Genomic DNA, 110345 nt, shown 5'->3' on the forward strand with positions numbered 1-110345 from the left:
TCATCACCGACAACGAAGCGCTGGTTCACGTCTCCGGCCATCCGCGCCGCAACGAGCTGCAGAAGATGTACGAGCTGACACGCCCGAAGATCGTCGTGCCGGTGCACGGCGAGGCGACGCATCTGACAGCTCACAAGGAACTGGCGGAACAATCCGGTATCGGCATCGTGCCGCGCGTGCGCAACGGCGATATTCTGCGACTTGCGCCCGGTCCGGTCGAGGTCATCGACGAGGCACCGCACGGACGCATCTACAAGGACGGCATGCTCATCGGCGATTTCGACGAGATGGGGATCGGCGAGCGCAAGAAGCTCTCCTATGTCGGCCATGTCGCGGTCAACCTCGTGATCGACAGCCGCTACGACATCGTCGGCGATCCCGATCTCGTGGCCATCGGCCTGCCGGTCTATGACGACGAGGGCGACGAGATGGAAGACACGCTCTTCGACGCCGTCGTCGGCGCTATCGAGAGCATCCCGCGCGCCCGCCGCAAGGACCTCGACATGATGCAGGAGGCGGTGCGCCGCGCGGTCCGCGCTGCGGCAAACCAGACCTGGGGCAAGAAGCCGATCGTCACGGCGTTCATCACAAAGGTCTGATCGATGCTTGGCCGCGTCAACCACATCGCCATCGCCGTCCCCGACCTTGCCGCAGCAACGGCAGGCTACCGCGACACGCTGGGTGCCAGGGTCTCGCAGCCGCAAGCTTTACCTGAACACGGCGTCACCGTCGTCTTTGTCGAATTGCCGAACACCAAGGTCGAACTGCTGGAGCCGCTCGGCGAAAATTCGCCGATCGCCGCCTTTCTCGAAAAGAACCCTTCCGGCGGTATGCATCACATCTGCTACGAGGTTTCGGACATCCTTGCGGCGCGCGATCAACTCGCGAAATCGGGCGCGAGGGTGCTTGGCAGCGGCGAGCCGAAAACCGGCGCCCATGGAAAGCCGGTGCTCTTCCTGCATCCGAAGGACTTCTTCGGCACACTGATCGAGCTGGAACAGGTCTGAGGCAGGCTGCGGCAGAGTGACCTGACTGCGGAAGCGTCCGGATATGGGATTTGAGCTATCCACCATTCCGCTCTATAAGCGCGTCTGTTGCAATGTTTGCAACGGCGTCGCGGGACACAGAAATGCTGCAGATTTTTCTACAGGGCTTTGCCGTCTATTTCGTCGTGTGGTGGATCACGCTTTTTGCCGTGCTGCCGATCGGCCTGCGCACGCAGGCGGAGGACAATGATGTGGTTCTCGGCACCGTTCCGAGCGCGCCGACGCGTTTTCGGGCGCTTTTCACCTTCTCACTGACGACCATCGTTTCGGCGGTTATCTATGGCGCCTGGTATATCTCCTCGACCTATTTCGGCTGGGGTTTCGACGCCCTCCCGCAGATTGGCCCGAGCTTCCGATGAAATGGAGCTTTTGCTCAATCTTTGAGCATATGTAAACTTGCCGGAAAGTCGGAGCAGTCATACGGGCGTCACGGAAATGACGCAGAGAACTCACGCAACGGCATGACGCCTTGCCGTAAGGTAAGACCTAGGGCTTTTCTGCGTCGAGTTAGGCTGGAAAAACAAAAAAAAACAAGGCTGAAAGCCTTGTTTTAAGTATCGCGTGATCTGTAACCGTTGCCGGGGCTGCGACGAGCGCGCCTAAGATCTGATCCTCCCAAGACTTGACCGCGAATTCGACAGGAATTTAATCTCCCTGCCTGTTTTGTGAGCTAAAGCTAGCTCAAAGATTAAGCTTTGTCATCAGCTTTTTTTGCATTTTTGCTACACTTGAGAAAAAAATACCTGTTGACAAGATTTTGATGCAAACCTTTAGAAATGCCCGCTTTTTTTCGCATAGGCATTTTTCGGCCGCAAACTTGCGTCTACGATAGGCTGCTCGCGCGTCACGCGGGTTTCTTTCCGGCCGCGAAGCGGTTATGACGCTCCCGATATCAACGATCGCCGTCGATTCCGCATGAGAGCGGAATCCCAACTGCTCTGGAATCCGTCATGCGTCTGTCCCGCTATTTCATGCCCATCCTCAAGGAAAACCCCAAGGAGGCGGAAATCGTCTCCCACCGGCTGATGCTGCGCGCCGGCATGATCCGCCAGCAGTCGCAGGGCATTTATTCCTGGCTGCCGCTCGGCAAGCGCGTTCTAGACAAGGTGAACTCGATTATCCGCGAGGAGCAGAATCGTAGCGGCGCGATCGAGCTTTCCATGCCGACGCTGCAGTCCGCCGAGCTCTGGCAGGAGAGCGGGCGCTACGACGCCTATGGCAAGGAAATGCTGCGTATCAAGGACCGCCAGGACCGGCCGATGCTCTATGGACCGACGAATGAGGAGATGGTGACGGATATCTTCCGTTCCTACGTCAAGTCCTACAAGAACCTGCCGCTGAACCTCTATCACATCCAGCTGAAGTTCCGCGACGAGATCCGCCCGCGTTTCGGCACCATGCGCTCGCGCGAGTTCATGATGAAGGATGCCTATTCCTTCGATCTGACGCGTGAAGGCGCCGAGCACTCTTACAAGAAGATGTTCACGGCCTACCTGCGCACCTTCGACCGCCTGGGGCTGCGCGCCATTCCCATGCGCGCCGACACCGGTCCCATCGGGGGCGATCTCAGCCATGAATTCATCATTCTCGCGGAGACCGGCGAATCGGAAGTGTACAGCCACAAGGATTTCGTCAATTTCGATATCCCGCCGGCCGATACCGATTTCGACGATGCCGCCGGCCTGAATGCGATTTTCGACAAGTGGACCTCTGTCTATGCAGCCACCTCGGAGATGCACGACGAAGCAGCATTCAACGCCATCCCGGAAACCGAGCGTCTTTCGGCGCGCGGCATCGAAGTCGGCCACATCTTTTATTTCGGCACGAAATATTCCGAGCCGATGGGCGCCAAGGTGCAGGGGCCAGATGGCAAGGAACACACTGTTCACATGGGTTCCTACGGTATCGGGCCGACACGCCTTGTTCCCGCCATCATCGAAGCATCGCATGACGACAACGGAATCATCTGGCCGGCTTCTGTTGCGCCGTTCGATGCGCTCGTGATCAACATGAAGGCGGGCGATGCCGGTTGCGATGCAGCATGCGAGAAGATCTACGCGGCGCTTTCGAAGGCCGGCAAGGATGTTCTCTATGACGATACCGATGATCGCGCCGGAACGAAATTTGCCACCGCCGACCTGATCGGCATACCGATGCAGATCATCGCCGGCCCGCGCGCGGTCGCGAACGGCGAAGTGGAACTCAAGGACCGCAAGACCGGTGCCCGCGAAACGATGACGATCGACGCGGCGATCAACAAGCTCTTGGCGTAAGGCCGAACGGAGGCGAAATGGCAGATGCGGCGGTGGACCAGCGGGGTTCGAAATCCGGCTTCGGTCCGGCGGTCAGGCCATTTTCCGCCTTCGAACGCCTTGTGGCGTGGCGTTATCTGCGCGCACGCCGCAAGGAAGCCTTCATCTCGGTCATCGCCGGCTTTTCCTTCGTCGGCATCATGCTGGGCGTTGCGACGCTGATCATCGTCATGGCGGTCATGAACGGTTTCCGCACCGAGCTGATCTCGCGCATTCTCGGCATCAACGGCCATATGATCGTGCAGCCGGTGGACGGACCTTTTACCGACTATGCGGCATTGACCGACAGGTTCGCGGCGGTGCCCGGCATCAGGATGGCGCTGCCGTTGGTCGAGGGGCAGACGCTGGCATCGGGCCAGGCGGGTGCTGGAACCGGCGCACTGGTGCGCGGCATCCGCGCCGAAGACCTGACCAAGCTCAAGACGGTTTCCGACAATATCAAGTCCGGAGACCTCGTCGGATTTGCTTCGGGGCAGGGCGTTCTCGTCGGTTCGCGCATGGCGGAGCAGCTCGGTCTGCAGGCAGGCGACACCATCACGCTGATTTCACCGGAAGGTGACGTGACGCCGATGGGCATCAATCCGCGCGTCAAATCCTACACGGTCTCCGGCATCTTCGAGATCGGCATGTCGGAATATGACGCGGCGATTATCTATATGCCGCTTGAGGAGGCGCAGCTCTATTTCAATGCCGAGGGCCTCGTTCAGTCGATCGAGCTCTTCGCCAACAATCCCGACGATATCGACAATCTCCGCCCCAAGGTGGAGGAAGCGGCAGGCCGTCAGATCGCCATCACCGATTGGCGCCAGCGCAACCAGACCTTCTTCTCCGCCCTGCAGGTGGAGCGCAATGTGATGTTCATGATCCTGACGCTGATCGTTCTGGTCGCGGCGCTGAACATCATCTCCGGCCTGATCATGCTGGTGAAGGACAAGGGCAGCGATATCGCGATCCTGCGCACCATGGGCGCGACGTCCGGCGCCATCATGCGCATCTTCTTCATGACCGGTGCTGCGATCGGCATCGTCGGCACTATTGCTGGCGTGCTGCTCGGCGTCGTCGTCTGCATCAACATCGAGTCGATCCGCCAGTTCTTCTCCTGGGTCACGGGCACCGTGCTCTTCAATCCGCAACTCTATTTCCTGAGCCAGCTGCCGGCCGAGATGAGTCTCGGCGAGACGGTCTCTGTCGTCGTCATGGCGCTGGCGCTCTCCTTTCTCGCGACCATTTTCCCCGCCTGGCGGGCCTCGCGGCTCGATCCGGTGCAGGCGCTCCGCTACGAATAAGGAATGCTGATTTCAATGAAACGGAACGTCGTTCTCAAGCTTTCCGGCGTCGAGCGTCACTATGGCCAGGGCGATACCGTGCTCACCATTCTGAAGGGCGCCAATTTTACCCTCCACAGCGGCGAGATCGTCGCCCTGGTCGCTCCTTCGGGCACCGGCAAATCAACGCTGCTGCATGTCGCGGGCCTGCTGGAGCATCCGGACGGCGGCGAGGTCATCGTCAACGGTCAAGTCTGTGAAGGGCTGACCGACGAGAAGCGCACGGCGATCCGCCGCAGCGAGATTGGCTTCGTCTACCAGTTCCACCATCTCCTCCCGGAGTTTTCGGCCCTCGAGAATATCATGATGCCGCAGATGATTGCCGGTCTGCCGCGAAAGGAGGCGGGCGAACGCGCAAAGCAGCTGCTCGACTATATGCGCATCGGCCACCGCGCCAGCCATCGTCCCGGCGAGCTTTCGGGCGGCGAGCAGCAGCGGGTCGCGATTGCGCGCGCGGTTGCCAATGCGCCGACCGTGCTTCTCGCCGACGAGCCGACCGGGAACCTCGATCCCGAGACCGCGAGCTACGTGTTCGATGCGCTGGAGGCGCTCGTCCGCCAGTCCGGTCTTGCAGCGCTGATCGCCACTCATAACCACGAACTCGCCGGCCGCATGGACCGTCGCGTGACCATCAGCGACGGTAAGGTTGTCGAGTTCTGATTAGGGGCGGATGAGGCCGCCTCGGTAGTCCAGTTCGTAGGCTCTCCGCTCTGCAACGATGATCATTTCCCGTCCGCTGAAGTGATCGCAATCGCCGGTGCTGTGGTCGGCATAAAAGCCGAAGGCATGCTCGAATTCCATGCCGCCCAGGAAGCGACTGTATTCGGCATACATCGTCGAAAGCGCGGCTTTGATGACGGCGCCTGCCTTCTCCCCATCGATCAGCGTCGGCTCGACAATGCGGCCGAAATAGTTCATCACCCAGACGGGCTCGCCGCCCAGCCACACGACTTCTTGTCCGGCGAAATCCGTTCCGCCGAAATAGCTGTCGAGATAGCGCCATTCTCCGCGCTCGTAGCCGATGTCGTGCGATCCGCTGCGGCAGGGGTCCAGCTTTCTCCCGCCGCCGACATAGGTATTTGCCTTCGCTTCGACGATGAAGCCGTTCAATGCAGCAAGATTCATGGCTCTCGGCCTCCCGCGCTGAAGCTCTCCCAAAAACGTATGCCTGTAAAGAACAAAAAGAGAACTGGCGACTATTGGCCGCAGATCGATTGAACGGTTTCGTCGCTCCACTGCTCGATGGTGATCACGCGCGGCGCGGCTTTCACGTCCTTTCCGTTCTTCTGCAACTTGCCGGTCAGCGCATTGTAGTCGCATGAACCGCCGGCATTGGGATCGAGCGTGTCGTAGTGATTGTGGGTGTAACCGGCGACAACGAATTGCTTGTTGCGGTAGGCAAGCGTCAGCGTCAGATCCCAGCGCTCGCGGCCGATCGCGCTGTTTTGGGAATGGACTGCAATGGAGGATTTGCCGGCAGCCTTGATCGTGGGCTCTTGGCCGAAAACGCCGTCTGCATCCGTGCTGCCCCAGATCTTACTGGGCGCGCTTGCCGAAAGCCTGAGCAGTTCGTGGTCGGCGTCGCGCAGATAGATGTAGATGCCGATCTGCTCTTTTCTCTCCGCATCGGCCGGTGCGACGAGGATAGCCAGATCCAGCTTGCCGTCGCCGTTCCAGTCTCCCGTCGCGCCATCGACGATGGCGTCAGGGTTTATGTCCGCAGCCGACGTCGCCGTTGCGACGAGAATGGCGATGAATGCAATGACAACCCTCATAATTCTCCTCCGGTCCGCCGTTAACTATGCGCAAATGATTCCTGTTGACAACAGAACAATAGCAGAACAAATTGGAAACATAACGAGTAAAGGAGAGCCAGATGACTGACATGATCCGTGATATCGCAGCATTCACCTCCATTGCAATGTTCGTTGCCAGCTTTTCGTTGATCCTCATGGCACTGTAAGTTTTCAGGGGACCGCATCGCTTTCATGCGGTCCGCACAAGGGACTGCTTCTGGACATCGCTGTCATCAAGGCCGACAATGCAAACCGATTCATTCGGGCGATTGGAAGGGTATGAAATGGCGGATGCACAGAGCGGCTTCGTCGGCGGTACGCCGGGTTTCGTGCATCTGCGTGTCCACTCGGCTTATTCGCTCCTTGAAGGGGCGCTGCCGCTGAAGAAGATCCTTTACAAGGCATCGGGCGATAGCCAGCCGGCGATCGCCATCACAGACACCAACAATCTGTTCGTCGCTCTCGAATTTTCGCAAAAGGCGATGGAAGAGGGGCTACAGCCGATCATCGGCTGCCAGCTGTCGATCGATATGGACGGCCTGGAGACAGAAAGGCGCGGCGGTCAGCAGGCGCTGGCCAAGCTGCCCTCGATCGTCGTGCTTGCCGCGACCGCGGAAGGCTACGAGCGGCTCGTCGATCTCGTCAGCCGCGCTTATCTCGGCGGCGACGACAACCAGGCGGTCCATATCAGGGCATCCTGGCTGGAAGAGGCCGGAACCGAAGGGCTGATCGCGCTGACGGGTGCGCTTGGCGGTCCCGTCGATGGGGCACTGAAGCAGGGCCATGCCGCGCAGGCGCAAACCCGGCTGCTTGCCCTGAAGCGCCTCTTCCCAGACCGGCTCTATGTCGAATTGCAGCGCCACGGAACCTATGACAAGCGCCATGAGCAGAAGGTCGTGGGGCTTGCGTATGAGCACGATCTGCCGTTGGTGGCGACCAACGAGGCCTTCTTCCCGACGCGCGACGATTATGATGCCCATGATGCGCTGATGGCCGTTGCCCATAACGCCATCGTCTCGGACGACAGCCGCTTCCGCCTGACGCCGGACCACTATTTGAAGAGCCGCGCCGAGATGGCGAAACTCTTTGCCGATCTGCCGGAAGCGCTGCAAAACACGGTCGAGATCGCCCGCCGCTGCTCCTTCGTACTGAAGACCCGTAAGCCCATCCTGCCGCGCTTTACCGGCGCCACCGACGATCCCGAGGAGGCGGAACGCGCCGAAGCGCTGGAGCTCCGCCGTCAGGCGGAGGAGGGCCTCGACATGCGCCTTTCGACGCTCGGCATGTCGCCCGGCTATGAGGAGAAGGATTACCGCGAACGGCTGGAATTCGAACTCAGCGTCATCGAGCGCATGCGGTTTCCGGGCTACTTCCTGATCGTTGCGGACTTCATCAAATGGGCAAAGCAGCATGATATCCCTGTTGGCCCCGGCCGCGGTTCCGGTGCAGGCTCGCTCGTCGCCTATGCGCTGACGATCACCGACGTCGACCCGTTGCGCTTTTCGCTGCTCTTCGAACGCTTCCTCAATCCGGAACGCGTCTCGATGCCCGACTTCGACATCGACTTCTGCCAGGACCGCCGCGAAGAGGTGATCCGCTACGTGCAGCAGAAATACGGCCGCGCACAGGTGGCGCAGATCATCACCTTCGGTTCGCTGCAGGCGCGCGCTGCCCTCCGCGACGTCGGCCGTGTGCTGGAAATGCCTTACGGCCAGGTCGACAAGATCTGCAAGCTGGTGCCGAACAATCCGGCCAATCCGACGCCGCTCTCCAAGGCGATCGAGGAGGAGCCGAAGCTTCAGGAGGAGGCAGCGAAGGAGCCCGTGGTGGCGCGCCTGCTCGATATCGCCCAGAAGATCGAGGGCCTTTACCGCCACGCCTCGACGCACGCCGCCGGCATCGTCATCGGCGACCGGCCGCTCTCGAAGCTGGTTCCGATGTATCGCGACCCGCGCTCCGATATGCCGGTCACCCAGTTCAACATGAAGTGGGTCGAGCAGGCCGGCCTCGTAAAGTTCGACTTCCTCGGCCTGAAAACGCTGACGGTACTGAAAGTTGCGGTCGATTTCGTAGCCAAACGCGGCATCAAGGTGGACCTCGCCGCGATCCCGCTCGATGACAAGAAAACCTACGAGATGCTCTCTCGCGGCGAAACGGTCGGCGTGTTCCAGGTGGAAAGTGCTGGCATGCGCAAGGCGCTGATCGGCATGAAGCCGGACTGCATCGAGGACATCATCGCCCTCGTCGCCCTTTATCGCCCGGGCCCGATGGAAAACATCCCGACCTACAATGCCCGCAAGCATGGGGAAGAAGAGGTGGAGTCGATCCATCCGATGATCGATCACCTGCTCAAGGAGACACAGGGCGTCATCGTCTATCAGGAACAGGTGATGCAGATCGCCCAGGTCCTGTCCGGCTATTCGCTCGGCGAAGCCGATCTTCTGCGCCGCGCCATGGGCAAGAAGATCAAGGCGGAAATGGACCAGCAGCGCGAACGCTTCGTCGACGGTGCCATCAGCAACGGCGTGTCGAAGCCGCAAGCCGACAACATCTTCGAGCTGCTGGCAAAGTTCGCAAACTACGGCTTCAACAAGTCGCACGCCGCCGCCTACGCTATCGTCTCTTATCAGACGGCCTATATGAAAGCGCATTACCCGGTCGAGTTCCTGGCCGCGTCGATGACGCTCGATATGTCGAACACCGATAAGGTCAACGATTTCCGGCAGGATGCCAAGCGCCTCGGCATCGAGGTCATCGCACCCTCGGTTCAAAGCTCGTTCCGCCAATTTGAAACCGGCGACAACCGCATTTATTACGCATTGGCGGCGCTGAAGGGCGTCGGCGAAAATGCCGTCGATCACATTGTCGAGGTGCGCGGCGACGAGCCTTTTGCCAGCATCGAGGATTTCTGCCTGCGCATCGATCCGCGCCAGGTCAACCGGCGCGTGCTGGAAAGCCTGATCTATGCCGGCGCCTTCGATTGCTTCGGCCAGGATCGCGCAGAGCTCGCAGCCGGCCTTGATCGCATTCTGGGCTATGCCCAGCGCGCGCAGGAAAATAAGCTGAGCGGCCAGTCGGATATCTTCGGCGGCGCGCTGTCGTCCGGACCGGAGAAAATCGCGCTGCCGCCGTTTTCGCCTTGGCTCGCTTCCGAGCGGCTGCTCAAGGAGTTCCAGGTGTTGGGCTTCTACCTGACGGCGCACCCGCTCGACAGCTACAACAACATCCTGCAGAAGATGCGGGTCCAGACCTTTGCGGAATTCTCCGCCGCCGTGAAGCAGGGCGCAACCAATGCCCGGCTTGCCGGGACTGTCATTTCGAAGCAGGAGCGCAAGACGCGCACCGGCAACAAGATGGGCATCATCGTCTTTTCGGATTCGTCCGGACAGTTCGAAGCTGTGCTGTTCTCCGAAATGCTGAACCAGTACCGCGACGTGCTGGAACCCGGGAAGTCCTTTGTGCTAACCGCCACCGGCGAGGAGCGGCCGGAAGGCGTCGGTCTGCGCTTGCAGACGATCCAGTCGCTCGAGGAAAAGTCGCTGCAGATGCAGAAGTCGCTGCGCGTTTATGTCCGCGATTCCGGTCCTCTGCGCGCCGTTGCGGCGCACCTGAACGCCAAGGGCGACGGCCTCGTTTCCTTCATCGTCATCAAGGAGGACGGCAAGCGCGAGGTCGAGGTCGAACTGCCGCAAAAATACCGCATCACACCGGAAATTGCCGCCGCCTTGCGCGCCGCCCCCGGCATCGTCGATGTCGAGCTTGTCTAGGTCATGAACTGCCTGAACCAGAATCAGGGAACGCCCCGTTCCTGAAGAAAGGCTTGGGTGATCTGCTCCGCTAGCCGTGCCATCTCGCCGGCGGGAATCTGCAGCACGCCATGCTCGGCCATGAGCGCGTGGTACTGTTGCTCTTCGAGGGGTATGCCCGCAGGCAGAGGAACCACATGGAAATGGAGGTGGCTGTTGGCTTGCTGGCTGCCGAGTGAAAGAACGTAGATTCTTTCCGCCTCGAATGCTTTTTTCAGCGCCCGAGACAAGAGGTGTACATGCCCTTGCAATCGCAGGTATTCTTCGGTCGAGAGATCCTGAGCCAAGTCTTCGCGGTGTTTCTTTGGGGAAACCAAACAGTATCCGGGCAGCGTTGGATACTTACTGCGAAAGATGATCGTCTCCTCATCCTCGAAAATGCGATGATGGAAGAACGCAGGATCTCCGCTCACCAGCCCGCAGATAAAACAGGGCCTTGTCGCTATATCGCGCAGGTAGGCTTCGAGATTGAACGGCTGGCGTTTGCCCATGCTGAACATCATCAGGACCATGCGCATAAATCAAGATTTCTTGCGCTGCCTTTTCAATCTCAAGCGAAGGTTGTTTTGAGCGCCTTCGCCGCATCCTGCGTGTGGTCTCTGCGGTCAATGAAGTTGCGTGCCCGAGGGATTGGGTCATGCAGATACTGATCGGGACCCAGCATCTTGCGTTGATTTAGCTCGGCCGTGCTGAGCGGATCGAAATCGACTCCCTCGATCGCGCAGCCCCACCCAAGATTATGAGATGCCCACCCCTTCCGATGGTGTTCCAGAAGCCGTTCGCGCCCGGAATAACCGTGATAATCGAAGGCGATGATGCCGTTCGTCACATACATATGGCCTCCTGCAAAACCCTCGTTCGGAATGATCCGCTCAGCATGGAAACCTTCGAGCGGCGGACGCTGAAGGAAGACACCGGCGAGGATGTGGCAGGCGCCATAGCCAAAGAAGATACGGTCAGGCAGCGCCCACCGCTTTTCAGGATTTTTCTTGATGCCGTGTTTCAGGACATACATGCGTGAGCATTTCCATTTTCGATCAGGCCCACCACTTGGTTGATCGAACGTTCCAAATGAATCGCTCTATCATGCAACCAGTATTTCATTGATTGCGACGAGATTGCAATTAGGCGTTATACGCCATGCCTGCGAAATCGATAGCTCAGGCGGTGCCGGAACCAACTGCAAAAGAGCTGCCGGTACGACGGCCGTGCCGCCAGCCATCGATGACTTTGCGCTCTAGCGCGTAATTGTGATGAAATCCGTGCCGGCGCCGGTCTCTGGGCCGATGCCGGTGTCGGAAATCGTCAGAGTCGAGCCTGCCGCCAGCATGCCGCTGATCCGGCGGCGTGTTTCGTCGGGTATCGTGATGCGGTCGAGCGCGTTGGCGATCGGCGTGCCGGTCACGATCGAACTCTCGTTGGCGACGATCCCGAGCCGCTTCATTGCCTGCCTGGAAAGATCGTTCTTGAGCGTCACGCCGAGCCAGTCGGCCTTGCCGTTTTTGGCGTCGACGGCGTGCAGTGCGAAGTAATGCGTGCCAAGTGCCTGCCGTGGATTGTCGATCGTCAGCGGCGCCTCGAAGACTGGCATGAAATCCTGCCGCACCATGATAATGCCGTTCGGCGGCTCGCCCTTGCCTGCCGCAGCATAAACTTCCCTAAGGAGGGTGTCGCTGACAAGCGCCTTGTCACCTTTGAATTGTGCAGGCCGCAGCGCCTTGAAGGTGTTGATGGCCTGAATGGTGGCCGTGCCGACAAGGCCGTCGGGTGTGCCCGTCGAAAAACCCAGCTGGTTGAGATAGGTCTGGATATCGATCACCGTCTCGCGCTCGGTGCGCCGGGAGATGAGAATGCGGATCGGATCGGTGTTTTCCGGTGCCGCGACCTGCGCGACAGGCGGTGGCGCGGCGTTGTTCATCGCCAACTGAACAGGCTCTCCGCGGTTTTCGCCGATCGCCGGACGCAGTTCCGCATCCGAAAGCAGCAGTGGCGGTTCCGGCAGATCGGGACGGAAGAGATTTGGATGCGCGATCGGCTCGGGCGCCACTTCGGCATCGCTGACGATGACCGGCACGCTGAGATCCGTCATCTTGTAGAGTTGCTTGGCAAAGGCGGCGGGCATGCGCACGCAGCCGTGGGAGGCCGGATAGCGCGGCACGGAATTCGATTCATGAAGCGCGATGCCAGACCAGGTCAGTCGCTGCATCCACGGCATCGGAGCTGCCGAGTAGAGGTTGGACTCGTGGTATTTCTTTTTTTCGAGAACGGAAAAGATACCGTTCGGTGTCGTGTGGCCGGCCTTGCCGGTCGAGACTTTCGAGGTCGCGATCACTTCGGTGCCGTCATAGACGACAAGCGACTGCTTGTCCTTGGAAACAAAGATTTGCAGGGTGCGGGCATCCACCGCAAAGGCAGGGTGATGCACGAGTGCGGTCGCCGACAGCAAGCCGAGGCCGAAAACAAAACGCGAGAACATGTGAGCCAACCAATACGCAATACTTGTCCTTCATATACGGCACGATGCTTAAGGAAGGCTTGAGCGTTCGTCGTTGAATCGGCGCTCACGCATGGGTGATCTTTGGCCGCCACAGCCGTGTACTTGCGATTGCCCGATTATCCGTCGCGTTTGCCGCTGCCGAACGTATAGCCGGTCTCCACGGTCTTCTTGCCGAATTTCTCGCGCAGCTTGTCCATCGCGGTTTCCGCCGCCGCGCGCCGGGTGGATTGCTGGTCGATGAGGTCCGGCGGGTCGGCGCGCGCCGGGTCGCAAAGGTCGGTGACGCCGATGCCGATCAGGCGGAATTTCGTGCCGTCCGTTTCCTTCTCCAGAAGCTCGATGCCGGTCCGGAAAATCCTGTCGGCAAGCTGCGTGGGGTCTTCCAGCTTCCGGTTGCGCGTGCGGGACTTGAAGTCCGTCGTCTTCATCTTCAAGACGACGGTATTCCCGGCAATGCCGCTCTTCTTCAACCGCCAGGAGACCTTCTCGGAGAGACTGCGCAGGATCGGCACCAGCTCGTCATAGCGTGAAATATCGTCGAAGAAGGTCGTCTCCGAGGAGACGCTCTTTGCCGGATCGTTGAGGTGAACCTCGCGGTCGTCGATGCCGCGCGAAAGGCGCGCGAGCCTCTGGCCGATACTGCCGTAGCGGCGCATCAGGTCCGTTTCCTCCATCGTCTGCAATTGTCCGATTGTGCGGATGCCATCCGCTTCGAGCGTTGCCGCGAAAGCCTTGCCCACGCCCCAGATCGTCGTCACCGGGCGCGGCGCCAGAAACTCCACGGCTTCTTCGCGGCCGATGACGGAAAAGCCGCGCGGTTTCTGCAGGTCTGAGGCCACCTTGGCGAGGAACTTGCAGTAGGACAGCCCGACGGAAACCGTGATACCGATCTCCTTTTCGACGCGACGGGCGAATTTCGCGAGCGTGCGGGCCGGCGGGTCATGGTGCAGGCGCTGGGTGCCGCCGAGTTCGAGGAATGCCTCATCGATCGAAAGCGGCTGCACAAGCGGCGTCAGCTCCTGCATCATGGTGCGGACCTCGCGGCCGACCTTGACGTATTTCTCCATATCGGGACGGATGACGACCGCCTGCGGGCATGCCTCCAGCGCCTTGAACATCGGCATGGCGGAGCGAACACCGTGGATGCGGGCGATGTAGCAGGCAGTGGACACGACGCCGCGCTTGCCGCCGCCGATGATGACCGGCTTGTCGGCGAGCTCCGGATTGTCGCGCTTTTCCACCGCCGCATAGAACGCGTCGCAATCGATATGTGCGAGGGTCAGATCATAGAGTTCCTTGTGCCCCACGAGGCGCGGGCTGCCACAAGCCATGCAGCGGCGCGCCTCGCCCTTCTGCTCGGCAAGGCAGTCGCGACAGAAGCCGGGTGTCTTGTCAGGGGTGGGGGTCATCGTGATGAGAACAAAGATTGAACATTGTGAGACTACGCCTTAAACTTCCGAGTCTCAAGAGACTGGAGAGGTTTGGCTTTGGATATCGATCTGCGTTTTGAGCCGGTGACGCCGGAGCGCTGGACAGATTTCGAGACGGTCTTCGGTCCGCGCGGTGCCTTCTGTGACTGCTGGTGCGTGGCTCTCAGATTGCCGCATGCAGTGCGCACCAAAATGCGGCCGGATGAGCGGAAAGAGTATATCAGAAACCGCATCGCCGCCGGTCCGCCGCCCGGCATTCTCGCCTATGCGGATGGCCAACCGGTCGCCTGGGTGCAGGTGGGACCGCGCCAAGATGTTGCCCAATTCAACTCGCCGCGCACGGTTTCCCGGCCGCTGGAGGAGGGCGATGTGCTGGACCCGTCCATCTGGGCTGTGAGCTGTTTCTTTCTTTCGCCGCCACTGCGTGGCAAAGGTCTCAGTCATCGCCTGCTGCAGGGCGCGATCGATCACGCGCGGCAAAACGGCGCGCGCTGTCTCGAAGGCTGTCCCATCGACCATACGAAGCAGTCGAAGTCGGTCACGCTCTGCATCGGCTCGACCGCGATCTTCGATGCGGCGGGCTTCGAGCCGGTGGCGCGGCGAAAGGACGGGCGGCCGCTCATGCGGTTGGATTTGCTGCAGTGAGGCTTCGAGCCGCGTCGGCTTCAGTGAAATGACGGCCGATCAGCGATGCAGCCTCGTTCCAGTCGTGAATCCGCTGAATGTCGTCCATGGCCGCAGGCGCGAAACGGTGAATTTCGGAGACCGGCATCAGATGCAGCAGAAGGCAGTTGTCGACATGTTCGCGCACCGAATGAAGATTGACCGCCATGTCGTCGATGAAAGCAACGGGCAGGGGGCGCATGCCATGCAGCGCCTTGACGACCGGCCCTTTCGGCTGACGGGTCGCAAGCAGCGGGTAGGGAAGGCTGAAGCGGTCGAGCAACCGCCGCCGTTGATCCGCATAGACCGGCGGCATTGCGGTCAGGAAAACGATATCGGCAGTGGCGGAGAGCCTGCCGAGCGTCTCCGTGGCCCGCGAAAGTGGCAGCTGCCACTCCTCCTGCCGTTCGAAGAAGGTTTCGATCAGCCGGCTGACATGGATAACCTCGAGCGCAACCCCATCTTTAGAAACGATATTGCCATGAAGATGAAAGGAACGCGGCAAAAGCTCATGCCCTTCGCTGAGAAGAAACCGCTGAAAGGGATCGATGAACTGCAGCACGACGTCGTCGACGTCGCAGACGATCAGCGGCCGGTCGCCCAGCGGCACATGCGAGATGTCGAAAGTCCCGGTCTCCATTGCGCTCAGTATTCTCCGGAATCGAGGCCGGGAGAGGAGAAATGCCGCCATACGGCAGCGAGCGTATCTGGCTTCGTGCCGGTCGCCTCGCAGAAGGCCACCGCCGTTGGCTCGTGGTTCATCAGGAAATCCAGCATGCCGGCGAGGAAGCCAGGATCGTGGACGGCGTTGCGGACCTGGGCAGGCTCCACGCCCGTCAGCGCCAGGAAACGCGAGAACATGTCGGGTTCATTCGCCAGCCAGCTGAGAACGGCAATCGCCGTTTCCTGGGGATCTGCGGCCAATTGTTTGGAAGTCTTGAAGTTGCTTTGCATTTCGCTGGGTAAGTTACCTTTTCTTCAACCAAATACCGGTAGTTTACCACTATCGGTTTCCTGGATTCGTGCGCGCAGTCTTCTGTCACGGCGCGATCGGCTGCAGGGACGAGACGTAGGGACAAGCGTGCCATGCCCAAACAGGTGATGATTGTAGAAGATAACGAGCTCAACATGAAGCTCTTTCGCGACCTGATCGAGGCGTCCGGCTATACGACAATTCAGACCCGAAACGGAATGGAAGCGCTTGATCTTGCTCGAAAATACAAGCCGGACCTGATCCTTATGGATATCCAGCTTCCGGAGGTTTCCGGCCTGGAGGTTACCAAATGGCTGAAGGAAGACGACGAACTGCATGTCATCCCGGTGATTGCGGTGACGGCCTTTGCAATGAAGGGCGACGAGGAGCGTATCCGTCAGGGCGGCTGCGAAGCCTATGTCTCCAAGCCCATCTCGGTTCCGAAGTTCATTGAAACGATCAAGACCTATCTCGGTGATGCCTAGCGCATCTGAAAGACGTTTATGACTGCGCGCATATTGGTGGTTGATGATATTCCGGCGAATGTGAAGCTGCTCGAAGCGCGGCTTCTCGCGGAATATTTCGACGTGCTGACGGCGGCGGACGGCTATCAGGCGCTGGCGATATGCGAGCGCAACCAGGTCGATCTCATCCTGCTCGATGTGATGATGCCGGGGCTTGACGGCTTCGAGGTCTGCGCGCGTCTGAAGGCGAGCGCGAAGACCTCGCATATTCCCGTCGTGATGGTGACGGCGCTGGACCAGCCGGCTGACCGCGTGCGCGGCCTGAAGGCGGGCGCCGATGATTTCCTGACCAAGCCGGTCAACGACCTGCAGCTCATCTCCCGCGTGAAGAGCCTTCTGCGACTGAAGACGCTGAGCGATGAACTGCGCATCCGCGCCGAAACGGCCGAGACGATGGGGATCGATGATCTGCTGCGTGCCGGCGAAGGGCGCCCGGAAGAAGCCGGACAGATTCTATTGGTCGACAGCCGCGCCAATTCGCAGGAGCGTATCATCAAGGCGCTGAAGCCGATCGCCGATGTCACGGCCATCTCCGACCCGCAGGCAGCCCTGTTCGACGCTGCCGAGAACGCCTTCGAACTCGTGATCGTCAATGCCAATTTCGACGATTACGATCCCTTGCGGCTCTGCTCGCAGTTCCGATCGCTGGAGCGCACCCGTTTTCTGCCGATCCTGATCATAACGGAGCAGGGCGCTGACGACATGGTCATCCGGGCGCTTGATCTCGGCGTCAACGACTACATTGTCCGTCCGGTCGATACGAACGAACTCGTCGCCCGGGCCCTGACGCAGATCCGCCGCAAGCGCTTCAACGACCGCCTGCGCGCCAGCGTCAAGCAGACCATCGAGCTTGCCGTCACCGATCCCCTGACGGGTCTCAACAACCGCCGCTACCTCGACAATCATCTCAAGGTTCTCTTCAACCGCTCGATGGCCCGGGGGCGGCCGCTATCCGTGCTGATCACCGACATCGACCGCTTCAAGCAGGTGAACGACACGCACGGCCATGATGCCGGCGACGAAGTGATCAAGGAATTTGCCAACCGCATCCGCTCGACCGTCCGCGGCGCCGATCTCGCCTGCCGCTATGGCGGCGAGGAGTTCGTCGTGGTGATGCCGGATACGTCGCCTGAGGTGGCTGCCGCGGTTGCCGAGCGCCTGCGGGCCTCCGTCGAAAGCATTCCTTTTGGGTTGAAATCGGCAGGGCAGGAGCTGAAAGTCACCGCCTCCTTCGGTATCTCTTCGCGCCTGTCCTCGGTCATCACGCCGGACCAGCTTATGAAGCAGGCTGATCTTGCTCTTTATGAAGCAAAGAACACCGGCCGGAACCGCGTCGTTGCTGCCGCAGCCTGAAGGCAATACTGTCTCAGGACCGGCGCAGGACATCGTTTTTCACTGGAAAACGCCGAACATTACAAATTTGTAATCGTGGCCTTGGCAAAGGACACGCTTCTTTTGTGGAAAAGGCCCGGAAATGGATCACCGCCGTCGGTGACCCTCTCAGGGTGCATCTGCCCCCGGCGGGAAGAACAAAGGCGCTCTGTCAAAGAATACACGGATAGCGGCAGGCGGCTATGCAAGCAGTGCTATTTCCCGAATGGAAATGTTGCGACCTTACGTAACGTCAACATCCGGTAAAGTTACTGCTATGTGCCTATTGGTTTCTTTGCAAAGCTGGTTCATTTCCTGAGCGCCTAAGTCATTAGGCTGATCTCCACCTGCCCCAAAATTGGACTTTTAACCATAGGAACAGGCAGGAATAGCTCATCATTAAGAATTTGTTGATTTTCTTTCATTTTTGCGCAAATTATTGGCTCATAAGAGAAAAGCACTCCCTCTTGAGGAGTCCGCATACCCCATGATGCTCAGGTCCGCCGCATCTCCTGGGTCGTGGGGTCCGGTCGGCTAGCTCGCAACTTTTCGCGGTTCCTCGTGCCGCCTTGCCTGCTGGCCGACCCCCTTTGCCAAAAACGCCGTCTTTCCCATCACGGAGAAAGACGGCGTTTTTGTTTGCGCTGAGAGGGCAAAAACACAATCCAGGAATGAAAAAAGCGCGCAGCCAGACGGCGCGCGCTTTTTAAACAACCTGAGATCAAGAATTACTTGATCTTGGTTTCCTTGAACTCGACGTGCTTCTTAGCGACCGGGTCATATTTGGTCTTCGTCATCTTGTCCGTCATCGTACGGCTGTTCTTCGTCGTGACGTAGAAGAAACCGGTGTCGGCCGTCGACAGCAGCTTGATCTTGATTGTGGTAGCCTTGGCCATGGTTGTCCTGCCTTTACGAAAATGAAAGCCGTGGAAAGCCGGATGGGCTCCACGGCAAATTCTGGCGCGAAACTACGAATCCGGCCCGAAAAGTCAAGCCCGCTTTCGGAGGAAAAGCAGTCTTATGCCGGCCAGCAAGGCATAAAGCCCGAAGAAACAGGCAATCGCATATGCAAAACCATTGTTTCCGGCAACGTCGATAGCAACTCCGATTGCCTGCGGGCCGGCAACGGTGCCGACGGCATAACAGAAGACGAAGGCGGCATTCGCCGCTGCAAGATCGGAACCTGTCAATCGGGAACCGAGGTGGCTGAGGCCGACGGTGTAGAGGCCGGCAACGCAACCGCCCCAGAAAAGCAGGACCCCTGCCATCATGATCCAGCTGTGGGACAGCAGCGGAAGCATCAGCGAGCCGATAAGGCCCATGAAGGCCATGGCGGCAAGCAGCGGGCGCTTGTCGGAAATCCGGTCGGAGAGCATTCCGACCGGGATCTGAAAGATCACATTGCCGATACCCATGACCGTCAGCAGCAGTGCCGCCTGCGATTCGGTGAAGTTTGCGCGGATCGCATAGATCGGGAACAGTGAAAGGCCGCCCGCCTCGACCGCGCCGAAAATGAAGACTGCGGCCGTTGCCGTCGGTACCAAAAAGACGTAGCGCATGAAGTGCAGCTCCGGCTTCTCTTCTAGGATCGGGCTTTCGTGTCGCGCGATAAAGATCGGGATGGCCGCAAGCAGGATCGCGGCTGCGCCAACCAGAAACGGCAGTATGCCGTCGCTGCCGAGAATCGAGAAGAGCAGGGGGCCCGCCGCGAAACCGAGCGAAAGCACTGTCGCGTAGATGCCAAGCACGAAGCCTCGTTTCGTAGGCGGTGAGGCGGCATTGATCCAGAACTCGGACAGGATGAACAGGGTCGTCGTCGCGCCGTGGAATGCAAAGCGCAATGGGAACCAAAGCCAGAAATTCTCGGCGTAGTAAAATCCGAGCGAGCTGAGCGCGGAAATCACCACCGCCCAGAGCATTGTCGGGGCGACCCCGTATTTATGCGCGAGCTTTGTGGTGATCGGGGCGGCAGCCATGGCGGCGATCCCTGCCATGGCCGTATTGAGGCCGATGAGCGTTGAGGGGATACCGCGCTTTTCCAGGATGATGCTGAGAAGCGGAAGTCCGAGGCCGATCGCGATACCGACAGCGGAAATCGACGAGACGGCGGCAACCAGCGACGGCCAATGGATTTCCTCGACATCGCCCGGTGTGCCGTTTCTCGGCTGAGACATGAATCCATCCTTGAATGACTGAAACGAATCGCCCGTTTGTGGCACATAGAAAGACACACGCGTGCCAAATCCAAGTGACGGGTTGTGCTTTACGGAAAGTCCGGTGCCGATGGCAATAGATCAAATAATCCAGCTCGTGATCACTCAGGACTGGCGCTGCAATCCTGCAGCGCCGGCGAGCGTTGCCCACTACACGCGAATTATGTCTGGACGGTGAAGGTGCAGGACTGCTTACGATGAGCGCCCGCGGCCGGGGATATCGTAATCGTCGTGATCGTCGTTCTGGTCGCCGAAACCATGCAGGCGAAGCGCCCATTGCAGGCCGATGACGCCGCCCTTGATCGGCTGGATCGAGACGAGGGCGGTCAGAACGGTGATGGGAGCCCAGATCGCCAGCGTCAGCCAGAGCGGCAGCGGCCAGATCATGTCGGTCATCATGTAGCCGCCGACCACGACGTGGCCGAGAACGAGGATGACGAGATAGGGCGGCAGGTCGTCGGAGCGGTGATGGTGCATGGCCTCGCCGCAGGCGGCGCAATGGTCGACGGGCTTCAGAAAAGCCCTGAAAAGCTTGCCGCTGCCGCAATGCGGACAACGGTTCAGCATGCCGCGCATGATGGAGCGGCCGAGCGGACGCTCGGCCTTTTCTGCGTCCCCATAGCGGACCGGTTGTTCGGTCGATGCAGTGGTCATGATCGTTCCTTTTCGAGCGTCCCTACACGCACGAAGCGCCGCAACCCGCCGCCTGGCGGAGAAGCGACGCTCCTTACTTCAAATGCAGAGCATCCCGAAAAGGATGCCCTATCGCCGCCCCCTTGGCGGCCTTGTCCCGGCCATCTTGCGGGCCTGCCGGTTGTCACGGCGGCCTGCCTTGTGGAACGAGCGCACTGCCGTCGGCATGTTGCGTCCTTCGCTTATCATCTCGAAGCGAAGCGCGCCGGCGAGCGGGATCGCTTCGGCAAGCTTTACGGTGACATCGTCTCCGAGACGGTACCCCAGCCCGGTCCTCTCACCCGACAGCGCCTGATGCGCCTCATCGTAGATGAAGTAGTCCGTGCCGAGCGTAGATATAGGTACGAAGCCGTCGGCTCCATAGTCGGGGAGGGCGACAAATAGTCCCGATTTCGTGACGCCCGATACGCGCCCCTTGAACTCTTCCCCGACACGCGTGCTGAGATGATGGGCGACCAGCCGGTCGACCGTCTCGCGCTCCGCGGCCATTGCACGGCGCTCGAAGGTGGAGATTTCGGCGGCGATGTCGTCGAGCGCGGCCTCTTCCTGCGGTGTGATGCCGCCTTCGCCAAGACCGAGCGAGCCGACCAGCGCACGATGAACGATCAGGTCCGCATAGCGGCGGATCGGCGAGGTGAAATGCGCATATTTCATCAGGTTCAGCCCGAAATGGCCGATATTCTCCGGGCTGTAGATCGCCTGGCTCTGCGAGCGCAGGACCATCTCGTTGACCATCGTCTGATGCGGCGTGTTCTCGGCTTTTGCCAGGATGCCGTTGAAGCTGTTCGCCCGCACATTGCCGCCCTTAGCAAGCGAGATTCCGAGCGTCGCCAGAAATTCGCGCAGGATCTCCTGCTTGGCGAGCGTCGGGCCGTCGTGGACGCGATAGATTAGCACCTGACGCTTCTTCTCGAGCGTTTCGGCCGCGCAGACATTGGCCTGGATCATCATTTCTTCGATGAGCTTGTGCGCGTCGAGCCGCGGCGGCACGACGACGCGGTCCACCGTGCCGTCCGGTTTCAGCAGGATCTTGCGCTCGGGCATATCGAGTTCGAGCGGCTGGCGCCTCTCACGGCCGCGTCTTATCACTTCGTAGGCGTGCCAGAGCGGCTTCAGGATCGGTTCCAGCATCGGCCCGGTCTTGTCGTCTGGCTTGCCGTCGATCGCCGCCTGCGCGTTGCTGTAGGAAAGCTTCGCCGCACTTTTCATCATGATGCGGTGGAACGTATGTCCGGCCTTGCGGCCTTCCTTCGAAAAGACCATGCGCACGGCAAGCGCCGGCCGGTCGACGCCTTCCTTCAGCGAGCAGAGATCGTTGGAGATGCGCTCCGGCAGCATCGGCACGACGCGATCGGGGAAATAGACCGAATTGCCGCGCTTCAGCGCTTCGCGGTCGAGTGCCGAATTGGACCTCACATAGTAGGAGACATCGGCGATCGCCACGGTGATGATCACGCCGCCCGGGTTGTCGGGGGAAGGGTCCGGTTCGGCATAGACCGCGTCGTCGTGATCCTTCGCATCGGCCGGGTCGATGGTGATCAGCGGCACGTCGCGCCAATCCTCGCGATGCGACATCGTCGCGGGCCTGGCCGCATCGGCTTCGTCGATCACCGGCTGCGGAAAGACATGCGGAATGCCGTGCGCGTGGATCGCGATCATCGAGATCGCCTTTTCCGAGGCGACGGAACCGACGACCGACAGCACCTTTGCGCGCGGCAGGCCGAAGCGTCCGAGGCGCGCGATCTCGACTTCGACGAGGTCGCCGTCCTTGGCGTCGCCGGTATAGTCCGGATCGATCAGCATTTCTTCGCCGCGCCGTTCGATCGGCAGCAGCCGTCCAGCGCCGCCGGGGGCGGTGCGGAAAACACCCATGGTCGCGCCGCGGCGCTTGTCGATGATCTTGATGATGCGCGCGGTATAGGCCGGTCCGCCGCGGTCAGCCGCCGGGAAAATCTTCGCCACGACGCGGTCACCCATTCCGGCAACGGGTGTCTTTCCCTTGCCCTGACGTCCGGCAGGCGACGTCTGGCGGATCGCGACGGCAGGCGCAACGCCCTGATCCTCCGGCCATTCCGCCGGCCGGGCGATCAGTTCGCCGTCCTTGTCGCGTGTGGTGATGTCGAGAACGGTTACGGGCGGCAGTGCGCCTGGCCGGATCAGCGACTTCCGTGTCTTCTGCAGCATGCCTTCCTGTTCGAGGTCCCGTAGCATGTGCTTGAGTTCGACGCGGCTGTCGCCCTTGAGGCCGAAGGCCTTGGCGAGCTCGCGTTTGGACGCCTTTTGCGGATGTTCGGCGATGAAGCGCAAAATGACTTCGCGCGACGGCAATGCGCCGTGCACGATGTTCAGCGGTTCGACGGGAGCGGCATCGCGGCTCGCGCGGCCGATCTTCCCCGGGCGCTTGCCCATGGTCTTCGTTCTTTCGCGCGGATTCCTGCTCACTCTCAGCTCTTCTTCGTTTTCGCGGGCGCTTTCGCTTTCGCAGCGGCTTTAGCCTTGGACTTGGCGGCGCTTTTCGTCGCCTTGCCTTCGGAAGCGGCAGCCTTTGCCTTCGGTTTTGCTCTGCCCTTGGCCGCCGGCGCCTTGCTGGCCTTGGCGGCGATCAGGGCCAGTGCCTCCTCGACCGTGATTGCCTGCGGATCCTTGCCCCTCGGCAGCGTGGCGTTCACCTTGCCCCAGCTCACATAGGGACCATACTTGCCGTCACGAACGGTGATTGCGCCGCCATCCGGATGCTCGCCCAACTCCTTGAGCGCCACCGGTGTTCCACGTCCGCGGCCGCCCGGAGCCTTGTTCGCCTTCTCGGCAATCAGCGTTACCGCACGGTTGAGGCCGATCGAAAACACGTCCTCGACGCTTTCCAGATTGGCATAGCCGCCGTCATGCAGCAGGAATGGGCCGTAGCGCCCGATACCGGAGGAGATCATCTTGCCGGTTTCCGGGTGCTTGCCGATGTCGCGCGGCAGCGAGATCAGCGCCATCGCCTTCTCGTAGTCGATGTCTTCCGGCTTCCAGCCCTTCGGCAGCGAAGCGCGCTTGGCATCCTTGCCGTCGCCGCGCTGGATGTAAGGGCCGAAGCGGCCCGAGCGCAGCGTCAGCTCCTCGCCGGTCACCGGATCGGTGCCGAGGTTCTTCGGTTCGTTTTGTGCCCCACCTTCGGCTTCTGCGCCGTTTTCGGAGGTGAGCTGGCGGGTGTAATTGCATTCCGGATAGTTCGAGCAGCCGACGAAGGCGCCGTATTTGCCAAGCTTCAGCGACAGGTTGCCGGTACCGCAGACCTGGCAGATGCGCGGATCGCTACCGTCCTCCCGCTTCGGGAAGACGAGCGGCGCCAGCTGTTCGTTCAGCGAGTCGAGCACATTGGTGACGCGCAGTTCCTTTGTATCCTCGATCTGCGAGAAGAAATCCTTCCAGAACTCGCGAAGCACCTGTTTCCAGTTGAGCTCGCCTGCCGAGATCCGGTCGAGCTTCTCTTCAAGGTCGGCGGTGAAATCGTATTCGACATATTTGGTGAAGAAGCTCTCGAGGAACGCCGTCACCAGCCGTCCTTTGGAATGGGGGATCAGCTTGCGCTTGTCGATCGTCACATATTCGCGGTCGCGGAGCGTTGCGAGCGTCGCGGCGTAGGTGGAGGGACGGCCGATGCCGAGCTCTTCCATCTTCTTGATCAGTGTCGCTTCCGAATAGCGCGGCGGCGGTTCGGTGAAGTGCTGCGTCGAGTTGATTTTCTGCTTTGCGAGGTTCTCGCGCGCATTGATCTCCGGCAGGCGGCCGCCTTCGTCGCCTTCGTCGCTCTGTTCGCCGTCTTCCTTCTGGTCGGTGTAAGCCGCAATGAAGCCGTCAAACCGGATGACGGATCCGACGGCGCGCAGGCCGGCCTTCTGGCCATTGTTGTCAGCAGTGATTTCGGCCGTCGTGCGCTCGATTTCGGCCGAGGCCATCTGGCTCGCAATGCCGCGCTTCCAGATCAGGTCGTAGAGCTTGATCTGATCGGCATCGAGGAATTTCCGCACGCGGTCAGGCGAACGGTAGAAATCCGTCGGACGGATTGCTTCGTGCGCTTCCTGGGCGTTCTTCGCCTTGGTGGAATAGAAACGGGCCTTCTCCGGCATGTAGCGCTCGCCGAACTGATCGACGATGGCGCGTCGCGCCGCATCGATCGCTTCGGGTGCCATCTGCACGCCATCGGTACGCATATAAGTGATGAGACCGACCGTCTCGCCGCCGATATCAACACCCTCGTAGAGTCTCTGGGCGATCTGCATCGTGCGCGATGCAGAGAAACCAAGCTTGGAGGAGGCCGCCTGCTGCAGCGTCGAAGTCGTGAACGGCGGTCCCGGGTTGCGCTTGACGGGCTTTGCCTCGACGCTGTCGACGACATAGGCTGCCCCCTCGAGCAGGGATTTCAGCTTGGCGGCGTCTTCGCCATTGGCGATCGATCGCGCCTGCAACCGTTTGCCATTGGCTGCAACCAGCTTGGCCTCGAATTCATCCCCGCGCGGCGTCTTCAGGAGGGCCGAGATGTTCCAGTATTCTTCCGAGATGAAGCGCTCGATCTCGGTTTCGCGGTCGCAGACGAGACGCAGCGCGACCGATTGCACGCGACCGGCCGAACGGGCGCCCGGCAATTTGCGCCAGAGAACCGGCGAAAGATTGAAGCCGACGAGGTAATCGAGCGCGCGGCGTGCGAGATAGGCATCGACCAGCGGTACGTCGATGTCCCGGGGCTCGGCCATCGCGTCCAGAACCGCCTTCTTGGTGATGGCGTTGAAGACGACGCGCTTCACCGACTTGCCGTTCAGCACGCGCTTCTTGTTCAGGACGTCGAGCACGTGCCAGGAGATCGCTTCACCCTCGCGATCCGGGTCGGTTGCGAGGATGAGCCCGTCGGAAGACTTCACCGCGTCTGCGATATCCTTCATGCGCTTGGCCGAGGCGCTGTCGACCTCCCAAAGCATTTCGAAGTCCTGGTCAGGAAGAACAGAGCCGTCCTTGGCAGGCAGATCGCGCACATGGCCGAAGGAGGCGAGCACCTTGTATCCGGAGCCCAGATACTTGTTGATCGTCTTGGCCTTGGCAGGCGATTCCACCACTACAACATTCATCATGATTCTCTAAAAAACTACCGCGCCCGGCGAGGAGAAGAGCGTAATACTTGCCGCCCGAAGAATACCGGCCCTCCGACATGGACAGGGAAATCGTTCCGGTCAAGGGGTTTGCTGAATTTTAGGCGTTACAATCCAATGCAACCAAAGAGAGATTTAGAAACGCATTGCAATTTTAGGTATTATGGTTATCGTTTTTCAAGTCGGCCAGGGCTCCTTGCAAGCAGCGGTCCGTAATCGTCCAGAGTCCCTTCATGGCGCCCAAGGTTGAAAAGAAGAACAGCGATGGATCGGCCTCGCGGGGAAAAATCGCATCCATCCGCCAGATGCTCGCCGAGTTGCGTCAGGTCGCCGAAAAGGAAGAGGTGGATTATGCTGTGCTGTCTGATCGAGATGGCCTATGTCGAGGCCGGCGAGCTTCACAACCGCATGTAGGAAGCTCAATCGCCCATCGCAAGGGAGACGAGGCAGCCGGGATGCCGGTGCAGCCTTGCGCCGATATCAAGCTCAAGCAGAAACGAGATAGACCGCCGAGACGGAGAGCCCGGTGTGCCGGATGATCGTATCGATCTCGACCGGTTTCGGCCCAGCGCATCGACGATCCTGGCGCGCTCGGGAACATCGGCCGGCAGCATGTCCCTTCCGCCAGCGGGGCACCTTCGATCACGTCGACGAAGGGGTGCCGAATTTGCGCCGGTTCCAGTTCCCGATGCGCCTCGGCTTCGGTCGCGATGCGGGTTGCGCGCGTGGCGCCGCCGCGCGACGAGAGCTCCGAAAGCACCGAGAGCGCGGTTTGCGCGAGCCGAAAATGATGGATGAGGTCGCGGAAGGTGGGCGGGGCCGACATTGTCGGAGCGATCAGCCGCAGCCAGGCAATCCGTTGCCGTTTCCTCAGCGCAATTCCCTCCGGCCTTGCGCTTGCCGCGTCCATCTTATCCCTTTGCCCCGATCTTGCTCTCCGTCCCACTCATGAGGCGGGAAATGTTGGCCTTGTGCTTGTAATAGGAGATGACCGACATCACGGCCATGACCGCTGCAACCTTCTCGGCTCCCAATATCCACAATGCAACCGGGATGACAAGCATCGCGACCAGCGCCGACAGCGACGAGTAACGGGTGGTAAAGGCAACCGCGAGCCATACGGCGCCGAAAAGCAGAACCATGACCGGCGCGACGCCAAGCAGCGTGCCGATATAGGTGGCAACGCCTTTGCCGCCCTTGAAGCCGATCCAGACGGGGAAGAGGTGGCCGATGAAGGCAAAGAAGCCGGCAATGATGCCCGCTTCCCCGCCAAGGAAATAACCGACGATCCAGGCTGCGGCCGACGCCTTCAGCGCATCGAGCAACAGGGTCGCAGCCGCAAGCTTCTTGTTGCCGGTGCGCAGCACATTGGTCGCGCCGATATTGCCGGAGCCGATGCTGCGCACATCGCCGAGCCCCGCCGCCTGCGTCAGGATAAGGCCGAAGGGGATGGAGCCCAGCAGGTAGCCGATCGCGGCCGCCGCAAGCGCCAGCGGCGGTGTAATCTGCCAGGTCATCAAGTCAGAGATCATTTACTCCATCCCTTTCGTCCAATGGGCTTACCCCTCACCCTGACCTCTCCCCGCAAGCGGGGCCAGGGAACCTGCACAGCGCGCCCTTTGCGAAGGACGAAACGACGCTGCGAGTCACCTTCACCACGCCTGCGGGGAGAAGGTGCCCGGCAAGGCGGATGAGGGGCAACTCCCACTTTATTCCAATCCGTAAACCAGCTTTCCCGCGACATAGGTCGCGACAGCCCGTCCGCTGAAGCGCGCATCCTCGAAAGGCGTATTCTTCGAGCGCGAGAGAAGCATGTCTTCCGAGACAAGCCAAGGCTCGTCGAGATCGATCAGCGCGATATCGGCTTTGGCACCCGGCTTTAGCGTGCCGGCTTTCAGGCCGAAGATCTGCGCAGGGCGCGTCGACATCGCATCGATCAGCCGCATCAGACTCACCTGGTCGCTGTGGTGGAGGCGCAGGGCCGCTGCAAGCATCGTCTCAAGACCCACTGCGCCATCAGCCGCTTCGCCGAAAGGCAGCCGTTTGGTATCGACATCCTGCGGATCATGCGAAGAAACGATGATGTCGATTGCGCCTCTCGCCAGCGCATCCACCATCGCCACGCGGTCGTCTTCGGAGCGCAGCGGCGGATAGAGCTTGAAGAAGGTACGGTACTCGCCGATGTCGTTTTCGTTAAGCGCCAGGTTGTTGATCGAGATGCCGCAGGTCACCTTGGCGCCGCGGCTCTTCGCAAGCTCGATCGCCTCGACCGACTCCGGTACCGAGATCATCGCCGCATGATACGTGCCGCGTGTCAGCTGCGCGATGCGGAGATCTCGTTCAAGAGGAATGAGTTCCGCTTCCTTCGGAATGCCCCCGAGACCGAGCCAGCTGGCAAGCAATCCTTCATGCATGACGCCGGTGGCGCCGAGATATTTGTCGCGGGTCTCGCAGGAGATGACGGCGCCGAATTCCCGCGCATAGGTCATTACCCGCCGCAGCACCTGCGTGTCGTGAACGCTGGAACGGCCATCCGTGAAGGCGACGGCTCCGGCTTCCATCAGCAGGCCGATCTCGGTCATCTCCTCGCCGGCCAGATGCTTGGTGATCGCCGCAGCCGGATAGATGTTGACGAGCGCCGTGTCCCTCGCCGTTTTCTTGACGAATTCGACCAGCGCGATGTCATCGATGACAGGATCGGTGTCTGGCATCATGATGATCGAGGTGACGCCTCCTGCGGCCGCCGCCCGGCTCGCCGAAGCGATCGTCTCGCGGTGTTCGGCGCCCGGCTCGCCGATATTGACGCATGCATCGACCAGGCCCGGCGTTGCGACGAGACCGCTGCAATCGCGAACCGTGGCACCTTCCGGCGCCCCCTGGTTCTGCGCATCCTTTCCGGCTGCCGCAATCATGCCGTCCTTGACGATGATCGTGCCGATCTCATCGAGATTGCGCGAAGGATCGATGATGCGAACATTCTTGAGAACGATCGAGTTCGTCATGCCCGCGGCCCCCGGTTCTGAGACACAAGCAAGGTCTCCATCACCGCCATGCGCACCGCGACCCCCATTTCCACCTGTTCGGCAATCACGCTCTGCGGTCCATCCGCCACCTCGGATGAGATTTCCACCCCGCGGTTCATCGGTCCCGGATGCATCACCAGCGCATCGTCCTTGGCAGCTTTCAGAGTTTCCGCATCAAGCCCATAGAAATGGAAATATTCCCGCACCGAAGGCACGAAGGCGCCGGACATCCGCTCGCGCTGGAGGCGCAGCATCATAACCACATCGGCGTCCTTCAGCCCTTCCTTCATCGAGTGGAAGACCTCGACGCCCATCTCCGCGATGCCGGCCGGAAGCAGCGTCGCCGGTGCGACGACACGGACCCGCGCGCCCATGGCATTCAGAAGCAGGATGTTCGAGCGCGCCACCCGCGAATGGAGCACGTCGCCACAGATCGCCACGATGATGCGCGACAGCCTGCCCTTGGCGCGGCGGATCGTCAGCGCGTCGAGCAGCGCTTGCGTCGGATGCTCGTGCTGGCCGTCGCCGGCATTGACCACCGAGCAGGAGACCTTTTGCGCCAGGAGTGCGGCGGCACCGGCGCTCGAATGGCGGATCACCAGCACGTCCGGCCGCATCGCATTCAGCGTCATCGCCGTATCGATCAGCGTTTCGCCCTTCTTCACCGAGGAATTGCCGACCGGCATATTCATGACGTCGGCGCCAAGGCGCTTTCCGGCGAGTTCGAAGGAGGCTTGCGTCCGTGTCGAGGCTTCGAAGAAGAGGTTGATCTGCGTCAGGCCGCGAAGGGTCGATGTCTTCTTCTCGCGCTGCCGGCTGATCTTGACGGCCTCATCCGCCTTGTCGAGCAGGTAGGTGATATCCTGCTCCGTGAGGCCTTTTATGCCGATGAGGTGGCGGTGGGGAAAGAAGACCATGAACCTGCCTCTTGCTGTGTCACGCGCTCTATAATGAGTGGCGCGGTGAGGGGCAAGCATGTGCTGCGGACAAAGGCTTACGTCCCCATGCAATTTTGTCGTAAATTCGCTAGAGCTGAAGCGGGAAAGCTCGAACTTCCGCTTTCCCTTTGCCTGTCTCTTGCACTAGAAGCGACTCATGACATCCGCTGAAGAAAAACTCGCCGAGCTGAACCAGCCAAGTCTCTGGTCCGGCATCAATGCCTACCGGTCCGATCCGCTGATCGTCGACTTGACTGCGGCGTTGCCGCGCGGCACGCGCGAGGACCTGGAAAACATGGGCCGCTACGTGACCTCGCCGGAGGCGCAGGAGCTGGCGCGCATGGCAAACCAGGGTACGCCGCAGCTTCGCACCCATGGTCCGCGCGGCGAGCGTCTGGATGTCGTCGAGTTTCACCCGGCATGGCATGCACTGATGCGCCGCTCGATGTCCGTCGGCCTGCATTCCTCAGTCTGGGATCCACAGGCCGATGCCGACGCCAAGGATCAGGCGCACAAGATCCGTGCGGCCCGCTTTTACCTCACTGCCCAGCTCGAATCCGGCCACCTTTGCCCGCTGACGATGACGAGCGCTTCGGTGGCAGCACTCTCCGCTTCGCCTGCCGTGCAGAAGGATTGGGCGCCGAAGATCCTCTCGCGCAAATATGATTCGTCGAACAAGCCTGCCATGCAGAAGTCTGCCGTGACAATCGGGATGGGCATGACCGAGAAGCAGGGCGGCACCGACGTCCGCTCCAACAAGAGCACAGCCGAAAAGATCAGCGAAGGCATTTACCGCCTGTCGGGCCACAAATGGTTCATGTCGGCGCCGATGAGCGATGCTTTCATCATGCTGGCGCAGACGAAGGAAGGCGTGGGCTGCTTCCTGGTTCCGCGCCTGCTGGAAGACGGTTCGGCCAATGGCCTGCAATTCCAGCGCCTCAAGGACAAGGTCGGCAACCGCTCGAACGCCTCCTCCGAAGTCGAGTTCAGCGATACCTTCGGCTTCCTGCTTGGCGGCCCGGATGCAGGCATCCGCACGATCCTCGACATGGTGACGTTGACGCGTCTTGACTGCGCGCTTGCCTCGTCGGGCATCATGCGTGCCTCGCTTGCCGAAGCCGTGCACCACACCCGCGGCCGCAGCGTCTTCGGCAAGATGCTCGTCAACCAGCCGATCATGACCCGCGTGCTGGCCGATATGGCGCTCGACGTCGCGGCCGCAACGGCTCTGTCCTTCCGCCTCGCTGACGCTTTCGACAAGGCCCGCGGCAATGCGGAAGAGGCTGCCTACGCCCGCGTCATGACGCCGGTTGCGAAATACTGGTGCTGCAAGATCGCGCCGGCGCTCATCTATGAGGCGATGGAATGCATCGGCGGCAGCGGCTACATCGAGGAGCGCCCGATCGCCCGCCACTACCGTGAAGCCCCGGTCAACGCCATCTGGGAAGGCTCCGGTAACGTGATGGCGCTCGATGTGCTGCGTGTGCTGACGCGCGGCAAGGATCTCTTCGAAACGGTGTTCACCGGCCTTGCCCGCGACCTCGGCCCGGCCGGCAAGAAGACGATTGACGTCCTTCGCGCCGCAATGGCGCTCTGCGAACGGGACGAGGGCGCGGCCCGTCTGCTGGTTGAACAGCTTGCGCTCGCCGCCGCCGCTGCCGAGCTCTACCGCCTCGGTGCCGGCCGCATCGCCGACGCCTTCATCGAAACGCGCCTCGCAGGCGGCTGGCGGGCGACCTACGGCATGCTCGATTCCCGCTTCGACGCGACCTACATCGTGGACCTGCTCTATCCGCCGGCAGGTTAGGGCAAGATAACACCCCGAGGAACTTGCGCATGGGTTCGAAATCTAAATCGTGATGCAACAGGCTGTGACCGCTCCCAGTTCGTCCATAGCTTTGCGCTGTGCCCGGCGCCGGATGAGATCTTGCAGGGCTTCCTCGATGGTCGCTTTTTTCGTCGGCAAGCCTTTGAGGCGCATTGCCTGTTCCCTTAGCTCGTCGTCGATGTCTACATGGGTTCGCATGTTGGCCGCATGTGTATCTTTGGCCGGATTACACATTCGTCCATTTCAAACAATATCCCCAGGCTTTCCGAGACCTGCCCATTGTCGGCAAGCTAAGGCTTCGCTACTCACCGCATAGTGACAGGCTGGGCGATCCGATATGTTGAATGAATCCGCGGTACTTGAAGCTCTTCCGCAGGCTGCAAGCGAAGCCGATAAGCGCGTCCGCGACCGCGGTGCGACCGAAAAGGCGATCCTCAGGGCGGCCAAGGCGCTGCTATCGGAAGAGGGGTTTCAGAATTTCGGCATTAACGCGGTTGCCCGCCGGGCCGGATGCGACAAGCAGCTGATCTATCGCTATTATGGCGGTCTGAACGGCCTTGTCGAAGCGATCGGCGCCGATCTCGGCACCTGGGTTAGGGACCGCATTCCGGAAGATACCGGCGGCATGTTTCTGCTCACCTACGGCGATCTCATGGAGCGCCTGGCGTTGCTTTTCCTCGAGGCGCTTCGCGACGACCCGCTGATGCGCCGCATCGTCGCCTGGGAAGTCTCCGAGAATACGGAGCAGGTGAGGCGGCTTGCCGAATCCCGCTCGAAGGCGCTGTCGCAATGGCTGGAGCGCATGAAGGGCTCGCTGGCGCCGCCGAAGGGCGTCGATGCCGCCGCCGTCAACGCAATTCTCATTGCCGCGATCCAGCACCTCGTGCTCTCGGCTTCGGCAGGCGGCCAGTGTGCGGGCCTTGCGCTGAAGACCCCCAAGGATTGGGAAAAAGCAGCAACCGCTTTGAAGCGCATCGTTCGCGGCGTTTACGGCTGACGCGGCTTCGTGTCATCCACAGGCGGCGACCCGGCCGTTAACCTTAACGAATGGTTTACATTGCACCCTGCGGGTTAACGGGACAGGGTATCCGCAGTCTAAATCTTAGCTGTCGGAATCATGGGAACCAAAGCTGCCAAAGCCATGCTGCTCTTTGCCGCGATGATGTTTTTCGCGGTGCTTGCGCTGGATATCGCCGTGCCTGCACTGGTTTTGAGCGTCATGGCAATGTCGACATGGGCGGTCACTCCCGACGCGTCTTTGAGCCGGCAGGAAGGGGAGGCCGCATGAAGTGGTTCCTGGTCTTCTGGTTGGGACCGATCGCCTTTCTGGGCGGCTGGTACTGGCTTTCCTACTACGACATGAACTTCGGCATCTTCATGCTGACGCGCCAGGTTCATGACCTGACCTTCCAGATTTACGGCGATGTGCTCGGCGTACCGCCGGAAACCATTCCGCCGCTTGTCGCGCGCGCGATCGCTGTCGACAGCCTCGTCGTCTTCGCCATCATAGGCTTTCGCAAGCGCAGGAAGCTCATTGCCTGGTGGAAGGCGCGTCAGGCCTCGAAATCGTCCGATCTGGCGAGCAGCGAGAGCCTGTCCAGCGCCCCCTGAAGAATGAAGCTGGCGGCGGCCGAATCGATCCGCCCGGCACGTTTGGCGCGCGACACATCCATCTCGATCAGCGCCCGTTCCGCCGCAACCGTCGAAAGCCGCTCGTCCCAATAGACAAAAGGCAGGGCGGTCTTTTGCTCCATGTTGCGCACGAAGGCTCTCGTCGCCTGAACGCGCGGACCGGCCGAGCCATCCATGTTCATCGGCAGTCCGATGACGAAACCGGAGACTTTTTCCTTCGCGGCAAAAGCAAGCAGCACTTCGGCGTCAATCGTGAACTTCTGCCGTTTGATGACCGGCCGCGGCGTTGCGAAACGCCGCCCGAGATCGGACATCGCAAGGCCGATCGTCTTTGTGCCAAGATCTAGCCCGGCGATCGCCTGTCCGGACCGCAACACAGCCGCCAGTTCCTCGATCGTCAGCACCGTCATCGTCGTTCATCCCGTCAAAAGAAATTGAAGCATTGGCCGCTTTTCTTTGTGGCCATACCGGATATGTCCTTAGCATCCAATTCCGCTTTTGCATCACGTATTAAGGAGCGATTCCATGAAGATCACCTGGCTCGGCCATTCCGCCTTCCGCATCGAGACGAATGCGGCAAAGATACTGATTGACCCGTTTCTCACCCACAACCCGTCCTTCGCCGGTCAGGACATTAAGCAGGTTGCGAGCGGCATCACCCATATCCTCCTGACGCACGGCCATGGCGACCATGTCGGCGATACCATTTCGCTTGCCCGCGAGACGGGAGCCGTTGTGCTCGCCAATGCAGACCTCGCCGCCTGGCTCGGCTCCAAAGGCGTCGAGAGGGTCGAGATGGGCAACACGGGCGGCACGGTTTCGCTCGGAAGTTTCACCGCCACCTTCACCAATGCGCTGCACTCCTCCGCCCAGATCACCGAGGATGGCGTCTCCCATTCGCTCGGCAATCCGAATGGCCTGATGCTGCATTTCGACGACGAGGCGAGCCTGCTTCATATGGGCGATACCGACATCTTCTCCGACATGGCGCTCCTCAATGAACTGCACCAGCCGGACATCGGCATCGTGCCGATCGGCGACCGTTTCACCATGGGCGGTGCCGTCGCAGCACTCGCCTGCCGGCGTTACTTCAACTTCAAGACCGCAATCCCCTGCCACTACGGCACCTTCCCGATCATCGACCAGACGCCGGAAAAATTCGTCTCCGGCATGGAAGGCTCGAAGACGCAGGTGAAGACGCCGAAGCAGGGCGAGACGCTGTCCATCTAAGCAAAACGCCGTTGCACTGGGCGGATATGGCCTTTATAGCGGGTGGGAAATTTCCCATTCGGAGAATGCCATGTCCGTCGATCTTGCCACCGTTAAGCGCGTCGCGCACCTTGCCCGTATTGCCGTTTCGGAAGAAGAGGCAAATCGCATGGTCGGCGAGCTGAATGGCATCCTCGGTTTCGTCGAGCAGCTTTCCGAGGTGAATGTCGAAGGCGTCGAGCCGATGACCTCCGTCACGCCGATGGCGATGAAAAAGCGGAAGGACGAGGTCACCGACGGCAGCAAGGCCGAGGACATCGTCGCCAATGCGCCGGTCAGCGACCACAATTTCTTCCTGGTGCCGAAAGTCGTCGAATAAGCCCAGCGCTTTTTCCGACCCCGTTGCCAATTCAAGAATCCGAGCGAACACGATGAGCAAACTCACCAGCCTGACCATTGCCGAATCCCGCGAGAAGCTGCGCGCCAAGGAGATCACCGCGACCGAACTGACGGAAGCCTATATTTCGGCTATCGATGCGGCCAATGACCGGCTGAAAGCCTATATCAAAGTCACGCCCGATCTCGCCCGCATCATGGCGAAGAAATCCGACGAGCGCATCGCCGCAGGCCAGGCCGGCGATCTCGAAGGAATCCCCCTCGGCATCAAGGACCTCTTTGCGACCGTTGGCGTCCACACCCAGGCCTGCAGCCACATCCTCGACGGCTTCGAGCCGCGTTACGAATCGACCGTCACCCAGAACCTTTGGGACGACGGCGCCGTCATGCTCGGCAAGCTGAACATGGACGAGTTCGCCATGGGCTCCTCCAACGAGACCTCGCACTACGGCGCGGTCATCAATCCGTGGCGTGCGGCGGGCTCGAACCAGCAGCTCGTTCCGGGCGGCTCTTCCGGCGGCTCGGCGGCGGCGGTTGCGGCCCATCTTTGCGCCGGCGCCACCGCCACCGATACCGGCGGTTCGATCCGCCAGCCGGCCGCCTTCACCGGCACCGTCGGCATCAAGCCGACCTATGGCCGCTGCTCGCGCTGGGGCACGGTCGCCTTCGCATCCTCGCTCGATCAGGCCGGTCCGATCGCCCGCGACGTGCGCGATGCCGCGATCCTGTTGAAGTCGATGGCAAGTGTCGATGCGAAGGATACGACCTCCGTCGACCTGCCGGTGCCGGATTACGAAGCCTCGCTCGGCAAGTCGCTGAAGGGCATGAAGATTGGCATTCCGAACGAATACCGCGTCGACGGCATGCCGGAAGAAATCGAGACCCTCTGGCAGCAGGGCATCGCCTGGCTGAAGGACGCCGGCGCCGAGATCGTCAACATCTCGCTGCCGCATACCAAATACGCGCTGCCGGCCTATTACATCGTGGCTCCGGCCGAAGCCTCCTCGAACCTCGCCCGCTACGACGGCGTGCGCTACGGCTTGCGCGTCGACGGCAAGGATATCGTCGACATGTACGAGAAGACCCGCGCCGCGGGCTTCGGCAAGGAAGTCAAACGCCGCATCATGATCGGCACCTACGTGCTGTCGGCCGGCTACTACGACGCCTATTACCTGCGCGCCCAGAAGGTCCGCACGCTGATCAAGCGCGACTTCGAACTCGCCTTCGACGCCGGCGTCGACGCTATCCTGACGCCCGCCACCCCGTCCTCGGCCTTCGGCATCGCCGACGAGAACCTCGCCTCCGACCCGGTCAAGATGTACTTGAACGACATCTTCACCGTGACGGTCAACATGGCGGGCCTCCCGGGCATCGCCGTGCCTGCCGGCCTCGACCACAAAGGCCTGCCGCTCGGCCTCCAGCTCATCGGCAAGCCCTTCGATGAAGAGACCCTCTTCAAGACCGCGCATGTCATCGAACAGGCCGCGGGCAAGTTCACGCCGGCGAAGTGGTGGTAACGGGCTCATCATCTGCAAGATGACGGCTTCCGATAAGATGCATCTTGAGATGGTACTCAGTCGTCAATAGCTGCGGCGCGAGGGGGCTTCATGGACAAGACAGATCTCGCGCCGTTGATCCAGGCATTCGATCGTCTCGCGGCCGGCGGTTTTCACATGGGCGCAGACTGGCAGGCCGTGCACGAGATCTGCCAGGCCCACGAGGGTGAAAAGCCCTTCGACTGGGGTCATGCCCTTTGCCATCGCATCGAAGGCGACGACTGGAATGCTGATTACTGGTACCGACGCGCGGGTAAGAAGCGCGCAGCCGGTACCGTGGCTGAAGAGTGGTCGGCGATGAGGGCCGAGCTTTCGGCGCAGCTCTGACATCGCCGCCAAGGCCGCGCGCCGAAACGACACGCGGCTTGGATGATGCTGCGAAACTATCGATTATCCTGCTCGGCTCTTACCAGCACCAAACCGCGCTCCGTGATGCGGTAGGGCTTACCGCTCGAAGATTTGATCGCCTTCTTCTGTTTGAGTTTGCGGAAGGTGATCAGGTCAAGGCCGGAGAATACCCAGCCTTCGCGGGTATAGAGCTGCAGTTTTTCGATCTTTTTCTTTTCGTCGCGTGTGATTTCGATGCGGCCGCCCTGGGCCAATAGGTGCAGGATGCGCTGCTCCGTGCGGGAAATGTCCATTTGAATGTTGATCCGGTCTTCGCGCCGAAAAAGCGCGTAAAAAAACGATCCGGCGTTCGAGGCGAGCGTCGGGGCTTCGTTTTTTTCTGGCCCATGCGCGCAAGCAGGCTTGCAGGCAGGGCCTTTAGCGGGTCTGAGAATGGCTCAACATAAGGACTTGGTAGCTCGCCTCGAACAGGAGGTCAAGCAGGCGCCGGGCTTGCGAAAATCGGCTGATAACGATGGCGCGAGCGCGCAAATCATTGGAAAAACCACCGATTCGGTGTTCTACTGAAAGCGTTGAGCGGAGGTGCCATTGATCCACATTCGCAATGCCCGCGAGGGCGAAGCGGACCTTTTGAGTGAGATCGGCCTCAGAGCCTGGCAAAAGGCGATGACGGCAATGGGCGAGTCGGACGCGCTGCTGGATGCGGCGCGCAGTGCCTTCGTCAATTTTACGCAAGGCACATGGCTGACGATCACGGTGATCGAGCTCAACGGTATCGTTGCCGGCTGGGCGGCGCGCGAGCACCTGGACGAGACAATATCCGATTTCTGGATCGATCCGGCCTATACTCGCCAGGGCCTCGGCTCTGCGCTCCTGGAAGAGATCGAAAAGGACATTGCCGAGCAGGGTTTCGCGAAGGCTGCAATGCAGACGCATTCGGGAAATACCGAGGCGATCAGCTTTTTCCAGAAGCACGGTTACGCCATCCACTGGCTTTCAATCGCCTATAATCCGAAGCTCGACCGCGACGTACCATCGGTCGGATTGGCGAAGGACCTGGAAACCGAGGGCGACGGCAGTTACGGGCCTGGCTCTAGCTTCTGACTGACGTGCCGAAAGCCTTGCACCGGCAGACCATTTCCTTTACCTCACCAGTTGAAAAGAACAGCCTCCAAAGAGCATCAAATGACCATTGTCGACGTTCGCACGCCTGATCCGAAACGCTTCATTCCCGGCGCCACCGGCGATTGGGAAGTCATCATCGGCATGGAAGTCCATGCGCAGGTGCTGTCGAATGCGAAGCTCTTCTCCGGCGCCTCGACGGAATTCGGCAAGCCGCAAAATTCGAACGTCTCGCTCGTCGATGCTGCCATGCCCGGCATGCTGCCGGTCATCAACGAGGAATGCGTCAAGCAGGCGGTGCGCACCGGCCTCGGTCTGAAGGCTCAGATCAACAAACGTTCGGTCTTCGACCGCAAGAACTATTTCTATCCCGACCTGCCGCAGGGCTATCAGATCTCGCAGTACAAGGATCCGATCGTCGGCGAAGGCACGATCGTCATTTCGCTTGGTCCTGACCGCCAAGGCCAGTTCGAGGATATCGAGATCGGCATCGAGCGCCTGCATCTGGAACAGGATGCCGGCAAGTCGATGCACGACCAGCATGCGACGATGTCCTACGTCGACCTCAACCGCTCCGGCGTCGCGCTGATGGAAATCGTCTCGAAGCCCGATATGCGCTCGTCGGACGAGGCGAAGGCCTACATGACGAAGCTCCGCTCGATCGTGCGATATCTCGGCACCTGCGACGGCAACATGGACGAAGGCTCGATGCGCGCCGACGTCAACGTCTCCGTCCGCCGCCCTGGCGAGCCCTTCGGCACGCGCTGCGAGATCAAGAACGTCAATTCCATCCGCTTCATCGGCCAGGCGATCGAATACGAAGCCCGCCGCCAGATCGGCATCCTGGAGGACGGCGGTACGATCGATCAGGAAACCCGCCTTTTCGACGCGAACAAGGGCGAAACGCGCTCCATGCGTTCCAAGGAAGAAGCGCATGATTATCGCTACTTCCCCGATCCGGACCTGCTGCCGCTCGAATTCGACGATGGCTTCATCAAGGATCTTGCAGCCCACCTGCCGGAGCTGCCGGACGACAAGAAGGAGCGCTTCGTCCGCGAACTCGGCCTTTCGGTCTACGACGCTTCGGTGCTGGTCTCCGAAAAGGCGATTGCCGATTATTTCGAGGCCGTGGCCGAAGGCCGCGACGGCAAGACGGCTGCAAACTGGGTCATCAACGACCTGCTCGGCGCCTTGAACAGGACCGGCGAGGACATCGAAGAGACGCCGGTTTCGCCGGCTCAGCTGGGCGCGATCATCGATCTCATTAAGGCCGAGACCATCTCCGGCAAGATTGCCAAGGACCTCTTCGAGATCGTGCTCAACGAAGGCGGCGATCCGGTTGAGATCGTCGAGGCCCGCGGCATGAAGCAGGTGACCGATACCGGCGCCATCGAAAAGGCCGTCGACGAGATCATCGCCGCCAACCCGGATCAGGTGGCCAAGGTTCAGGCAAAGCCGACGCTTGCCGGCTGGTTCGTCGGCCAGGTGATGAAGGCAACCGGCGGCAAGGCCAATCCGCAGGCCGTCCAGGCGCTCGTCAAGGCCAAGCTCGGAATCGAGGAGTAGGGACCGTGTATTTCGTGCGCACGGCAAGCGAGCGGGACCTCGACAAGGTCCGGGCCCTGCTGGTCGAGGCGTTTCGTTCCGCCTATGCCGATCTCTATGGCGAGGCGAAGGTGAGCGAGCTGATCGCGCACCTGTTTTCTCCGGCAGCGCTCCAGGCGCGGCTGGCGAAGAAGAACGCGGAATTCCTCGTCGCCGACAACGGCAAGGCCGTGGGCGGCATTGGCTATGCCGCCATGTCGGACGAGAGGACGAAGACGGTTATGCTGCATTTGCTTTACGTGCGGCCGTCGCTGCATCGCCAGGGCATCGGACGCCAAATCTTCGCCGAGCTCGAGACCTGCTTTCCTGATGCAGAGATCATGCGTCTGGAGGTCGAGCCAAGGAACGAAAAGGCGATTGCCTTCTATCACGCGCACGGTTTTGCCGACGCAGGCCGCAACGAAAACGACGGACCGGGCCAATCCGGGATCGCGACGCTGATCCTTGAAAAGCAGCTCGAACCCCATTGAACCGGCAACGATGGCCAAAGTTGACGTGGCGACATGCGCGGCAACGGAATCGGTGCGCAGATGATCGAATTCTACGTCGGCGAGGCAAAAGGCCGCGGCCTTTCGCATCTGCAATTGATCTCCAACGCCAAGCGCCGGGATGCGCATCGTTTCTCCAAGCGCCTCAGTTTCAAGCCGTCGCATTTGGGCTCCAAGATGGCCCTGAAATGAGGTTTCGCCCGATGGGAATCGCTGGACAATCCAGCGTTCCGGCGGCATAAGCGAAGAACGAATTCCAGTCCCGCTCGCCTTCGGCAAGCACAAGGAAAAGACATGAAGAACCTTCTTTTGCAAATCTTCACCTGGTGGAACGGCCAGACGTTGGGCACGCGTTTTGCGACCTGGCGTTTCGGCAAGCGCGTCGGTGAGGATGAATTCGGCAACGTCTACTATGAAGGCGGCATGTCCTCCTATGGCCTGCCGAAGCGCTGGGTGATCTACAAGGGATATGCCGAAGCCTCCGCCATCCCCCCGGGCTGGCACGGCTGGATGCACCACCGCACCGATGTTCCGCCGTCGAAGGAAAACTACGTCGCCAAGGAATGGCAAAAGACGCACCGTCCCAACCACACCGGCTCTCCGCAGGCGTACCGCCCGCCGGGCTCGCTTGCCGTTGCCGGCGAACGCCCGCGGGTGACCGGCGACTACGACGCCTGGACGCCCGGCAACTGATGTCGCTCTGCCAAGCGAGCCGTCCGGCCCCGCTTTTGGCCACAATTGACCTTTACCCGCAGATTGGTCGCACGAGCTGCGGCCTTGATCTGAAATGCGCTGGAGACGGGTAGATATGAAGCTTTTCACGCGGAATCATGTCCTGCGTGCTGCCGGGTTTGCCCTGGCGCTTGGTTCTTCCTTCTTGCCGCAGGCGGCGTCTGCCGCACGCATCGACAATCCCGTTGCCGTCTTCTCCGGCCTCGACAAAATCACCGGCCGCATCACCACCTTCGACGTCTATGTCAACGAGACCGTGCAGTTCGGCGCACTTCAGGTCACGCCGAAGGCCTGCTATTCGCGCGACCAGGAGGAAGCCCAGAAGATCGACGGTTTCGTCGAAGTCGACGAGATCACCCTCGACCGAAAGATCCGCCGCATCTTCACCGGCTGGATGTTCGCAGACAGCCCCGGCCTCAACGCTGTGGAACACCCGATTTATGACGTCTGGCTGAAGGACTGCAAGGCGCAGTCCGAGGTGCCGGCGCCCGAAGGCGCGGCGAAGTAGCGTTCCATTTCATGCGCAGCGTCGTGGCCATCCTCGTCCTTCGAGGCTACGCCGTGTAAGCTTCCCCCTCAGGATGAGGATGGAGGCAGCACCGATATTTGCCAAGCGCCGACGCGTGAGAAGTCTTCACCCTGAGGCGAGAGCGAAGCGACCCTCAAAGGGCGAGGGCGGGCGGCGCGGGAAAGACGCTTGCCGCAGCCCTCAAAACTTCAGGTGCGGTGAATCCATCGCCGCGGCGAGCATCACCGCATAGTCGTCCTTGGGCACGTCGATGGCGCCGAAGGTCTTCAAATGCTCGGTGGTGAATTGCGTGTCGAGCAGGGTGAAGTCCCTGTCGCGCAGACGCGCAACCAGATGAACGAGACAGATCTTCGAGGCATCGGTGCGGCGGGAGAACATGCTCTCGCCGAAGAACGCGGAACCGAGCGAGACGCCATAGAGGCCGCCGACCAGTTGATCGTCGTGCCATGCTTCAACGGAATGGGCATGGCCCATGCGGTGGAGCGTCGAATAGAGTGATCTGATCGTATGGTTTATCCAGGTGCTCGGACGGTCGAAGGTCGCCTCGGCACAGGCCGCGATCACGGCGTCGAAATCATGATCAAAGCGGATATCGAAGGGCTGCCTGCGGATAGTCTTCGCAAGGCTTTTAGAGACATGGAAGTTGTCGAGCGGCAGCACGCCGCGAAGCTCCGGCTCGACCCAGAAGATTTCCGGATCGTCGGCGGATTCGGCCATCGGGAAGAGGCCGATGGAATAGGCGCGCAGGAGAATCTCCGGGGTAATGCCTGGGGACTTCCTGCGCGAGCCTGCCATTTCCGTTATGCCGGATGGTTGGCCAGGTAGTGTTCCAGCCAGTGGATATCATAGTCGCCGTTGGCGATATCCTGATTGGACACGAGATCCTGGAACAGTGGTAGCGTCGTCTTGATGCCGTCGACGACGAATTCGTCAAGAGCACGGCGCAGACGCATCATGCATTCGACGCGGGTACGTCCATGCACGATGAGCTTGCCGATGAGGCTATCATAGTAGGGCGGGATCTTGTAGCCCTGATAGGCGCCGCTATCGATGCGCACACCGAGGCCGCCCGGCGCATGGAAATGCGTGATCGTGCCGGGCGAAGGCACGAAAGTGCGCGGGTCCTCGGCATTGATGCGGCATTCGATGGCGTGACCCTCGAAGGTGACCTCTTCCTGCGTGACGGAGAGGCCGCGGCCGGAGGCGACGCGGATCTGCTCGTGCACGAGATCGATGCCGGTGATCGCTTCGGTGATCGGATGCTCCACCTGCAGGCGGGTGTTCATTTCGATGAAATAGAATTCGCCGTTTTCGTAGAGGAATTCGATCGTGCCGGCGCCGCGATACTTCAGCTTCTTCATGGCGTCGGCGCAGATCTGGCCGATCTTCATGCGCTGCTCGACGTTTAGCGCCGGAGAGTTTGCCTCTTCCCAGACTTTCTGGTGACGGCGCTGTAGCGAGCAGTCACGTTCGCCAAGGTGGATCGCATTGCCTTCACCGTCGCCAAACACCTGGATTTCGATGTGGCGCGGCTTGCCGAGATACTTTTCCATGTAGACGGCGTCGTTGCCGAAGGCCGCCGCCGCTTCCGCGCGTGCCGTCGACCAAGCCTCGATGAGGTCGGCCTCGGATTTTGCGACCTTCATGCCGCGGCCGCCGCCGCCTGCCGTTGCCTTGATGAGAACCGGATAGCCGATCAAGGCTGCCGTCTTGATCGCATCTTCCTCGGTCTTCACTTCGCCGTCCGAGCCTGGAACAACCGGGATGCCGAGTTCCAGCGCGGTCGTCTTGGCGGTGATCTTGTCGCCCATGATGCGGATATGGTCCGCCGTCGGACCGATGAAGGTGATGTCGTGGGCATCGAGAATGTCCGCGAACTTGGCATTTTCCGAAAGGAAGCCATAGCCCGGATGCACGGCATCCGCACCGGTGATTTCGCAGGCAGCAACGATCTGATGGATGTTCAGATAGCTATCGCGCGAGGGCGGCGGGCCAATGCAGACGCTCTCGTCGGCAAGGCGCACATGCATGGCATCGGCATCGGCGGTGGAGTGAACCACGACGCAGGGAATGCCGAGCTCCTTGCAGGCGCGCAGCACGCGCAGCGCGATTTCCCCGCGATTGGCTATGAGGATTTTGGAGACCATGACGCCTGCCTTATTCGATGACGACGAGGAGTTGGCCGTATTCGACGGGCTGACCATCCTCGACGAGGATCTCCGTGACCTTACCGGACTTCGGAGATGGGATCTGGTTCATCGTCTTCATTGCTTCGATGATGAGAAGCGTTTGGCCTTCCTTGACGGTCGCGCCGACTTCGATGAAGGCACGGGCGCCGGGAGCCGGAGCCATGTAGACAGTGCCGACCATCGGAGCGTTGACGGTGTTGGCCGGGTTACGCACTGCGGCGGCCGGAACAGCGGGAGCAGGCTGCGGTGCGGCTGCAGAAGAAGCGGCTGCAGCATAGGCAGGAACACCGATCGGCGCCTGGACATAATGCGTGTTGCCGGCGCGCGAAACGCGGATACGCAGATCGTCCTGCTCGACCTCGATCTCCGTCAGGTCCGTGTCGTTGAGGATGTTTGCGAGATCGCGGATCAGCGCCTGATCGATACCTTTTTTCGTCTCAGCCATGAGTGTGCCCTGTCTTCTTCTTATGCCGTGAGGTTCTTCAGCGCGTGGAGCGCCAGGATATAGCTATGGGGGCCAAAACCGCAGATGACACCCTTCACAGCGGGCGCAATCAACGACTTGTGGCGAAATTCTTCGCGAGCATGAACGTTGGTGATATGGAGTTCCACCACCGGAATGGAAATAGCGCGGATTGCATCGTGCAGTGCGAGCGAGGTGTGCGTGTAGGCGCCGGCATTGAGCATGACGCCCGCCGCCTTGCCGTTTGCCTCGTGGAGCCAGTCGATGAGGACGCCTTCATGATTGCTCTGGCGGAAGTCGATCTCCAAGCCGAGTTCGCCGCCCGCCGCCTTGCAATCCGTCTCGATATCCGTGAGCGTCTTTCCGCCGTAAATGCCGGGCTCTCTGGTGCCCAGCAAATTCAGGTTAGGTCCGTTCAGGACGAAAATGGTCTGCGTCATCGAATGTTCCGTCAAAAGCACGAGGGCCACCTATAGACTCCCCATGCCTTGATTGAAAGCCCTTTGGGGAAGGCAGCCGAAACGTGCCATATTTGTCCACATGGCTGAAACACTTGGATTTTGGCGAATTGATGGGCGCGGCCTCAGCAGCTCGTCTTGCCGCAGGTGCGCATGTTCTTGACCTTGGCCTCCAGGTCGTCGAAGCCGACCGCGCCCTGTACCAGCTCGTTGCCGATCACATAGGACGGTGTGCCGGTGATGCCGAGGTTCTGGGCAAGCTGATAGGTCTTCTGAACGCTCTCGTCACTCGGGCTCTTCTTCATCTCCGCGAGGATCTGCTCCTTGCTGACGCCGAGCGATTCCGCAACGCCGAGAGCCTTCTCCTCATCAGCCCGTCCACCGCTGCCGAGCAGGGCGATGTGGAACTCGCCGTATTTTTCAGGCGCAAGCTTGCGGAAGGCGTCCGAGACCTTGTGGGCAGCAGCCGATTCCGGCCCGAGGATCGGAAGTTCCTTCAGCACGAAACGGACGTTCTTGTCTTTTTCGAGCATGGTCTGCATGTCTGAAAGAGCGTGGCGGCAATAACCGCAATTGTAGTCGAAGAACTCGACGATCGTGACGTCGCCCTTCGGATTGCCGATGGCCGCGTCGTATTTCGCGTCGAAGATTTCCTTCTCGTTGTCTTCGATCGCCCTGTTGGCTTTCACGAGGCGAGCCTCTTCCTGCTTCTTCTGCAGGGCATTTTGAACGTCAATCATGATCTCGGGGTTCTGGATCAGGTATTCCTTGATGAACTCGCCGAACTCCTTCTTCTGCGCGTCATCGAGGGCTGCCGCCGGAAGGGGCAGGGCAACGCTCGCTGCGAGCGCAAGGGCGGTGAAGGCTTTCGGGAAGAAGGTCATTTTATCCTCGTTTACGGCGGATGGGGCGCGATATTTGCTGCATCTTATCATCGCCGTGTTAACAGGTAGAACTGCGAAGCACCAAATTACGGCGCATGGTCCCGTCCTCAAACAGGATTTTTCGCAGGCGCGACACAATCGCGGGATTGTGATGAGCCGATTATTGCGGCAATTGTCTGGCCGCAAGTGAACTTCCGGAGATATGCAGCCTTGTTTTCCATATCGAGACGCAGCGAAGTCGAACCCTTCCACGCCATGGACGTGCTCGCCGAGGCGACCAGACGGCGCGCAAGCGGTCATCCGGTTATTTCCATGGCGGTCGGCCAGCCTTCGCATCCCGCGCCGCAGGCAGCACTCGATGCGGCACGCGCAGCGCTCGCCAAGGGCAGGATCGGCTATACCGACGCCCTCGGCACCGCACGCCTGAAGCAAGCGCTCGCTGAGCACTACCGCGACCGGCACGGGCTTGACATCGACCCGCTGCGGATCGCCGTCACCACCGGCTCGTCTGCGGGCTTCAACCTTGCCTTTCTTTCGCTCTTCGATGCCGGCGATGCCGTGGCGATCGCCAGGCCCGGTTATCCGGCCTATCGCAATATCCTCGGCGCGCTCGGCTTGAAGATTATTGAAGTGCCGGTGACGGCCGAGGCGCATTTCACGCTGACGCCGGAAAGCCTGGAGGCGGCGCAGCAGGAAGGCGGCGTCAGGCTGAAAGGCGTACTGCTCGCAAGCCCGGCCAATCCGACGGGCACGGTGACGGGCAGGGAGGCGCTGAAGGCGCTCGCCGATTATTGCGCCGCCAACTCGATCGCCTTCATCTCCGACGAAATCTACCACGGGCTGACATTTGCCGGCGAGGAGACGAGCGCGCTGGAGCTGACCGGCGAGGCGATCGTCATCAACTCCTTCTCGAAATATTATTGCATGACCGGCTGGCGCATCGGCTGGATGGTGCTGCCGGAGCGACTGGTCCGGCCGATCGAGCGCGTGGCGCAAAGCCTCTACATCTCGCCGCCAGAGCTTTCCCAGATCGCCGCAACGGCGGCACTCAACGCAACGGCGGAGCTCGATGTCTATAGGGCAAGCTATGCCAGGAACCGCGATTTCCTGATGCGGCGTCTTCCCGAGATAGGGCTTTCGATCGCTTCGCCCATGGACGGCGCCTTCTATGCCTATGTCGACGTCACCCGCTTCACCAATGACAGCATGGCCTTCGCCAAGCGCATGCTGGCGGAAATCGATGTCGCCGCCACACCCGGCTTCGACTTCGATCCCTTGGAGGGCAACCGGACGATGCGCATGTCCTATGCGGGCTCCGAGGCCGAGATCGCCGAGGCGGTGGAGCGCATTGCCGTCTGGCTGAAATAGAGTCTGATTTCCGAGGCTTGCCGAGGATTTCGAAAGGATTTTTGAAAGTACTTGAATCAAAATATTCGCAATCATGGTCTCGTGTTCACGCGGTGGGTTTCACCCCGCGTCTTGCATCTTGCGTTCCACTCGGACGGGGCTGGAATTTCCCGCGTTGAAGTGAAGGACATGGGGCTTCCCACCTCCCCTTCGGCGATTTTTATCGGCAACTCGGTCTCTCTCTCGGATACCGGCGCCTCGTTGGAGCGCAAGGCTTTGGGATGAACGGCCGCACTTTCCTGGCGGGGTCTGTCTGTGTGTCTCACAGACATGTCCGGTAACACCCGGCCCGGAATTTTCTGTCCGACCGCCGCCCAGAGGCGATCATTTCTGCGGGTAGCGTTCCCCTTACCAATAAAACCTAAGCCTTGGCCAAGTGCCAAGGGCAAGATTTTACAAACTGCCAAACCTCGCCAGAGCCTCTTGCTACATCCTTCGCGCAACCAGACGAGCGGATAAAAAAATCCGGCCGCGTTGCCGCAGCCGGATTGTCGCTTCATGATCCTGGGTCGGCGTCTCAGAAGAAGCCGCGGCGTTGCCACCAGCCGGCTTTTTTTGGCTTGCCGTCATTGTCGGCCTCGGCGGGCTCGCTGCGCGTGGATTTGACCGTCGGGGTCGCCGAAGAGGAGATGTTCGATTCGCGGTTGGCGCGGACCGGCTTGGCTTCGTCCTCTGCCGGAGTCGCGAGATCGGCGTAGGCTTCGGCCGTTTCGGCTTCCGCAGGTACGGCTTCGGCAACCGGTTCTTCGACGGGAGACGCGGCGGCCTTGCGGCGGCTGCGGCCCTTGGCGGGCTTTGCTTCCGTGACAAATGCGCCGGACTCGACGGCTGCCATTGCCGGCTGGCCATCGGCGGCTTCTTCGGCAACGGCCTCGACGATCTCAGCCTGCGTTTCGGCCTCGGTGCCATCCCCGGCATCAGCGGCGTTTTCGTCGACGGCTTCCGCGCCGGCGCTCAGTTCTTCGCCTTCCTCGCGGTTGCGGCGGCCGCCACGTTTGCCGCGGCGCCGGCGTTTGCGGCGCTGGGATTCTTCGCTTTCAGCCCCCGTTTCGGAGGTTGCTGCGGCTGTATCATCGCCCTCGCTACCCTCCTCGTCGCCTTCATCCTCGTTGCCGGTTTCGCCGGAAACGGTCTCCTGGGCGGCGATCTGCTCACCGGCACCATTGCGGCCACGGCGGCGGCGGCGGCGCTTGCGCTTGCGGCCGCCTTCGCCATCACCTTCGGCGCGCGGCTGGGGCGCGCGCTCGGCGGCTGCGGGCTTTTCTTCAAGCTCCTCGTCTTCTTCCTCCTCCGTCTCGATGACGATATCTTCGTCGTCATCGTCAGGGATGGCTGCGAAGTTGAAGAGGGTTTCGATCTTGACCGGATTTTCGACCGGTTCGCCCCGATCGATCGCGAAATGTTGCGAGCCGACTGCGCTATCGGCATCGACGACAATTGCGACGCCGAAGCGGGTTTCATAATCGACGATCGACTGGCGCTTGTGGTTGAGCAGGTAGAGCGCGATTTCCGGCGTGGTGCGCACGGTGATGTCGTGCGTCGTATTCTTCAGCAGGTATTCCTCGACGCCGCGCAGCACATGCAGCGCGACGGAGGACTGCGAGCGCACATGGCCGGTACCGCCGCAATGCGAGCAGACCTGGGTCGTGGATTCAAGCACCGAAGCGCGGATGCGCTGGCGGGACATTTCGAGCAGGCCGAAATGCGAGATGCGGCCGACCTGGATGCGGGCACGGTCGTTCTTCAGGCATTCCTTCAGCTTCTTCTCGACGGCGCGGTTGTTGCGCTTTTCTTCCATGTCGATGAAGTCGATGACGATGAGACCGGCAAGGTCACGCAGGCGAAGCTGGCGGGCGACTTCATCGGCAGCCTCGAGATTCGTCTGGAGTGCGGTGTCCTCGATCGAATGTTCACGCGTCGAGCGGCCGGAGTTGACGTCGATCGAAACGAGCGCTTCCGTCTGGTTCATGATCAGGTAGCCGCCGGACTTCAGCGTCACCTGCGGCTGCAGCATGCGGTCGAGTTGCGCCTCGATGCCGGAGCGCGAGAAGATCGGATGGATGTCGCGGTAGGGCTGAACCACCTTGGCATGGCTCGGCATCAGCATCTTCATGAAGTCTTTCGCTTCACGATAGCCTTCCTCGCCGGAAACGATGATTTCGCTGATGTCCTTGTTGTAGAGGTCGCGGATCGAGCGCTTGATGAGCGAGCCTTCCTCGTAGACGAGGCAGGGCGCGGTGGATGCGAGCGTCAGCGTGCGGACGTTTTCCCACAGGCGCATCAGATATTCGAAGTCGCGCTTGACCTCGACCTTGGTGCGGTTGGCGCCGGCCGTGCGCAGGATGACGCCCATGCCCTGCGGGACTTCGAGCATCCGGGCGATTTCCTTGAGACGCTTGCGGTCCTGCGGATTGGTGATCTTCCGGGAAATGCCGCCGCCGCGAGCCGTGTTCGGCATCAGAACCGAGTAGCGGCCTGCGAGCGAGAGATAGGTGGTGAGCGCCGCGCCCTTGTTGCCGCGCTCTTCCTTGGCGACCTGCACAAGCAGGATCTGGCGGCGCTTGATGACTTCCTGAATGCGGTACTGCTTGCGCGGCTTGCGCTGTACGCGGTCCGGAACCTCTTCCATCGCGTCTTCGGCGCCGACGGATTCGATCACTTCCTCTTCATGGTCGTCGTCGTCATCGTCGTCATTGCCGCGGCGGCGGGAATCGACGTCTTCGGAGATCGAGTCGGTCTCGACAGCAGCAGCCATGCTGCCGCCGACGGGGCCTTCGTCATCATTGTCGACGACTGAGGCGGAAGGTGCTTCGACATCGGTCGGGATGGCATCTTCGGTTGCGGTGGTTTCGACGGCCTTCTTGCGGCTGCGGCGCGGCTTGGCCTTCTTTGCCGGCGCCTCTTCGGCGGCCGGAGCGCTTGCTTCAACCGGAGCGGCGTCTTCGGAAACCTCTTCGGCGGCCGGCTCTTTCTTCGGCACGATGCCGATGTCGGGCTGCTCCTGGGTCGACAGGTCGCTCACCGGCGCGGTTTCGACATGCTCGACATCGTCGTCTCGGCGGTGCTCCTCGGCCTCGGCGCGAAGCAGAGCCTGACGGTCGGCCAGCGGGATCTGGTAATAGTCCGGATGGATTTCGGCAAAGGCCAGGAAGCCGTGCCGGTTGCCGCCGTAATCGACGAAAGCGGCCTGCAGCGAGGGTTCGACCCTCGTTACTTTTGCGAGATAGATGTTGCCGCGTATCTGCTTCTTGTGCTGCGACTCGAAGTCAAATTCTTCTATACGGTTCCCGCGAACGACAACGACACGTGTCTCTTCCTCGTGAGACGCGTCGATAAGCATTTTGTCTGCCATGTAAGGTGTGCTCCTCGGCGCAGCCGCAGACGCGCATTCCCGCCTGTATTGATAACAGGGGGCATGCGGTCGAACGTGGGTGCGCCGGATAATGAAAGTCGCGCTTGGTTCGGGCGGGACAGCAGCAGCCAGGCAACAGCGGGGAAATCATTCTCCCGGGGCCTGTAGACTTTGGATAAAACCTGCTGCGAAACCATTATGACCAAGCGAGATCGACAATACTTAAGACCCCTTGGGGTCCGATGAGTTTGCTCCTCAGAGCGTTTGGTGGCTATCCACCGATGAAGTTTCCGCATACGCCGGAAAATTCAGGATCCAGTTTACCGTGGAGAGAAGCGCGTAAGACGGCGGACGATTGCCGGTTGTGGCGCCAGGTCCTCGTGGGGTTGGCAGCCGCGCGGCGACTCTATCCCGTCAACACTTTCTAACCTGAAAATCGTTGTATGGTTTCTCTGTCACAATAGCAAGGGAAAAGCCAAATGCGCCATAATATTGATGGATTTCGAAACGCATAGACAATGGGGAAATAACGGTCCTGATTCGGCGCGGCGTACAAGCGCTGAAAGCCGGGCGGTGCGTGTATTAGGCCGCAAGGTCCATTGCAATGACAGATAGGGTGTGCGGTCGATTGTTTAAGAGGGTGCGGCCCGCAGCGGGGGAATCCGGCAAGCGGAAGATGAGATTCGTAGGCGTGCTCGCAGCGGTGGCGGTTTCGCTCCAGGCCATCACCGCGCTTGCCGCCGATCCGAAGAAGCCCGAGGCGTTGCTTGCCTATGGCGCCCGCATCATCGGCGACGACGCTCGAACCCGCGTCGTCATCGATTTCGACCGGCAGCCGAGTTTTTCGGTCCACTATATCGCCAATCCCGAGCGCATCGTCGTCGATCTGCCGGCGACCGCTTTCGGATTCCAGGCCAAGGATCTGGCGGCGAGGGGGCTTTTCAAGGACATCCGCTACGGCACGATGGACGAAGGCAGCGCCCGCATCGTGCTGAGCGCCGTCAAGCCGGTGAAGCTGGCGACGGCCAAGGTGCAGGCGGACGAGGATGGCAGGGGCTACCGCCTCGTGCTCGATGCCGAGATGACCGGCAAGGAGGAGTTCACGGCCCTCGTCAAGGCGCAGTCCTGGAGCGATCCGGCAGACCGTCCGCAGCCGGCGAACGCAATGCCGGCGCCCGAGGCGGCAAAGCCCGGCGATTTCATCATCGCCGTCGACGCCGGCCATGGCGGCATCGATACCGGCGCGATCGGCGTCGATACCAAGACCGAGGAAAAGCAGGTGACGCTCGCCTTCGCCAAGGCGCTGACCGACCGGCTGAACCGCGAGCATGGCATCAAGGCGTTCCTCACCCGCAGCGAGGATGAATTCCTGTCGCTTGCCGAGCGCGTGCAGATCGCCAGGCAGAACCATGCTGGCCTCTTCATCTCGCTGCACGCCGATACGCTGAAGCAGAAGGATATCCGCGGCGCGACGGTTTATACGATCTCCGACAAGGCCTCCGACAAGCTTGCAGCCGATCTTGCCGAGCGCGAAAACCTGTCCGATCAGATCGCCGGCAAGGAAACCGCCGCCGAACCGCCGGAAGTGGCCGATATCCTGCTCGATCTGACGCGCCGCGAGACCCAGGCCTTCTCGATCTCGCTGGCCGAAAGCGTGCTCGGCTCCTTCAAGGATCAGATCAGTACGATCAACAATCCGCATCGGCATGCGGGCTTCCAGGTTCTGCGGGCGCCGGATGTGCCCTCGATCCTGCTCGAACTCGGCTTCCTCTCCAACGCGGAAGACGAAAAGCTGCTGCTCGACGAGAAATGGCGGGTGAAGATCGCCGAGCTGTTGACCGACGCCGTCAAGCGCTACCGCTCCTCCGTGGTTGCCAATGGCGGCTGAGGCCGTGGCTGAGATGTGACACCCGCGGCGAAAGCAAAGCGGAGCATGTGAATGGGGCAGGGGAGCCCTATTTTGCTCACATTCAGGCCGTTACTCGCCGCTATGTTTTCGACAGGCGGGTTGGACGGCTTGTCGCGATGGCGCTCATGGAGTAAGCCCGCGCGACGTGCAAATCGCCCGCTTAGATGCAAATATAGCGCCTGCGCCGATTGAAAATTTGGAATACCGGTAGCTCAATATGATCAGACTTCTTGGATATTTCTTCGGAATTGCTTGCGTCCTGTTTCTCGGCGCTGCTGCCGTCGTTGCCGTCTACCTGGCAAACGTCGCGAAGGATCTCCCCGATTACGCCGTCCTGAACAGCTATGCGCCGCCGGTTACCACCCGCGTGCATGCCGGAAACGGTGCGCTGATGGCCGAATATGCCAAGGAGAAGCGTCTTTTCCTGCCGATCCAGGCGATCCCGGATCGCGTCAAGGCGGCCTTCCTTTCGGCCGAAGACAAGAATTTCTATAACCATCCCGGCGTCGACTTGAGCGGCCTTGCGCGCGCCATCGTCGTCAACCTGCAGAATTTCGGCTCCGGCCGCCGTCCGGTGGGCGCCTCGACGATCACCCAGCAGGTGGCGAAGAACTTCCTCCTGACATCCGACCAGACGATCGACCGCAAGATCAAGGAAGCGATCCTCTCCTTCCGCATCGAGCAGGCCTACAGCAAGGACAAGATCCTCGAGCTCTATCTGAACGAGATCTTCTTCGGCCTGAATTCCTACGGCATCGCCGGTGCAGCACTCACCTACTTCAACAAGTCGGTCACCGAACTCACCGTTGCCGAAGCCGCCTATCTCGCCTCGCTGCCGAAGGGCCCGGCAAACTATCATCCCTTCCGCCATCCGGATGCCGCGGTGGAGCGCCGCAACTGGGTCATCGACCGCATGGTCGAAAACGGCTATGTGAGCCAGAGCGACGGGGCGGAAGCCAAGAAGCAGCTGCTCGGCGTGACCGCCCGCAGCAACGGCCCTTCGCTCTTTGCTTCGGATTACTTCGCCGAGGCTGTCCGCCGCCAGCTCATCGGCCAGTATGGCGAAAAGGCGCTTTACGAAGGCGGGCTTTCGGTCCGCACCTCGCTCGATCCGCAGATGCAGCTTGCCGCCCGCAAGGCGCTGCAGGACGGCCTGACGACCTACGACGAACGCCGCGGCTTCCATGGACCGCTGAAGTCGATCGACACCACTGCCGATTGGGGCAAGGCGCTCGCGGAAATCCCAGCACTCTCCGACGTGCCCGAATGGCGCCTCGCCGTCGTGCTTGCCGTTTCCACCGAAAGCGTCGACATCGGCCTCCAGCCCGCCAGGGACGGTGCGGGAAAGGCTGCCGCCGAGCGCGAGCATGGCACGATCGAGGCGAAGAACATGCAGTGGGCCTACCGCTCCTCGACCGGCGAGCGCAAAACGGCCAAGTCGCCGGAAGGCGTGCTTTCGCCGGGCGACGTCGTCTATGTCGAGCGGCTGGGGGGCGAAGGCTCGACCTCCTACCGTCTTCGCCAACCGCCGAAGGTTCAGGGCGGCCTCGTTGCCATGGACCCGAAGACCGGCCGCGTTCTTGCGATGGCAGGCGGTTTTTCCTATGGGCAATCGGAATTCAACCGCGCGACGCAGGCGATGCGCCAGCCGGGCTCTTCGTTCAAGCCGTTCGTCTATGCTGCGGCCATGGACAACGGCTACACGCCGGCTTCGGTGATCATGGACGCGCCGATTGAGGTCGTCTCCGGCGGCCAGGTCTGGAGGCCGGAAAACTACGGCGGTGAGTTCAACGGTCCGTCGACGCTGCGCTCCGGCATCGAGCACTCGCGCAACCTGATGACCGTGCGCCTTGCCAATGACCTCGGCATGAACATCGTTGCCGAATATGCCGAGCGCTTCGGCATCTACGACAAGATGCCGGCGCTGCTTGCCATGTCGCTCGGCTCCGGCGAGACTACCGTGTTGCGCATGGTTTCGGCCTATTCGGTGATCGCCAACGGCGGCAAGCAGATCAAGCCGACGCTGATCGACCGCATCCAGGACCGCTACGGCAAGACGATCTTCAGACATGAGGAACGCCTCTGCGACAGCTGCAATGCCGGCGACTGGCAGAACCAGGAAGAGCCGAACATCGTCGACAACCGCGAGCAGGTTCTCGACCCGATGACGGCCTATCAGATCACCTCGATGATGCAGGGCGTCATCACCCGTGGCACTGCGGCCGGCAAGATCGACCTCGGCGGGCGCGACGTGGCTGGCAAGACCGGCACCACCAACGACGAGAAGGACGCCTGGTTCGTAGGCTTCACGCCCGACCTCGTGGCTGGCCTCTACATGGGCTTCGACAATCCGGCGCCGCTTGGCCGCGGCGGTACGGGCGGCGGCCTCTCGGCCCCGATCTTCAACGAATTCATGCAGGCAGCCGTCAAGGACATGCCGGAATCGAAATTCGTCATCCCGCAGGGCATGAACCTCATCCCGATCGACCGCAAGACCGGCATGGCGGCGATGGAGGGCGATCCGAACACCATTATCGAGGCCTTCAAGCCCGGCACCGGCCCGGCCGACAGCTTGTCCGTCATCGGCATGGACAGCACCATGGCGCCGGAGGAAATCCTGAAGACCTCGCCGCAGGCCAACCAGGCCGTGCAGTCTGGCGCAGGCGGCCTCTACTGAACAATCCCCGCATGGATGCGACGGCGGCGGCTCTTTACATCCGCGGCCGCCGCAACTATTTGACGGACCAACTCAAGACCAACGCAAAAAGAAGCAGGAAAATGCGAGCGGAAATCGAAAACGTAGTCGATGAAACCAAGCAGGCTATCACCCTGCTGAGGAGGCATCTTTGACTGGGACCAGGCGATAAGACGGCTGGACTGGTTAAACAACAAGGCAGAGGACCCGAATCTCTGGAACGATGCTGCCGAAGCTCAGAAGCTGATGCGCGAGCGCCAGCAGCTCGATGACGGCATCAACGGCGTGAAGCAGCTCGAACAGCAGCTGAACGACCATGTCGAACTCATCGAGATGGGTGAGGAAGAGGGCGATGAAAGCATCGTCAAGGAGGCCGAGGACGCGCTGAAGAGCCTGAAGGCCGAGGCCGCGCGCCGCCAGGTGGAAGCCATGCTATCCGGCGAGGCCGATGCCAACGATACCTATCTCGAAGTGCATTCGGGCGCCGGCGGCACCGAAAGCCAGGACTGGGCAAACATGCTGCTTCGCATGTACACCCGCTGGGCCGAACGCCAGCGCTTCAAGGTCGAGCTTCTCGAAGTCCATGACGGGGAAGAGGCGGGCATCAAGTCCGCGACGCTGCTCGTCAAGGGACACAACGCCTATGGCTGGCTGAAGACGGAATCGGGCGTGCACCGGCTCGTGCGCATCTCGCCCTACGACAGCAATGCGCGCCGCCATACGTCCTTCTCGTCGATCTGGGTTTATCCGGTGGTCGATGACTCTATCAACATCGAGATCAACGAAAGCGACTGCCGCATCGACACCTACCGCTCGTCGGGCGCGGGCGGCCAGCACGTCAACACGACCGACTCGGCAGTGCGCATCACCCACATCCCGACGGGCATCGTCGTCGCCTGCCAGCAGGAGCGCTCACAGCACAAGAACCGAGCCAAGGCCTGGGACATGCTGCGCGCCCGCATGTATGAAGCGGAACTGAAGAAGCGCGAAGAGGCAGCAAGCGCCGAAGCGGCGTCCAAGACCGAGATCGGCTGGGGCCACCAGATCCGCTCCTACGTGCTGCAGCCCTATCAGCTGGTCAAGGACCTGCGCACCGGCGTTTCGAGCACGGCACCGGGCGACGTACTCGACGGCGACCTCAACGAGTTCATGGAAGCAGCGCTCGCGCACCGCATCAGCGGCAAGCCGGACGCTGTCCTCGAAGACGTTGATTGAGATTGGAGGGAGAACCGTCAGAGACGGTGAGCCTGACTTAAACGTGTGGCATCCGGCTTAGCGGCTAAATCCGCTTGCAGCAGGTGGTTGCAGGCGGCTTGGCGTGTGTGCCAAGCCTATGGCAAACGACATGATGTGCCGATGGAAAACACTGCCTTACCTCCCAGTCTAAGGGCGCTGCTATCTCGACACGAATGGAAGCAGGACGATCTGGGATGTTCGTCTGCGGACGTGTTCAGGCTCGCAGAAGGTGGCCGGACGCGGTTTTTCCTGAAAGGCGAAATTGCGGGTCCTTTTGCGGAATTGCCGTTGGAGGCGGAGCGTCTGCTGTGGCTTGCCGAGCAAGGACTGCAATGCCCCAGTGTCGTCGCCCTGGAAAGCCATGAGGGCAGAAACTGGCTGCTGCTGAGCGCGCTCGCGGGAAGTGACCTGGCTTCGTGCAAATTGACCACAGATAGGCAGCGCATCGAGATCCTGGCGGCCGCTTTGCGTCGATTGCACGAACTTGATCCGGAAACCTGCCCTTTCGACCACAGGCTGACAGCTCGTTTGAGGCTTGCCAAGGCGCGGATGGAAGCGGGGGCCGTAGACGAGAGTGATTTTGACGAAGAGCGGCAAAACGCAACCGCTGCGAGCCTTTTTGCATACCTGGAAGCCAACCAGCCTGACGTCACGGATCCCGTCGTTGCCCACGGCGACGCCTGTTTGCCGAACTTCATGACGCATGAAGGGCAATTCAGTGGATATGTCGATTGCGGCCGTCTGGGCGTTGCGGATCGATACCAGGATATTGCGTTGGCACTGCGAAGCATCCGATACAATGTCGGGGAAGCGTGGGTTCGGCATTTCCTCGATTGTTATGGGCTTTCCGGCATCAATGACGGGAAAGTCGCCTACTACATGGTGCTTGACGAGTTCTTTTAGTTCGCGCAAATCCCAGCGCTCGAGGCTTTCATGAGCTGGAAGGCATTCGTCAGCCCCGGTTTGCTTCAACCAGAACGACGGATTGGGATCTTGGTCAGATGCTCTGCCCTGATGTGGACAGGGATTTCAGGCAGATCGGACGCAATTCCGTTCAGTTCGATCAGATCGGAAAGTGCAGCGAGAGCCGTTTTCTCGAGCAATTCCAGCGTTTCAGCCTCTACTGGCAGTGCTTCCACGTCGTTGTCGATGCGAGCCAGACACTCGCGTCCTCATGCCACGCGGTGCGGACAAATATCGACAGCGCTTTGTAATCTCAGCGAGCTCGACTTCGAAAAACATGCGTCGTGCAGTTGCTGCGAACAGTTCGTCGCCTTCTCATTTCGCAACGGAGATCCATACTGCAGAAAGGCACACGGTGAGCGGCAGCGGCGGGCCACCGGCTGTTGCATAGTGACAACACCGGCCGATCTCTTTCCGTTGCCGGGTTGAATCGGTCGCGGTTGTCCGCGATGCTTGGGTTCTCATTGGTCCGATCCCGGGAGACTGACATGAAAGCGAACCTGTCCAACCAGAAAGGAAACATCGCCCACAAGGACATTTTGCTTCATGCACACTCTGTTTTCCCGCGCGAGGAAAAGCCCGCCGCGCCATAACCGCTTCCTGAAATTCTTCCGCGACTATCCGCGCAACGCCGACCGCGACCGGCGCCGCTTGCGCATGCGCAAGTTCCTCTCCTACTATCGCCCACACCTGCCTTTGCTGCTGGCGGATCTGCTCTGCGCAATCCTCGTCGCCGGTACGGCGGTGGCGCTGCCGCTCTGTGCCAACTTCGTCACAAGCCGCCTTCTGGCTCTGCCCAACATGCCGGAGGCCTACGAGCAGATCCTTGCCGTCGGCGCCTTCATGCTTGCCATCCTGGCGATCCAAAGCGTTGCCATCTTCTTCGTCGACTATCAGGGGCACGTGATGGGCGCCCGTATCGAGGCCGCCGTCCGGCAGGAGCTCTTCGAACACTGCCAGAAGCTCTCGTTCAGCTTCTACGACCGTCAACGCACTGGGCAGTTGATGAGCCGCATCACGAACGATTCCCTGTGGCTGGGCGAGCTCTTCCACCACGGCCCGGAGGACCTCTCCATCGCCGTACTCAAATATGGCGGCGCCATGCTGGTGCTGTTCTTCATCGATCCACCTTTGGCCAGCCTCATCCTGCTGCTCACGCCGGTGGCGGCGGCTTATGCGCTGCATTTCAACCGGCGCATGAACCGCGCACTCGAAGCGAGCAAGCGGCAGATCGCCGCCGTCAACGAACGCGTGGAGGACGCACTGGCGGGCATTCGCGTCGTCCAGTCCTTCGCCAACGAGGCGCTGGAGCAGGAGCGTTTTGCCAAGCTGAACCGGCGGTTCCTGCAAGGCCGCGCCGACGGCTACCGCAGCGAGGCCTGGTTTTCGGTGGGCACCGAAACTTTCGCACAGCTCATCACCATACTTGTCATCGTGATCGGGGGGCTGCGCATCCTGACGGCGGAGCTGTCCGTGGCGGACATCCTCACCTTTCTGCTCTGCGTGGCGGTGCTGGTCGATCCGATGCAGCGGCTCGCCAATTTCGTCCGCCTCTGGCAGGAGGGCTACACCGGCTTCGTTCGGGCCATGGAGATCCTGGAGATCGCACCGGACGTCTTCGACCGCCCGGCCGCCCATCCCATGCCAGCTCCAAGGGGTGAGATCAGTTTTTCCGACGTCGTCTTCGGCTACGAGTCCGATGGCCCCAAGGTGCTCGAGCGGCTCTCGCTTACCATTGCGCCGGGCGAGTTCGTGGCCTTGGTTGGTCCTTCAGGGGTGGGCAAGAGCACGCTTTGCGCGCTCATACCGCGCTTCTACGATGTGCAGGCCGGGGTGATCCGCATTGACGGTACCGACATTCGCGACGTGACGCTCTCGTCACTGCGGCGACATGTCGGGGTGGTGCAGCAGGACGTCTATCTCTTTGCCGGCACCGTGGCGGAGAATCTTCGCTACGGCCGGCCCGACGCGACCGATGCCGAGGTGGAGGCCGCCGCCCGTGCCGCCAACGCTCACGACTTCATCACGGCTCTGCCAAATGGCTACGCCACCGATATCGGCCAACGCGGTGTCAAGCTTTCGGGCGGCCAGCGGCAGCGCCTCACGATAGCGCGCGCTTTCCTCAAGGATCCGGCGATCCTGATCTTCGACGAGGCAACCAGCGCGCTCGACAACGAGAGCGAACGGGCGGTTCAGAAGGCGCTGCTCAATCTCGCGAACGGCCGAACCACCCTGGTCATCGCCCACCGTCTTTCCACCGTCCGCCACGCCGACCGCATCCTGGTGCTCACAGGCGATGGCATCATCGAACAGGGCACCCATAACGACCTCATGGCGCAGGAAGGCGTCTATGCCAACCTGCACAGCGTGCAGGCAAGCATTTGACCACTGGCCCGCCGCAACGGTGGCGGGCCAGCAGTCAAAAAGCGGGCAGAGCGCGGTTCAGGCCGTCTTAAGCCGACCTGTCTCCACGAGGCGAGGGACGCATGGCAAGGGCGCGGCCTTGGACGGCGATGGCGATTGCGACGGCGGTCAGAGCCGCCGCGACGGCGAAGGTGACCTGCATGCCGGTGGCAACGGCTTCGGGACGTGCCGTCGTGATATCGGCCGTCATCGCGGCAAAGGCGAACACGGCGCCCATGACGGAAGCGCCGGTGATGAGCCCGAGATTGCGCGACAGGCTGAGCAGGCCGGAAACGACGCCCCGCCGATCGGCGGGGATATCGGTCATGACGGCGGTGTTGTTGGCTGCCTGGAACAACTGATAACCAGGGGTCAGGACGGCGATGGCGGCAATGTAGCCGGCAACGCCGAACATTGCCGGAAGAACGGATAGGGCAACTGCACCGACGGCCATTTCGATGAGCCCGACGATGACCCCGAACGGCGCGCCCAAACGGTCGACGAGACGGCCAGCCGGCGCGCCGGTCAGCGCCGAGACAACCGGGCCAATCGACATGACCATTCCAACGAACGCCGCGTTGAGCCCGAGCGCACGGGAGAGATAGAACGGGCTCACCACCAGCGTCGCCATCATTATCGTCGAGACGAGGGCGTTCATGGCAAGGCTGGCGCTGAACTCCGAATTGCGGAATGCTGCCAATGGGATCAAAGGCGATGCCACTTTCGCCTCAGTGAAAATAAAGAGGACGATGCCGGTGAGTGCAGCCATCAGGAGCGTCGCATTCAGCGTGCCGAAATGGCCGCGCCCTATCGTCATGGCGAGAGTATAGGCGGTGAGCGCGCCTGCAAGCAGCAGCGTGCCCAGAGCGTCGAAGCCAGGGCGGTCCGTTTTCGGCGTATCGCGGTCGACGGGCAGGAAACGGTGGGCAAGAAAAAAGGCCAGCAGACCGAGCGGGATGTTGATGAGAAAGATTGCCCGCCAGCCGAGCCAGGCGATCGCAATGCCGCCAAGCGACGGACCGAGCGCGGTGCCGATTGCCGACATCGCTCCGAGCAGTCCGATGGCGCTGCCGGTTCTTTGCTTGGGGACCGTCTCGCCGACGAACGCCATCGTAAGCGCCATCAGGACGGCGGCGCCGAGGCCCTGCGCGGCCCGGGCGGCAATCAGCCACCAGAGCGAGGGTGCAAGGCCGCAGAGCGCCGAGGCGACAGTGAACACGACCAGCCCCGCCAGGAGAACCCGCCGGCGCCCGGCAATGTCGCCCAGCCGTCCGACGCCGACGATCAAGATCGTGATCGCCAGGAGGTAGGCAAGAATGATCCACTGCACCTGTTGGAATGGTGCGGCGAACACCTGAGCCAATGTCGGCAAGGCGACATTGGCAATGCTGGTGCCGAGCGAAGATAGCAGCATGGATAGGCAAAGGCCGGCAAGCGCCCATCGAACCGAAGTTGCCGGGGTTATGCCATCGTTGGTGGCGTCATCTGTGCAGGAGGTCATCGGCCCTTCCCCCTCAGGCTTCTACGAGGCTGTTGACGACCCGGCGCGCGAGCGGTGCGACCACGAAGACGACAGCGAAGGCTGCAGGAACAAATCGGACCGATATCATGAAGAGCTACTCCAGAATTGCGTTAGGAACAGAGATAGCTCGCGGCCAGATAGGGCGGAAGGTGCATCATATGCATCTCATTCGTGCGTTTGACGCCATGTCATCTGGCGCCGGCCGTGCTATGGTCGCTGCATGTCGCATCCCGATCTCAATCTGCTTATCACCCTTGATGTGCTTCTGAAGGAATGCAGCGTCGCCCGCGCCGCCAAAAGGCTGCGGCTAAGCCCGTCCGCGATGAGCCGCGCGCTGGCGCGATTGCGCGAGGCGACCGGCGATCCGCTGCTGGTTCGGGCCGGACGCGGCCTTGTTGCGACGCCGCGGGCGCTCGAGCTTCGCGAGCGCGCCGGCCAGCTCGTGCAGGACGCCGAAGCTGTTCTGCGTCCCGTCGAGACCCTCGACCTGACACGGCTTGTGCAGACATTCACGCTCAGAAACCAGGATGGCTTTGTCGAGAATTTCGGACCTGATCTCATTGCACGTGTCGGCGACCAGGCGCCGGGCGTGCAGTTGCGTTTCGTACCAAAGCCGGACAGGGACAGCGCGCCGCTGCGCGACGGCAGCGTTGACCTGGAAACGGGCGTCGTCGGAAAAGCCATGGGGCCGGAGGTGCGCGCGCAAGCGCTGTTCCGAGACCGCTTCGTCGGCGTTGTCCGGATGGGGCATCCGTTGTGCGAGGTTGCGATCACGCCTGCGGATTACGCTGCCGGCCGGCATATCCTCATCTCGCGGCGCGGGCTCGACAGGGGACCGATCGATGACGCGCTTGAGCCATTCGGCCTGAAACGGGAGATCGTAACGGTCGTTGGCGGCTTTTCGGAAGCTCTGGCTCTGGCGCGTGCCTCGGATCTGATCGCCAGCGTCCCCGAACGCTATACGGGAAACCTGCGTGACGGGATGTTCTCTTTCCCTCTGCCGGTTTCGCCGCCGGACATTACGATCTCGCTGTTGTGGCACCCGCGGACGGACCTCGATCCGGCGCATCGCTGGCTGCGCGAGTGCGTTCGGGAGGTTTGTGCGGGCAGGCCGCCGGTTCGAGCAGTCAGTTCGTCGCCTTCTCGATGGTGATCTCGCCGAATTCGTCGATCAGCACGGTCCAGCCCTCGGATTCGGCATTCGGATCGGTCTTCAGGTAGACCGTGGCGAAGAGGCCGGGCTGCTTGCCCATGCCCGTGGAACTTTCCGGACGGATATCGGTGACATAGGGTTTGAGCTGCGTGAACTCGTGCAGCTCGACGCTTGAGACGATTTCCGGGCCGCTGTCGGCCTGCGCGATCTGCTGCAGGTAGATTTTCGAAGTCTTGTCCGGCTGGCGGACGGAAAACAGCTTGTAATAGCCGCGGCGCGGCTGAGGTTCCACTTTTGCCGGATCGCTTGCTGCGCCCGGCGCACGCTCGATCGCGATATCCGCACGGCTTTCCTCCCAATAGCCGGTGCTGGTTGCAAAGATCACGGCGGGCGGAAGGATCGTGTCGGCTGGCGTAACAGCCTTCGCAAGGCCTGCCGGGCCGGTGATGAGCGCAGCGGCAAGAAGAGCGGTTCGAAGCTGCATGGCCTCAATCCTCGAATTGTTCGGCAAGAATGCGATCCGACCATGAGCGGTCCGGATCGGAAAGGATGCGCGCCGTCATGTGCTCCGACTGGGCGATGCGGATATGCAGCACGGATTTGACCTCGGCATTGTCGGCAACCGCATTCACGGGCCGCTTTTCGGCCTCGAGAATATGGATGTCGACCGTCACCTTGTTCGGCAGCAGCGCGCCGCGCCAGCGCCGCGGGCGGAAGGCGCTGACCGGCGTCATGGCAAGCAGCGGCGCTTCCAGCGGCAGGATCGGGCCGTGGGCCGAAAGATTATAGGCGGTGGAGCCCGCGGGCGTTGCCACCATGAGGCCGTCGCAGATCAGTTCCGCGAGACGCACATGCCCGTCGACCTCGACGCGCAGCTTGGCGGCCTGGTAGGACTGACGGAAGAGCGAGACTTCGTTGATGGCGAGTGCCGTGGAATTGGTGCCGTCGGCGTTGGCCGTCGTCATCTGCAGGGGATGGAAGGCATTCTCGACGGCCGCGCAGATGCGGTCCTGCAGTTTCTCGGTGCGATAGTCGTTCATCAGGAAACCGACAGAACCGCGGTTCATGCCATAGACGAGCTTGCCGGAATTCATCGTGCTGTGCAGCGTCTGCAGCATAAAGCCGTCGCCGCCGAGCGCCACGATGACATCGGCTTCCTCGGCGGGAACCTCCCCATAAAGGCGAATCAACTCTTCCCGCGCGGCAAGCGCCTCCGTTGCCGAGGAAGCGAGGAAACAAAGCGTCTGAAATGAACGGCCCATGTGATGCCCTTTATGATCTTCGCCTAGCTAAAGGATAAAGGGCTTATGCGACAAGGTATTTTGCGCGCAAGCAGACTCTGCCGCCTCCGCTGTGGGCTGCCGAAGAGGGGAGAGCGGCTGCTATTTCTGCTCTCGCGTGCCCGGCGCTGCTTCGCGCTGATCCCTGTCTTCCAGGCCGGTTTCGACGATGTAGACATCGCCGTGGAGGCGGGCCTGTTCCTTCAGGGCGGCCTGTTTCGCGCGTTCATCGGGCTCGATTTCCCCAAAAGGGCGGTCCCGCGCTATGTCCTCCGGCTTGATATCCAGCAAGGCCTCGTGCGGATGGCCCATTCCGGAAGCCAGCCCGCGCGCGGCCTGCAATTTGGCTTCCTCCCGACGCTCGGCAGCGGCCGCAGTGTCCGAGCAGCGTGCATCATCCGTGCCGGAATCAAAGCTCTTGTCCTGACCTGGCATGTCGATCTCCTACTGTGACTGGCTCCTACTGTGACTGGTCGATTGCGTGGGGAGCGGGCCGGCCGGGCGTTTCGGACGACTGGAAATAACCGGCGCTCTCGGCGGCAAGGACGGCCGCAAGCGCCAGCGCGATGGCGACCGCCCAAGCATACCGCCGGCTCATCGCGATGCCTCATGCGGCGGCTTCTCGTAGAGTTTCCGCACCTTGCGGTCCTGCGCGTCCTGCTCACTGCGCGAGAGCTTGCGGTTTGTGAGCATGCCGTAGGCGATCGCGCAGCCGAGAAGGAAGGCGCCGCCGGCGATAGCGAAGAGCCAAAGATACTCCGCAACCATGCTTCGATCCTCCTTGACGATTCGAACCGGTGGACGGCGGATTTGTTCCGTTGCGGCAACAGCAAGTCCGGAAGGGGACGGGCCGGTTGGGCCTGCGGCTGCAGATTTTCAGGAGACGGAAAGGCGGCCGTCAGGCGCTCCGGCGAAACGAAGCCGCGTACCGATCCGCTGCGCGTTCGATGCTGTCGAGGGTATTCATGAGATCGACCATATCGCAGGCCTCCGCCCACTGCATGCCGCAGATCGGGATACCGTCCAGGGCGGCTGGCTGCATTGTCATTCCGTCAACAACAAGCCAGCGATCATCGGCTTCATGCCGGAGATTATACCGTCGCATCACCGCTCTCCCGCGGCGACCATATCATATTTTAGCAAGAGCGCGAATACGCCTGGTCAGTCGGTGGATAGCGAATGCAGGGCCGTTCAGTGCACGGATTGCTCGGTATCGTCCAGAAACGAGCGAATGCCGTCGCGGGCGATTGTCGCCAGGAATTCGTCAAACGCCTCGCGGTCGGTCGCGAACGGTTCGTCCCAGCGGATGAGATCCTCCTCCTGCGTCACGACTTCCATCGACCAGTCCTCGTTGGAGCCGGCTGTCCGGAAGATATCGACGAGCACGGTAATGCCGTCCTCGGTGAATTCGCCGGCAAGTTCCGAGTATTCGAGTTTCGGTTTTTTGGGCATTCGATATCGCAATCCATAATTGTCATAGCGTACACGAGCGAGGTACTTTCACGTGCGCTTGGTAGATTTGTCAAGGAACCAGCCATTCAAAGCAACGCCGCGGTCCGGTTGCGCCGGGTTCCCTGGAAAGAGGGAACTCTCTTGGCCGCGTGTCGTTGTTCCCATGTCACCACCAGCCAATGGAGCGTCAAAATGAGCAAGACAGACGTCAAAAAGCTCGTGAAGCGGGCCGAGCGCCAGGTCGAAAACACCAGCGCCGGCGGCCATCTCGGCGGCACCTATTTCGGCCAGCAACCCGACGGAAAGACGGCATCCTCGACCAACAGCGAGGCGCGCAAGTCACGCTCGAACGACGGCAGCAACTGACGACGAGTATGGAAGCCTGCCCTCGGCAGACGATGCGATCGGGGCGTCCGGACTGCACGGGCGTGTGGCACCGTGCGCCAAAAAACTCGTGATGCAAATGGGCCTCCGGCAGGGTTCGAACCCCTGATCACAAATCAGGATGGAAAGCTTTATTCTACAGGTGCTTCTGTGCGTCATGCACAATTTGTGCGCCATCGCCGAAAATCGTCATGCACAATTTGTGCGCCATCGCCGAAAATAGAGCACGAAACCTGATCCATTAGATTGCGGTGCGTGTCGCTTGGAAACATGTGGCCTGAGCGGCTCATCGTGACGGCCAGTGAGGAGTGACCGGCGAACGTGTGGACAGTTCTTCGGCTGCATGCCGGCCTTCATCCATGGGCTGATCGCGAAGCGGCCGATTGCGTGCCAGTTGAAGCCTTCGTGCTCGGTTGCCTTGCGAGCAGCGGCCGGAACTCGCGCTTTAGAATGTTCTTGTGATCGAGGAATCCGCCCTTGGAATTCGGAAACACAAGGTCATCAGCTCGGAGCTCTTGGCCGCGTCTTTCCACTTTCGAAGCTCGGCCAGCATCGCCGACGACAACGGCACCTGCCGAATGCCTGCTACTGACTTCGTTGTGTCCTCATTCTTGTAGGCGTCGACAGGCTCACTCTCAACTGGCCGACGGTTCCTTTCTCGGCGCGCTTTGCGCGCCGGCCGGTGCGTGGCATGTTTCGATCCCGGCGCTTTGACCGCAGACCACCACAGCCCGCCCACCGGCCTCACCAGCCGGCGGGTTTTTCTTTACAGCCTCATCAAAAAAAGAGACCGCCCCGATCTGCGAGGCGGTCAACGCGGATTCGATATCCGCCGACCACGGTGAGAGAGGGGTGAGAGACACCGAAGTCGATAGCAGCTTGGCGCAGCTGATCGCCTCTATGGTTGGGGTGTTGAAGCGATAGCGCAACATACCAATGGACCGCGCCTCCCGACATTATACGTTGGTTGTCTCAAGCTAGACCCTTGGTATGCTGCGTCTTGTTTCTTATGCGCGATCCATGTTCCGACGAATCGCCGCTACCCTCGGGAAAAGCCCGGAAAACATGGTAATTCTGGTTAAATCATTGGCGCATGAAAAACCCGCCAACTAAGCGCGGGCTAGCATCAAGTCCATGATTTTATTAACTAATATATGGTGCCCCCGGCAGGGTTCGAACCCGCGACCCCCTGATTACAAATCAGGTGCTCTACCAACTGAGCTACAAGGGCAATGCGTGCCAACTAGCAGATTCTTCCGGTCTGTAAAGAAAAATCCGACCTGGGCGCGATTTCGTGATCGATCATAGACCCAATCCCTCTTCATCGTGAACCTCGCGGGATACCCCGGCGTTCAGGCCGGGGGGAACGCGAGAGCGGCCTTGGGCCGCTTCCCGCTGGGATTTGACATATTCGGCGATCACCGAGAGCGGTGCGCCGCCACAGCTTGCCGCAAAGGAGGACGGCGACCACAAAACGCCCTTGTGGTGGCGCCCGGTGATTTCCGGGCGGCTCTCGCGCAGACGTCGGCTGGATACGCCTTTGCGGCTGTTGACCAGCTTCGACAGGGCGATCTTCGGAGGGTCATGCACCCGCAGGGGAACATGATCGTCCTCGCCGTCGCATTCGATCAATTCGGCCTCGACGTCGCGACACAGCTTGGCGAAGATGCGCCGCAGGTCGCGGATTGCCGGTTCTGACAGAACGTCACGGCGGTATTTCGTGACAAAGACCAAATGACCATGGAGCATGTAGACGACATGCCTGCCGGTGCGATCCACGGTTGCGCTCCTTGGAGCAATTGATAGAATCGTAACATGATCCACCGCGCTTTCCGCTACAAGCTCGCTCCGACCGCCGAACAGGAAGTCCTGTTGCGGCAGTTCGCGGGGTTGTGCGGCTGGTCTATAATCTGGCGCTGGAGCAGCGCAGGGACTGGTGACCGGGAACCGCTTGAACGACATCGCCCAGGCGCGGGAATTGACCGCCCTGCGGGCCGCGTTCGACTGGATTGCCGCCGTGCATGTGACGCCCCAGCAGCAGGCCCTGCGCGATCTGGATAAGGCGTATGCCAACTTCTTCGCCGGGCGCGCAGGATATCCCTCGCCCCGCAAGAAGGGCGTGAACAGCGCCTTCCGCTTTCAGGGGCGGGAGATCGAGGTCAAGCGCCTGAACGGCAAGTGGTCCGCCGCGCGCCTTCCCAAGATCGGCTGGGTGAAGTTCCGCGACACGCGGCGCCTGCGTGGCAAGACCATGAATGTGACGGTGAGCCTGGCGGCGAACGGCTGGCACATCGCCTTCGCCTGCGAAATCGACCATGCCGTCCCGCAAAACGATTTGCCCGCCGTGGGGATCGACCGGGGCGTGGCGAACACGCTGACGCTTTCGACCGGGGAGCATTGGTGGATGCCTGCCGGCCTTGCGGAGATCGAGCGCAGGAAGCGCCGGGCCCAGCGCGTTCTGGCGCGGCGCAAGCGCGGGTCGCGCCGCCACGCCAAGGCCCGCCGCCGCGTTGCAGCCTTGCAGGCCCGTGCTGCCCGCATCCGGCAGGATTGGCGGCACAAGGCCAGTCTTGATATCGCCCGTCGCTTCGCAACGGTCGTGCTGGAAGACCTCGCCACGCGCAACATGACGCGCAGCGCCAGGGGAACCGTGGACGCGCCCGGAACCAACGTCTGCCAGAAGGCGGGCCTGAACCGGGCGATCCTCGAACAAGGCTGGCACGGCTTTGAAACCGTGTTGGCCTACAAGCTCGAAGAACGGGGCGGATACCTGTGCAAGGTCGATCCCCGCCACACCTCGCAGACCTGTTCGGCCTGCGCAGCCGTGGACAGGGAAAGCCGCGAAAGCCAAGCGTCTTTCCGCTGTTGCCAATGCGGCTTGCGCGCCCATGCCGACCACAATGCTGCAATCAACATCCTGCGTCGGAACACGGCGTCTATGATCGTGGAGGAAGGGCAGCGGCTCTCCGTTGAAGCGATAACGATCGGCGGAGCTTCGCGCCCCCTCGGAAATCCCCCGCTTTCAAGCGGGGGAAGATGTTAATTCATGAACAAAAGCTGAAGTAGCGATTCAGGAGGCGTTCAGGGCAGGAGGCGCAGATTTCGCTCACCTTCATCAAGGAGATGAGCCATGAGAATTGCCCGTTTTGCCATTGCAGCGCTTCTGTCGCTCGGATCGGCCGTCGTTGCCGTCGAGCCCGTGGTTGCCGCTCCCGTATATGCACCTGTTGCGTCCGTCGATAAGAGCGACGTCGTGAAGGTGCACTACCGTGATCATCGCCGCCATGGGCGCCATTCGTGGCGGCATGAACGCCGTTACTGGCGCCATCATCCGTATGCCTATGAGCGCCGCCACTACCGGCCCTGGCGCGCCGAACGCAGGTGGAGGGAACGTCATTACTGGCGTCATCATCAGCGGCCGCACTACTTGTATTTCCGCATCGACCTATGATCGCCCGCTGGCTTGCTGATGCCGGCTCTCAAAAGGGCGGCATCGTCAAGATACCGAGAATGGGGCTGCTGGAGCAGCCGTCGATCAGCAAACGCGATGCCGCCGGTGCGATTCCCGGCGGCTATTGCGCCGGTGGTGTCGGTGTGGGTACCGGCGTCACAGGCGCCAGAGGATCCGGCTGGCGCGTCGGCTGGGTGGGATCGACCCATATGATGCTGAGAATGATGGCGACGAAGACTGCGATGAACAGGATGCCGAACAGGAGGGGCCGGATTGCCATGCCGGGTATTTTCCTTCTCTCTTGCTGTTGCGCTGCGCTCCGGCGAACCTTAGGCCCACCATTCGTTCATTTTGAGACGTCCGCTTATTTCTTCAGATGAAGCCGGGCGGCATACATCGCGATCGCAGCCGCATTCGAGACGTTCAGCGATTTGATCGCGCCCGGCATGTCGAGCCGCGCAAGCGCGCTGACGGTCTCGCGCGTCTTCTGCCTGAGACCCTTGCCTTCGGAGCCGAGGACGAGCGCAACCTTGTCGCCTGAGAACGTGCCTTCGATCGGCGCCGGTCCTTCGGAATCGAGGCCGATCGAGAAGAAGCCGAGCCGGTGCAATTCACCAAGCGCGTCGGCAAGATTGGTGATCTGTATATAAGGAATGAGTTCCAGCGCGCCGGAAGCCGATTTCGCAAGCACGCCCGATTCGGTCGGGCTGTGTCTTTGCGTGGTGATAACGGCGCCTGCATTGAAGGCGACGGCCGAGCGCATGATGGCGCCGACATTGTGCGGATCGGTGACCTGGTCGAGCACGAGGAGCAGCGGGCTGTCCTTCAGCGCCTCCAGGCGCCGGACGGGCAGCGGGCGGGTCTCCAGCATCACGCCCTGGTGGATCGCATCGGGGCCGAGCACCTTGTCGATATCCTGCGGCGAGACGATCTCGACGGGAATGCCGAGCTGCCCGGCGTCGATTTCGAGGCGGGTGAGGGCATTCTGCGTCACCGTCAGCTTGACGTTTTTCCGCTCGGGATTTTCGATTGCGGCGCGCACGGTATGCAGGCCGTAGAGATAGACCTGGTCGGCCGTAAGCGCCGGCGCCTTCCAATCCTCGCCGCCGCGTTTGCGCTTCTGCGGAGGCGGCGTCGGAATTTCGCCGCGCTCGCGCTTGGCATCGCGGTGGGCACGCCGCAGAGTGGCGTAGTGCGTATCCTTGGGGGACTTGTCGGTTGCGGGCTTGCCGCCGGATTTGTTGTCTTTGCTCATGCGGCTTTATAACGGCGGTGCTTCACCGCGCATAGGGTTTCTTTGCCGGCGGCGGCTTTCAACAGGCGATGAAATTTTTCGTGTTTTTTCTATTGTCTTCATGTTGACATGGGCAAATGCTCCGGTCATATACGCGGCGCAGATCGAGGGGCGGTAACGCTCCTGGGTCTTCGAGCTTGGTTACGATCCAGACGAAAAACTGGAGAGATGCCCGAGTGGTTAAAGGGGACGGACTGTAAATCCGTTGGCTCAGCCTACGTTGGTTCAAATCCAACTCTCTCCACCATTCGTCACTTGGATCGCACCACCCCGCGGGTATAGCTCAATGGTAGAGCAGCAGCCTTCCAAGCTGAATACGCGGGTTCGATTCCCGCTACCCGCTCCAAGCCTTTCAATTCTTCGGCAATGCCGCGCATTGCGCGCGCTTTTTTTTTGGCGCCGTGCCTTCGAGGGCGCAAAATTTCTGTTTGAATGACGCGGATACTGCTGCTTAACTGGCCTCCATTGAGAGGTGCCATGCGAAACGTGATTTTGGCCGCTGCATTTTTGCTTCCATCGGTCGCCCTTGCCGCCGAGGCCGTGGAAGTCAGGGCTCGCGATCTCAGCTGTGGCGAACTCGCGCAGTTCATCCGGCAAAACAAAACGGTATTTGTCCGAATCGGCATCGGCGGCCGCAGCTTCCGCTATCCGCCGGCGCGCTGCAGGCTGGGGGACAAGCACTCGACGACCAGTTTGCGGGATGCCGGTGGAAAGCTCTGCGTCCTCGATTATGCCTGCGTCTACGATCCAGAATCTTTTTATAACAAGATCCCGAATTAGGGCTGGAGCTAAGCCACACGACCAGCCGCCAAGGCTCGCAGCGCTCGCGCTCGTTTGGGAGCTCGCGGGACCTGGACAGCTTGAACGACGTGCCTGCGCGATCACGCATTCGATACCGCTACCCGCTCCAGATTTTCCCCTTGGTTTCAACGATTTTCGCCAGGTTCGGGGCGAATCGTCTTGCTCGGCGCGAATTGTCTCCCATATGCGCTTGCAAGCCAAGAATGGCGTTCGCAATTAGGTCTTGCGCAATCCCGCCGAAAGCCTTAAACGGCGGCACTAAACCGGCTCGCCGGGGTCACCCATTTCGTTCACAGGAAGCATTCAAATGGCAAAGAGTAAGTTTGAGCGCAACAAGCCGCACGTTAACATCGGCACGATCGGCCACGTTGACCACGGCAAGACGTCTCTGACGGCGGCGATCACGAAGTACTTCGGCGAGTTCAAGGCGTATGACCAGATCGACGCTGCGCCGGAAGAAAAGGCTCGCGGCATCACGATTTCGACGGCGCATGTCGAGTATGAGACGGCTGCCCGCCACTACGCGCACGTCGACTGCCCCGGCCACGCCGACTACGTCAAGAACATGATCACCGGTGCCGCACAGATGGACGGCGCGATCCTGGTGTGCTCGGCTGCCGACGGCCCGATGCCGCAGACCCGCGAACACATCCTGCTCGCCCGCCAGGTGGGCGTTCCGGCAATCGTCGTGTTCCTGAACAAGGTCGACCAGGTCGACGACGCCGAGCTTCTCGAGCTCGTCGAGCTGGAAGTGCGCGAACTGCTGTCGTCCTACGACTTCCCGGGCGACGACATCCCGGTCGTCAAGGGTTCGGCGCTGGCTGCTCTTGAAGATTCCGACAAGAAGATTGGCGAAGATGCGATCCGCGAGCTGATGGCCCAGGTCGACGCCTACATCCCGACGCCTGAGCGTCCGATCGACCAGCCGTTCCTGATGCCGATCGAAGACGTGTTCTCGATCTCGGGCCGCGGTACGGTCGTGACCGGCCGCGTCGAGCGCGGTATCGTCAAGGTTGGCGAAGAAGTCGAGATCGTCGGCATCCGCCCGACCTCGAAGACGACGGTGACCGGCGTTGAAATGTTCCGCAAGCTGCTCGACCAGGGCCAGGCCGGCGACAACATCGGCGCACTGATCCGCGGCGTGAACCGCGACGGCGTCGAGCGTGGCCAGATCCTGTGCAAGCCGGGTTCGGTGAAGCCGCACAAGAAGTTCAAGGCTGAAGCCTACATCCTGACGAAGGAAGAAGGCGGCCGTCATACGCCGTTCTTCACCAACTACCGTCCGCAGTTCTACTTCCGCACGACGGACGTGACGGGCATCGTGACGCTGCCGGAAGGCACGGAAATGGTGATGCCGGGCGACAACGTCACGGTTGACGTCGAGCTGATCGTGCCGATCGCCATGGAAGAAAAGCTGCGCTTCGCCATCCGCGAAGGCGGCCGTACCGTCGGCGCCGGTATCGTTGCATCGATCGTAGAGTAATCTTCGGATTAGCTTGTATTGAAGGAGCCCCGCTGGAAACGGCGGGGCTTTTGCGTTGCATTATTGTTGACGTTTGGACGTCGAATCAGCACCGATACGGCTCTTCGGTTCGGCAAGTCCTTCAAGACATGGCCGGAGTCTGATGAACATGCAGGTGGCCTACGACATCAAGATCCAGGCTCGCGCGCTGGAAGAGGTACTGGCCGGAATCCTGAAGTGGAAGCAGCTTAGGCGAAATCTGACCGTGGCTTCTCAATCGCCACGCCTTCACCTTGCGCCCTGTTGTGGAGCCTTTATCTATTCCCTCTATTTCATGATGCGGAGGAGATTTCATGAAGAAGCGTATTCTTTTTACCGGCGGTTCGGGCAAGGCCGGACGTCATGTCGTACCGTGGCTGGTGAATGCCGGCTATGAGGTTCACAATGTCGATCTGGTGCCGCTCGACAGTCCCGGCGTCACCAACCTGATTGCCGACATCACCGACAGCGGCCAGGTCTTCAACGCGCTGTCCATGCATCGCGATCTTCCCGATCTGGAGCCGGGCAACGGCGTCCAAGGCTTCGAGGCTGTCGTGCATTTCGCTGCGATACCGCGCATTCTGATCAAGACGGACAACGAGACGTTCCGCATCAATACGATGGGCACTTACAATGTCCTCGAGGCAGCGGTGAAGCTCGGCGTCAGGAAGATCATCCTTGCCTCCAGCGAGACCACCTATGGCGTTTGCTTCGCGGAGGGAAAGAAGGATTTCCATCAGTTTCCGCTGGAGGAGGACTACGACGTCGATCCAATGGACAGCTACGGTCTGTCGAAGGTGCTGAACGAAAAGACGGCGCGCGCTTTCGCCGAGCGGTCAGGTGCCGATATCTATGCCTTGCGCATCGGAAACGTCATCGAGCCGCATGAATATGACAGGTTTCCCGGCTTCATCGCCAATCCGGAGACGCGCCGGCGCAATGCGTGGAACTATGTCGACGCCCGCGATCTCGCGCAGGTCGTCCATCTGTGTATCGAAAAGAGCGGATTGGGCTTCCAGGTCTTCAATGCGGTGAACGACACCGTGACCGCCAATATGCCGTCGAAGGAACTCGCCAAACGCTTCTTTCCGAACGTTCCCTTCACCCGCGAGATCGGGGAGCATGAGGGCCTGCTTTCCAACCGCAAGATCCGCGAAGTCCTCGGCTTCAAGGAAGAGCACGACTGGCGCAAATATGTGAAGCTCTGACCGTAGGCCATGCCGGGGTGATGGCGGATTGGGAAAAATCGAAAATCGCACTTGCATATCCCGTGCCACCGTCTTAAAGGGAGCGCCATGCTTGCAGGAAGCGCTTCGACCCTCATGGTCAAAGGGCTGAATGTAAAGCGTAAAGGGGTATAGCTCAGCTGGTAGAGCGGCGGTCTCCAAAACCGCAGGTCGGGGGTTCGAGCCCCTCTGCCCCTGCCATCTTCTTCGAAGGGAAAGCGCGGACGTTCTCGCAGCGGTCCGTCGGGGAGGGTATTATGGCAAATTTCGCTAGACGTCGGTTTTCCTCTTGTGCAATTGGGAATCGGTGTTTATGTAGGGTTCAACAGACACGCGGTGCGTGGGGCTGATATGTTCAGCTTTACGTGCCGTAATTGCGTGGGCAGTCGATGGCATCCAAATCCAATCCGTTTGCGTTCCTGCAGCAGGTTCGCACCGAAACGTCCAAGGTTACCTGGCCGTCTCGCCGCGAGACCATGATCTCGACGATCATGGTTCTGGTGATGGTCGTCTTTGCCGCGCTGTTTTTCTTTGCTGCTGACCAGCTGATTGGCTGGGCTTTGAGCTACGTGCTCAACACCGGCAACTGATCGGGTGGAGATATAAGATGGCGGCACGTTGGTATATCGTCCACGCGTATTCGAATTTTGAGAAGAAGGTGGCTGAATCCATCGAGGAGAAGGCCAGGCAGAAGGGGCTCGAGCATCTCTTCGAAAAGATCCTCGTGCCGACCGAAAAGGTGGTTGAGGTGCGCCGCGGCCGCAAGGTCGACAGCGAGCGCAAGTTCTTTCCGGGCTATGTCATGGTTCGAGCGAACCTGACGGACGAGGCCTACCACCTCATCAAGAACACGCCGAAGGTCACCGGTTTCCTCGGCTCCGATAACAAGCCCGTTCCGATTCCGGACTCCGAAGCCGAGCGCATTCTCGGCCAGGTCCAGGAAGGTGTCGAGCGGCCAAAGGCTTCGGTTACCTTCGAGGTCGGCGAACAGGTCCGCGTTTCCGATGGCCCGTTCGCGTCGTTCAACGGCACGGTTCAGGATGTGGACGAAGAGCGTTCGCGCCTGAAGGTGGAAGTGTCGATCTTCGGCCGTGCAACGCCGGTCGAGCTGGAATACGGTCAGGTCGAAAAGGTCTGATTTTTGAGATGGAAGTCGGTCAGTACTGACCGGCTTCTGCGCGGCGATAGCCGCCAATCGCGTGGAAGGTGAGGGGTCTTAGCCGGGCCTTAAAATCCGCACCACGCAACCGCAGCCGCCGGAGAAATCCGGCATCACTGGCCGGGCAACCGGTCATCAATGAAAGGCAGAGAGTTATGGCTAAGAAAGTTGCAGGCCAGCTCAAGCTTCAGGTCAAGGCAGGATCGGCAAACCCGTCCCCGCCGATCGGCCCGGCGCTTGGTCAGCGTGGCATCAATATCATGGAATTCTGCAAGGCGTTCAATGCCGCCACGCAGGAAATGGAAAAGGGTATGCCGATCCCGGTTGTCATCACCTACTACCAGGACAAGTCCTTTACCTTCGTGATGAAGCAGCCGCCCGTCAGCTACTTCCTTAAGAAGGAAGCGAAGATCCAGTCCGGTTCGAAGACGCCCGGCAAGGGCTCTGTCGCTGGCAAGCTGACCAAGGCTCAGGTCAAGGCGATTGCCGAAGCGAAGATGAAGGACCTGAACGCAGCAGATATCGAAGGTGCAATGGCGATGATCGAGGGCTCTGCCCGCGCCATGGGCCTGGAAGTGGTAGGTTAAGACCATGGCTGGCAAGCGCACCAAGAAGATCAACGAAGGTGTTGATCCCACGAAGCTCTACGCTCTCAACCTTGCTATCGGCATGGTCAAGGACCGGGCTGTCGCCAAGTTCGATGAAACCATCGAAGTCGCCATGAACCTCGGCGTCGATCCGCGTCACGCAGACCAGATGGTCCGCGGCGTGGTCAACCTGCCGAACGGTACGGGCCGTGACGTTCGCGTCGCCGTTTTCGCGCGCGGCGCCAAGGCTGACGAAGCCAAGGCAGCCGGTGCTGACATCGTCGGCGCAGAAGAGCTGGTCGAAATCGTCCAGGGCGGCAAGATCGATTTCGATCGTGTCATCGCGACCCCGGACATGATGCCGCTCGTCGGCCGTCTCGGTAAGGTACTCGGCCCGCGCGGCATGATGCCGAACCCGAAGGTCGGAACGGTCACCATGGACGTTGCCGGGGCAGTCAAGGCCTCCAAGGGCGGCGCCGTCGAATTCCGCGTCGAGAAGGCTGGTATCGTTCACGCCGGCATCGGCAAGGCATCCTTCGATGCAAAGGCTCTGGAAGAAAACATCCGTGCCTTCGCTGATGCCGTCATCAAGGCGAAGCCGGCTGGCGCAAAGGGCAACTACGTCAAGCGCGTAGCGATCTCTTCGACCATGGGCCCGGGCGTCAAGATCGACCCGTCGTCGGTCACGGCCGCTTAACGAATTTCATCGGGCTTTGCCCGGTGGCAAGAATTCCGGCCTCGAAAGGGGCCGGAATATTCCGGAGAAATCCGGAATCCTGTCCGAGATTGCAGGTGGTTTTCCCTTAATCACTTCGGCCTGCATGAGACGGGTAAGACCCGAATTTCGATGAAGCTCAACTTCATGGATTTGGTTCGAGCCTTGGATGCCTTGTGCCTTCGGCCTTTTGGCGCGAAGCGCGAGGGGACAGGATCCTCAAGCGCCGCTTGGGATCGCTTCTGATCCCGGGAGGCAAAGGCAACCCGGTGGGTCCGTTTCACGGTCCCGCCAACTGGAGATAGGCAGTGGAAAGAGCGGAAAAACGCGAATTCGTCACGGAACTGAACGAAGTCTTCAAGGCTTCGGGCTCGGTTGTCGTGGCCCACTATGCTGGTGCTACAGTCGCGCAGATGAACGACTTCCGTTCGAAGATGCGCGCTGCTGGCGGCACCGTCAGAGTCGCGAAGAACCGCCTGGCCAAGATCGCCCTTCAGGGTACGGAAGCGGAAGGGATTTCCAATCTCTTCACCGGTCAGACGCTGATTGCATACAGCGCCGATCCGATCACCGCTCCGAAAGTCGTCGTGGATTTCGCCAAGGGCAACGACAAGATCGTTGTGCTCGGCGGCGCCATGGGAACAACCACGCTCAACGCCGATGCAGTCAAGTCGCTTGCGACCCTGCCGTCGTTGGACGAACTGCGCGCGAAGCTGCTGGGCATGATCCAGACACCGGCTACCCGCATCGCAGGCGTTGTTGCAGCACCGGCAAGCCAGCTTGCCCGCGTGTTTTCGGCTTACGCCAAGAAGGACGAAGCCGCTTAAGGCGGTTTTTCGCTGTTTATAGAAAACCGGTTCGAACCGAACAAAAGGAACTGATAAAATGGCTGATCTCGCAAAGATCGTAGACGACCTCTCCTCGCTGACCGTTCTGGAAGCTGCAGAACTGTCCAAGCTTCTCGAAGAAAAGTGGGGCGTTTCCGCTGCTGCTCCGGTAGCTGTTGCTGCCGCTGCTGGTGGTGCTGGTGGCGCTGCTGCCGCTGCTGAAGAAGAAAAGACCGAGTTCGACGTCATCCTCACGGATGCCGGCGCCAACAAGATCAACGTCATCAAGGAAGTCCGCGCCATCACCGGCCTCGGCCTCAAGGAAGCCAAGGACCTCGTTGAAGCCGCTCCGAAGGCTGTCAAGGAAGCCGTTTCCAAGGCTGAAGCCGCTGACATCAAGAAGAAGCTTGAAGACGCTGGCGCAAAGGCCGACGTCAAGTAATCTTGAACTGCATCTGGGAGGCGGTCTTCACCGTCTCCCATTTGCCGTTTTTGTGAACGAATTACCCAAAAGCCGCGTGAAAACGGCTTTTGGGTAATGGGTTCTTCAAGAGCATGGTCTCGAACCGAAGCGCAGGGCAATCCGGCCATGTGGCTTCGGGAAGTGGGACGAGATTGAATTATCCATTGATCGACGGGATCGCCTGGCCAGCGGTTCCCGTCCGTTGCAGGCCCGGATGCAATTTTGAAGGAGCGACGATGGCTCAGACCCTTTCGTTCAACGGTCGTAGGCGCGTACGCAAGTTTTTTGGTAAAATCCCCGAAGTCGCAGAAATGCCGAACCTCATCGAGGTTCAGAAGGCGTCCTACGACCAATTCCTGATGGTTGAAGAGCCCAAGGGCGGCCGCCCTGACGAAGGCCTTCAAGCCGTCTTCAAGTCAGTTTTCCCGATCACGGATTTCTCCGGCGCTTCGATGCTGGAATTCGTGTCCTATGAGTTCGAACCGCCGAAGTTCGACGTCGACGAATGCCGCCAGCGCGACCTGACCTACGCCGCGCCGCTGAAGGTTACCCTCCGTCTCATCGTGTTCGATATCGACGAGGATACCGGCGCGAAGTCGATCAAGGACATCAAGGAACAGTCCGTCTACATGGGTGACATGCCGCTCATGACGAACAACGGCACGTTCATCGTGAACGGCACCGAGCGCGTGATCGTGTCCCAGATGCACCGTTCGCCGGGCGTCTTCTTCGATCACGACAAGGGCAAGAGCCATTCTTCCGGCAAGCTGCTCTTCGCCGCCCGCGTGATCCCGTATCGCGGCTCCTGGCTCGACATCGAGTTCGACGCCAAGGACATCGTCTATGCCCGTATCGACCGCCGCCGCAAGATTCCGGTGTCGTCGCTGCTGATGGCCCTCGGCATGGATGGCGAGGAAATCCTCGACACTTTCTACACGAAGTCGCTCTACAAGCGCGACGGCGAAGGCTGGCGCATTCCCTTCCAGCCCGAGGCGCTGAAGGGCGCCAAGGCGATCACCGAGATGGTCGACGCCGACACCGGCGAAGTCGTGGTCGAAGCGGGCAAGAAGCTGACCCCGCGTTTGCTCCGCCAGCTTTCCGACAAGGGTCTCCAGGCTCTGAAGGCGACGGACGACGATCTCTACGGCAACTACCTCGCAGAAGACATCGTCAACTACTCGACGGGTGAGATCTATCTCGAAGCCGGCGACGAAATCGACGAGAAGACCCTGCCGGTCATCCTCGCCAACGGTTTCGACGAAATCCCGGTTCTCGGCATCGACCACATCAATGTCGGCGCCTACATCCGCAACACGCTCAACGCCGATAAGAACGAGAACCGCCAGGACGCGCTGTTCGACATCTACCGCGTCATGCGTCCGGGTGAACCGCCGACCATGGAATCGGCCGAAGCCATGTTCAACTCGCTGTTTTTCGATGCGGAGCGTTACGACCTCTCCGCCGTCGGCCGCGTGAAGATGAACATGCGTCTCGACCTCGACGTCGAAGACACCGTCCGCGTCCTGCGCAAGGACGACATCCTGGCCGTGGTCAAGATGCTCGTCGAGCTACGCGACGGCAAGGGCGAGATCGACGACATCGACAACCTTGGCAACCGCCGCGTCCGCTCGGTCGGCGAGCTGATGGAAAACCAGTACCGTCTGGGCCTGCTGCGCATGGAACGCGCGATCAAGGAGCGCATGTCCTCGATCGAAATCGACACGGTCATGCCGCAGGATCTGATCAACGCGAAGCCGGCAGCTGCCGCCGTTCGCGAATTCTTCGGCTCCTCGCAGCTCTCGCAGTTCATGGACCAGGTCAACCCGCTGTCGGAGATCACCCACAAGCGCCGTCTCTCGGCACTTGGCCCGGGCGGGCTGACCCGCGAGCGCGCCGGCTTCGAAGTCCGCGACGTTCATCCGACCCACTACGGCCGTATTTGCCCGATCGAAACGCCGGAAGGCCCGAACATCGGTCTCATCAACTCGCTGGCGACCTTTGCGCGCGTCAACAAGTACGGCTTCATCGAGAGCCCTTACCGCCGCATCGTCGACGGCAAGGTGACGAACGATGTTCTTTACCTGTCGGCCATGGAAGAGGCGAAGTACTACGTCGCACAGGCCAACGCCGAACTCGACAAGGACGGTTCCTTCGTTGACGAATTCGTCGTGTGCCGTCACGCCGGCGAAGTCATGCTCGCCCCGCGCGACAGCATGAACCTGATGGACGTCTCGCCGAAGCAGGTCGTTTCGGTTGCAGCCGCTCTTATCCCGTTCCTGGAAAATGACGACGCTAACCGCGCCCTCATGGGCTCGAACATGCAGCGTCAGGCTGTTCCGTTGCTGCGTGCCGAAGCTCCGTTCGTTGGCACCGGCATGGAGCCGGTCGTCGCTCGCGACTCCGGTGCAGCTATCGGCGCCCGCCGCGGTGGCGTCGTTGACCAGGTCGACGCGACGCGTATCGTCATCCGCGCAACGGAAGACCTCGAAGCCGGCAAGTCCGGCGTCGATATCTACCGCCTGCAGAAGTTCCAGCGGTCGAACCAGAACACCTGCGTCAACCAGCGTCCGCTGGTCACCGTCGGTGACGTTGTCAACCGCGGCGACATTCTCGCGGACGGTCCGTCGACCGACCTTGGCGATCTGGCTCTCGGCCGCAACGCGCTCGTCGCGTTCATGCCGTGGAACGGCTACAACTACGAAGATTCGATCCTGCTCTCCGAGCGTATCGTTGCCGACGACGTGTTCACCTCCATCCACATCGAAGAATTCGAAGTGATGGCGCGCGACACGAAGCTTGGTCCGGAAGAAATCACGCGCGATATTCCGAATGTTTCGGAAGAAGCGCTGAAGAACCTCGACGAAGCAGGCATTGTCTACATCGGCGCCGAAGTTCAGCCGGGTGATATCCTTGTCGGCAAGATCACGCCGAAGGGCGAAAGCCCGATGACGCCGGAAGAAAAGCTCCTGCGCGCCATCTTCGGTGAAAAGGCGTCCGACGTCCGCGATACGTCGATGCGCATGCCGCCCGGCACCTACGGCACGATCGTCGAAGTGCGCGTCTTCAACCGCCACGGCGTTGAAAAGGACGAGCGCGCAATGGCAATCGAGCGCGAAGAGATCGAGCGTCTTGCCAAGGACCGCGACGACGAGCAGGCGATTCTCGACCGTAACGTCTACGGCCGTCTGATCGAGATGCTCCGCGGCCAGATGTCCATCGCCGGCCCGAAGGGCTTCAAGAAGGGCGCCGAGCTTTCGAACGCCGTGGTCTCCGAATATCCCCGCTCGCAGTGGTGGATGTTCGCAGTCGAGGACGAGAAGGTCCAGAGCGAACTCGAAGCACTCCGCGGCCAGTACGACGAATCCAAGTCGCGCCTTGAGCAGCGCTTCATGGACAAGGTCGAGAAGGTCCAGCGCGGCGATGAAATGCCTCCGGGCGTGATGAAGATGGTCAAGGTCTTCGTCGCAGTGAAGCGCAAGATCCAGCCGGGCGACAAGATGGCCGGCCGTCACGGCAACAAGGGTGTTGTGTCGCGCATCGTTCCGGTCGAAGACATGCCGTTCCTCGAAGACGGCACGCATGTCGACGTCGTTCTGAACCCGCTGGGCGTGCCTTCGCGCATGAACGTCGGCCAGATCCTCGAGACGCACCTCGGCTGGGCTTGCGCCGGCATGGGCAAGCAGATCGGTGATCTGATCGAAGCCTACAAGGCGAACGGCAATATCGAGCCGTTGCGCAAGACGATCGGCGACGTTGTCGGCGACGGTCCGAAGGCCGAGCAGGTCAAGGACTTCGACGATGACTCGGTTCTGCGTCTTGCGGACCAGTGGAAGCGCGGCGTTTCGATCGCAACGCCGGTCTTCGACGGCGCCCATGAAGGCGATGTCAACGAGATGCTGCGTCTGGCGGGTCTCAAGGATTCCGGTCAGTCGACGCTGTATGACGGCCGTACCGGCGAGCAGTTCGACCGTCAGGTGACCGTGGGCTACATCTACATGCTGAAGCTCAACCACCTGGTCGACGACAAGATCCACGCCCGTTCGATCGGTCCTTACTCGCTCGTGACCCAGCAGCCACTGGGCGGCAAGGCCCAGTTCGGCGGCCAGCGCTTCGGCGAAATGGAGGTCTGGGCTCTGGAAGCATACGGCGCAGCCTACACGCTGCAGGAAATGCTGACGGTGAAGTCGGACGACGTTGCCGGCCGCACCAAGGTCTACGAAGCCATCGTCCGGGGCGACGATACGTTCGAAGCGGGTATTCCCGAAAGCTTCAACGTTCTCGTCAAGGAAATGCGCTCGCTCGGCCTTTCCGTCGAGCTGGAGAACTCGAAGGTCGAGGATCTGCAGCAGGCGGGCCAGTTGCCGGACGCAGCCGAGTAACCACTTGATAGGGTGTGCGCCTTAAGAGGGCGCACACCGTTCCCGCCATGGCCCCGTAATGTGTCGGCCGGGCAGGGACGTTTCCGCCGCATTGTGCGGTTATTGTCGTTTTGAGCGTTGGCGCGGCTCCCGGGATTTGCCGCCGACCATCGCAAGCTAAGGGCGCTTTCGCCCATGAAGGAGACAGGCATGAACCAAGAGGTCATGAATCTTTTCAATCCGCAGGTGCCTGCACAGAATTTCGACTCCATCCGGATTTCGATTGCCTCTCCGGAGAAGATCCTTTCCTGGTCCTACGGTGAGATCAAGAAGCCGGAAACCATCAACTACCGCACGTTCAAGCCGGAACGCGATGGTCTCTTCTGCGCGCGCATCTTCGGGCCGATCAAGGACTACGAGTGCCTTTGCGGCAAGTACAAGCGCATGAAGTACAAGGGCATCATCTGCGAAAAGTGCGGCGTCGAAGTCACGCTGTCGCGCGTTCGCCGCGAGCGCATGGGCCATATCGAGCTTGCAGCACCCGTTGCCCACATCTGGTTCCTGAAGTCGCTGCCGAGCCGCATTTCCACGCTGCTCGACATGACGCTGAAGGATGTCGAGCGCGTCCTGTATTTCGAAAACTACATCGTCACCGAGCCGGGCCTCACGGCCCTTAAGGAACATCAGCTCCTCTCGGAAGAAGAGTACATGCTCGCCGTCGACGAATATGGCGAAGACCAGTTCACGGCGATGATCGGCGCTGAAGCCATCTACGAGATGCTGGCATCGATGAACCTCGAGAAGATCGCCGGCGATCTGCGTTCCGAGCTTGCCGACACCACGTCGGATCTCAAGCAGAAGAAGCTGATGAAGCGGCTGAAGATCGTCGAGAACTTCATGGAATCCGGCAACCGTCCGGAATGGATGATCATGAAGGTCGTTCCGGTGATCCCGCCGGATCTGCGTCCGCTGGTTCCGCTCGATGGCGGCCGCTTTGCGACGTCGGACCTCAACGATCTCTATCGTCGCGTCATCAACCGTAACAATCGTCTGAAGCGCCTGATCGAGCTTCGTGCGCCGGGTATCATTATCCGCAACGAAAAGCGCATGTTGCAGGAATCCGTCGATGCGCTGTTCGACAACGGCCGTCGCGGCCGCGTCATCACGGGTGCCAACAAGCGTCCGCTGAAGTCGCTCTCCGACATGCTCAAGGGCAAGCAGGGCCGCTTCCGCCAGAACCTGCTTGGTAAGCGCGTTGACTATTCCGGCCGCTCGGTCATCGTGACCGGTCCGGAGCTGAAGCTGCACCAGTGCGGCCTGCCGAAGAAGATGGCGCTCGAACTCTTCAAGCCGTTCATCTACGCCCGCCTCGACGCCAAGGGTTATTCCTCGACCGTCAAGCAGGCGAAGAAGCTGGTCGAGAAGGAAAAGCCGGAAGTCTGGGATATCCTGGACGAGGTCATCCGCGAGCATCCGGTTCTCTTGAACCGCGCACCGACGCTGCACCGCCTGGGCATCCAGGCCTTCGAACCCACCCTGGTCGAAGGCAAGGCGATCCAGCTGCATCCGCTCGTTTGCACGGCCTTCAACGCCGACTTCGATGGCGACCAGATGGCCGTCCACGTGCCACTGTCTCTCGAAGCCCAGCTCGAAGCCCGCGTTCTGATGATGTCGACGAACAACATCCTGCACCCGGCAAACGGCGCACCGATCATCGTTCCGTCGCAGGACATGGTTCTCGGCCTCTACTACCTCTCGATCATGAACCAGAACGAGCCGGGCGAAGGCATGGCCTTCTCCGACCTCGGCGAACTGCATCATGCTCTCGAAAGCAAGGTCGTCACCCTGCACACCAAGATCCGCGGCCGCTTCAAGTCGATCAGCGAGGACGGCAAGCCGTACTCCAAGATCTATGAAACGACCCCGGGCCGCCTGCTCATCGGCGAATTGCTGCCGAAGAACGGCAAGGTGCCTTTCGACATCTGCAACCAGGAAATGACCAAGAAGAACATCTCCAAGATGATCGACACGGTCTACCGTCATTGCGGCCAGAAGGACACGGTCATTTTCTGCGACCGCATCATGCAGCTCGGCTTCTCGCATGCCTGCCGCGCCGGCATCTCGTTCGGCAAGGACGACATGGTGATCCCGGATACCAAGGTGAAGATCGTCGGCGATACCGAAGCACTCGTGAAGGAATACGAGCAGCAGTATAACGACGGCCTCATCACGCAGGGCGAAAAGTACAACAAGGTCGTCGATGCCTGGGGCAAGGCCACCGAGAAGGTCGCCGAAGAGATGATGGCCCGCATCAAGGCTGTCGAGTTCGACGAAAAGACCGGCCGCCAGAAGCCCATGAACTCGATCTACATGATGAGCCACTCGGGCGCCCGCGGTTCGCCGAACCAGATGCGTCAGCTGGGCGGCATGCGCGGCCTGATGGCTAAGCCCTCGGGCGAAATCATCGAGACGCCGATCATCTCGAACTTCAAGGAAGGCCTGACCGTCAACGAGTACTTCAACTCGACCCACGGCGCCCGTAAGGGTCTGGCAGACACCGCCTTGAAGACGGCAAACTCGGGCTACCTGACCCGCCGTCTCGTCGACGTCGCGCAGGATTGCATCGTCAACTCCGTGGATTGCGGCACCGACAAGGGCCTCACCATGACCGCCATCGTCGATGCCGGTCAGGTCGTTGCCTCGCTCGGCGCACGTATCCTCGGCCGTACGGCACTCGACAACATCGATCACCCGGTCACCGGCGAGCGCATCGTCGATGCAGGCAAGATGATCCTCGAGCCAGATGTCGTCGAGATCGAAAAGGCTGGTATCCAGTCGATCCGCATCCGTTCGGCACTGACCTGCGAAATCCAGACAGGCGTCTGCTCGGTCTGCTACGGCCGCGACCTTGCTCGCGGTACGCCGGTCAACATGGGCGAAGCGGTCGGCGTCATCGCGGCTCAGTCGATCGGCGAGCCAGGCACGCAGCTCACCATGCGTACCTTCCACCTTGGCGGTACGGCCACCGTGGTCGACCAGTCGTTCCTGGAAGCCTCGTATGAAGGAACGGTTCAGATCAAGAACCGCAACCTTCTGCGGAACTCCGAAGGCATCCTCGTTGCCATGGGCCGGAACATGACCGTCCAGATCCTGGACGAGCGTGGCGTTGAGCGCTCCTCGCAGCGCGTTGCCTACGGTTCGAAGCTGTATGTGGACGAGGGCGACAAGGTGAAGCGCGGCCAGCGTCTGGCTGAGTGGGATCCGTACACCCGTCCGATAATGACGGAACTGGCCGGTACCGTTCAGTTCGAAGACGTTGTCGACGGTCTCTCCGTTCTCGAAGCGACCGACGAATCCACGGGTATCACCAAGCGTCAGGTCATCGACTGGCGTTCGACCCCGCGTGGTTCGGACCTCAAGCCGGCAATCGTCATCAAGGACGTAAGCGGCAATGTCGCGAAGCTGTCTCGCGGCGGCGATGCCCGCTTCCTGCTTTCGGTCGACGCGATCCTTTCGGTCGAGCCGGGCCAGAAGGTCTCCCAGGGTGACGTGCTTGCACGTTCGCCGCTGGAAAGCGCCAAGACCAAGGACATCACCGGCGGTCTGCCGCGCGTTGCCGAACTCTTCGAAGCCCGCCGCCCTAAGGATCATGCCATCATCGCTGAGATCGATGGTACGATCCGCCTCGGCCGCGACTACAAGAACAAGCGCCGCGTCATCATCGAGCCGGCGGAAGACGGTGTCGAGCCTGTCGAATACCTGATCCCGAAGGGCAAGCCCTTCCACCTTCAGGAAGGCGACTATATCGAAAAGGGCGACTACATCCTCGACGGCAACCCGGCACCGCACGACATCCTGGCGATCAAGGGCGTAGAGGCTCTGGCTTCCTACCTCGTCAACGAAATCCAGGAAGTCTACCGCTTGCAGGGCGTTGTCATCAACGACAAGCACATCGAAGTGATTGTCCGTCAGATGCTGCAGAAGGTGGAAATCACCGATGCGGGCGACTCGACTTATATCGTCGGCGACAACGTCGACCGTATCGAGCTCGAGGACGTCAACGACGGCCTGATCGAGCAGGGCAAGAAGCCTGCCTATGGCGAGCCGGTTCTTCTGGGCATCACCAAGGCGTCGCTGCAGACCCCGTCCTTCATCTCCGCCGCTTCCTTCCAGGAAACGACGAAGGTGCTGACGGAAGCTGCGATCGCCGGCAAGACTGACGGTCTGCAGGGTCTCAAGGAAAACGTCATCGTCGGGCGCCTCATCCCGGCCGGTACCGGCGGCACCATGACGGCGATCCGCCGCATCGCGACGTCGCGCGATGAGATGATCCTCGAAGAGCGCCGCAAGGGCACGGGCGCGGATGCCGCAACCCCGATGCTCCAGGATATGGCCGGCGAAAACGCTTCGGCGGCCGAATAGCCGGCAGCCCGGACTCAGAATGGAAAACCGCCCGGAGCGATCCGGGCGGTTTTTTGTTTGATTTCGCGGCGGCGGGGAGGCCGAAAATAGTTCTCCATTCTTTCTTGATAACTACTACAGGCTCGCCTCCATGTTGCATACGGAAGTCGTTCCCATGGCTCGGAACCGCATGCGGTTTTTCGATGAAAGGAAAAGACACCTTGCATCGCTCGATGCCGCTTTGGCCTGCGGGATGGCCACCTCGAAGCCGGCTGCGTTCAACCGGCAGGACGTTTTTGCCGAGCTGAAAGACCGTATAATCGTTTCGTGGAAGGTGCATATTGCGCACGTCTCCAACAGCGCGATGAACTATGAAGCGATCGTAATTTCCCAAGCTCGGATTGGTTAGCGAAGCAGGATGAGGCAATTCTGCATTCCGTAACCGAGCCTGGCCTTTGCTGCTGCGATATCAATCCAGAAAAAGCGGAGCAGGATCGGTCCGCCGCCGCCGAATGGTGTCATCTCGTGATGAAGCCAGGTGTCGGGGTAGGGCCCTCCAATATCGGCATGATAGTAATGCCGCCGGTGGTAGATGGCGGCGCCGTTCTTGATGAAGCGGTAGTCATCGATTGCAAGCGGACGAAGAGTGTTGCTCAGCGCAAGACCTGTCTCTTCGGCGAATTCGCGGGTTGCCGCTTGCTCAGGGTCTTCGCCGGGTTCGACCGTCCCGCCCGGAACCTGCAGTTCGATCTCCGGAAAATCCGGCTCGTCGAAAACCAGGAGTCGGCCGCGCCAGGTGGCGTAGATCAGCACCTTTTGCGCATCCGGCCCCGTCATGTCTTCAGTTGAAGCGGATGATGGCGACTTCGCCTTCGAGCGCGCCTTGGTACGCCGAGGCATGCGGTTCTTCTTCGGGAACGTCGGTCAGCATGCCGATCTGGTCGAGGTCGGCTTCGATGAAGCCCTCTTCGGCAAGGGCGTTCAGCGCCTCGCGCACCGCGCTGTCGTCATCGGCGGCCTTCAACATCACGTGCAGGTCGACGCCCTCGGCGCCATCGGACTCGTAGCCCTTGCCGATGATGATGAAGATCATCGGGCCTACGGAATTATTGTCGTTGTCGGGCTTCTCGATCATTCATCGGTCCTTTGGATATCTGGCGATTCGAAACTCGAATCCGTTTTTGACAGGCGCGCGGCCTGCGATCGCTGATTCCTTATCCGTTTTTGCAGCGATGCCCAAGTTCAACTTGGCATGCGGTGTCCGTTGCGTCTAAAAGCCTTCAAAGAGCGCACGCAGCCCGGGTTTCAAGGCGATCCGCCGAAGATTATTTCTTAACCGGCCTTGACGAACCAGCGGGAAACCAGTAGTACCCGCGCCATCGGAACCCATGTGAGGCATGGCTGTCCGGGGCGTCTCGTCCTGGAGTTCTCCTCAAACAAGGTTCGAAACGCACGTTGAAGATATGATGCCTGCACGCATGACGCATGTCTTTTTTGCGTCCTCTGCCTTCAGTGGTCCATCTGCGCAAGCGGATCGGGCCACATTTTGCGCATTGACGACAGCCGTGTGATCTTGCCGGAGACGGCGCGAGTTACGCCCGCAAGGGTTTGAGAGATAAACGTAAGGGATGGTTGAATGCCTACCGTAAACCAGCTGATCCGCAAGCCTCGCCAGGCAAGTGTAAAGCGTAACAAGGTTCCTGCGCTGCAGGAAAACCCGCAGAAGCGCGGCGTTTGCACCCGCGTCTACACCACGACGCCGAAGAAGCCGAACTCGGCTCTGCGTAAGGTTGCCAAGATCCGCCTCACCAACGGCTTCGAAGTCATTGGTTACATTCCCGGCGAAGGTCACAACCTTCAGGAACACTCCGTCGTCATGATCCGTGGCGGCCGCGTGAAGGACCTTCCGGGTGTCCGTTACCACATCATCCGCGGCGTTCTCGATACCCAGGGTGTCAAGAACCGCAAGCAGCGCCGTTCGAAGTACGGTGCGAAGCGTCCGAAGTAATTCGGTTTTGGTTTTCCGGCGCTGCGCGAGGTTCTCCGCGTGGTAAAGCGCCTTAACAGTTGAAGAGACGAGAAGTATGTCCCGACGTCACAGAGCAGAAAAGCGCGAGATCAACCCGGACCCGAAGTTCGGCGATCTGGTTGTCACGAAGTTCATGAATGCCATCATGCTCGACGGCAAGAAGTCCGTTGCTGAAAACATCGTATACGGCGCATTCGACGTCGTGCAGGGCAAGTCCAAGCAGGAGCCGATTGCGGTTTTCCACGCTGCGCTCGATAACATCGCCCCGCACGTCGAAGTCCGCTCGCGCCGCGTCGGTGGTGCGACCTACCAGGTCCCGGTCGACGTCCGTCCGGAGCGCCGTCAGGCTCTCGCCATTCGCTGGCTGATCGCTGCTGCCCGCAAGCGCAACGAAACGACCATGGTTGACCGCCTCTCGGGCGAGCTTCTCGATGCATCCAACAACCGCGGCAGTGCCGTCAAGAAGCGCGAAGACACGCACAAGATGGCCGATGCCAACCGTGCGTTCTCGCACTATCGCTGGTAATTCCGAACGGTATCGAAAGGCAGTCCACAATGGCTCGCGAATATAAAATCGAAGACTACCGCAATTTCGGTATCATGGCGCACATCGACGCCGGCAAGACCACGACCACCGAACGTATTCTTTATTACACCGGTAAGTCGCACAAGATCGGCGAAGTCCACGACGGCGCAGCCACCATGGACTGGATGGAGCAGGAACAGGAGCGTGGCATCACGATCACCTCCGCTGCGACCACGACCTTCTGGAAGGGCCGTGACGGCAAGATGCGCCGCTTCAACATCATTGACACCCCCGGCCACGTCGACTTCACCATCGAAGTCGAGCGTTCGCTGCGCGTTCTTGACGGCGCCATCGCACTTCTCGATGCCAACGCCGGTGTCGAGCCGCAGACTGAAACCGTCTGGCGCCAGGCCGAGAAGTATCATGTTCCGCGCATGATCTTCTGCAACAAGATGGACAAGACCGGTGCGGACTTCTACCGCTCCGTCGAGATGATCAAGACCCGTCTCGGCGCGACGGCTGTCGTCATGCAGCTGCCGATCGGCGCAGAAACCGAGTTCAAGGGCGTTGTCGACCTGATCGAGATGAACGCTCTCATCTGGCGCGACGAGTCTCTCGGCGCACAGTGGGACGTCGTCGAAATCCCGGAAGACATGAAGGCCAAGGCTGAAGAATATCGCGAAAAGCTGATCGAGACGGTTGTTGAGATCGACGAAGCCGCAATGGAAGCCTACCTCGAAGGCAACATGCCGGACAACGATCAGATCCGCGCGCTCGTTCGCCGCGGCACCATCGACGTCAAGTTTCATCCGATGTTCTGCGGTACTGCCTTCAAGAACAAGGGCGTTCAGCCGCTACTCGACGCAGTTGTCGATTACCTGCCGTCGCCGCTCGACATTCCGGCGATCAAGGGTATCGACGTGAAGACGGAAGCTGAAATCGAGCGTCACCCCGATGACGCCGAGCCGCTCTCCATGCTCGCCTTCAAGATCATGAACGACCCCTTCGTCGGTTCGCTCACCTTCGCCCGCATCTATTCCGGCAAGCTCGAGAAGGGCGCGTCGGTCATGAACACGGTCAAGGACAAGCGCGAGCGCGTCGGCCGCATGCTGCAGATGCACTCCAACTCGCGTGAAGACATCGAAGAAGCCTTCGCCGGCGACATCGTTGCTCTCGCAGGCCTCAAGGAAACCACCACTGGCGATACGCTGTGTGATCCGCTGAAGCCGGTTATCCTCGAGCGCATGGAATTCCCCGAGCCGGTCATCCAGATCGCCATCGAGCCGAAGACCAAGGGCGACCAGGAAAAGATGGGCCTCGCGCTCAACCGCCTGGCTGCCGAAGACCCGTCCTTCCGCGTGAAGACGGACCAGGAATCGGGCCAGACGATCATCGCCGGCATGGGTGAACTTCACCTCGACATCATCGTTGACCGCATGCGCCGCGAGTTCAAGGTTGAAGCAACCGTCGGTGCGCCGCAGGTTGCCTACCGCGAAACCATCACGAAGACGCACGAAGAAGACTACACGCACAAGAAGCAGTCCGGTGGTACCGGCCAGTTCGCGCGCGTCAAGATCATCTTCGAACCGAATCCGGAAGGCGACGACTTCAAGTTCGAGTCCAAGATCGTCGGCGGTGCTGTTCCGAAGGAATACATCCCGGGCGTTCAGAAGGGCATCGAAAGCGTTTTGACCTCCGGTCCGCTCGCAGGCTTCCCGATGCTCGGCGTCAAGGCGACGCTGATCGACGGTGCCTTCCACGATGTCGACTCGTCGGTCCTGGCGTTCGAAATCGCCTCCCGCGCTTGCTTCCGTGAGGCAGCAAAGAAGGCTGGCGCTCAGCTGCTCGAGCCGATGATGAAGGTCGAAGTCGTGACGCCGGAAGACTATGTCGGCGACGTCATCGGCGACCTGAACTCGCGCCGTGGTCAGATCCAGGGCCAGGAGAGCCGCGGCATCGCTGTCGTCATCAACGCGAACGTTCCGCTGGCGAACATGTTCAAGTACGTCGACAACCTGCGCTCCATGTCGCAGGGCCGCGCTCAGTACACGATGACCTTCGATCACTACGCGCCGGTCCCGTCGAACGTCGCAACTGAAATCCAGGCAAAGTATTCCGGTCAGAAGTGACCGGAATACCAATTGACCGATAACAAGAATTAGATCCCTTCGGGGACTAGCAGAATGGAGAGCCGAAAATGGCAAAGAGTAAGTTTGAGCGCAACAAGCCGCACGTTAACATCGGCACGATCGGCCACGTTGACCACGGCAAGACGTCTCTGACGGCGGCGATCACGAAGTACTTCGGCGAGTTCAAGGCGTATGACCAGATCGACGCTGCGCCGGAAGAAAAGGCTCGCGGCATCACGATTTCGACGGCGCATGTCGAGTATGAGACGGCTGCCCGCCACTACGCGCACGTCGACTGCCCCGGCCACGCCGACTACGTCAAGAACATGATCACCGGTGCCGCACAGATGGACGGCGCGATCCTGGTGTGCTCGGCTGCCGACGGCCCGATGCCGCAGACCCGCGAACACATCCTGCTCGCCCGCCAGGTGGGCGTTCCGGCAATCGTCGTGTTCCTGAACAAGGTCGACCAGGTCGACGACGCCGAGCTTCTCGAGCTCGTCGAGCTGGAAGTGCGCGAACTGCTGTCGTCCTACGACTTCCCGGGCGACGACATCCCGGTCGTCAAGGGTTCGGCGCTGGCTGCTCTTGAAGATTCCGACAAGAAGATTGGCGAAGATGCGATCCGCGAGCTGATGGCCCAGGTCGACGCCTACATCCCGACGCCTGAGCGTCCGATCGACCAGCCGTTCCTGATGCCGATCGAAGACGTGTTCTCGATCTCGGGCCGCGGTACGGTCGTGACCGGCCGCGTCGAGCGCGGTATCGTCAAGGTTGGCGAAGAAGTCGAGATCGTCGGCATCCGCCCGACCTCGAAGACGACGGTGACCGGCGTTGAAATGTTCCGCAAGCTGCTCGACCAGGGCCAGGCCGGCGACAACATCGGCGCACTGATCCGCGGCGTGAACCGCGACGGCGTCGAGCGTGGCCAGATCCTGTGCAAGCCGGGTTCGGTGAAGCCGCACAAGAAGTTCAAGGCTGAAGCCTACATCCTGACGAAGGAAGAAGGCGGCCGTCATACGCCGTTCTTCACCAACTACCGTCCGCAGTTCTACTTCCGCACGACGGACGTGACGGGCATCGTGACGCTGCCGGAAGGCACGGAAATGGTGATGCCGGGCGACAACGTCACGGTTGACGTCGAGCTGATCGTGCCGATCGCCATGGAAGAAAAGCTGCGCTTCGCCATCCGCGAAGGCGGCCGTACCGTCGGCGCCGGTATCGTTGCATCGATCGTAGAGTAATCTTTTAAGCAAGCGGCCCCAGGGCCGCTTGCTTATGACATAAAAATGTAGCAAATGGCGCGCGAGCGCGATTTGCGTCTGCTTCGGCTTCGAGGCAGGCAATGAACAGATAAGGTGGGCCTTAAGGCCTGGAGACTGGAAAGGGACATCGTTTTCGGTGTCCCCTTCGATCTTTGAAACCGGTGGTCCGCCTTAGGAAAAGAAGAACAGCCCGTGCCGTTTTGCTGGCACGCGAAGAACAAACACAAGGATAACGTCGAATGAACGGCCAAAATATCCGCATTCGCCTGAAGGCGTTCGATCACCGAATTCTCGATGCTTCCACGCGCGAGATTGTGTCGACGGCGAAGCGCACCGGAGCTAGTGTCCGGGGCCCCGTTCCGCTTCCGACCCGCATCGAGAAGTTTACGGTCAACCGGTCCCCGCACATCGACAAGAAGAGCCGCGAGCAGTTCGAGATGCGCACGCATAAGCGCCTCCTCGACATCGTAGACCCGACCCCGCAGACGGTGGACGCGCTGATGAAGCTCGATCTCGCCGCCGGTGTCGATGTTGAGATCAAGCTCTGAGCCTGGGCTCGAGCGGATTTGGAAGGATTGAACCGATGCGTTCAGGTGTGATTGCACAGAAGGTGGGAATGACCCGCGTCTACAACGACGCCGGCGAGCATGTCCCGGTAACGGTATTGCGTATGGAAGGCTGCCAGGTCGTTTCTACGCGCACTGTAGAAAAGAATGGCTATACCGCAGTTCAGCTCGGTGCTGGCCAGGCGAAGGTTAAGAACACGTCCAAGGCGATGCGCGGCAACTTTGCTGTCGCCAACGTCGAGCCGAAGGCCAAGCTCGCAGAATTCCGCGTTTCGGAAGACAACCTGCTCGAGGTCGGCACCGAGCTCAAGGCTGGTCACTTCGCTGCAGGTCAGCTCGTCGACGTGACGGGTACGACCATCGGTAAGGGTTTTGCCGGCGCCATGAAGCGCCACGGCTTCGGCGGTCTGCGCGCCACGCACGGTGTGTCCGTTTCGCACCGTTCGCATGGTTCGACGGGTTCGCGCCAGGATCCAGGCAAGGTTTTCAAGAACAAGAAGATGGCTGGTCACATGGGCCAGACGCGCGTAACGACTCAGAACCTGGAAGTGGTTTCGACCGATGAAGATCGCGGTCTGATCCTGATCAAGGGTGCAGTACCCGGTTCCAAGGGTGCCTGGATCATCGTGCGCGATGCCGTCAAGTCGGCAGCGAAGTAAGGAGCCGGACCAATGGAATTCAACGTCAAGACCCTCGAGGGAAAAGACGCAGGGAAGGTTTCTCTCTCTGACGCGATTTTCGGCCTCGAGCCCCGCGAAGACATTCTTGCCCGCGTCATCCGCTGGCAGCTTGCCAAGAAGCAGCAGGGCACGCACCAGGCAAAGGGCCGCGCGGACGTTTCGCGTACCGGCGCCAAGATGTACAAGCAGAAGGGTACGGGCCGCGCTCGTCACCATTCGGCTCGCGCTCCGCAGTTCCGCGGCGGTGGTAAGGCTCACGGCCCGGTCGCCCGCAGCCACGAGCACGACCTTCCGAAGAAGGTTCGCGCTCTCGGCCTGCGCCACGCTCTGTCGGCCAAGTTCAAGTCCGAGGACGTCATCGTCATCGACAATCTGGTCGCTGCTGAAGCAAAGACCAAGGCTCTCGCATCCGTTTTTGAGACGCTGGGCCTGACCAATGCGCTCTTCATCGGCGGCGCTGAGCTTGACGGCAACTTCAAGCTTGCAGCAAAGAACATCCCGAACATCGATGTTCTGCCGATCCAGGGCATCAACGTTTACGATATCGTGCGCCGCGGCAAGCTCGTGCTTTCCAAGGCTGCCGTTGAAGCTCTAGAGGAGCGTTTCAAGTGACCGATCTTCGCCACTACGATGTGATCGTCTCGCCGGCGATCACCGAAAAGTCCACGCTGGTATCGGAAAACAACCAGGTTGTTTTCAACGTCGCCAAGGCGGCCACGAAGCCGGAAATCAAGGCTGCAGTCGAGGCGCTCTTCGGCGTCAAGGTCACGGCCGTCAACACTCTGCTCCGCAAGGGCAAGACCAAGCGTTTCCGCGGTTTTGTAGGCAAGCAGAAGGACGTGAAGAAGGCTGTCGTGACGCTGGCTGAAGGCCAGACGATCGACGTCTCCACCGGTCTCTGAGGAATAAGAAAATGGCATTGAAAACATTCAATCCTACGACCCCGAGCCAGCGCCAGCTCGTCATCGTTGACCGTTCTGGCCTGTGGAAGGGCAAGCCGGTCAAGGTGCTGACGGAAGGCCTGACTTCCAAGGGTGGCCGCAACAACGCCGGCCGCATCACGGTCCGCTTCCAGGGCGGCGGTCATAAGCGCACCTATCGTCTCGTCGACTTCAAGCGCCGCAAGTTTGACGTCGAGGGCACGGTCCAGCGTATCGAATATGACCCGAACCGCACGGCATACATCGCGCTCGTAACCTACACGGACGGCGAACAGGCCTACATCCTCGCTCCGCAGCGCCTCGCTGCCGGCGACAAGGTCATCGCTTCCGACAGGGCCGTCGACGTGAAGCCGGGCAACACCATGCCGCTTCAGTTCATCCCGGTCGGCTCCATCATCCACAACGTGGAAATGAAGCCGGGCAAGGGCGGTCAGATCGCACGTTCGGCTGGCGGTTACGCACAGCTCGTCGGCCGCGACCAGGGCATGGCGATCCTTCGCCTGAACTCGGGCGAACAGCGCCTCGTCCACGGCACCTGCCTGGCGACGATCGGTGCCGTTTCCAACCCGGACCACGGCAACATCAATGATGGCAAGGCCGGCCGTTCGCGCTGGCGTGGCAAGAAGCCGCACAACCGCGGCGTCGTCATGAACCCAGTCGACCATCCGCACGGCGGTGGTGAAGGCCGCACCTCGGGTGGCCGTCATCCGGTTACCCCGTGGGGCAAGCCGACCAAGGGCAAGCGCACCCGGTCGAACAAGTCGACCGACAAGATGATCATGCGCTCGCGTCATCAGCGTAAGAAGTAAGAGAGGAAGTCTCCAATGGCTCGTTCAGTATGGAAAGGTCCGTTCGTTGACGGCTATCTTCTCAAGAAGGCTGAGAAGGTTCGTGAAGGCGGACGTGCAGAAGTAATCAAGATCTGGAGCCGTCGCTCCACGATCCTGCCGCAGTTCGTCGGTCTCACCTTCGGCGTCTACAACGGCAGCAAGCATGTTCCGGTCAGTGTCAATGAAGACATGGTCGGTCACAAATTCGGTGAATTCTCTCCGACCCGGACCTATTACGGTCACGGTGCGGACAAGAAGGCAAAGAGGAAGTAACAATGGGCAAGGCAAAAGCCGAACGCCGGCTGAAGGACAACGAGGCGCAAGCAGTCGCCCGCACGCTCCGCGTCAGCCCACAGAAGCTCAACCTGGTTGCTGCGGCCATCCGCGGCAAGAAGGTTGACCGCGCACTCGCTGAGCTGGAGTTCTCCCGCAAGCGTATCGCAGGCGCCGTCAAGAAGACGCTCGAATCTGCGATCGCCAATGCCGAGAACAACCACGATCTCGACGTCGACTCGCTGGTCGTAGCAGAAGCCTATGTCGGCAAGTCGATCGTCATGAAGCGCTTCCACGCTCGTGGCCGCGGCCGTGCATCTCGCATCGAGAAGCCGTTCGCCCACCTGACGATCGTCGTCCGCGAAGTGCAGGCACAAGAGGAGGCCGCATAATGGGTCAGAAAATCAATCCAATCGGTTTCCGTCTTGGCATCAACCGCACCTGGGATAGCCGCTGGTTCGCGGACAATGCCGAGTACGGTCAGCTCCTGCACGAAGACCTGAAGATGCGCAAGTTCGTCATGAGCGAACTGAAGCAGGCTGGTATTGCAAAGGTCGTCATCGAGCGTCCGCACAAGAAATGCCGCGTCACGATCCACTCGGCTCGCCCGGGTCTGATCATCGGCAAGAAGGGTGCAGACATCGACAAGCTCCGCAAGAAGCTGTCGGACATGACGAACTCCGAAACGCACCTCAACATCGTCGAAGTGCGCAAGCCGGAAGTCGACGCGACGCTCGTCGCACAGTCGATTGCCCAGCAGCTGGAACGCCGCGTGGCTTTCCGCCGCGCCATGAAGCGCGCTGTTCAGTCTGCAATGCGTCTTGGCGCCGAAGGCATCAGGATCACCTGCGCAGGCCGTCTCGGCGGCGCGGAAATCGCTCGTACCGAATGGTACCGCGAAGGCCGCGTTCCGCTGCACACCCTGCGTGCGGACATCGACTACGGTACGGCTGAAGCCGAAACCGCATTCGGCATCTGCGGCATCAAGGTCTGGATCTTCAAGGGCGAAATCCTTGAACACGATCCGCTGGCCTCCGAGCGCCGCGCACTCGAGGGTGACGCTCAGGGTCCGGCAAGCCGTGATCGCGATCGTCGCCGCGACAACGCTTGATAGCGTTGGTGGCAGATAAGTTCGGAGAATAAGAAAATGTTGCAGCCAAAGCGTACCAAGTACCGCAAGCAATTCAAGGGCCGCATCAAGGGCGTCGCCAAGGGTGGTTCCGACCTCGCCTTCGGTGAATTCGGCCTGAAGGCTCAGGAGCCCAACCGCGTCAACGCACGTGAAATCGAAGCGGCCCGCCGCGCGATCACGCGCTACATGAAGCGCGCCGGCCGTGTATGGATCCGCGTGTTCCCGGACGTTCCGGTAACCGCAAAGCCGACCGAAGTCCGCATGGGTAAGGGTAAGGGCTCCGTCGAATATTGGGCATGCAAGGTCAAGCCTGGCCGCATGATGTTCGAGATCGACGGCGTCACCGAAGAAATCGCCCGCGAGGCGCTTCGTCTCGGCTCGGCCAAGCTCTCGGTCAAGACGCGCTTCGTTCAGCGCATTGCAGAGTAAGGAGAGGCAGATGAAAGCCGAAGAAGTCCGCGGCCTCACGGCCGATCAGCTCAAGGACAAGCTCGCCAACCTCAAGAAGGAGCAGTTCAACCTGCGCTTCCAGAAGGCAACCGGCCAGCTCGAAAAGTCCTCGCGCATCAACGAAGTCCGCAAGGACATCGCCCGCGTGAAAACCATTGCCCGCCAGAAGGCGGCAGAAGCAAAGGCGTAAAGGAAGAATAACATGCCGAAGCGCATTCTGCAGGGCGTTGTCGTTGGCGACAAGAACGAGAAGACTGTCGTAGTTCGCGTTGAGCGCCGTTTTGCTCACCCGCTGCTTCAGAAGACCGTTCGTCGTTCCAAGAAGTACAAGGCCCACGACGAAAACAACCAGTACAAGATCGGCGATACCGTATCCATCGAGGAATGCGCACCGATCTCCAAGGACAAGCGCTGGACGGTCATTTCCGCCCAGGGCAAGTAACAGAATTTTGCGCGAGGCCTTGCGTCTCGCCGAAATTTCTGTATGAAGCAGCGTCAGAACGCTCGAATGCCGGGCGTTCTTTTGCTTTGAGCGCATGGAAGGTCCCGTCGGGAAACCACCTTGGCACGATTTTTCCCGCGCTATTCAAGCTATTGCCGTGTCTGTACCCGCCCTTAAGGCGGGTTCGGCGGGCTGACAATTTTCATGAGCCGGGGTAGGGGGCGCAAGCCCAACCATTCCGGTAAAACAAGAAGGCGACCTGATATGATTCAGATGCAAACAAACCTCGACGTCGCGGATAATTCCGGCGCACGTCGTGTCATGTGCATCAAGGTGCTGGGCGGCTCGAAGCGCAAGTATGCCTCGATCGGCGACGTCATCGTCGTTTCGATCAAGGAAGCGATCCCGCGCGGCCGCGTGAAGAAGGGTGACGTGATGAAGGCGGTGGTTGTTCGTACCGCCAAGGAAATCCGTCGCGTGGATGGCAGCATCATCCGCTTCGACACGAATGCAGCAGTCCTCATCGACAACAAGAAAGAGCCGATCGGCACCCGTATCTTCGGACCGGTTCCGCGCGAACTTCGCGCCAAGAACCACATGAAGATCATCTCGCTGGCTCCCGAAGTACTGTAAGGAGCGGGAACGATGCAGAAGATTCGTAAAGGCGACAAGGTCGTCATGCTCGCAGGCAAGGACAAAGGCCGTACCGGCGAAGTCCTCCAGGTTCTGCCGAAGGAAGATCGCGCGGTCGTCCGTGGCGTCAACGTCGTCAAGCGCCACCAGCGCCAGACGCAGACGCAGGAAGCCGGCATCATCAGCAAGGAAGCCTCGGTTCACCTGTCCAACATTGCAATCGTCGACAAGGACGGCAAGCCGACCCGCGTCGGTTTCAAGGTCGTTGACGGCAAGAAGGTCCGTGTGGCCAAGCGTTCTGGAGATGTGATCGATGGCTGAGGCAAAGTACGAGCCGCGGCTCAAGAAGGAATATGTCGAGCGCATCCGCAAGGCGATGCAGGAGAAGTTCTCCTATGCCAACGAGATGCAGATCCCGAGGCTCGACAAGATCGTAATCAACATGGGTGTTGGCGAAGCAACGGCTGATTCGAAGAAGCCGACGATTGCCGCAGCCGACCTGGCAGCGATCGCCGGCCAGAAGCCGGTCATCACCCGTGCACGCAACTCCATCGCTGGCTTCAAGGTCCGCGAGCAGATGCCGATCGGCGCCAAGGTCACCCTGCGCGGCGCCCGCATGTACGAGTTCCTGGACCGTCTCGTGAACATCGCGCTTCCGCGCGTTCGCGACTTCCGCGGCCTGAACCCGAAGAGCTTTGACGGCCGTGGCAACTTCGCCATGGGCATCAAGGAGCACATTGTGTTCCCTGAGATCAACTACGACAAGGTTGATCAGATGTGGGGCATGGACATCATCGTTTGCACGACGGCAACGAAGGACGACGAAGCACGAGCTCTGCTGACAGAGTTCAACTTCCCGTTCCGTCAGTAACCGTAACGACGAGCGTAGAAAAGGAACCTGACATGGCGAAGACAAGCGCAGTTGAAAAGAACAAGCGCCGCCGTACTACGGTCGCAAATCAGGCTGCCAAGCGCGCAGCCCTGAAGGCGATCATCATGAACCAGTCTCTTCCGATCGAAGAGCGGTTCAAGGCCTCGATCAAGCTGGCATCCCTGCCGCGCGATGGATCGAAGACCCGCATTCGCAACCGTTGCGAAGTATCGGGCCGCCCGCGCGCGTACTACCGCAAACTGCGCATGTCGCGTATCGCGCTGCGTGAACTGGGCAATCTCGGCAAGGTGCCGGGCATCGTCAAGTCGAGCTGGTAAGGAGCAGGTTAGATGACAATGACTGATCCGTTGGGCGATATGCTCACTCGCATCCGCAACGGCGCTTCCCGCCGCAAGTCGTCGGTTTCGACGCCTGCGTCCAAGCTCCGTGCACGCGTTCTCGATGTCCTGCAGTCCGAAGGCTACATCCGTGGCTATTCCGTTGTCGATTTCGGCAATGGCAAGTCGGAACTCAGCATCGAGCTGAAGTACTACGAAGGCACATCGGTGATCCGTGAGATCGGCCGTGTGTCCAAGCCGGGCCGCCGGGTTTATGTCTCGGTCAAGTCCATTCCGCAGGTCGCGAACGGTCTCGGCATCACCATCCTTTCGACTCCGAAGGGCGTGATGGCCGATCACCAGGCTCGCGAACAGAACGTTGGTGGCGAGGTTCTTTGCTCTGTCTTCTAAGACAGGGCAGGGATCTCCATTGCGAACAGACAGGATTTAAACATGTCTCGTATCGGTAAGAAGCCCGTTCAGGTACCTGCTGGAATCACGGCTACGGTCGATGGTCAGAAGGTTACTGCAAAGGGCCCGAAGGGCGAGCTGTTCTTCGTCGCAAACGACGAAGTCGGCGTAAAGCTCGAAGATAACGCGGTCGTGGTCACGCCGCTCAACCAGACCAAGGATGCTCGCGCAAAGTGGGGTATGTCCCGCACAATGATCGAGAACATCTTCAAGGGCGTCAAGGACGGTTACGAGCGCAAGCTCGAAATCAACGGCGTTGGTTATCGTGCATCCATGCAGGGCAAGAACCTGCAGCTGGCTCTCGGTTTCAGCCACGACGTGGTCTATGAGCCGCCGGTCGGTATCTCGATCGCTGTTCCGAAGCCGACGGAAATCGTCGTCACCGGCATTAATAAGCAGCAGGTCGGTCAGGTCGCCGCCGAAATCCGCGAATACCGCGGTCCCGAGCCCTACAAGGGCAAGGGCGTGAAGTATGCTGACGAGCGCATCGTCCGCAAAGAAGGCAAGAAGAAGTAAGGATCACGCGAAATGGCTAGCAGGAAAGAAGCACTTGCACGTCGTGCCAACCGCGTGCGCCGTCAACTCAAGTCGGTGGCCAATGGCCGTCCGCGCCTGTCGGTTCATCGCTCCTCGAAGAACATCTACGCACAGATCATCGATGATGTGGCCGGCAAGACGCTTGCGGCTGCCTCCACGCTCGACAAGGATCTGCGCGGTTCTCTGAAGACCGGTGCCGACACCGCAGCAGCTGCCCTCGTCGGCAAGCTCGTTGCAGAGCGCGCCTCCAAGGCCGGCGTCAAGGAAGTCGTATTCGACCGTGGCGCCTTCATCTATCACGGCCGCATCAAGGCTCTTGCAGAAGCAGCCCGCGAAGGCGGTCTGACCTTCTAAGGAGATTTCCGGCCGCGCGTCTTTTGGACAGCGGCCGGATTTTCACCGGACCGCAAACGCTCCCGCAAGGGAGACCGATGCGGTCCTCGTTTGTTTGCCGATTGCACCCGGAAAAGAAAAAGGAAGAGGACAATGGCACAGGAAAGAAGGGGTTCTCGCGAAGATCGCCAGAGCCGCGAAGAGCGCGACAGCGAATTCGTCGACAAGCTTGTCGCGATCAACCGCGTCGCCAAGGTTGTTAAGGGTGGCCGCCGTTTCGGTTTCGCCGCTCTCGTCGTCGTCGGTGACCAGAAAGGCCGCGTAGGCTTCGGTCACGGTAAGGCACGCGAAGTGCCGGAAGCGATCCGCAAGGCAACGGAAGCCGCCAAGCGCGAGCTGATCTTCGTTCCCCTGCGTGAAGGCCGCACCCTGCATCACGACGTCCATGGCCGCCATGGCGCCGGCAAGGTTCTGCTGCGCTCGGCCAAGGTCGGTACCGGTATCATCGCCGGCGGTCCGATGCGCGCCGTTTTCGAAACGCTCGGCGTTCACGACGTTGTCGCCAAGTCGACCGGTTCCTCGAACCCGTACAACATGGTTCGCGCAACCTTCGACGCTCTGAAGCACCAGGTTCACCCGAAGGACATCGCAGCTCAGCGCGGCATCAAGTATGCTACGCTCCAGGCTCGCCGTGCCGCCTCCGGCAACGCCTCTGAAGAATAAGAGGAGTCTGACCCATGGCTAAGGCTACCAAGAAGACCGAAGCGAAGACGGTTACCGTCGAGCAGATCGGCAGCCCGATTCGCCGGCCGGCTGTACAGCGCCAGACGCTGATCGGCCTCGGCCTCAACAAGATGCACCGGACCCGCACCCTGGAAGATACGCCTTCCGTTCGCGGCATGATCCGTGCTGTCCAGCATCTCGTTCGCGTCGTCGACGAGAAGTGAGACGGAGGTTATCATCATGAAACTCAATGAAATCAGAGATAACGAAGGTTCGACCCACAGCCGCAAGCGCCTCGGCCGCGGTATCGGTTCGGGCTCGGGCAAGACCGGTGGTCGCGGTGTGAAGGGTCAGAAGTCCCGTTCCGGCGTCGCCATCAACGGTTTTGAAGGTGGTCAGATGCCAATCTACCGCCGTCTGCCGAAGCGCGGCTTCACGAACATCTTCAAGGCCGACTTCGTCGTCGTCTCTCTCGCACGCATCCAGGCTGCGATCGACGCCGGCAAGCTTGACGCCAAGGTGACTGTCGATGCCGCAGCCCTCAAGGCCGCCGGTGTGATCCGCCGCGCCAAGGACGGCGTTCGCGTTCTCGCCGACGGCGAGCTGAAGGCAAAGATCAAGCTCGAAGTCGCAGGCGCTTCCAAGCCCGCCGTCGAGAAGATCGAAAAGGCCGGCGCGTCGATCACGCTTCTTTCTGCCGCAGCGGCAGAATAATAATCTTATGATATGTCGCCCGGGGTGGCTTCACACCGGGCGATTTTGCTCCCATATGTGGGCCTCACAAGAATCTGCATCGTTGCACCCCGCAGCATGCCGGTTTCGACGAAATCAAGGGTGAGGCATAGGTTGCGCCAGCAATCCGTCCGTAGCCCGATTGTGAATAATTTGATTACTGATTCCGGGTCCGGCACTCGCTCGAAGCGCCCGAATTGGTAGCGCGGAGAATCGCATGGCGTCTGCAGCGGAACAATTGGCTTCCAATCTTAGTTTTTCGACCTTCGCCAAAGCCGAGGATCTCAAGAAGCGCCTGTGGTTCACGCTGGCAGCTCTCCTCGTCTATCGTCTTGGTACGCACATTCCGCTTCCGGGCCTCAATCCCGAAGCCTATGCCCAGGCCTTCCGCGGCCAGGCGGGCGGCATTCTCGGCCTCTTCAACATGTTTTCGGGCGGCGCCGTCGAGCGCATGGCGATCTTCGCGCTCGGCATCATGCCCTATATCTCCGCTTCGATCATCGTGCAGTTGATGACCTCGGTCGTGCCGGCGCTCGAAAACCTGAAGAAGGAAGGCGAGCAGGGCCGCAAGATCATCAACCAGTACACCCGCTACGGCACCGTGCTGCTCGGCGCACTGCAGGCCTATGGCATCGCGGTCGGCCTTGAAAGCGGCAGCGGCCTCGTGGTCGATCCGGGCTGGTTCTTCCGTATTTCCACCGTCATCACACTGCTCGGCGGCACGATGTTCCTGATGTGGCTCGGCGAACAGATCACCTCGCGCGGCATCGGCAACGGCATTTCGCTGATCATTTTCGCAGGCATCGCTGCCGGTCTTCCGAGCGCGCTTGCCGGCACGCTCGAACTCGGCCGCACCGGTGCGCTTTCGACGTCGCTGATTCTCGCTGTCATCCTGATCGCAATGGCCGTTATCGCCGTCATCGTCTTCGTCGAGCGCGCCCAGCGCCGGCTGCTGATCCAGTATCCGAAGCGTCAGGTCGGCAACCGGATGTTCCAGGGCGATACCTCGCACCTGCCGCTCAAGTTGAATACCTCGGGCGTCATCCCGGCAATCTTCGCCTCGTCGCTGCTGCTTCTGCCAGCGACCGTCGCGGGCTTTGCCAACACGACGTCTCTGCCGTCCTGGGCGACGGTGATCGTTGCGGCGCTCGGCCACGGCCAACCGCTCTATATGCTGCTCTACGCTGCGTTGATCGCGTTCTTTGCCTTCTTCTACACGGCCATCGTCTTCAATCCGAAGGACACGGCCGACAATCTGAAGAAGCATGGCGGCTTCATTCCCGGCATCCGTCCAGGCGAGCGCACCGCCGAATATATCGATTTCGTCCTGACCCGCATCACGGTCATCGGCGCGATCTATCTCGTCTTCGTCTGCATCCTGCCTGAGATCCTGGTGTCGCAAACCGGCATCCCATTGGCCCTTGGTGGTACTTCGCTTTTGATCGTGGTTAGCGTAACTCTTGATACGGTGGCTCAGATCCAGGGTCATCTGATTGCACAGCAGTACGAAGGCCTGATCAAGAAATCGAAGTTGCGTGGAGGAAAGAGGGGGCGATGAGACTCATACTTTTGGGGCCGCCGGGCGCGGGCAAGGGAACCCAGGCCCAGCGGATCGTGGAGAAGTACGGCATTCCGCAGCTTTCCACGGGTGACATGCTTCGCGCTGCCGTTCACGCTGGAACCGAGGTCGGCAAGCGGGCCGATGCGTTGATGAAGGCGGGCAAGCTTGTGCCCGATGAAGTCGTCAACGCCATCGTCTCCGAGCGCATCGACCAGCCGGACTGTGCGAATGGCTTCATCCTCGACGGTTTCCCCCGGACGCTGATCCAGGCGGATGCCACGGAAGCGATGCTTCGCGCAAAGGGTCTCGACCTTTCCGTCGTCATCGAGTTGAAGGTCAACGACGACGAGCTCATTCGCCGTGTTGCGGGGCGCTATTCATGCGCACAATGCGGCAGCGTCTACCATGACACCGACAAGGCCCCGGAAAGCGAAGGCGTCTGCGACAAGTGCGGTTCGACGCATTTCAAGCGCCGGCCGGACGATAACCCGGAGACGATGACGGCGCGGCTTCAGGTCTATTACAAGGAAACCTCGCCGTTGATCGGCTATTACTACGCCAAGGGGAAGCTCAAGAGCGTGGACGGCATGGCCGACATAGACCACGTCACTGGCGAGGTCGATACCATCCTTTCGAAGCTTTAAGGCTTTGAAAATAAACTTGGCGGGACCGGTTGCCTTTCAGCGCTGATTCCGCTAAACACCGCGCCAACTCGCGATATTCGATGCGATCGGCGCGGATTTCCCAAAGGAAGTCCGGGTTCGGTCGTTTTGACATGTTACGAACCCAAATTTGAACGAGCGGCCCTTCGGAGGGCGGCATAATCGAAGCCCTCTTGCCGGATGGCAACTGGAACTCAAGGAGAATAGGCGTGGCACGTATCGCTGGCGTCAACATCCCGACTGCGAAGCGCGTCGTTATCGCGCTGACCTACATTCACGGGATCGGTTCGAAATTCGCACAGGAAATCGTCGAGAAGGTCGGCATCCCGGCTGATCGCCGCGTGCACCAGCTCACGGACGCTGAAGTTCTTCAGATCCGCGAAACGATCGACCGCGACTATCAGGTCGAAGGTGACCTTCGTCGCGAAACCTCGATGAACATCAAGCGTCTGATGGACCTCGGCTGCTACCGCGGCCTGCGTCATCGCCGCGGCCTGCCGGTTCGCGGTCAGCGCACGCACACCAATGCCCGCACCCGCAAGGGCCCGGCAAAGGCGATCGCTGGTAAGAAGAAGTAATTTCCGGGAAACCGGGAGTGGGAGGCTGGCGGTCTGCGCCGGCCTCTTTTGAGTTTGGGGCGGGGCTGCAAGGCGCCGTTCCGGTGTAGCCGCTGGCATTACGGCGGTGAAGATATCCAAGAAAGGGATACAATGGCCAAGGAAGCCGTCCGCGTTCGCCGTCGCGAACGTAAAAACATTTCGTCGGGTGTGGCTCACGTCAACTCGACCTTCAACAACACGATGATCACCATCACTGACGCGCAGGGCAATGCAATCGCCTGGTCGTCCGCCGGTGCCAAGGGCTTTAAGGGTTCGCGCAAGTCGACCCCGTTCGCGGCCCAGATCGCTGCTGAAGATGCTGCCAAGAAGGCGCAGGAACATGGCATGAAGTCGCTGGAAGTCGAAGTTTGCGGTCCGGGTTCTGGTCGTGAATCCGCTCTGCGCGCGCTCCAGGCTGCCGGTTTCATGATCACGTCCATCCGCGACGTGACGCCGATCCCGCACAATGGCTGCCGCCCGCGCAAGAAGCGCCGCGTCTGATCATCGCCACTCACAACACCGGTGAGCGTTTTGTTGACGCTCCCGGTGCTTCTCAAGCTCGGTTGCCACGATTGGATGGTGGCAACGAACGGAAGGCAAAAAAATGATCCAGAAGAACTGGCAGGAATTGATCAAGCCGAACAAGGTCGAGTTCTCTTCGAACTCGCGCATCAAGGCGACGCTCGTTGCAGAGCCGCTGGAGCGCGGTTTCGGCCTGACCCTCGGCAACGCGCTTCGTCGCGTTCTGCTCTCGTCGCTGCGCGGTGCCGCTGTGACGGCCGTGCAGATCGACGGCGTGCTGCACGAATTCTCCTCGATTCCGGGCGTCCGCGAAGACGTGACGGATATCGTGCTCAACATCAAGGAAATCGCCATCAAGATGGATGGCGACGACGCAAAGCGCATGGTCGTCCGCAAGCAGGGCCCGGGCGTTGTGACGGCTGGCGACATCCAGACGGTCGGCGATATCGAAATCCTCAACCCTGAGCATGTCATCTGCACGCTCGACGAGGGCGCCGAGATCCGCATGGAATTCACGGTCAACAACGGCAAGGGCTACGTTCCGGCCGAACGCAATCGTGCGGAAGATGCTCCGATCGGCCTGATCCCGGTCGACAGCCTCTATTCGCCGGTCAAGAAGGTGTCCTACAAGGTTGAAAACACCCGCGAAGGACAGGTTCTCGACTACGACAAGCTGACGATGACCATCGAAACCGATGGCTCCGTTTCCGGCGAAGACGCCGTCGCTTTTGCGGCACGCATCCTCCAGGACCAGCTTGGCGTCTTCGTCAACTTCGACGAGCCGCAGAAGGAAGCCGAAGAGGAAGCAGTCACCGAACTCGCTTTCAACCCGGCGCTCCTCAAGAAGGTAGACGAACTCGAACTGTCGGTCCGCTCGGCAAACTGCCTGAAGAACGACAACATCGTCTACATCGGCGACCTCATTCAGAAGACCGAAGCAGAAATGCTCCGCACGCCGAATTTTGGTCGCAAGTCGCTGAACGAAATCAAGGAAGTTCTCGCTTCCATGGGCCTGCATCTCGGCATGGAAGTGCCGGCATGGCCGCCTGAGAACATCGAAGATCTCGCCAAGCGGTACGAAGACCAGTACTAACCATCAAACGGCGGGCGAGATGCCTGCATGTGAAGGAGAATAGCAATGCGCCACGGTAAAGCCGGCCGCAAGCTGAATAGAACCGCAAGCCACCGCAAGGCGATGTTCGCCAACATGGCGGCTTCGCTCATCACGCATGAGCAGATCGTGACGACCCTGCCGAAAGCAAAGGAAATCCGTCCGATCGTTGAAAAGCTCGTTACCCTTGGCAAGCGCGGCGACCTGCACGCTCGCCGTCAGGCGATTTCGCAGATCAAGGACGCCGCAGTCGTTTCGAAGCTTTTCGACACGATCGCTTCGCGCTACGCAACCCGCAATGGCGGCTACCTGCGTATCATGAAGGCCGGCTTCCGCCAGGGCGATAACGCCGCTCTCGCCGTCATCGAATTCGTTGACCGCGACACCTTCGCCAAGGGCGCAGCCGACAAGGCCCGCTCCGCTGCCGAAGAGCAGGCCGTCGCCGCCTGATACTGTCCGGTTCACCGGAAGCAAGCAGCCGGGCTCGAGAAGCCCGGCTGTTTTTGTTTGTCGCTTTTGGACGTGTTGAACGCCGATTGCGCTATGCGAAACTGACGCGGCTGGCGATTTCAACGCCGTTATAGCCTGACACTGCAGGCTCACGCGGCGGTCGCCGCCGCCCGGCTGTCTTGCCGTCCTTGCCCGCGCTTCCTGCTGCGGGCGATCGGCCTCCAGGAGCGGTAGAGGATCAGCAGGATCAGAAGGCCGACATAGATGTATTGCTCGGGGCCTAAGACCTTGGTCGAGAGGGCGAAGTGCAGCGCGCCGCAGGCTGCGACGATGTAGACGAGGCGGTGGAGGCGGACCCAGGCCGGGCCGAGGCGGCGGATCGAGAAATTGTTGGATGTCAGCGCAAGCGGAATGAGCAGCGTCAGGCCCGCCATGCCGAACATGATGAAGGGCCGTTTCACGACATCGTCGATGACAGCTTGAATGATCAATTCCTGGTCGAGCACCATGTAGACGGTGAAATGCATTGCGACATAGTAGAAGCAGAGCAGGCCGAGGCAACGGCGGTAGCGCAGGTAATTCCAGCCGAAGAGATCGCGGGCAGGGCTGACGGCGAGCGTCAGGATCAGGAAGCGGATCGCCCAGATGCCGAGAAACAGTTCGAAGGTCTTGACCGGATCGGCGCCGAGACCGTCCGTGGCGCCGAGGTAGAAATACCAGGCGGCGGGCAGGAGCCCCGCCACGTAGAGCAGCCAGACGGATGCCGGCTGCCAGCGTTTCGCAAGCGTCAGCGAGAAATCCGTCATCAGAAATTCGCCTTCAGGTCCATACCGGAATAGAGGCTTGCGACCTCATCGGCGTAACCGTTGAAAGGCAGCGTCGGATGGCGGCTGGCGCCGAAGAAGCCGCTTTCGCCGATGCGCCGTTCGCTCGCCTGGCTCCAGCGGGGATGATCGACCGCCGGATTGACGTTGGCATAGAAGCCGTATTCCTGCGGGTTGGTGACCTGCCAGGTGTTCTTCGGCTGCTGGTCGGTGAGCGTGATCTTCACGATCGACTTGATGCCCTTGAAGCCATATTTCCACGGCACGACGAGGCGGATGGGCGCACCATTCTGGTTCGGCAGCGTTTCGCCATAGAGACCGACGGCAAGCAGCGTCAGCGGGTGGCGGGCCTCGTCGAGGCGCAGGCCCTCGACATAAGGCCATTCGAGTGACTGGAAGATGCCTTTCTGGCCCGGCATTTCGTCCGGCCGGACGACGGTTTCAAAGGCGACGTACTTGGCGCTGCCCAGCGGCTCCACCTTGTCGAGCAGGGCTGCAAGCGGGAAGCCGTCCCAGGGGATCACCATCGACCAGGCCTCGACACAGCGCATGCGGTAGACGCGCTCCTCGATCGGAAATTCCTTGATCAGGGCCTCGATATCGAAGGTGCCCGGTTTGCCGACCATGCCGTCGACCTTAACGGTCCAGGGCAGGGGCTTGAAGTCGCCGGAAAGGGCCGCGGGATCTCCCTTGTCGAGGCCGAATTCGTAAAAGTTGTTATAGGTCGTCACATCCTTCAGCGGCGTCGTTTTTTCATCGACCTTGTACTTGCTCTCGATGACGGAAAGTGCCGCAGCGCTCGCCTTGCCGGCCCCATAGAGCGCCATGGCGCCGAGCGTTGCAGCCCCAAGGAACTCGCGGCGGCGGAGATAGACCTGGCGCGGCGTGATCTCCGAAGACGGGATCTTTGGCGGATGATAAGCCGGCATTTCGAAATCCTCCTGGGCGGGAACGGCCCGATATCTCAATAAACGCATCAGCAGCGTCTTTGGATGACTGTGTAGGCCTTGAAGATTGCTTTCGGGAAGCCAATTTTTTGTGTTCGGGTGTGATGGAATAGACTGTAACAAAAGGCTGCGATCCACCGTATATGCCAGATGGGCGCAAATGGGCGGCGTACCGGATTTGCCCTTGCCGGTAGTGACAGTCCCGGCTGATTGGATTAGGACAATTCCAAAATGCAGCGGCTGCCCGGCCTGCAAGCTTTCTTGCCGTCCCGCATCGTCCGCGCAATTTCCGCAGATCAAGGAAGAAACCGATGCCAGCTTACCGTTCCAGAACCACGACTCACGGCCGCAACATGGCGGGCGCGCGCGGCCTTTGGCGCGCGACGGGCATGAAGGACGCGGATTTCGGCAAGCCGATCATCGCAGTGGTGAATTCCTTCACCCAGTTCGTGCCTGGCCACGTGCATCTGAAGGACCTCGGCCAGCTTGTCGCCCGCGAGATCGAAGCGGCCGGTGGCGTTGCCAAGGAATTCAACACGATCGCCGTCGACGACGGCATCGCCATGGGCCATGACGGCATGCTCTATTCGCTGCCGTCGCGCGAACTGATCGCCGACAGCGTCGAATACATGGTCAACGCCCATTGCGCCGACGCCATGGTCTGCATCTCGAACTGCGACAAGATCACCCCCGGCATGCTGATGGCGTCGCTGCGCCTCAACATCCCGTCGGTCTTCGTTTCCGGCGGCCCGATGGAAGCTGGCAAGGTCGTGCTGCAGGGCAAGAAGCATGCGCTCGATCTGGTCGATGCCATGGTTGCCGCCGCTGACGACAAGATCAGCGACGAGGATGTTCAGACGATCGAGCGCTCAGCCTGTCCGACCTGCGGCTCGTGCTCCGGCATGTTCACGGCCAATTCCATGAACTGCCTGACAGAAGCGCTCGGCCTGTCGCTGCCCGGCAACGGCTCGACACTTGCAACCCATGCCGACCGCAAACGCCTCTTCGTCGAGGCCGGGCACCTGATCGTCGATCTCGCCCGCCGATACTACGAGCAGGACGACGTCAAGGCGCTGCCGCGCACGATCGCTTCGAAGCGGGCCTTTGAAAACGCCATGGCGCTCGATATCGCCATGGGCGGCTCGACCAATACCGTTCTGCACATCCTGGCTGCCGCCCATGAAGGCGAGGTCGATTTCACGCTGGCCGACATCGACGCGCTGTCGCGCCGCGTGCCGTGCCTTTCCAAGGTCGCGCCGGCCAAGGCCGACGTGCACATGGAAGACGTCCACCGCGCCGGCGGCATCATGTCGATCCTCGGCGAGCTGGACAAAGGCGGTCTGCTCAACCGCGACTGCCCGACCGTTCATGCCGAGACGCTGGGTGACGCCATCGATCGCTGGGATATCACCCGCACCAGCAGCGAGACGGTTCGCGACTTCTACCTCGCGGCCCCCGGCGGCATCCCGACCCAGGTCGCCTTCAGCCAGAACGCCCGCTGGGAAGAGCTGGATACCGACCGGGAAAAGGGCGTCATCCGCTCGGTCGAGCATCCGTTCTCGAAGGATGGCGGCCTGGCTGTCCTCAAGGGTAACCTCGCGCTCGACGGCTGCATCGTGAAGACGGCGGGCGTCGATGAATCGATCCTGAAATTCTCCGGTCCGGCCAAGGTCTACGAAAGCCAGGATGCTGCGGTGAAAGCCATCCTCGGCAATGAGGTGGTCGCGGGCGACGTCGTCGTCATCCGCTACGAGGGCCCGAAGGGCGGCCCCGGCATGCAGGAAATGCTCTATCCGACGAGCTATTTGAAGTCGAAGGGCCTCGGCAAGGCGTGCGCGCTGATCACCGACGGCCGCTTCTCCGGTGGCACCTCCGGCCTCTCGATCGGCCACGTTTCGCCGGAAGCGGCGAACGGCGGCACGATCGGCTTGGTGCGCCCGGGTGACGTGATCGATATCGACATCCCGAACCGCACGATCAGCCTGCGCATCAGCGACGCCGAACTTGCGACCCGCCGTTCCGAGCAGGAAGAGAAGGGCTGGCATCCGGCCGAA

Annotated in this window: 120 protein-coding genes, 4 tRNA genes and 3 pseudogenes (2 of these 127 only partly in view); 82 read left to right on the forward strand and 45 right to left on the reverse strand. The window is 60.6% G+C overall.

Features of this window, described 5'->3' with window-relative positions:
- The 6 genes from ISN39_RS05505 to ISN39_RS05530 form a co-directional block, all read left to right on the forward strand.
- Positions 1-599: the final stretch of a ribonuclease J gene (locus ISN39_RS05505; protein ID WP_074067428.1), read on the forward strand. 1072 nt of this gene lie to the left of the window's left edge; the window shows 599 of its 1671 coding nt (coding positions 1073-1671); its start codon lies off the left edge, out of view; it ends in the stop codon at positions 597-599.
- Between the two features lie 3 nt (positions 600-602).
- Entirely contained in the window at positions 603-1007 is a 405-nt protein-coding gene (gene mce, locus ISN39_RS05510; protein WP_074067430.1) for a methylmalonyl-CoA epimerase, read from the forward strand.
- A 122-nt stretch (positions 1008-1129) separates the two neighbouring features.
- The gene (locus tag ISN39_RS05515; protein WP_194729413.1) at positions 1130-1405 is read left to right on the forward strand and encodes a DUF1467 family protein; all 276 of its coding nucleotides are present in this window, start codon (positions 1130-1132) and stop codon (positions 1403-1405) included.
- 591 nt (positions 1406-1996) lie between these two features.
- A complete protein-coding gene (gene proS, locus ISN39_RS05520; RefSeq protein ID WP_194729414.1) occupies positions 1997-3319 on the forward strand; it encodes a proline--tRNA ligase in 1323 nt (440 codons plus the stop codon).
- Between the two features lie 17 nt (positions 3320-3336).
- Positions 3337-4644 (forward strand): lipoprotein-releasing ABC transporter permease subunit, encoded by a 1308-nt coding sequence (locus ISN39_RS05525; RefSeq protein ID WP_194729415.1) that lies wholly within the window; start codon positions 3337-3339, stop codon positions 4642-4644.
- 15 nt (positions 4645-4659) lie between these two features.
- Entirely contained in the window at positions 4660-5343 is a 684-nt protein-coding gene (locus tag ISN39_RS05530; protein WP_074070226.1) for an ABC transporter ATP-binding protein, read from the forward strand.
- On the opposite strand, the gene ISN39_RS05535 is transcribed toward ISN39_RS05530, so the two are convergent.
- Together ISN39_RS05535 and ISN39_RS05540 are read right to left on the reverse strand one after the other, a co-directional pair.
- Positions 5344-5808 carry a DUF5680 domain-containing protein gene (locus ISN39_RS05535; protein WP_074067441.1) on the reverse strand — a complete coding sequence of 155 codons (465 nt, stop codon included), beginning with the start codon at positions 5806-5808 and terminating at the stop codon, positions 5344-5346. It abuts the gene before it with no gap.
- Between the two features lie 71 nt (positions 5809-5879).
- A complete protein-coding gene (locus ISN39_RS05540; protein WP_194729416.1) occupies positions 5880-6458 on the reverse strand; it encodes a hypothetical protein in 579 nt (192 codons plus the stop codon).
- Between the two features lie 305 nt (positions 6459-6763).
- Between ISN39_RS05540 and dnaE the strand changes: the two genes are divergently transcribed.
- Positions 6764-10246 carry a DNA polymerase III subunit alpha gene (dnaE, locus tag ISN39_RS05545; protein ID WP_194729417.1) on the forward strand — a complete coding sequence of 1161 codons (3483 nt, stop codon included), beginning with the start codon at positions 6764-6766 and terminating at the stop codon, positions 10244-10246.
- Positions 10247-10269: 23 nt separating this feature from the next.
- Here dnaE and ISN39_RS05550 read toward each other — a convergent pair whose 3' ends face one another.
- The 4 genes from ISN39_RS05550 to ISN39_RS05565 all read right to left on the reverse strand — a co-directional run bounded on the left by ISN39_RS05550 (position 10270) and on the right by ISN39_RS05565 (position 14191).
- Entirely contained in the window at positions 10270-10776 is a 507-nt protein-coding gene (locus tag ISN39_RS05550) for an HIT domain-containing protein (RefSeq protein WP_194730110.1), read from the reverse strand.
- A gap of 59 nt (positions 10777-10835) precedes the next feature.
- Complete coding sequence (locus tag ISN39_RS05555; RefSeq protein WP_194729418.1) at positions 10836-11300, reverse strand: hypothetical protein; 465 nt, start codon at positions 11298-11300, stop codon at positions 10836-10838.
- Between the two features lie 222 nt (positions 11301-11522).
- Positions 11523-12761, reverse strand: a complete 1239-nt coding sequence (locus ISN39_RS05560) for a L,D-transpeptidase family protein (RefSeq protein WP_194729419.1) — start codon at positions 12759-12761, stop codon at positions 11523-11525.
- A gap of 137 nt (positions 12762-12898) precedes the next feature.
- Positions 12899-14191: a DNA polymerase IV gene (locus tag ISN39_RS05565; RefSeq protein ID WP_194729420.1), complete on the reverse strand. Its 1293-nt coding sequence runs from the start codon at positions 14189-14191 to the stop codon at positions 12899-12901.
- A 78-nt stretch (positions 14192-14269) separates the two neighbouring features.
- Between ISN39_RS05565 and ISN39_RS05570 the strand changes: the two genes are divergently transcribed.
- A complete protein-coding gene (locus tag ISN39_RS05570; protein ID WP_074067452.1) occupies positions 14270-14857 on the forward strand; it encodes a GNAT family N-acetyltransferase in 588 nt (195 codons plus the stop codon).
- Here the strand turns inward: ISN39_RS05570 and ISN39_RS05575 are convergent.
- A complete protein-coding gene (locus tag ISN39_RS05575) occupies positions 14832-15515 on the reverse strand; it encodes a hypothetical protein (RefSeq protein ID WP_194729421.1) in 684 nt (227 codons plus the stop codon). The genes ISN39_RS05570 and ISN39_RS05575 overlap by 26 nt on opposite strands.
- 5 nt (positions 15516-15520) lie before the next feature.
- On the reverse strand, positions 15521-15829 hold the full coding sequence (locus ISN39_RS05580) for a DUF3572 domain-containing protein (protein ID WP_092583059.1): 309 nt from the start codon (positions 15827-15829) through the stop codon (positions 15521-15523).
- 132 nt (positions 15830-15961) lie between these two features.
- Between ISN39_RS05580 and ISN39_RS05585 the strand changes: the two genes are divergently transcribed.
- On the forward strand, positions 15962-16333 hold the full coding sequence (locus ISN39_RS05585; RefSeq protein ID WP_022714852.1) for a response regulator: 372 nt from the start codon (positions 15962-15964) through the stop codon (positions 16331-16333).
- Positions 16334-16351: 18 nt separating this feature from the next.
- The gene (locus tag ISN39_RS05590; protein WP_194729422.1) at positions 16352-17725 is read left to right on the forward strand and encodes a PleD family two-component system response regulator; all 1374 of its coding nucleotides are present in this window, start codon (positions 16352-16354) and stop codon (positions 17723-17725) included.
- 746 nt (positions 17726-18471) lie between these two features.
- Here the strand turns inward: ISN39_RS05590 and rpmG are convergent.
- From rpmG to ISN39_RS05635, 10 genes and pseudogenes are all read right to left on the reverse strand, one after another.
- Positions 18472-18639 (reverse strand): 50S ribosomal protein L33, encoded by a 168-nt coding sequence (rpmG, locus tag ISN39_RS05595; RefSeq protein ID WP_003547442.1) that lies wholly within the window; start codon positions 18637-18639, stop codon positions 18472-18474.
- 93 nt (positions 18640-18732) lie between these two features.
- Entirely contained in the window at positions 18733-19917 is a 1185-nt protein-coding gene (locus ISN39_RS05600) for an MFS transporter (RefSeq protein ID WP_039844585.1), read from the reverse strand.
- A 231-nt stretch (positions 19918-20148) separates the two neighbouring features.
- Positions 20149-20610, reverse strand: coding sequence for a DUF983 domain-containing protein (locus ISN39_RS05605; protein WP_194729423.1), 462 nt, complete (start codon positions 20608-20610; stop codon positions 20149-20151).
- Between the two features lie 108 nt (positions 20611-20718).
- Entirely contained in the window at positions 20719-23091 is a 2373-nt protein-coding gene (gene rnr, locus ISN39_RS05610) for a ribonuclease R (RefSeq protein WP_194729424.1), read from the reverse strand.
- A 2-nt stretch (positions 23092-23093) separates the two neighbouring features.
- On the reverse strand, positions 23094-25754 hold the full coding sequence (gene topA, locus ISN39_RS05615; protein WP_194730111.1) for a type I DNA topoisomerase: 2661 nt from the start codon (positions 25752-25754) through the stop codon (positions 23094-23096).
- Positions 25755-26194: 440 nt separating this feature from the next.
- Positions 26195-26389: a hypothetical protein gene (locus ISN39_RS05620; RefSeq protein ID WP_194729425.1), complete on the reverse strand. Its 195-nt coding sequence runs from the start codon at positions 26387-26389 to the stop codon at positions 26195-26197.
- 56 nt (positions 26390-26445) lie between these two features.
- Positions 26446-26685 (reverse strand): annotated as a pseudogene (locus ISN39_RS36115) (DNA-protecting protein DprA); the annotation flags it as partial.
- Between the two features lies 1 nt (position 26686).
- The gene (plsY, locus tag ISN39_RS05625) at positions 26687-27307 is read right to left on the reverse strand and encodes a glycerol-3-phosphate 1-O-acyltransferase PlsY (protein WP_074067465.1); all 621 of its coding nucleotides are present in this window, start codon (positions 27305-27307) and stop codon (positions 26687-26689) included.
- A 177-nt stretch (positions 27308-27484) separates the two neighbouring features.
- The gene (locus ISN39_RS05630; protein WP_194729426.1) at positions 27485-28777 is read right to left on the reverse strand and encodes a dihydroorotase; all 1293 of its coding nucleotides are present in this window, start codon (positions 28775-28777) and stop codon (positions 27485-27487) included.
- The gene (locus ISN39_RS05635; RefSeq protein WP_194729427.1) at positions 28774-29715 is read right to left on the reverse strand and encodes an aspartate carbamoyltransferase catalytic subunit; all 942 of its coding nucleotides are present in this window, start codon (positions 29713-29715) and stop codon (positions 28774-28776) included. Before ISN39_RS05635 ends, ISN39_RS05630 begins: the two co-directional genes overlap by 4 nt.
- A 178-nt stretch (positions 29716-29893) precedes the next feature.
- Here ISN39_RS05635 and ISN39_RS05640 point away from each other — a divergent pair, with 178 nt between their 5' ends.
- Positions 29894-31543 (forward strand): acyl-CoA dehydrogenase family protein, encoded by a 1650-nt coding sequence (locus ISN39_RS05640; protein ID WP_074067469.1) that lies wholly within the window; start codon positions 29894-29896, stop codon positions 31541-31543.
- 42 nt (positions 31544-31585) lie between these two features.
- On the opposite strand, the gene ISN39_RS05645 is transcribed toward ISN39_RS05640, so the two are convergent.
- Positions 31586-31798: a type II toxin-antitoxin system VapB family antitoxin gene (locus tag ISN39_RS05645; RefSeq protein ID WP_246763279.1), complete on the reverse strand. Its 213-nt coding sequence runs from the start codon at positions 31796-31798 to the stop codon at positions 31586-31588.
- Positions 31799-31901: 103 nt separating this feature from the next.
- Between ISN39_RS05645 and ISN39_RS05650 the strand changes: the two genes are divergently transcribed.
- From ISN39_RS05650 to ISN39_RS05660, 3 genes are all read left to right on the forward strand, one after another.
- Positions 31902-32561, forward strand: a complete 660-nt coding sequence (locus ISN39_RS05650) for a TetR/AcrR family transcriptional regulator (RefSeq protein ID WP_194729428.1) — start codon at positions 31902-31904, stop codon at positions 32559-32561.
- Between the two features lie 120 nt (positions 32562-32681).
- Complete coding sequence (locus ISN39_RS05655) at positions 32682-32852, forward strand: hypothetical protein (RefSeq protein WP_194729429.1); 171 nt, start codon at positions 32682-32684, stop codon at positions 32850-32852.
- The gene (locus ISN39_RS05660) at positions 32849-33175 is read left to right on the forward strand and encodes a DUF6105 family protein (protein WP_074067474.1); all 327 of its coding nucleotides are present in this window, start codon (positions 32849-32851) and stop codon (positions 33173-33175) included. The genes ISN39_RS05655 and ISN39_RS05660 overlap by 4 nt, the downstream gene beginning before the upstream one ends.
- Here the strand turns inward: ISN39_RS05660 and ruvX are convergent.
- A complete protein-coding gene (gene ruvX / locus ISN39_RS05665; protein ID WP_039844596.1) occupies positions 33118-33606 on the reverse strand; it encodes a Holliday junction resolvase RuvX in 489 nt (162 codons plus the stop codon). The genes ISN39_RS05660 and ruvX overlap by 58 nt on opposite strands.
- 115 nt (positions 33607-33721) lie before the next feature.
- Between ruvX and ISN39_RS05670 the strand changes: the two genes are divergently transcribed.
- The 4 genes from ISN39_RS05670 to ISN39_RS05685 all read left to right on the forward strand — a co-directional run bounded on the left by ISN39_RS05670 (position 33722) and on the right by ISN39_RS05685 (position 36684).
- Complete coding sequence (locus tag ISN39_RS05670) at positions 33722-34426, forward strand: metal-dependent hydrolase (protein WP_074067475.1); 705 nt, start codon at positions 33722-33724, stop codon at positions 34424-34426.
- 70 nt (positions 34427-34496) lie between these two features.
- Positions 34497-34784: an Asp-tRNA(Asn)/Glu-tRNA(Gln) amidotransferase subunit GatC gene (gatC, locus tag ISN39_RS05675; RefSeq protein ID WP_074067477.1), complete on the forward strand. Its 288-nt coding sequence runs from the start codon at positions 34497-34499 to the stop codon at positions 34782-34784.
- Between the two features lie 52 nt (positions 34785-34836).
- Entirely contained in the window at positions 34837-36318 is a 1482-nt protein-coding gene (gatA, locus tag ISN39_RS05680) for an Asp-tRNA(Asn)/Glu-tRNA(Gln) amidotransferase subunit GatA (protein ID WP_194729430.1), read from the forward strand.
- Positions 36319-36408: 90 nt separating this feature from the next.
- The gene (locus tag ISN39_RS05685) at positions 36409-36684 is read left to right on the forward strand and encodes a hypothetical protein (RefSeq protein ID WP_074067481.1); all 276 of its coding nucleotides are present in this window, start codon (positions 36409-36411) and stop codon (positions 36682-36684) included.
- A gap of 56 nt (positions 36685-36740) precedes the next feature.
- Here the strand turns inward: ISN39_RS05685 and ISN39_RS05690 are convergent, their stop codons facing one another.
- Complete coding sequence (locus ISN39_RS05690) at positions 36741-36998, reverse strand: YjhX family toxin (RefSeq protein ID WP_133940261.1); 258 nt, start codon at positions 36996-36998, stop codon at positions 36741-36743.
- 139 nt (positions 36999-37137) lie between these two features.
- Here ISN39_RS05690 and ISN39_RS37595 point away from each other — a divergent pair, with 139 nt between their 5' ends.
- From ISN39_RS37595 to ISN39_RS05720, 7 genes and pseudogenes are all read left to right on the forward strand, one after another.
- Positions 37138-37272: a hypothetical protein gene (locus ISN39_RS37595; protein ID WP_281438307.1), complete on the forward strand. Its 135-nt coding sequence runs from the start codon at positions 37138-37140 to the stop codon at positions 37270-37272.
- A 21-nt stretch (positions 37273-37293) separates the two neighbouring features.
- Entirely contained in the window at positions 37294-37809 is a 516-nt protein-coding gene (locus ISN39_RS05695) for a GNAT family N-acetyltransferase (protein ID WP_183924456.1), read from the forward strand.
- A gap of 81 nt (positions 37810-37890) precedes the next feature.
- Entirely contained in the window at positions 37891-39393 is a 1503-nt protein-coding gene (gatB, locus tag ISN39_RS05700) for an Asp-tRNA(Asn)/Glu-tRNA(Gln) amidotransferase subunit GatB (RefSeq protein ID WP_194729431.1), read from the forward strand.
- A gap of 5 nt (positions 39394-39398) precedes the next feature.
- The gene (locus tag ISN39_RS05705) at positions 39399-39902 is read left to right on the forward strand and encodes a GNAT family N-acetyltransferase (protein WP_194729432.1); all 504 of its coding nucleotides are present in this window, start codon (positions 39399-39401) and stop codon (positions 39900-39902) included.
- Between the two features lie 24 nt (positions 39903-39926).
- Positions 39927-40112, forward strand: a pseudogene (locus tag ISN39_RS05710) (GNAT family N-acetyltransferase); the annotation flags it as partial.
- Positions 40113-40214: 102 nt separating this feature from the next.
- Positions 40215-40613, forward strand: coding sequence for an NADH:ubiquinone oxidoreductase subunit NDUFA12 (locus ISN39_RS05715; protein ID WP_194729433.1), 399 nt, complete (start codon positions 40215-40217; stop codon positions 40611-40613).
- 115 nt (positions 40614-40728) lie between these two features.
- Entirely contained in the window at positions 40729-41160 is a 432-nt protein-coding gene (locus ISN39_RS05720) for a DUF2155 domain-containing protein (RefSeq protein WP_194729434.1), read from the forward strand.
- A gap of 201 nt (positions 41161-41361) precedes the next feature.
- Here ISN39_RS05720 and aat read toward each other — a convergent pair whose 3' ends face one another.
- The 5 genes from aat to ISN39_RS05745 form a co-directional block, all read right to left on the reverse strand.
- On the reverse strand, positions 41362-41976 hold the full coding sequence (aat, locus tag ISN39_RS05725; RefSeq protein WP_194729435.1) for a leucyl/phenylalanyl-tRNA--protein transferase: 615 nt from the start codon (positions 41974-41976) through the stop codon (positions 41362-41364).
- 5 nt (positions 41977-41981) lie between these two features.
- Positions 41982-43328: an acetyl-CoA carboxylase biotin carboxylase subunit gene (accC, locus tag ISN39_RS05730; RefSeq protein WP_074067497.1), complete on the reverse strand. Its 1347-nt coding sequence runs from the start codon at positions 43326-43328 to the stop codon at positions 41982-41984.
- A 10-nt stretch (positions 43329-43338) separates the two neighbouring features.
- A complete protein-coding gene (accB, locus tag ISN39_RS05735) occupies positions 43339-43815 on the reverse strand; it encodes an acetyl-CoA carboxylase biotin carboxyl carrier protein (RefSeq protein WP_074067498.1) in 477 nt (158 codons plus the stop codon).
- A gap of 20 nt (positions 43816-43835) precedes the next feature.
- A complete protein-coding gene (gene aroQ, locus ISN39_RS05740; protein ID WP_074067500.1) occupies positions 43836-44273 on the reverse strand; it encodes a type II 3-dehydroquinate dehydratase in 438 nt (145 codons plus the stop codon).
- Between the two features lie 143 nt (positions 44274-44416).
- On the reverse strand, positions 44417-45175 hold the full coding sequence (locus ISN39_RS05745) for a DsbA family protein (protein WP_074067501.1): 759 nt from the start codon (positions 45173-45175) through the stop codon (positions 44417-44419).
- A 210-nt stretch (positions 45176-45385) separates the two neighbouring features.
- On the opposite strand from ISN39_RS05745, the gene ISN39_RS05750 reads away from it, so the two are divergent.
- A complete protein-coding gene (locus ISN39_RS05750) occupies positions 45386-46543 on the forward strand; it encodes an aminotransferase class I/II-fold pyridoxal phosphate-dependent enzyme (RefSeq protein WP_194729436.1) in 1158 nt (385 codons plus the stop codon).
- Between the two features lie 556 nt (positions 46544-47099).
- Here the strand turns inward: ISN39_RS05750 and ISN39_RS05755 are convergent.
- Positions 47100-49934: a ribonuclease E/G gene (locus ISN39_RS05755; RefSeq protein ID WP_194729437.1), complete on the reverse strand. Its 2835-nt coding sequence runs from the start codon at positions 49932-49934 to the stop codon at positions 47100-47102.
- A gap of 628 nt (positions 49935-50562) precedes the next feature.
- On the opposite strand from ISN39_RS05755, the gene ISN39_RS05760 reads away from it, so the two are divergent.
- The 4 genes from ISN39_RS05760 to ISN39_RS05775 all read left to right on the forward strand — a co-directional run bounded on the left by ISN39_RS05760 (position 50563) and on the right by ISN39_RS05775 (position 56677).
- Complete coding sequence (locus ISN39_RS05760; RefSeq protein ID WP_194729438.1) at positions 50563-51822, forward strand: N-acetylmuramoyl-L-alanine amidase; 1260 nt, start codon at positions 50563-50565, stop codon at positions 51820-51822.
- A 238-nt stretch (positions 51823-52060) separates the two neighbouring features.
- A complete protein-coding gene (locus tag ISN39_RS05765; RefSeq protein ID WP_194729439.1) occupies positions 52061-54520 on the forward strand; it encodes a penicillin-binding protein 1A in 2460 nt (819 codons plus the stop codon).
- Positions 54521-54621: 101 nt separating this feature from the next.
- Positions 54622-55753, forward strand: a protein-coding gene (prfB, locus tag ISN39_RS05770) for a peptide chain release factor 2 (protein ID WP_132552188.1) whose coding sequence is annotated in 2 segments (ribosomal slippage) — positions 54622-54690 and positions 54692-55753 — 1131 coding nt in all. Because the reading frame shifts where the segments join, the coding sequence is not laid out codon by codon here.
- Positions 55754-55894: 141 nt separating this feature from the next.
- The gene (locus tag ISN39_RS05775) at positions 55895-56677 is read left to right on the forward strand and encodes an APH(3') family aminoglycoside O-phosphotransferase (protein ID WP_194730113.1); all 783 of its coding nucleotides are present in this window, start codon (positions 55895-55897) and stop codon (positions 56675-56677) included.
- A gap of 65 nt (positions 56678-56742) precedes the next feature.
- On the opposite strand, the gene ISN39_RS05780 is transcribed toward ISN39_RS05775, so the two are convergent.
- A complete protein-coding gene (locus ISN39_RS05780) occupies positions 56743-56913 on the reverse strand; it encodes a hypothetical protein (RefSeq protein ID WP_246763280.1) in 171 nt (56 codons plus the stop codon).
- A gap of 370 nt (positions 56914-57283) precedes the next feature.
- Between ISN39_RS05780 and ISN39_RS05785 the strand changes: the two genes are divergently transcribed.
- Positions 57284-59122: an ABC transporter ATP-binding protein gene (locus ISN39_RS05785; protein WP_194729440.1), complete on the forward strand. Its 1839-nt coding sequence runs from the start codon at positions 57284-57286 to the stop codon at positions 59120-59122.
- A 67-nt stretch (positions 59123-59189) separates the two neighbouring features.
- Here the strand turns inward: ISN39_RS05785 and ISN39_RS05790 are convergent, their stop codons facing one another.
- A complete protein-coding gene (locus ISN39_RS05790) occupies positions 59190-60641 on the reverse strand; it encodes an MFS transporter (protein ID WP_194729441.1) in 1452 nt (483 codons plus the stop codon).
- Between the two features lie 241 nt (positions 60642-60882).
- On the opposite strand from ISN39_RS05790, the gene ISN39_RS05795 reads away from it, so the two are divergent.
- Positions 60883-61815 carry a LysR family transcriptional regulator gene (locus tag ISN39_RS05795; RefSeq protein WP_194729442.1) on the forward strand — a complete coding sequence of 311 codons (933 nt, stop codon included), beginning with the start codon at positions 60883-60885 and terminating at the stop codon, positions 61813-61815.
- On the opposite strand, the gene ISN39_RS05800 is transcribed toward ISN39_RS05795, so the two are convergent.
- The 7 genes from ISN39_RS05800 to ISN39_RS05830 all read right to left on the reverse strand — a co-directional run bounded on the left by ISN39_RS05800 (position 61790) and on the right by ISN39_RS05830 (position 64547).
- Positions 61790-62299, reverse strand: a complete 510-nt coding sequence (locus ISN39_RS05800; RefSeq protein ID WP_074067517.1) for a hypothetical protein — start codon at positions 62297-62299, stop codon at positions 61790-61792. The two genes, ISN39_RS05795 and ISN39_RS05800, sit on opposite strands and share 26 nt — an antisense overlap.
- Before the next feature lie 4 nt (positions 62300-62303).
- On the reverse strand, positions 62304-63077 hold the full coding sequence (locus tag ISN39_RS05805) for an NAD kinase (RefSeq protein WP_074067519.1): 774 nt from the start codon (positions 63075-63077) through the stop codon (positions 62304-62306).
- A gap of 120 nt (positions 63078-63197) precedes the next feature.
- A complete protein-coding gene (locus ISN39_RS05810) occupies positions 63198-63530 on the reverse strand; it encodes a hypothetical protein (protein ID WP_194729443.1) in 333 nt (110 codons plus the stop codon).
- Between the two features lie 25 nt (positions 63531-63555).
- Complete coding sequence (locus ISN39_RS05815) at positions 63556-63693, reverse strand: hypothetical protein (protein ID WP_156886386.1); 138 nt, start codon at positions 63691-63693, stop codon at positions 63556-63558.
- Positions 63690-63863: a hypothetical protein gene (locus ISN39_RS05820; protein WP_194729444.1), complete on the reverse strand. Its 174-nt coding sequence runs from the start codon at positions 63861-63863 to the stop codon at positions 63690-63692. Before ISN39_RS05820 ends, ISN39_RS05815 begins: the two co-directional genes overlap by 4 nt.
- A 130-nt stretch (positions 63864-63993) precedes the next feature.
- Positions 63994-64200, reverse strand: a complete 207-nt coding sequence (locus ISN39_RS05825; protein ID WP_022714900.1) for a hypothetical protein — start codon at positions 64198-64200, stop codon at positions 63994-63996.
- 86 nt (positions 64201-64286) lie between these two features.
- Complete coding sequence (locus ISN39_RS05830; RefSeq protein ID WP_074067521.1) at positions 64287-64547, reverse strand: hypothetical protein; 261 nt, start codon at positions 64545-64547, stop codon at positions 64287-64289.
- A 192-nt stretch (positions 64548-64739) separates the two neighbouring features.
- Between ISN39_RS05830 and ISN39_RS05835 the strand changes: the two genes are divergently transcribed.
- Complete coding sequence (locus tag ISN39_RS05835) at positions 64740-64913, forward strand: hypothetical protein (RefSeq protein ID WP_022714902.1); 174 nt, start codon at positions 64740-64742, stop codon at positions 64911-64913.
- 653 nt (positions 64914-65566) lie between these two features.
- Here the strand turns inward: ISN39_RS05835 and ISN39_RS05840 are convergent.
- The 3 genes and pseudogenes from ISN39_RS05840 to tnpA all read right to left on the reverse strand — a co-directional run.
- The gene (locus ISN39_RS05840) at positions 65567-65863 is read right to left on the reverse strand and encodes a hypothetical protein (protein ID WP_194729445.1); all 297 of its coding nucleotides are present in this window, start codon (positions 65861-65863) and stop codon (positions 65567-65569) included.
- 223 nt (positions 65864-66086) lie between these two features.
- A tRNA-Thr gene (locus ISN39_RS05845) sits at positions 66087-66162 on the reverse strand.
- A gap of 161 nt (positions 66163-66323) precedes the next feature.
- A pseudogene (tnpA, locus tag ISN39_RS05850) lies at positions 66324-66710 on the reverse strand (IS200/IS605 family transposase); the annotation flags it as partial.
- A 157-nt stretch (positions 66711-66867) separates the two neighbouring features.
- On the opposite strand from tnpA, the gene ISN39_RS05855 reads away from it, so the two are divergent.
- Both ISN39_RS05855 and ISN39_RS05860 read left to right on the forward strand, forming a co-directional pair.
- A complete protein-coding gene (locus tag ISN39_RS05855; RefSeq protein ID WP_246763281.1) occupies positions 66868-67974 on the forward strand; it encodes a transposase in 1107 nt (368 codons plus the stop codon).
- A gap of 87 nt (positions 67975-68061) precedes the next feature.
- Complete coding sequence (locus ISN39_RS05860; protein ID WP_194729446.1) at positions 68062-68382, forward strand: hypothetical protein; 321 nt, start codon at positions 68062-68064, stop codon at positions 68380-68382.
- A 121-nt stretch (positions 68383-68503) separates the two neighbouring features.
- Here the strand turns inward: ISN39_RS05860 and ISN39_RS05865 are convergent, their stop codons facing one another.
- Both ISN39_RS05865 and rlmB read right to left on the reverse strand, forming a co-directional pair.
- The gene (locus tag ISN39_RS05865) at positions 68504-68662 is read right to left on the reverse strand and encodes a hypothetical protein (RefSeq protein WP_167377864.1); all 159 of its coding nucleotides are present in this window, start codon (positions 68660-68662) and stop codon (positions 68504-68506) included.
- Between the two features lie 84 nt (positions 68663-68746).
- Positions 68747-69637 (reverse strand): 23S rRNA (guanosine(2251)-2'-O)-methyltransferase RlmB, encoded by an 891-nt coding sequence (gene rlmB / locus ISN39_RS05870; protein ID WP_194729447.1) that lies wholly within the window; start codon positions 69635-69637, stop codon positions 68747-68749.
- Between the two features lie 201 nt (positions 69638-69838).
- Between rlmB and ISN39_RS05875 the strand changes: the two genes are divergently transcribed.
- The 15 genes from ISN39_RS05875 to ISN39_RS05945 all read left to right on the forward strand — a co-directional run bounded on the left by ISN39_RS05875 (position 69839) and on the right by ISN39_RS05945 (position 86123).
- A tRNA-Tyr gene (locus ISN39_RS05875) sits at positions 69839-69923 on the forward strand.
- A gap of 25 nt (positions 69924-69948) precedes the next feature.
- Positions 69949-70022 (forward strand) — tRNA-Gly (locus ISN39_RS05880).
- 131 nt (positions 70023-70153) lie between these two features.
- Positions 70154-70456 (forward strand): hypothetical protein, encoded by a 303-nt coding sequence (locus ISN39_RS05885; RefSeq protein WP_074067585.1) that lies wholly within the window; start codon positions 70154-70156, stop codon positions 70454-70456.
- Between the two features lie 328 nt (positions 70457-70784).
- A complete protein-coding gene (gene tuf, locus ISN39_RS05890; RefSeq protein WP_074067586.1) occupies positions 70785-71960 on the forward strand; it encodes an elongation factor Tu in 1176 nt (391 codons plus the stop codon).
- A gap of 332 nt (positions 71961-72292) precedes the next feature.
- Positions 72293-73186, forward strand: a complete 894-nt coding sequence (locus tag ISN39_RS05895; protein ID WP_194729448.1) for an NAD(P)-dependent oxidoreductase — start codon at positions 72293-72295, stop codon at positions 73184-73186.
- Positions 73187-73329: 143 nt separating this feature from the next.
- Positions 73330-73405 (forward strand) — tRNA-Trp (locus ISN39_RS05900).
- Positions 73406-73593: 188 nt separating this feature from the next.
- Positions 73594-73794 carry a preprotein translocase subunit SecE gene (gene secE / locus ISN39_RS05905; RefSeq protein WP_039844632.1) on the forward strand — a complete coding sequence of 67 codons (201 nt, stop codon included), beginning with the start codon at positions 73594-73596 and terminating at the stop codon, positions 73792-73794.
- A gap of 17 nt (positions 73795-73811) precedes the next feature.
- On the forward strand, positions 73812-74342 hold the full coding sequence (nusG, locus tag ISN39_RS05910) for a transcription termination/antitermination protein NusG (protein WP_022719204.1): 531 nt from the start codon (positions 73812-73814) through the stop codon (positions 74340-74342).
- Positions 74343-74518: 176 nt separating this feature from the next.
- Positions 74519-74950: a 50S ribosomal protein L11 gene (gene rplK / locus ISN39_RS05915; protein WP_022719203.1), complete on the forward strand. Its 432-nt coding sequence runs from the start codon at positions 74519-74521 to the stop codon at positions 74948-74950.
- A gap of 4 nt (positions 74951-74954) precedes the next feature.
- A complete protein-coding gene (rplA, locus tag ISN39_RS05920; protein ID WP_039844633.1) occupies positions 74955-75647 on the forward strand; it encodes a 50S ribosomal protein L1 in 693 nt (230 codons plus the stop codon).
- A gap of 326 nt (positions 75648-75973) precedes the next feature.
- Positions 75974-76492, forward strand: coding sequence for a 50S ribosomal protein L10 (gene rplJ, locus ISN39_RS05925; RefSeq protein ID WP_022719201.1), 519 nt, complete (start codon positions 75974-75976; stop codon positions 76490-76492).
- A gap of 58 nt (positions 76493-76550) precedes the next feature.
- A complete protein-coding gene (rplL, locus tag ISN39_RS05930; protein WP_022719200.1) occupies positions 76551-76934 on the forward strand; it encodes a 50S ribosomal protein L7/L12 in 384 nt (127 codons plus the stop codon).
- 257 nt (positions 76935-77191) lie between these two features.
- A complete protein-coding gene (rpoB, locus tag ISN39_RS05935) occupies positions 77192-81334 on the forward strand; it encodes a DNA-directed RNA polymerase subunit beta (protein WP_194729449.1) in 4143 nt (1380 codons plus the stop codon).
- Between the two features lie 189 nt (positions 81335-81523).
- Positions 81524-85735 carry a DNA-directed RNA polymerase subunit beta' gene (rpoC, locus tag ISN39_RS05940; RefSeq protein ID WP_194729450.1) on the forward strand — a complete coding sequence of 1404 codons (4212 nt, stop codon included), beginning with the start codon at positions 81524-81526 and terminating at the stop codon, positions 85733-85735.
- A 154-nt stretch (positions 85736-85889) separates the two neighbouring features.
- Positions 85890-86123, forward strand: coding sequence for a hypothetical protein (locus tag ISN39_RS05945; RefSeq protein ID WP_194729451.1), 234 nt, complete (start codon positions 85890-85892; stop codon positions 86121-86123).
- Here ISN39_RS05945 and ISN39_RS05950 read toward each other — a convergent pair.
- Positions 86120-86551 carry an NUDIX domain-containing protein gene (locus ISN39_RS05950; protein ID WP_074067597.1) on the reverse strand — a complete coding sequence of 144 codons (432 nt, stop codon included), beginning with the start codon at positions 86549-86551 and terminating at the stop codon, positions 86120-86122. The two genes, ISN39_RS05945 and ISN39_RS05950, sit on opposite strands and share 4 nt — an antisense overlap.
- 4 nt (positions 86552-86555) lie before the next feature.
- A complete protein-coding gene (locus ISN39_RS05955) occupies positions 86556-86849 on the reverse strand; it encodes a transcriptional regulator (protein WP_074060952.1) in 294 nt (97 codons plus the stop codon).
- 501 nt (positions 86850-87350) lie between these two features.
- Between ISN39_RS05955 and rpsL the strand changes: the two genes are divergently transcribed.
- The 31 genes from rpsL (at position 87351) to rplQ (ending at position 106520) form a co-directional block, all read left to right on the forward strand.
- A complete protein-coding gene (gene rpsL / locus ISN39_RS05960) occupies positions 87351-87722 on the forward strand; it encodes a 30S ribosomal protein S12 (protein ID WP_022719193.1) in 372 nt (123 codons plus the stop codon).
- Between the two features lie 76 nt (positions 87723-87798).
- Positions 87799-88269 (forward strand): 30S ribosomal protein S7, encoded by a 471-nt coding sequence (gene rpsG / locus ISN39_RS05965; RefSeq protein ID WP_022719192.1) that lies wholly within the window; start codon positions 87799-87801, stop codon positions 88267-88269.
- Between the two features lie 29 nt (positions 88270-88298).
- Positions 88299-90398, forward strand: coding sequence for an elongation factor G (gene fusA, locus ISN39_RS05970; RefSeq protein ID WP_022719191.1), 2100 nt, complete (start codon positions 88299-88301; stop codon positions 90396-90398).
- 68 nt (positions 90399-90466) lie between these two features.
- A complete protein-coding gene (gene tuf, locus ISN39_RS05975; RefSeq protein WP_074067586.1) occupies positions 90467-91642 on the forward strand; it encodes an elongation factor Tu in 1176 nt (391 codons plus the stop codon).
- Positions 91643-91902: 260 nt separating this feature from the next.
- Positions 91903-92211, forward strand: coding sequence for a 30S ribosomal protein S10 (gene rpsJ / locus ISN39_RS05980; RefSeq protein ID WP_003547547.1), 309 nt, complete (start codon positions 91903-91905; stop codon positions 92209-92211).
- Positions 92212-92246: 35 nt separating this feature from the next.
- Positions 92247-92888, forward strand: coding sequence for a 50S ribosomal protein L3 (rplC, locus tag ISN39_RS05985; RefSeq protein ID WP_022718392.1), 642 nt, complete (start codon positions 92247-92249; stop codon positions 92886-92888).
- A gap of 12 nt (positions 92889-92900) precedes the next feature.
- Positions 92901-93521, forward strand: a complete 621-nt coding sequence (rplD, locus tag ISN39_RS05990) for a 50S ribosomal protein L4 (protein ID WP_022718391.1) — start codon at positions 92901-92903, stop codon at positions 93519-93521.
- Positions 93518-93811, forward strand: coding sequence for a 50S ribosomal protein L23 (locus ISN39_RS05995; RefSeq protein WP_022718390.1), 294 nt, complete (start codon positions 93518-93520; stop codon positions 93809-93811). The genes rplD and ISN39_RS05995 overlap by 4 nt, the downstream gene beginning before the upstream one ends.
- Positions 93812-93822: 11 nt before the next feature.
- Positions 93823-94659 carry a 50S ribosomal protein L2 gene (rplB, locus tag ISN39_RS06000; protein ID WP_074067598.1) on the forward strand — a complete coding sequence of 279 codons (837 nt, stop codon included), beginning with the start codon at positions 93823-93825 and terminating at the stop codon, positions 94657-94659.
- A gap of 15 nt (positions 94660-94674) precedes the next feature.
- Positions 94675-94953 (forward strand): 30S ribosomal protein S19, encoded by a 279-nt coding sequence (rpsS, locus tag ISN39_RS06005; RefSeq protein WP_007531666.1) that lies wholly within the window; start codon positions 94675-94677, stop codon positions 94951-94953.
- 2 nt (positions 94954-94955) lie between these two features.
- Complete coding sequence (rplV, locus tag ISN39_RS06010) at positions 94956-95345, forward strand: 50S ribosomal protein L22 (RefSeq protein ID WP_022718388.1); 390 nt, start codon at positions 94956-94958, stop codon at positions 95343-95345.
- Positions 95345-96064, forward strand: coding sequence for a 30S ribosomal protein S3 (rpsC, locus tag ISN39_RS06015; protein WP_022718387.1), 720 nt, complete (start codon positions 95345-95347; stop codon positions 96062-96064). Before rplV ends, rpsC begins: the two co-directional genes overlap by 1 nt.
- Positions 96065-96100: 36 nt before the next feature.
- Entirely contained in the window at positions 96101-96514 is a 414-nt protein-coding gene (rplP, locus tag ISN39_RS06020) for a 50S ribosomal protein L16 (protein WP_022718386.1), read from the forward strand.
- 10 nt (positions 96515-96524) lie between these two features.
- Entirely contained in the window at positions 96525-96725 is a 201-nt protein-coding gene (rpmC, locus tag ISN39_RS06025) for a 50S ribosomal protein L29 (RefSeq protein WP_022718385.1), read from the forward strand.
- 12 nt (positions 96726-96737) lie between these two features.
- Entirely contained in the window at positions 96738-96977 is a 240-nt protein-coding gene (rpsQ, locus tag ISN39_RS06030) for a 30S ribosomal protein S17 (RefSeq protein WP_003547557.1), read from the forward strand.
- Positions 96978-97241: 264 nt separating this feature from the next.
- Positions 97242-97610 carry a 50S ribosomal protein L14 gene (gene rplN / locus ISN39_RS06035; RefSeq protein WP_018900268.1) on the forward strand — a complete coding sequence of 123 codons (369 nt, stop codon included), beginning with the start codon at positions 97242-97244 and terminating at the stop codon, positions 97608-97610.
- A 12-nt stretch (positions 97611-97622) separates the two neighbouring features.
- Positions 97623-97931 (forward strand): 50S ribosomal protein L24, encoded by a 309-nt coding sequence (gene rplX, locus ISN39_RS06040; protein ID WP_022718384.1) that lies wholly within the window; start codon positions 97623-97625, stop codon positions 97929-97931.
- The gene (rplE, locus tag ISN39_RS06045; protein WP_022718383.1) at positions 97924-98481 is read left to right on the forward strand and encodes a 50S ribosomal protein L5; all 558 of its coding nucleotides are present in this window, start codon (positions 97924-97926) and stop codon (positions 98479-98481) included. The genes rplX and rplE overlap by 8 nt, the downstream gene beginning before the upstream one ends.
- Positions 98482-98513: 32 nt before the next feature.
- Entirely contained in the window at positions 98514-98819 is a 306-nt protein-coding gene (rpsN, locus tag ISN39_RS06050; RefSeq protein WP_074067600.1) for a 30S ribosomal protein S14, read from the forward strand.
- Between the two features lie 12 nt (positions 98820-98831).
- A complete protein-coding gene (gene rpsH / locus ISN39_RS06055) occupies positions 98832-99230 on the forward strand; it encodes a 30S ribosomal protein S8 (protein ID WP_022718381.1) in 399 nt (132 codons plus the stop codon).
- Positions 99231-99272: 42 nt separating this feature from the next.
- Positions 99273-99806 carry a 50S ribosomal protein L6 gene (gene rplF, locus ISN39_RS06060; RefSeq protein WP_022718380.1) on the forward strand — a complete coding sequence of 178 codons (534 nt, stop codon included), beginning with the start codon at positions 99273-99275 and terminating at the stop codon, positions 99804-99806.
- A 12-nt stretch (positions 99807-99818) separates the two neighbouring features.
- A complete protein-coding gene (rplR, locus tag ISN39_RS06065) occupies positions 99819-100181 on the forward strand; it encodes a 50S ribosomal protein L18 (protein ID WP_022718379.1) in 363 nt (120 codons plus the stop codon).
- A 132-nt stretch (positions 100182-100313) separates the two neighbouring features.
- Positions 100314-100883, forward strand: a complete 570-nt coding sequence (gene rpsE / locus ISN39_RS06070) for a 30S ribosomal protein S5 (protein ID WP_022718378.1) — start codon at positions 100314-100316, stop codon at positions 100881-100883.
- A 14-nt stretch (positions 100884-100897) separates the two neighbouring features.
- Positions 100898-101107, forward strand: coding sequence for a 50S ribosomal protein L30 (gene rpmD / locus ISN39_RS06075; RefSeq protein WP_022718377.1), 210 nt, complete (start codon positions 100898-100900; stop codon positions 101105-101107).
- Between the two features lie 16 nt (positions 101108-101123).
- On the forward strand, positions 101124-101597 hold the full coding sequence (gene rplO, locus ISN39_RS06080; protein WP_194729452.1) for a 50S ribosomal protein L15: 474 nt from the start codon (positions 101124-101126) through the stop codon (positions 101595-101597).
- A gap of 235 nt (positions 101598-101832) precedes the next feature.
- A complete protein-coding gene (gene secY / locus ISN39_RS06085; protein ID WP_074067602.1) occupies positions 101833-103173 on the forward strand; it encodes a preprotein translocase subunit SecY in 1341 nt (446 codons plus the stop codon).
- Positions 103170-103820 carry an adenylate kinase gene (locus tag ISN39_RS06090; protein WP_074067604.1) on the forward strand — a complete coding sequence of 217 codons (651 nt, stop codon included), beginning with the start codon at positions 103170-103172 and terminating at the stop codon, positions 103818-103820. Before secY ends, ISN39_RS06090 begins: the two co-directional genes overlap by 4 nt.
- Positions 103821-104047: 227 nt before the next feature.
- On the forward strand, positions 104048-104416 hold the full coding sequence (gene rpsM, locus ISN39_RS06095) for a 30S ribosomal protein S13 (protein ID WP_022718373.1): 369 nt from the start codon (positions 104048-104050) through the stop codon (positions 104414-104416).
- A 132-nt stretch (positions 104417-104548) separates the two neighbouring features.
- Positions 104549-104938 (forward strand): 30S ribosomal protein S11, encoded by a 390-nt coding sequence (gene rpsK, locus ISN39_RS06100; RefSeq protein WP_022718372.1) that lies wholly within the window; start codon positions 104549-104551, stop codon positions 104936-104938.
- 103 nt (positions 104939-105041) lie between these two features.
- Positions 105042-106052 (forward strand): DNA-directed RNA polymerase subunit alpha, encoded by a 1011-nt coding sequence (locus ISN39_RS06105; protein WP_022718371.1) that lies wholly within the window; start codon positions 105042-105044, stop codon positions 106050-106052.
- Positions 106053-106097: 45 nt separating this feature from the next.
- Complete coding sequence (gene rplQ, locus ISN39_RS06110) at positions 106098-106520, forward strand: 50S ribosomal protein L17 (RefSeq protein WP_039844646.1); 423 nt, start codon at positions 106098-106100, stop codon at positions 106518-106520.
- Positions 106521-106669: 149 nt separating this feature from the next.
- Here rplQ and msrQ read toward each other — a convergent pair whose 3' ends face one another.
- Positions 106670-107326, reverse strand: a complete 657-nt coding sequence (gene msrQ / locus ISN39_RS06115; RefSeq protein WP_194729453.1) for a protein-methionine-sulfoxide reductase heme-binding subunit MsrQ — start codon at positions 107324-107326, stop codon at positions 106670-106672.
- Positions 107326-108273, reverse strand: coding sequence for a protein-methionine-sulfoxide reductase catalytic subunit MsrP (msrP, locus tag ISN39_RS06120; RefSeq protein WP_194729454.1), 948 nt, complete (start codon positions 108271-108273; stop codon positions 107326-107328). Before msrP ends, msrQ begins: the two co-directional genes overlap by 1 nt.
- A 329-nt stretch (positions 108274-108602) precedes the next feature.
- On the opposite strand from msrP, the gene ilvD reads away from it, so the two are divergent.
- A protein-coding gene (gene ilvD, locus ISN39_RS06125) for a dihydroxy-acid dehydratase (RefSeq protein ID WP_194729455.1) crosses the window boundary here: on the forward strand, positions 108603-110345 show its 5' portion. It continues 96 nt past the right edge of the window; the window shows 1743 of its 1839 coding nt (coding positions 1-1743); it begins with the start codon at positions 108603-108605; its stop codon lies off the right edge, out of view.

The organism is Rhizobium sp. 007, from assembly GCF_015353075.1.
In the GTDB taxonomy this organism is placed as follows: Bacteria; Pseudomonadota; Alphaproteobacteria; order Rhizobiales; family Rhizobiaceae; genus Rhizobium.

Excerpts from the sequence above, each read along its gene's own strand:
- mce (WP_074067430.1), top strand. The coding sequence starts at position 603 with ATGCTTGGCCGCGTCAACCACATCGCCATCGCCGTCCCCGACCTTGCC.
- ISN39_RS05515 (WP_194729413.1), top strand. The coding sequence starts at position 1,130 with ATGCTGCAGATTTTTCTACAGGGCTTTGCCGTCTATTTCGTCGTGTGG.
- proS (WP_194729414.1), top strand. The coding sequence starts at position 1,997 with ATGCGTCTGTCCCGCTATTTCATGCCCATCCTCAAGGAAAACCCCAAG.
- ISN39_RS05525 (WP_194729415.1), top strand. The coding sequence starts at position 3,337 with ATGGCAGATGCGGCGGTGGACCAGCGGGGTTCGAAATCCGGCTTCGGT.
- ISN39_RS05530 (WP_074070226.1), top strand. The coding sequence starts at position 4,660 with ATGAAACGGAACGTCGTTCTCAAGCTTTCCGGCGTCGAGCGTCACTAT.
- ISN39_RS05535 (WP_074067441.1), bottom strand. The coding sequence starts at position 5,808 with ATGAATCTTGCTGCATTGAACGGCTTCATCGTCGAAGCGAAGGCAAAT.
- ISN39_RS05540 (WP_194729416.1), bottom strand. The coding sequence starts at position 6,458 with ATGAGGGTTGTCATTGCATTCATCGCCATTCTCGTCGCAACGGCGACG.
- dnaE (WP_194729417.1), top strand. The coding sequence starts at position 6,764 with ATGGCGGATGCACAGAGCGGCTTCGTCGGCGGTACGCCGGGTTTCGTG.
- ISN39_RS05550 (WP_194730110.1), bottom strand. The coding sequence starts at position 10,776 with ATGGGCAAACGCCAGCCGTTCAATCTCGAAGCCTACCTGCGCGATATA.
- ISN39_RS05555 (WP_194729418.1), bottom strand. The coding sequence starts at position 11,300 with ATGTATGTCCTGAAACACGGCATCAAGAAAAATCCTGAAAAGCGGTGG.
- ISN39_RS05560 (WP_194729419.1), bottom strand. The coding sequence starts at position 12,761 with ATGTTCTCGCGTTTTGTTTTCGGCCTCGGCTTGCTGTCGGCGACCGCA.
- ISN39_RS05565 (WP_194729420.1), bottom strand. The coding sequence starts at position 14,191 with ATGACCCCCACCCCTGACAAGACACCCGGCTTCTGTCGCGACTGCCTT.
- ISN39_RS05575 (WP_194729421.1), bottom strand. The coding sequence starts at position 15,515 with ATGGAGACCGGGACTTTCGACATCTCGCATGTGCCGCTGGGCGACCGG.
- ISN39_RS05580 (WP_092583059.1), bottom strand. The coding sequence starts at position 15,829 with ATGCAAAGCAACTTCAAGACTTCCAAACAATTGGCCGCAGATCCCCAG.
- ISN39_RS05585 (WP_022714852.1), top strand. The coding sequence starts at position 15,962 with ATGCCCAAACAGGTGATGATTGTAGAAGATAACGAGCTCAACATGAAG.
- ISN39_RS05590 (WP_194729422.1), top strand. The coding sequence starts at position 16,352 with ATGACTGCGCGCATATTGGTGGTTGATGATATTCCGGCGAATGTGAAG.
- rpmG (WP_003547442.1), bottom strand. The coding sequence starts at position 18,639 with ATGGCCAAGGCTACCACAATCAAGATCAAGCTGCTGTCGACGGCCGAC.
- ISN39_RS05600 (WP_039844585.1), bottom strand. The coding sequence starts at position 19,917 with ATGTCTCAGCCGAGAAACGGCACACCGGGCGATGTCGAGGAAATCCAT.
- ISN39_RS05605 (WP_194729423.1), bottom strand. The coding sequence starts at position 20,610 with ATGACCACTGCATCGACCGAACAACCGGTCCGCTATGGGGACGCAGAA.
- topA (WP_194730111.1), bottom strand. The coding sequence starts at position 25,754 with ATGAATGTTGTAGTGGTGGAATCGCCTGCCAAGGCCAAGACGATCAAC.
- ISN39_RS05620 (WP_194729425.1), bottom strand. The coding sequence starts at position 26,389 with ATGCTGCCGGCCGATGTTCCCGAGCGCGCCAGGATCGTCGATGCGCTG.
- plsY (WP_074067465.1), bottom strand. The coding sequence starts at position 27,307 with ATGATCTCTGACTTGATGACCTGGCAGATTACACCGCCGCTGGCGCTT.
- ISN39_RS05630 (WP_194729426.1), bottom strand. The coding sequence starts at position 28,777 with ATGACGAACTCGATCGTTCTCAAGAATGTTCGCATCATCGATCCTTCG.
- ISN39_RS05635 (WP_194729427.1), bottom strand. The coding sequence starts at position 29,715 with ATGGTCTTCTTTCCCCACCGCCACCTCATCGGCATAAAAGGCCTCACG.
- ISN39_RS05640 (WP_074067469.1), top strand. The coding sequence starts at position 29,894 with ATGACATCCGCTGAAGAAAAACTCGCCGAGCTGAACCAGCCAAGTCTC.
- ISN39_RS05645 (WP_246763279.1), bottom strand. The coding sequence starts at position 31,798 with ATGTGTAATCCGGCCAAAGATACACATGCGGCCAACATGCGAACCCAT.
- ISN39_RS05650 (WP_194729428.1), top strand. The coding sequence starts at position 31,902 with ATGTTGAATGAATCCGCGGTACTTGAAGCTCTTCCGCAGGCTGCAAGC.
- ISN39_RS05655 (WP_194729429.1), top strand. The coding sequence starts at position 32,682 with ATGGGAACCAAAGCTGCCAAAGCCATGCTGCTCTTTGCCGCGATGATG.
- ISN39_RS05660 (WP_074067474.1), top strand. The coding sequence starts at position 32,849 with ATGAAGTGGTTCCTGGTCTTCTGGTTGGGACCGATCGCCTTTCTGGGC.
- ruvX (WP_039844596.1), bottom strand. The coding sequence starts at position 33,606 with ATGACGGTGCTGACGATCGAGGAACTGGCGGCTGTGTTGCGGTCCGGA.
- ISN39_RS05670 (WP_074067475.1), top strand. The coding sequence starts at position 33,722 with ATGAAGATCACCTGGCTCGGCCATTCCGCCTTCCGCATCGAGACGAAT.
- gatC (WP_074067477.1), top strand. The coding sequence starts at position 34,497 with ATGTCCGTCGATCTTGCCACCGTTAAGCGCGTCGCGCACCTTGCCCGT.
- gatA (WP_194729430.1), top strand. The coding sequence starts at position 34,837 with ATGAGCAAACTCACCAGCCTGACCATTGCCGAATCCCGCGAGAAGCTG.
- ISN39_RS05685 (WP_074067481.1), top strand. The coding sequence starts at position 36,409 with ATGGACAAGACAGATCTCGCGCCGTTGATCCAGGCATTCGATCGTCTC.
- ISN39_RS05690 (WP_133940261.1), bottom strand. The coding sequence starts at position 36,998 with ATGGACATTTCCCGCACGGAGCAGCGCATCCTGCACCTATTGGCCCAG.
- ISN39_RS37595 (WP_281438307.1), top strand. The coding sequence starts at position 37,138 with ATGGCTCAACATAAGGACTTGGTAGCTCGCCTCGAACAGGAGGTCAAG.
- gatB (WP_194729431.1), top strand. The coding sequence starts at position 37,891 with ATGACCATTGTCGACGTTCGCACGCCTGATCCGAAACGCTTCATTCCC.
- ISN39_RS05715 (WP_194729433.1), top strand. The coding sequence starts at position 40,215 with ATGAAGAACCTTCTTTTGCAAATCTTCACCTGGTGGAACGGCCAGACG.
- ISN39_RS05720 (WP_194729434.1), top strand. The coding sequence starts at position 40,729 with ATGAAGCTTTTCACGCGGAATCATGTCCTGCGTGCTGCCGGGTTTGCC.
- aat (WP_194729435.1), bottom strand. The coding sequence starts at position 41,976 with ATGGCAGGCTCGCGCAGGAAGTCCCCAGGCATTACCCCGGAGATTCTC.
- accC (WP_074067497.1), bottom strand. The coding sequence starts at position 43,328 with ATGGTCTCCAAAATCCTCATAGCCAATCGCGGGGAAATCGCGCTGCGC.
- accB (WP_074067498.1), bottom strand. The coding sequence starts at position 43,815 with ATGGCTGAGACGAAAAAAGGTATCGATCAGGCGCTGATCCGCGATCTC.
- aroQ (WP_074067500.1), bottom strand. The coding sequence starts at position 44,273 with ATGACGCAGACCATTTTCGTCCTGAACGGACCTAACCTGAATTTGCTG.
- ISN39_RS05745 (WP_074067501.1), bottom strand. The coding sequence starts at position 45,175 with ATGACCTTCTTCCCGAAAGCCTTCACCGCCCTTGCGCTCGCAGCGAGC.
- ISN39_RS05755 (WP_194729437.1), bottom strand. The coding sequence starts at position 49,934 with ATGGCAGACAAAATGCTTATCGACGCGTCTCACGAGGAAGAGACACGT.
- ISN39_RS05765 (WP_194729439.1), top strand. The coding sequence starts at position 52,061 with ATGATCAGACTTCTTGGATATTTCTTCGGAATTGCTTGCGTCCTGTTT.
- ISN39_RS05775 (WP_194730113.1), top strand. The coding sequence starts at position 55,895 with ATGGAAAACACTGCCTTACCTCCCAGTCTAAGGGCGCTGCTATCTCGA.
- ISN39_RS05785 (WP_194729440.1), top strand. The coding sequence starts at position 57,284 with ATGCACACTCTGTTTTCCCGCGCGAGGAAAAGCCCGCCGCGCCATAAC.
- ISN39_RS05790 (WP_194729441.1), bottom strand. The coding sequence starts at position 60,641 with ATGACCTCCTGCACAGATGACGCCACCAACGATGGCATAACCCCGGCA.
- ISN39_RS05795 (WP_194729442.1), top strand. The coding sequence starts at position 60,883 with ATGTCGCATCCCGATCTCAATCTGCTTATCACCCTTGATGTGCTTCTG.
- ISN39_RS05800 (WP_074067517.1), bottom strand. The coding sequence starts at position 62,299 with ATGCAGCTTCGAACCGCTCTTCTTGCCGCTGCGCTCATCACCGGCCCG.
- ISN39_RS05805 (WP_074067519.1), bottom strand. The coding sequence starts at position 63,077 with ATGGGCCGTTCATTTCAGACGCTTTGTTTCCTCGCTTCCTCGGCAACG.
- ISN39_RS05810 (WP_194729443.1), bottom strand. The coding sequence starts at position 63,530 with ATGCCAGGTCAGGACAAGAGCTTTGATTCCGGCACGGATGATGCACGC.
- ISN39_RS05815 (WP_156886386.1), bottom strand. The coding sequence starts at position 63,693 with ATGAGCCGGCGGTATGCTTGGGCGGTCGCCATCGCGCTGGCGCTTGCG.
- ISN39_RS05820 (WP_194729444.1), bottom strand. The coding sequence starts at position 63,863 with ATGGTTGCGGAGTATCTTTGGCTCTTCGCTATCGCCGGCGGCGCCTTC.
- ISN39_RS05825 (WP_022714900.1), bottom strand. The coding sequence starts at position 64,200 with ATGCGACGGTATAATCTCCGGCATGAAGCCGATGATCGCTGGCTTGTT.
- ISN39_RS05830 (WP_074067521.1), bottom strand. The coding sequence starts at position 64,547 with ATGCCCAAAAAACCGAAACTCGAATACTCGGAACTTGCCGGCGAATTC.
- ISN39_RS05835 (WP_022714902.1), top strand. The coding sequence starts at position 64,740 with ATGAGCAAGACAGACGTCAAAAAGCTCGTGAAGCGGGCCGAGCGCCAG.
- ISN39_RS05840 (WP_194729445.1), bottom strand. The coding sequence starts at position 65,863 with ATGTTGCGCTATCGCTTCAACACCCCAACCATAGAGGCGATCAGCTGC.
- ISN39_RS05860 (WP_194729446.1), top strand. The coding sequence starts at position 68,062 with ATGAGAATTGCCCGTTTTGCCATTGCAGCGCTTCTGTCGCTCGGATCG.
- ISN39_RS05865 (WP_167377864.1), bottom strand. The coding sequence starts at position 68,662 with ATGGCAATCCGGCCCCTCCTGTTCGGCATCCTGTTCATCGCAGTCTTC.
- rlmB (WP_194729447.1), bottom strand. The coding sequence starts at position 69,637 with ATGAGCAAAGACAACAAATCCGGCGGCAAGCCCGCAACCGACAAGTCC.
- ISN39_RS05885 (WP_074067585.1), top strand. The coding sequence starts at position 70,154 with ATGCGAAACGTGATTTTGGCCGCTGCATTTTTGCTTCCATCGGTCGCC.
- tuf (WP_074067586.1), top strand. The coding sequence starts at position 70,785 with ATGGCAAAGAGTAAGTTTGAGCGCAACAAGCCGCACGTTAACATCGGC.
- ISN39_RS05895 (WP_194729448.1), top strand. The coding sequence starts at position 72,293 with ATGAAGAAGCGTATTCTTTTTACCGGCGGTTCGGGCAAGGCCGGACGT.
- secE (WP_039844632.1), top strand. The coding sequence starts at position 73,594 with ATGGCATCCAAATCCAATCCGTTTGCGTTCCTGCAGCAGGTTCGCACC.
- nusG (WP_022719204.1), top strand. The coding sequence starts at position 73,812 with ATGGCGGCACGTTGGTATATCGTCCACGCGTATTCGAATTTTGAGAAG.
- rplK (WP_022719203.1), top strand. The coding sequence starts at position 74,519 with ATGGCTAAGAAAGTTGCAGGCCAGCTCAAGCTTCAGGTCAAGGCAGGA.
- rplA (WP_039844633.1), top strand. The coding sequence starts at position 74,955 with ATGGCTGGCAAGCGCACCAAGAAGATCAACGAAGGTGTTGATCCCACG.
- rplL (WP_022719200.1), top strand. The coding sequence starts at position 76,551 with ATGGCTGATCTCGCAAAGATCGTAGACGACCTCTCCTCGCTGACCGTT.
- rpoB (WP_194729449.1), top strand. The coding sequence starts at position 77,192 with ATGGCTCAGACCCTTTCGTTCAACGGTCGTAGGCGCGTACGCAAGTTT.
- rpoC (WP_194729450.1), top strand. The coding sequence starts at position 81,524 with ATGAACCAAGAGGTCATGAATCTTTTCAATCCGCAGGTGCCTGCACAG.
- ISN39_RS05945 (WP_194729451.1), top strand. The coding sequence starts at position 85,890 with ATGGCTCGGAACCGCATGCGGTTTTTCGATGAAAGGAAAAGACACCTT.
- ISN39_RS05950 (WP_074067597.1), bottom strand. The coding sequence starts at position 86,551 with ATGACGGGGCCGGATGCGCAAAAGGTGCTGATCTACGCCACCTGGCGC.
- ISN39_RS05955 (WP_074060952.1), bottom strand. The coding sequence starts at position 86,849 with ATGATCGAGAAGCCCGACAACGACAATAATTCCGTAGGCCCGATGATC.
- rpsL (WP_022719193.1), top strand. The coding sequence starts at position 87,351 with ATGCCTACCGTAAACCAGCTGATCCGCAAGCCTCGCCAGGCAAGTGTA.
- rpsG (WP_022719192.1), top strand. The coding sequence starts at position 87,799 with ATGTCCCGACGTCACAGAGCAGAAAAGCGCGAGATCAACCCGGACCCG.
- fusA (WP_022719191.1), top strand. The coding sequence starts at position 88,299 with ATGGCTCGCGAATATAAAATCGAAGACTACCGCAATTTCGGTATCATG.
- tuf (WP_074067586.1), top strand. The coding sequence starts at position 90,467 with ATGGCAAAGAGTAAGTTTGAGCGCAACAAGCCGCACGTTAACATCGGC.
- rpsJ (WP_003547547.1), top strand. The coding sequence starts at position 91,903 with ATGAACGGCCAAAATATCCGCATTCGCCTGAAGGCGTTCGATCACCGA.
- rplC (WP_022718392.1), top strand. The coding sequence starts at position 92,247 with ATGCGTTCAGGTGTGATTGCACAGAAGGTGGGAATGACCCGCGTCTAC.
- rplD (WP_022718391.1), top strand. The coding sequence starts at position 92,901 with ATGGAATTCAACGTCAAGACCCTCGAGGGAAAAGACGCAGGGAAGGTT.
- rplB (WP_074067598.1), top strand. The coding sequence starts at position 93,823 with ATGGCATTGAAAACATTCAATCCTACGACCCCGAGCCAGCGCCAGCTC.
- rpsS (WP_007531666.1), top strand. The coding sequence starts at position 94,675 with ATGGCTCGTTCAGTATGGAAAGGTCCGTTCGTTGACGGCTATCTTCTC.
- rplV (WP_022718388.1), top strand. The coding sequence starts at position 94,956 with ATGGGCAAGGCAAAAGCCGAACGCCGGCTGAAGGACAACGAGGCGCAA.
- rpsC (WP_022718387.1), top strand. The coding sequence starts at position 95,345 with ATGGGTCAGAAAATCAATCCAATCGGTTTCCGTCTTGGCATCAACCGC.
- rplP (WP_022718386.1), top strand. The coding sequence starts at position 96,101 with ATGTTGCAGCCAAAGCGTACCAAGTACCGCAAGCAATTCAAGGGCCGC.
- rpmC (WP_022718385.1), top strand. The coding sequence starts at position 96,525 with ATGAAAGCCGAAGAAGTCCGCGGCCTCACGGCCGATCAGCTCAAGGAC.
- rpsQ (WP_003547557.1), top strand. The coding sequence starts at position 96,738 with ATGCCGAAGCGCATTCTGCAGGGCGTTGTCGTTGGCGACAAGAACGAG.
- rplN (WP_018900268.1), top strand. The coding sequence starts at position 97,242 with ATGATTCAGATGCAAACAAACCTCGACGTCGCGGATAATTCCGGCGCA.
- rplX (WP_022718384.1), top strand. The coding sequence starts at position 97,623 with ATGCAGAAGATTCGTAAAGGCGACAAGGTCGTCATGCTCGCAGGCAAG.
- rplE (WP_022718383.1), top strand. The coding sequence starts at position 97,924 with ATGGCTGAGGCAAAGTACGAGCCGCGGCTCAAGAAGGAATATGTCGAG.
- rpsN (WP_074067600.1), top strand. The coding sequence starts at position 98,514 with ATGGCGAAGACAAGCGCAGTTGAAAAGAACAAGCGCCGCCGTACTACG.
- rpsH (WP_022718381.1), top strand. The coding sequence starts at position 98,832 with ATGACAATGACTGATCCGTTGGGCGATATGCTCACTCGCATCCGCAAC.
- rplF (WP_022718380.1), top strand. The coding sequence starts at position 99,273 with ATGTCTCGTATCGGTAAGAAGCCCGTTCAGGTACCTGCTGGAATCACG.
- rplR (WP_022718379.1), top strand. The coding sequence starts at position 99,819 with ATGGCTAGCAGGAAAGAAGCACTTGCACGTCGTGCCAACCGCGTGCGC.
- rpsE (WP_022718378.1), top strand. The coding sequence starts at position 100,314 with ATGGCACAGGAAAGAAGGGGTTCTCGCGAAGATCGCCAGAGCCGCGAA.
- rpmD (WP_022718377.1), top strand. The coding sequence starts at position 100,898 with ATGGCTAAGGCTACCAAGAAGACCGAAGCGAAGACGGTTACCGTCGAG.
- rplO (WP_194729452.1), top strand. The coding sequence starts at position 101,124 with ATGAAACTCAATGAAATCAGAGATAACGAAGGTTCGACCCACAGCCGC.
- secY (WP_074067602.1), top strand. The coding sequence starts at position 101,833 with ATGGCGTCTGCAGCGGAACAATTGGCTTCCAATCTTAGTTTTTCGACC.
- ISN39_RS06090 (WP_074067604.1), top strand. The coding sequence starts at position 103,170 with ATGAGACTCATACTTTTGGGGCCGCCGGGCGCGGGCAAGGGAACCCAG.
- rpsK (WP_022718372.1), top strand. The coding sequence starts at position 104,549 with ATGGCCAAGGAAGCCGTCCGCGTTCGCCGTCGCGAACGTAAAAACATT.
- ISN39_RS06105 (WP_022718371.1), top strand. The coding sequence starts at position 105,042 with ATGATCCAGAAGAACTGGCAGGAATTGATCAAGCCGAACAAGGTCGAG.
- rplQ (WP_039844646.1), top strand. The coding sequence starts at position 106,098 with ATGCGCCACGGTAAAGCCGGCCGCAAGCTGAATAGAACCGCAAGCCAC.
- msrQ (WP_194729453.1), bottom strand. The coding sequence starts at position 107,326 with ATGACGGATTTCTCGCTGACGCTTGCGAAACGCTGGCAGCCGGCATCC.
- msrP (WP_194729454.1), bottom strand. The coding sequence starts at position 108,273 with ATGCCGGCTTATCATCCGCCAAAGATCCCGTCTTCGGAGATCACGCCG.